We start from the raw sequence: 112092 nt of genomic DNA, 5'->3' as shown, positions 1-112092 counted from the left end.
TGGGCCTGGTGGGCGTGGTCGCGGGAGCCGGGCTGATCGCGGGCGGCGCCCTGGCCACGGCCGCCGCCGCGAAGGCGGCGCTGATAGCGGGCGGCATCCTGCTGACCCTCGCCTCGGTCATCGCGATGACCGGACTGAACACGATCTCGCCCGGCCAGGCCCGCGTGGTCCAGCTGTTCGGCCGCTACCGGGGCACGATCCGCACGGACGGACTGCGCTGGGTCAACCCGTTCACCTCGCGCCGGATGATCTCCACGCGGGCCCGGAACCACGAGACGGCCGTCCTGAAGGTCAACGACGCGTACGGCAACCCGATCGAGCTCGCGGCGGTCGTGGTGTGGCGGGTCGAGGACACCGCGCGGGCCGTCTTCGAGGTCGAGGACTTCACCGAGTTCGTCGAGACGCAGACCGAGGCCGCCGTCCGGCACATCGCCATCGAGTACCCCTACGACGCCCACGACGAGGCCGGCCTGTCGCTGCGCGGGAACGCCGAGGAGATCACCGAGAAGCTGGCGATCGAGCTGCACGCCCGCGTCGAGGCGGCCGGCGTGCACATCATCGAGTCCCGCTTCACGCACCTCGCGTACGCTCCGGAGATCGCCTCCGCGATGCTCCAGCGCCAGCAGGCGGGCGCGGTCGTGGCGGCCCGCAAGCAGATCGTGGAGGGGGCGGTGGGCATGGTCGAACTGGCCCTGACCCGCCTGCAGGAGGAGGACATCGTGGAGCTGGACGCGGAGCGCAAGGCCGCGATGGTCTCCAACCTGATGGTGATCCTCTGCGGGGACCGCGCCGCCCAGCCCGTGATCAACACGGGCACCCTCTACCAGTGACCCCGCCCGACGCCACGCCGCCCCCGGCCGACCCGGGCCCGGGGCCCGGGCGGCCGCCCGCGGGCCGGCAGGCGCGCAAGCAGGTGCTGTTGCGCCTCGACCCGCAGGTGTACGACGCGCTGGCCCGCTGGGCGGGCGACGAGCTGCGCAGCGCGAACGCCCAGATCGAGTTCCTCCTGCGCCGCGCCCTCTCCGAGGCCGGCCGCCTGCCCGCGGGTCCGGGCCCCCTCCCCCGCCGCGGCCGCCCGCCGAAGTCCGGCTCCGGCCCCGGCCCTGCCGGCGACTGAGACCGGCGGGCGGCCGGCTGCGGCAGGCCCGGTGCGGCGGCCCGGTGCGGCGGCCGGGCGTGCAGTCCACCCGACCCGCCGCACCGCCCGCAGCCGCACCGCCCGCACCCGCCTCGACCCGTACGGGATCGTGACGAACGTCGCCGACCTGCGAGGAAGGGCGTTTCCCGGCCAGCTATACCCACCACGTATACACCGGGGGTATACACCCCGTGTACAGTCCTCCGCATGTCCATCGGTCACACCCTGCTCGGCCTCCTGGAGGCCGGCCCGCGCCACGGCTACGACCTCAAGCGCGCCTTCGACGAGAAGTTCGGCCACGATCGCCCCCTCGCCTACGGACAGGTCTACTCGACCATGTCCCGCCTCCTGAAGAACGGCCTCGTCGAGGTCGACGGGATAGAGAGCGGCGGCGGTCCCGACCGCAAGCGGTACGCCATCACCGAGGCCGGCGTCACCGACGTCGAGGCCTGGCTCGCCCAGCCCGAGAAGCCCGAGCCGTACCTCCACTCGACCCTCTACACCAAGGTCGTCCTCGCCCTGCTCACCGGCCGCGGCGCCGCCGAGCTCCTGGACACCCAGCGCGCGGAACACCTGCGCCTGATGCGCATCCTGACCCAGCGCAAGCGCAAGGGCGACCTCGCCGACCAGCTGGTCTGCGACCACGCCCTGTTCCACCTCGAAGCGGACCTGCGGTGGCTGGAACTCACCGCCGCCCGCCTCGACCAGCTCTCCCGGGAGGTACGCCGATGACCCCGGCCGGCTCGCTCCTCGCGGCCACGGACCTGCGGAAGGCCTACGGACCCACCGCCGCGCTCGACGGCGCCGAGTTCTCCATCCACCCCGGCGAGGTCGTCGCCGTCATGGGCCCCTCCGGCTCGGGCAAGTCGACGCTGCTGCACTGCCTCGCCGGCATCGTCACGCCCGACTCCGGCTCCATCACGTACGCCGGACAGGAACTGTCCGCCATGAACGACGCCCGGCGCAGCGCCCTGCGCCGCAGCGAGTTCGGCTTCGTCTTCCAGTTCGGCCGGCTGGTGCCGGAGCTGACCTGCGTCGAGAACGTCGCCCTCCCGCTCCGCCTGACCGGCGTCAAGCGCAAGGAGGCCGAGGCCACCGCCCTGCACTGGATGGAGCGGCTCCAGGTCGAGGACCTCGGGGCCAAGCGCCCCGGCGAGGTCTCCGGCGGCCAGGGCCAGCGCGTCGCCGTGGCCCGCGCCCTGGTCACCCGGCCCCGGGTCGTCTTCGCCGACGAGCCGACCGGCGCCCTGGACTCCCTCAACGGCGAGCTCGTCATGCAGCTGCTGACCGAGGCCGCCCGCTCCGCCAACGCGGCGGTCGTCCTCGTCACGCACGAGACCCGCGTGGCCGCCTACTCCGACCGCGAGATCGTCGTGCGCGACGGCAGGTCCCGCGACATGGAGCGGATCGTATGAGCACGCTCCGCACCTGGACCCGCGATCTCGCCATGGGCGTCCGCTTCGCCTTCGGCGGCGGCCGCGAAGGCTGGACCCGCACCGCGCTCACCGGCATCGGCGTCGGCCTCGGCGTCGCACTGCTGCTCCTGACCACCGCGCTCCCCGGGGCACTGGCCGCCCGCAACGAGCGCGGCGACGCCCGCTCCACGCTGACCGCGCCCACCGCCGACGGCCCGCGCGCCGACAGCCTGCTCGTCGCGAACGGCAGCACGACGTACCGCGGCCTGGACGTCGACGGGTCCCTCGTCCTCGCCGAGGGGCCGCGGGCACCGGTCCCGCCGGGCCTGGAGCGGATCCCCGGCGTCGGCGAACTGGCCGTCTCCCCCGCCCTGGACGCACTGCTGCGCTCGGCGGACGGCAGGCTGCTGCGCGAGCGCCTCGACGGCAGGATCACCCAGGTCATCGCCGACGCCGGCCTGGTCGGCCCCGGCGAGCTCCTCTTCTACCTGGGCAGCGACAAACTGGCGCAGGCCGACCCCGCCGACCACCGCGTCCAGCGGGTCACCGGCTTCGCCAACACCATGGAGGCACCGAAGCTCGACCCGGTGCTGATGCTGCTGATCGTGCTGACGTTCGTCGCCCTCCTCACGCCCGTCGCCGTGTTCATCGCCGCCGCCGTCCGCTTCGGCGGGGAGCGGCGCGACCGGCGGCTCGCCGCGCTGCGGCTCGTGGGCGCCGACGGCCGCATGGTCCGCCGGATCGCCGCCGGCGAGGCCCTGGCCGGTTCCCTGCTCGGGCTGGTGCTCGGGTCCGGCTTCTTCGTGGTCGGCCGCCGGCTGGTCGGCGAGCTCACCGTGGAACAGCGCAGCGTCTTTCCGGCCGACCTCGACCCGACGTGGTGGCTGGCCGCGCTGGTCGCCGTGGCGGTGCCCGCCGCGGCCGTCGCCGTGACCCTGTTCGCGCTGCGCGGCGTCGTCATCGAACCGCTCGGCGTCGTGCGGACGGCCAAACCCCGCAAGCGGCGCGTCGGGTGGCGGCTGCTGATGCCCCTCGGCGGACTGGCCCTGCTCCTCCCGCTGATGGGCCGCGGCAACGACAGCGGCTACTTCAACGAGTGGCAGGTCACCGGCGGGGTCGTGCTGCTCCTCGTCGGGATCACCGCCCTGCTGCCCTGGCTGCTGGAACGGTTCGTCGGACGGCTGTCCGGCGGCCCGGTCTCCTGGCAGCTGGCCGTACGCCGGCTCCAGGTCGGCAGCGGCGCCGCGGCGCGGCTGGTCAACGGCATCGCGGTCGCCGTCGCCGGGGCCATCGCCCTCCAGATGCTGTTCAGCGGCGTCGAGGGCGGCTACACGAAGGACACCGGCGAGGACCCGGCGCGCGCCTCGGTCTCGATCCTGATGCACAGCGGCACCGAGTCCCGGGTGAACGACCTCGCCCGGGAGATCTCCGGTACGCCGGGCATCTCCACGACCGTGCCGCTGACCACCTTCGAGGCCGCGCACCAGGTCCCGGCGGCGGACCGGCAGATCCCCGTCACGGCCGGGACCTGCGAGGCGCTGCGCGAGGTGGCGGTGCTCGACTCCTGCGCGGACGGCGACGCGTTCGTCCTGACCGGCTCCCCCTCCCCGGACAGCGGCGCGTACGGGACCACGGCCGCGCCGGGCGACCGGCTCCACGCCGGCAACGTCATGGGCTACGACGACGGGGACCCGGACGCGGAGAAGGCCGTCCCGTGGACCCTCCCGGCCGCCGCCCGCACCGTCGCCAGCCGCCCGGACCCCCTCGGTCAGCTGCGCACGGGCCTGCTGGTGACGCCGGCCGCGGCGCCGAAGGGCGTGACAGTGGCCCGGTCGGCGCAGATCTTCGTCCAGCTCGACGACTCCGTACCGGACGCCCTGGACCGGGTCCGCACGGCCGCGTTCAAGGCGGACCCGTTCGCCACCGCGATGACCCTGAAGTCCACCCGGCAGGCCGGTCCGTACTCCACGATCCGCGTCGGGCTGTTCTTCGGCGCCGTCGGGGTGCTCGTCCTGATCGGCGCGAGCCTGCTGGTCTCGCAGCTGGAGCAGCTGCGAGAGCGCCGCAAACTGCTGTCCTCACTCGTCGCCTTCGGCACCAGGCGCTCCACCCTGAGCCTGTCGGTGCTGTGGCAGACGGCCCTGCCGATCGGCCTCGGCCTCGGCCTGGCGGCGGTGGTCGGCATCGGCCTCGGCGCGGTGCTGATGCGGATGGCGGGCCGGCCGGTCCGGGTGGACTGGGCCTCGGTCGCGGGCATGACCGGCGCCGGCGCGGGCGTGGTCGTCCTGGTCACCCTGCTCAGCCTGCCGCCGCTGCTGCGCCTGATGCGCCCGGACGGCCTGCGGACGGAGTAGGCCTCCCGGGACCGCCGGACCGCGGGGCGGGCCGGTACGGGGACGGCCCTCAGCCGTCGGTGGGCCAGACCGGGAGGGGGCGTACGGCTTCGCGCAGGGCGGCGGCGATCGCCCGGAACTCCTCCTGGCGCGCCGTCCCGGTCCGCATCGCCAGCGCGATGCGCCGCGAGGGGGCCGGCTCGGCGAAGCAGCCGGTGGCCAGGTACTCGTTGCGGGCGGTCTCCAGCCGCAGCGCGGTGCGCGGCAACAGCGTCACGCCCAGTCCCCCGGCGACCAGTTGTACGAGCGTGGACAGTCCGGCCGCGGTGGTCGTGACGTCCGCGCCCGCCGTGCGGCCGGCCTCGCGGCAGATGTCGAGGGCCTGGTCGCGCAGGCAGTGCCCTTCGTCGAGCAACAGCAGCTGGAGCCCCCGCAGTTCCTCGCGCGGGATGTCCCGGCGCCCGGCCAGCGGGTGCTCCCGCGGTGCGAGGAGGACGAAGTCCTCGTCGAACACGGGCAGTTCGGTGACCCCGGGCACCCCGAGCGGGACCGCGAGCAGCAGCAGGTCGAGGCGGCCTCCGGCCAGCCCCTCCAGCAGCGTGGCGGTCTGCTCCTCGTGCACCTGGAGGTCCATCCGCGGGTAGCGCCGGTGGAACAGCCCGAGCACGGTCGGCAGCAGGTACGGGGCGACCGTGGGGATCACCCCGAGCCGCAGCACCCCGGTGAAGGGGGCCCGTACGGCCTCGGCCTCCTCCAGCAGCCCGCCCACGGCGTCCAGTACGCCGCGGGCCCGGGCGGCGATCCGCTCGCCGGCCGGGGACAGCAGCACCTTGCGGGTGGTCCGCTCCAGCAGCTGCACTCCGAGGGTCTCCTCCAGCGCGGAGACGGATCCGGACAGCGCGGGCTGGCTCATGCCGATGGCCGCCGCCGCGTCCCGGAAGTGCAGGTGCTCGGCGACCGCCGCGAAGGCGCGCAGCTGCGCCAGGGTCGGCTGTTTCACGCCCCTGTTACCGATAGCCACTGATAGGCACCTCCGATCACTCGACACAAGAGTAGCTATTTCCGTAATCAATGCAGCTGTGTCAGCATGTGAGATCCGTCCAACCCCCTGGGAAAGCCCCCAAAAGGGTCACTTCCCGATGCGCAAGGAGAGCACGTGCTCACTGTCGGCGACAAGTTCCCCACCTACGATCTGACCGCTTGCGTCTCGCTCGAGGCCGGCAGCGAGTTCACCCAGATCGACCACAAGACCTATGAGGGCAAGTGGCGCGTGGTGTTCTTCTGGCCGAAGGACTTCACCTTCGTCTGCCCGACCGAGATCGCCGCCTTCGGCAAGCTGAACGAGGAGTTCCTGGACCGCGACGCCCAGGTCCTCGGCGTCTCCGGCGACTCCGAGTTCGTGCACCACGCCTGGCGCAAGGACCACGCCGACCTGCGTGACCTGCCCTTCCCGATGCTGGCCGACTCCAAGCACGAGCTCATGCAGGCGTGCGGCGTCCAGGGCGAGGACGGCTTCGCCCAGCGCGCCGTCTTCATCGTCGACCAGAACAACGAGATCCAGTTCACGATGGTGACCGCCGGTTCCGTGGGCCGTAACCCCAAGGAGGTCCTGCGGGTCCTCGACGCCCTGCAGACCGACGAGCTGTGCCCCTGCAACTGGAACAAGGGCGAGGGCACCCTCGACGCCGGCTCGCTGCTGGCCGGTGAGTGACGGATGTCCCTCGACTCCCTCAAGTCCGCCATACCGGACTTCGCCAAGGACCTGAAGCTGAACCTCGGCTCGGTCATCGGCAACAGCGACCTGCCCGCCCAGCAGCTGTGGGGCACGGTCCTGTCCTGCGCGATCGCCGCCCGCTCCCCGCAGGTCCTGCGTGAGCTGGAGCCCGAGGCGAAGGCGAACCTGTCGCCGGAGGCGTACACGGCCGCCAAGTCCGCTGCCGCGATCATGGCGATGAACAACGTCTTCTACCGCACCCGTCACCTGCTCTCCGACCCGGAGTACGGCACGCTGCGGGCGGGCCTGCGGATGAACGTCATCGGCAACCCGGGCGTGGAGAAGGTCGACTTCGAGCTGTGGTCGCTCGCCGTCTCGGCCATCAACGGCTGCGGCCAGTGCCTTGACTCGCACGAGCAGGTCCTGCGCAAGGCCGGCGTCGACCGCGAGACGGTCCAGGAGGCCTTCAAGATCGCCTCGGTGATCCAGGCCGTCGCGGTCACCCTCGACGGGGAGGCGGCGCTGGCCGCCGCCACCGCCGCCGAGTAGGTCCGCACCGCACGACACAGCACCTCACGACGCAGTACCGCACGATGCGAGGGCCCCGCCGCCGATCCCGGCAGCGGGGTCCTTCGCGTGCGTGCGCTCACGGGCGGCGGTCAGCTCTTCAGCACGGCCATCAGGGCCCGTACGTCCTCGATCATGGCCGCCTTGATCGCGTCGTCGTCCGGCGGGGCGCCGTCCGGCCCCGTCGCCCAGTCCACCGAGAGGGTGAAGACCGCGCCGCCGTCCAGGACGTGGAGCTGTGGCCCCTGGTCCCCGACGGAGTCGGTGATCAGGGCCCGCTCGCCGATTCCGGCCACCTCTTCGTACCGCACGGCCCCGCGGCGCAGCTCCGGGGTGAGCCCCGGTCCGGCGGCGAACTCCGCCTCCGGGTCGGTCTTCCGGTGCAGCTCGACGAGGAGCTCGGCCCCGTACACCACGTCCCCGGCGTCGGCGTCCATCGCGGAGGACGTGTAGGAGCAGTACGCCCAGTCGCCCGCGGGGCCCTCACCCAGACTCGGCGCCGCCGGTCCGAGAGCCCCCGCGACCCGCGCCAGGGCGGACAACGGCGCCTCCCGGCACAGGTCCTGGCTCACGCGGTGCGCCAGCGGCGGCGGCCCCTCGCCACCACGGTCCTCCAGGCCCGGGACGGCGGCCCACACCGCGGAGGCGGCCACCGCCCCGCCCAGCGCCCACCACCAGGGCCGGCCCCGTACGGCCGCGGCCGTGCCCGCCCCGTACGGTCCGGCGGCGGCCTCCCGGGCGGCGCTGCCGCCGTCGTCCCACGTCCCGTCGATCTCGGGCTCCGATATCACGGCTCTCCCCCCGCGGTCGTCACGTCCGCAGCGCCGCCATCAGCGCCCGCACGTCCTTGGTCAGCGCCGCCTCCAGTGCCTTCCGGTCGGGCCGCGGATCGGCCTTCGCCCCGCCGTCCTGCCCTTCCTGCGGCGCGTCGACGTCCGGTGCGGGGCCGCCGATCCAGATCAGCCGGACGGTGAACACGGCGCCCCCGTCGCGCACTTTGAGGTGCACGTCGGAGCCTTCCCCGCGCGCGTTGATCAGCGCCCGTTCGCCGAGACCGGCCACCGGCTCCCAGGACATGCCCCCCTCCGGGGTGCCGAACATCCAGTCCTCCTGCCCCCCGGCGTCGAACTCGGCGTCCGGGTCGGTCTTCTTGTGGAGCTCGACCTCGGCCTGCAGCATGAAGTTGTCCGACCCCGCGGCTCCGCCGTCGGAGCGGTTGCAGGACGCCCAGTCGACGGCGGGGTGGCGGCTCTCCCGGTGCGGGCCCGTCGAGCTCGACAGGGTGGGCAGGACCGGGCGCAGCGCCTCCGCCGTGAACTGCTCGCACAGGTTGTCCGTGGCCCGGTAGCGCATCTCCGGCTGCGCCAGCCGGTCCCCGAAGGCGTACAGGCCGGCTCCCCACAGCACGGAGGTGGCCACCGCGGTCGCCGCGACCCACCCCCACGGCCGGCCGGGTCCCCGTCCGGGCGGCGGGTCGTGCTCCGCCGCTTCGGCCGGTCGTGCGGACTCCCATTCCCCGTCGAGCTCGGGCTCGCTGATCATTTCCCCGTCCCCCCTGCTTGCCGCTAGACCCGGCCGTCCGCCGGTTCGTCCGGTTCCCGGTCCACGGCCGTCGCCCCGTGCGGCCCGGGCCCCACGGGCGCCGCGCCGGCCAGCTGCTGGTCGCGCGAGTACGCCCTCAGGTACCCGACCGCCGTGTTGGTGACGGCGACCAGCGGTACGGCGACCACGGCCCCGCCGATGCCCGCGATCAGCCCGCCGGCCGCGACCGAGAGCACCACCGCGAGGGGGTGCACCCGTACCGCGCGGCCCAGGATGAAAGGCTGGAGGACGTGACCCTCGATCTGCTGCACCGCCAGGACCACGAGCAGGACCATGGCCGCGATGAACGGCCCCTGCGTCACCAGCGCCACGACCACCGCGAGGGCGCCCGAGATGACGGCGCCGACGAGCGGGATGAAGGCGAAGAGGAAGATGAAGACGGCGAGCGGCACGGCCATCGTCACGTCGAGGAAGTACAGCCCGAGGCCGATGAAGATGGCGTCGATGAGCGCGACGAGGACGGTGCCGCGGACGTACGCGGTCAGCGTGCGCCAGGCGCGCGGTCCGGCTCCGGCCACGCCGGGGCGGGCCGGTGCGGGGACGAGGCCGAGCGCCCAGGTCCAGATGCGCTTGCCGTCGTAGAGCAGGAAGAGCGTCGAGAACATCGCCAGCAGCATGCCCGTCAGGACCTCGACGAGCACCGTCACGCCCTGCAGCCCGGCGGTGGTGATCTCCTCGGTGTTGGTGCCGATGGTCTCGCTGAGGTTCTTCGCGATGTCGTTGATCTGCTTCTCGGTCACGTGGAACGGACTGTCCAGTGCCCACAGCTTGAGCTCGTTGATGCCGTCGCGGACCCGGTCGGAGAGGTCGTCGAGGTTGTCCATCACCTGCCAGACGACGAACCAGCCGACGAGCCCGATGACGACGAAGCCGAGGATCGCCGTGACGGCGGTGGCCAGGCCCCGGGGCAGGCCGAGGCGGCGCAGCCGGACCACGAAGGGCTGGAGCAGCGCCGTGACGAGGAGGGCCGCGGCGAAGGCCAGGACCACCAGGCGGACTTCGCTGATCACCTTCATCAGCACCCAGAGCATCCCGGCGAGGAGCAGCAGGCGCCAGCTGACCTCGGCGGCGACCCGCACGCCCCACGGGACCACGGTCACCGGGTCGGGACGTTCCGGGGCGGACCGCGCGACGGCGTGCCCGTGCGCCTCGGTGCGGGACGGGGCGGACGCGGCGGGGCGCGGCAGGTCGCCCCGGGTTTCGGCCTCCACCTCGGCGCGCCGCTCGTCGAGCGCCGCCTCCATCCGGTTCAGCCTGTTCCCGAGCCGGCCGAGCCAGCCTGCCCACTTCGACATGTCGTTCCTCTCCCCGCCCCACTGGTCACAGACATCCGACCGTACACGCGGGAAGCCCCGCACCGTAGGACGGTGCGGGGCTTCCCGGAGTCGGGCGGGGCCGGTGTCGGCGCCTAGTACCAGCCGTTGGCCTGGTGGAAGCTCCAGGCCTGGCAGGGGCCGCCGTAGCGGTCCTCCATGTAGTTCAGGCCCCACTTGATCTGCGTGGCGGGGTTGGTGCGCCAGTCGGCACCGGCCGAGGCCATCTTCGAGCCCGGGAGCGCCTGGACCAGACCGTACGCGCCCGAGGACGAGTTGACGGCCTTGTAGTTCCAGGTGGATTCCTGGTTGATGATCTTCGAGAAGCACTGGAACTGGCTCGCCGGGACCATCTGCTGTGCGATGGCCTTGACCTGGGCGACCGTGTACGAGCTCTGCGGCGCGAAGTCGCCGGCGTCGCGGGCGGCGGAGCGGCTGGCGACCTGCTCCTTCTCCTCGCGGTCCTTCTTGGCCTTGGCGTCGGCTTCGGCCTTCTTGTCCGCCTCGGCCTTCTCCGCTTCCGCCTTCTTGGTCTTGGCGGTCTCGGCGGCCTGGATCCGCGCCGATTCCTCGGCTGACCGCTTGGCGTCGGTGTCGGCGGCGTGGACGATGGCGTCGGCCTGCTGCGTCAGGGACGCGCTCTGGACCTGTGCCTGGTCGCCGACCGGGATGTCTGTGAGGAGAGTCGCGCCCGACGCGGTCGTCTCGAGATCGTTCGTGGTGGGGTCGCCCGCGGCGACTCCCACGACTGCGCCCACGGTGGTGACCGCCGTGGCCGATGCCACTGCGAACCCCCGGACCGAGATCCGACTCACATGGTGTCCTTCCAGCAGCGTCCGCAGGACCGGGCGGGCGCAAGAGTGCCCCTCGACACTGGCCTCCGTGGTGCATCGGTCGCTGGAGACGCTGGCCCGTGGGCAACTCCCTTGCGGGGGCTGCCGTGTGAATCCGGGCGGCATACGGCATCAAGTGTGGAGTTGTGGTGCTGCGCGTACCTCACGGGAGATACAGGTGTGCCGTATGCGGGGCCTGACGGAAACCAGACTCTGCCGGACCGCGGCGGCACAGGGCAATTCTCCACTGCGTGGGAAAGGTCACACCTGGCATGTCACCACTGTTTTCACCAAAGGGCTGTTCAGCGCGACGCCGCCCGGCTAGGCTCCTCGGCCTTTGCCGGACGGCGTCAACTCGCCTTCCCGCTATGGGGTTTTTGACCCTTCTCGTCGCCCTCCGGAGGTCAGAGGGTTTCGAGCATCTCGGTGACCAGCGCCGCGATCGGGGACCGCTCGGAACGCGTCAGCGTGATGTGCGCGAAGAGCGGATGCCCCTTCAGCTTCTCGACCACGGCGACCACTCCGTCGTACCGGCCGACCCTGAGGTTGTCCCGCTGGGCCACGTCGTGGGTGAGCACCACCCGCGAATTGGCTCCGATCCGGGACAGGACGGTCAGCAGGACGTTGCGCTCCAGCGACTGCGCCTCGTCCACGATCACGAAGGCGTCGTGCAGCGAGCGGCCGCGGATGTGGGTGAGCGGCAGGACCTCCAGCATCCCGCGGTTCAGCACCTCCTCGATGACCTCCCGCCCGGCCACGGCCGAGAGGGTGTCGAAGACCGCCTGCGCCCAGGGGCTCATCTTCTCGGACGCGTCCCCGGGCAGGTAGCCGAGCTCCTGCCCACCGACCGCGTACAGCGGCCGGAAGACCATCACCTTCTGATGCTGCCTCCGTTCCAGCACGGCCTCCAGGCCCGCGCAGAGCGCCAGTGCCGACTTTCCGGTGCCGGCCCGGCCGCCCATCGAGAGGATCCCGATCTCCGGGTCGAGGAGGAGGTCGAGCGCGATCCGCTGCTCGGCGCTGCGGCCGTGCAGCCCGAAGGCCTCGCGGTCGCCCCGTACGAGCTTCACGTTCCCGTCCGCCGTGACGCGGCCCAGCGCCTTCCCGCGCTCGGACTGGAGGACCAGCCCGGTGTGCACGGGCAGGTCCGCCGCCTCGGGGACGTAGAGCCGCTCCTCCGAGAAGAGGAGGTCCACCTGCTCCCCGGACAGGGCGAGTTCGCTCATCCCCGTCCATCCGGCGTCGGTGATCGCGAGCTCCGCGCGGTACTCCTCGGCGATCAGCCCCACGGAGGAGGCCTTGATGCGCAGCGGGAGATCCTTCGACACGACCGTGACGTCGAACCCCTCGGCCTGGAGGTTGCGGGCGACGGCGAGGATCCGCGAGTCGTTGTCCCCCAACCGGAAGCCGGCGGGCAGGACACTGGGGTCGGAGTGGTTGAGCTCGACGCGCAGGGTGCCGCCCAGATCGCCCAGCGGGATGGGTGCGTCGAGACGTCCGTACCGAACCCGGAAGTCGTCGAGCAGGCGGAGGGCCTGGCGCGCGAAGTAGCCGAGTTCGGGATGGTGCCTCTTTGCCTCCAGCTCGGTGATCACCACGATCGGGAGCACGACCTCGTGCTCGTCGAAGCGGGAGATCGCGTTGGGGTCTGCCAGCAGGACGCTGGTGTCGAGGACATAGGTCCGCCTGTCGGGCAGGCGGCGCTTCGTGCTGGTCACCACGGAAGGACGTACCCCCTCGGAAGAGGTCGGGCCATGAAGACCGGACCGGTCATCGGCACCCATGCCAGGGCCGATTTCCGGCCCTCCCGTCCGACCGTGCGAACCGCACGCGCGTCCTGGTGCAAAGGGCCTCCCGGGCGGACGACCCCATGCCGTCCGCTGAGACTCGACACCCGTGGATCGGGCATCGACCTGAAAGGGATATTCCCCGATCAGGCCAGGCCATGCCATGGCATATGACGGACGCTCGGTGAATCCCTGGTGAAGGCTTCGCGGGAAGCGCGTGTCGGGGTCGGGAATGCGCCGAGGGGGTGACGGCCGTCCCGGTGGGATCAGGTCCCGTACCGCCGGTGACGGGCGGCGTAGTCGCGCAGGGCCCGGAGGAAGTCGACCTTTCGGAAGGCCGGCCAGAAGACCTCGCAGAAGTAGTACTCCGAATGCGCGCTCTGCCAGAGCATGAATCCGGACAGCCGCTGCTCGCCGCTGGTGCGGATCACGAGGTCCGGGTCGGGCTGGCCGCGCGTGTAGAGGTGCTCGGCGATGTGGTCGATGTCCAGGATCTCGGCGAGCTGCTCGAAGGAGGTGCCCTTCTGCGCGTGCTCCAGGAGCAGCGAGCGGACCGCGTCGGCGATCTCCTGGCGGCCTCCGTAGCCGACGGCGACGTTGACCGTTATCCCGTTGACGTCGTGCGTGGCCTGCTCGGCCTCCTTGAGGACCGTCTGGGTCTGCCCGGGCAGGATGTCCAGGTTGCCGACGTGGTGGACGCGCCAGCGGCCGTCCGCGGCGAGGCCCCGCACGGTGTTCTCGATGATGTTGAGCAGGGGGCGGAGCTCGACCTCCGGCCGGTCCAGGTTGTCCGTGGAGAGCATCCACAGCGTGACGACCTCGACGTCCGTCTCCGTGCACCAGCCGAGCATCTCGGAGATCTTGTCGGCTCCGGCCTGGTGGCCCTGCTCCGTCGTGCCTCCGGACGCCTTCGCCCAGCGCCTGTTCCCGTCCAGGATGACGCCGATGTGCTTGGGCGCCGCGTCATGGTCGAGGCGGCCTTCCACCCGGCGTGCGTAGAGCCTGTACACCAGGTCGCGCAGCTTCACGATCTTCCAGCCCCTCCGTGCAATGCCCCCGTGCGAATTGCGGTCCCCCGAGTGCGCCACATTACTGCGAGGTGGGGAGGGGTACCCAACTCGGTCTGTCACAACTCCGTGATAGGGAGGACAACGTGACTGATACCAATCCCTATCGGGCAGAGCCCTCTCGCTACGACTCCATGGAGTACCGGCGCACCGGCCACAGCGGCCTCAAGCTCCCCGCCATCTCCCTCGGCCTCTGGCACAACTTCGGTGACGACAAGTCCCTGGAGTCCCAGCGGGCGATCCTGCGCCGGGCCTTCGACCTCGGCGTCACCCACTTCGACCTGGCCAACAACTACGGTCCGCCGCCCGGCTCGGCCGAGCTGAACTTCGGCAAGATCTTCGCGCAGGACTTCGCGTCCCTGCGCGAGGAGCTGGTGCTGTCGACGAAGGCCGGCTACCTGATGCACGCGGGTCCGTACGGGGAGTGGGGCAGCCGCAAGTACCTGCTCGGCTCCCTGGACGCCTCGCTGAAGCGGATGGGCGTCGACTACGTGGACGTCTTCTACTCGCACCGCTTCGACCCGGAGACCCCGCTGGAGGAGACCATGGGCGCCCTGGCGTCCGCGGTCTCGCAGGGCAAGGCGCTGTACGTCGGCGTCTCCTCCTACACCGCGGAGCAGACGGCCGAGGCGGCCCGGATCCTGCGCGGCATGGGGGTGCGGCCGCTGATCCACCAGCCCTCGTACTCCATGATCAACCGCTGGACGGAGGAGGACGGGCTGCTGGACACCCTGGAGGAGAACGGCATGGGCTGCATCTCCTTCGCGCCGCTGGCGCAGGGGCTGCTGACCGGCAAGTACCTCAAGGACATCCCGGAGGGCTCGCGGGCCACGCAGGGCAAGTCCCTCAACCCGGACCTGCTGTCCGACGACGTGGTGCGCCGGCTGAACGGGCTGAACGACATCGCGGCGCGGCGCGGTCAGTCGCTGGCGCAGCTGGCGCTGACGTGGGTGCTCCGGGACGAGCGCATGACCTCGGCCCTGATCGGGGCGTCGAGTGTGCGGCAGCTGGAGGAGAACGTGGCCGCGCTCGCCGGGGCGCCGCTCTCGGCGGCGGAGCTGGCGGAGATCGATTCCTTCGCGGTGTCCACCCCCGGCACCAACCTCTGGGCCCAGCGAGGCTGACCTGCGTCTTCGCCGGGGGCCGGGCCCCGGGGCGCGGAAAACAAAAAACGGGCCGGTCCGTGGGGGGGATACGGACCGGCCCGAGGGGGGGGTTCCACCATAACCCTTCGTAAAGCGTGATGCGTGCATTGCCGCGCCACGACTACGCTCCGAAACCGCCCAGCAGCAATCCGGTGAGAGCTCCGGCCGCCATGAAGGGTCCGAAGGCGAAGCCCTGCTTGCGGGTCGCGGAGCCCCGCAGGACAAGGGCGAGGCCGTACAGGGACCCGTAGAGGAAGCCCAGGAAGGCCCCGGCGGCCCATACCCCCCACCCGTACCACCCAAGAGCGACCCCCAGGGAGAGCGCCAGCTTGACGTCGCCGAAGCCCATCCCGGCGGGGTTCACCAGGAACAGCACCAGGTACGCCCCCGCGAGCGCGGCGCCGCCGAGCAGCGCGAGCCGCCAGGAGCCCGCGGCGCCGGGCAGCGCCGCGGCCGCCCCGAGCAGGGCCGCGGTCGCGGCGGCGAGCGGCAGGGTCAGTACGTCGGGCAGCCGGTGCACGGCCCGGTCGACGAGCGCGAGCAGCAGGGCGGCGGGCGCGAGCCCGACGAACGCCCACGCCTCGGGCCGCCACCCCGCGGCGGCCCCCGCCGCGGCGCACACGACCCCGCCCAGCACCGCGAGCGGAGCGCCCCGGCGCCCGTACCGGTGCGCCACGGCGACCGCGGCCGGGGCGGCCCCTCCCGGACCGGGCGCGGCGGGTCCGGCCGGGACGCCCGCGGGCTCCCCGGTCCGGCTCCGGCGCGGCGCGCAGCGGGCCGGACCGAGCCAGCCGTACAGCGGGTGCCCCTCGGGGCAGCGGTCCCGCCAGGGGTCCCCCGGGCCGACGGAGAGGCGGTACGCGGCGCGCGGCAGCAACAGCCCCGCGACCAGCCCGTACGCGGCGGCAAGCACGATCACGACCACACCCATCCGCCGAACGGTAGGGCCGCCCGCCCCGACCCGCCAGAGCGCACCCGCCTCCGGCCCCGCTGGCGCGTGAGGCCCGCACCCGCAACCGGGACGGGACCCCCGGACGGGACCCGCACCCTTGGACGGAACCGCGACCACCTAAGGTGCCGCCATGGCGACTTGGCACGACGGCACGGCCACGCTCCGGGTCGGAGACGCGGCGGTCCCCCTGGAGATCGCCGCCTCCTACCGGGCCCGCACCCGCGGCCTGCTGGGGCGGGACGGCGTCGAGGGGGCGCTGCTGCTGACCCCGGCGGCGAGCGTGCACACGTTCCGGATGCGGTTCCCGATCGACGTGGCCCACCTGGACCGGCACCTGCGGGTGCTCGCGGTGGTCACGATGCGCCCCGGCCGGCTCGGGCTGCCCCGGCTGCGCTCCCGGCACGTGCTGGAGGCGGCGGCGGGGGCGATGGCCGGCTGGGGGCTGGCGGTCGGTACCACCGTGAAGGTGGACGTACCCGGGCGTCTCACGCCCGGGTAGGCGCTGATCCGGCGCGGCGGTAGGTTGGGGCGGTTGAGCTGGGGTGGCAGGGGAGCGGCATGACGGAGAACGCGCGGATCAAGGCGCTGGAGCAGATCATGCCGGCGACGCACGGCGCCGACGAGGACATCGACTGGCCGGCGGCCGAGGCGGTGTGGGGTACCCGGTTCCCGGCGGACTTCATCGCCTTCATGGGCCGCTACGGCGCCGGCTCGATCAACGGCGAGGCCAGCATCCTGCTGCCGCTGCCCAAGCCGGGGCTCCAGTGGGATCCCGCCCAGATGGCGGAGGAGACCGGCAACGCCCGGCAGGTCTGGGAGGCCGAGGGCGGCCGGGCCGCCTTCGACGTGGACCCGGAGGCGATCGTCGCCTGGGGCGTGACCGGCGGGTCCGACATCCTGTGCTGGCTGACCTCGGACCCCGACCCGAACCGGTGGCCGGTCCTGGTGTGCGGGCGGCACACGGCCGATTCCTTCGCCGTGTATCCGTACGGCATGGCCGAGTTCCTCTACCGGCTCTGCTCGGACGAGTTCGACGTGAGCCCCGTCAGCATCACCTTCTGGGACGGCGGCCACCTCAGCTTCGTGCACTGGAGGAAGGCCCAGCGCCGGTGGCAGGAGGGCCGCAACCCGGAGACGGGCGAGCCCGACCCGTACGCCGGCGAGTTCGCCGACTGAGCCGCTGAGCTACTGAGCTACTGAGCTACTGAGCTAACGCTCCCCCGCCCGACAGCCCGTTCCGTGACAGGAAACGGGCTTTTCGGCATGTCTACGCGCGTCCGAATTGTTGATCACATATCGGAAAACACCAGTCGGAAAAGCCCCAGTTGGAGCATTGACCACAAAGACGCCCCCAATGGAATCAACCACCCCTCCCTCGGGAGAGAATTCCGGCCAACGGGCCATGGAGGGACACCTCGACCCGGAGTAACTCATAAGTAGTAACGCGATCCAAAAGAAGATCAGGGGAATACACCCGTGCGACGAAGAATCTTCAGCGCGGCCGCCACCACGGTCGTGTTCGGTCTGCTGATACCCGTGGCCGGATGCGGGCTGTCCGACGACGGTGCCGACGCGGACGGCACGCTGCGGCTGGTGGCCGCCGAGTACGGCGACACCCCGGCCACGAGCTCCAAGGCCTTCTGGGACAAGGTGACGGAGGATTTCACCGCCGCCAATCCCGGCATCAAGGTCGAGGTGAAGCTCCTGCCGTGGACCGACATCGACCGCGAGGTCACCCGCATGGTCAAGGCGGGCAAGGCCCCGGACCTGGCCCTCATGGGCGGTTACTCGGACTTCGCGGCGCAGGGCAAGCTCTACTCCGCCGACGAGCTCCTCTCGGTCACCGCCGAGGCGAACTTCCTGCAGCCCCTCGCCGAGGCCGGCTCCGTCGGGAACACCCTGTACGGCCTGCCCTTCGTGGCCAGCAGCCGCCTGCTGTTCTACAACGAGGCGCTCTTCACGAAGGCCGGCGTGGCCGCGCCCAAGACCTGGGCCGACCTCAAGAGCGCCGCGAAGGCGCTCAAGGACAAGGGCGTGAAGTACCCGTTCGCGCTGCCCCTCGGCCCCGAGGAGGCGCACGCGGAGGCGATGATCTGGGAGCTGAGCAACGGCGGCGGCTACGCCGACAGCAGCGGCAACTACAGCCTCGCCTCCGACCAGAACGTCGAGACCTGGCAGTGGGTCAAGGACAACCTGGTCACGCCGGGACTCGTCGGCCCCACTCCGCCCGGGCAGCTCAACCGCGCCGACGCCTTCGCCGCGTTCCTGCGCGGCGAGGTCGGCATGCTGAACGGTTACCCCTCGCTCGCGCACGAGGCGCGGGGCAAGGGCATCACGGTCGGCACCGTCGACATGCCGGTGTCGAACACCCTCGGAGCCGGGGAGAGCACGCCGGCCGTGGGCGTCGCCGACTGGATGATGGCGTTCAAGCAGAACGGCAATCGCGAGGAGATCGGCACGTTCCTGGACTTCGTGTACCAGGACAAGAACCTGATGGACTTCGCGGGCCGCTACCACCTGCTGCCGTCCACGGTCTCCGCCTCGCGCACCCCGGCCGGCGGCGGCCTCGACACGAACGACCAGCTGTTCCTCACCGCACTGCGCGGCGCCCAGCTCTACCCGGTGAACGACCCGTCCTGGGTGAAGGTCAGCGACACCATCAAGCGCAACATCGGGCGGGCCGTGGAGCCGACCGGCGACCCGAAGGCCGTGCTGGAGGACATCGCCGCCCAGGCGAACGAGGCGGTAAAGAAGCACTGAAGGCCCCTGCGGGAAGGGACCTTCGCCCCGTGCCGCCCGCCATCCCGTGCGGCACGATGGCCAGTACGGCACTCGATCCGAGGCCGTCGGCCCAGTCGCCCGCCGAGCACCCACAAGGTGCGCGGGGCGGCCGGCCCCCGCCTCCCCCGGACCCGCCGGGCCCATCCGGCCCCGCCCGGCCCGCTCCTGCGGCCCGCGGCCCGCGTCAGCCCTGCTTGCCGTGGTCGGCGGAGAAGGCGGTGCGGTACTCCTCGCAGCTGGAGTCCCAGCGCAGGGTTCCCGTCAGCGTCCCGTAGCCCGAGCGCGTGACCGACCACTCCACCGTGTACTCACCGGTGTCGCAGGCGATCCGCCTGGCTCCCGCGACCTTCTTGCGGCCGGTCGCCGCGCTGCCCGTCAGCTCCTCGCGGACCTCCCCCGCCACGGCCCGCTTCGCGGTGCGCAGCACGGCGTGCACGACGATCGGGTGCTTGCCCTCCTTGGTGGTGAGCGCCTTCTTGACCAGCGTGGAGTCCGACACCGACCAGGCGAACTCGTACGACGGCTGCCACGCCAGGGTCTTGGGGTCGGCGACCTTGCGCTCCCACTCCGGCGCGCCCGAGGGGCCGGGCTTGGTGACCGTCTTGTACTGGATCCCGGGGTGGAAGCGGAACTGGCCCTCCACCTTGTGCATCTCGTCCTTGGTCCACATGGACTTCATGGACTTCTCCCCGCCGGCGGGGTCCTGGAGGAAGGCCGTCCCCTCGGCGGCGGTGGCGGCCTGGCCGAGGGCGGGGGCGAGGGCCGCGGTGGCTGCGGCGAGGGCGAGAGCGGCGATGCGGGTGCGCTTCATGCCGGGCCCAACGGGCTTCCGCGGCGGGCCGGAACGACGCCGGGCGCGCTTTCACCCGTACGGGAGCCCGCGGCCGGACGGCGCCGTTCCGTCAAGGGGGAGGGTTCAGGCCTGGCCGGTCTCGAAGCGGTCGACCCGGCCGTCGTCGGTGACCGTGAAGCGCCAGGCGGTGCGCATCTCGCCCCAGGTGTCGTTGCGGTAGTCGACGATCAGGGCGCGGCCCCCGTCGGACTCGGAGTCGACGGACATGTGGCCGTTGCAGGAGAAGATCTCCTTCTCCGCCCACTGGGCGAGATCACGGTCCGACCCGTCGTCGGACATGGTCGCCCCGGGCGTGAGGACGGCGCGGAAGGCCTCCTGGTCGCCCGCGTTGACGGCGGTGACGAAGGCGCGGACGGCGGGGTCGGAGAGCTGGCTCGGTTCGATCACGGGGGCCTCCTGGGGTGGCGGGGCGGGCGCGGGGGGGGCGTGCGCGACCCAGGGAACACCGGGCGGCGGGCCGGGCGGCCGACCGTCACCCGTTCGCCGCCGGACGGCGTGTCAGGAGGGGCCTGCCGCTGCCGGACGGCGTGTCAGGAGGCCTTGCCGGCGCCGGGCTCCGTGGCGCCGGCGGCGTTGACGGCGTTCGGGGCGTCGGGGGCGGTGCGGACCGGGAAGCCGGTCGGCCGGCCCTGCCGCTCCAGCCAGCCGAGCACTCCGTCGAGCGCCTCGACGGTCTGCGCGCGGTTGCCGCCGCCGTCGTGGAAGAGGACCGTCGGGCCGTTGCCGATCTCGCGCTTCACGGCCTCGACGATGGCGCCCGCGCCCGGCTTGCCGAAGTCCTTCGTGTCGACGTTCCAGCCGAGCGGACGCATCCCGTGCGCGGCGGCGATGCGCCGGCTGTCGGGGGTGAACGCGCCGCCGGGGGCCCGGTAGTACTCCACCTTCGCGCCGCCCGCGGCCGCTTCGATCAGCTTCTTCGCGTCCAGGATCTGCTGCTCCTGGTACGCGACCGGCTTCTTGTCCATGGCGGTGTCGTGGTTCATGGTGTGGTCGCAGAGGCGGTGGCCCGCGGCGGCGACGCGCTTGACCAGGTCGGGGTGGGCCTCGGCCTGGGGGCCGATCATGCAGAAGGTCGCCTTCACCCCGTGCTCGGCCAGGACGTCGAGCACCTTCGGGGTCCAGCGGGGGTCGGGGCCGTCGTCGATGGTGATGTTGACGGCGTTCGCGCCGCTCTCCGACGCGTGGGCCATGCCCTCGGGTATCCCCTGCGCCGGCTTGCCTCCGGGGCCGGTGCCGGAGCCGCCCGGGCGCGCGGGGTCGTGGTCCCCCGCGATGTCGTGTGCGGGGGCGTGTCCGGGCCCGACGAGCGTCGACACCCCCCACACCGTCGCCGCCACGGCGATCGCGGTGGCCGCGACGGCCGTTCGGGCCCGGGTGCCCTGCTCTGTGATGCGTGCCATGAAGCCCATGGACCGTCCACTCCTCCCCATCGCCTTGCGAGCGTTCCGTGGATCAGGACGAGCGTCTCCGTGGAGGGGTTCCAGCCGATTGCCCCTTAAAGTCCGTGTAAGGGGACGTTGGTCCTTGATCGTCACGAATTCCTGCCCAGGGGAAACCGAGCGAAACGGTGAGATGTCCTACCCGGAACGGAGGGCGTCCGGGTACGCCGAAACGGCCCGGCCCCGGTGGAGGGGTTCTCCACCGGGGCCGGGCCGTGCAACGGCGGCCGGGGCCGCCGCCGTTCACTAGTGGACGGGGGTCGCGGTCGCCTGCGGCGCGGGGGCCGCCTGCTCGTCGTCCGCGTCCGGGGTCGCGGGGCCGCCGCCGCGCAGCGGGACCTCCTTGACGAACCAGGCGGCCGCGAAGCCCAGTACGGCGATGGCCGCGCCGAGCAGGAACGCCGAGTGGGTGCCGGCGGCCACCGCGTGCTGGTAGGCGTCGCGTACGGCCTCGGGCAGCTTGGCCAGGCTCGCGGCGTCCAACTGGGCGGAGCCGGCGGCCGTGGCGGCCTCCGGGCCGAGGCGGTCCCGCATGGTGTCGGTGACCTGGGTGGTGAAGAGGGAGCCCATCAGGGCCACGCCGAACGAGCCGCCGAGGGTGCGGAACAGGGTCGCCGAGGAGGACGCGACGCCCATGTCCTTCATCTCGACGCTGTTCTGCGCGACCAGCATGGTGATCTGCATCAGGAAGCCGAGTCCGGCGCCGAGGACGGCCATGTACACCCCGGACATCAGCCGGGTGGTGTCGGTGTCCATCGTCGCGAGCAGGAAGAGCCCGACGACCATGAGCGCGCCGCCGATGATCGGGAAGATCTTGTACTTGCCGCTGTTGGTGGTGACGCGGCCCGCGATCAGCGAGACGAGCATCATCGAGAGCAGCATCGGCAGGAGCAGCAGGCCGGAGTTGGTGGCGGAGGCGCCCTGCACCGACTGCTGGAACAGCGGGAGGTAGAGCACGCCGCCGAACATCGCGAAGCCGACGAGGAAGCCGATCACCGACATGAGGGTGAAGTTGCGGCTGCGGAAGATGTGCAGCGGCATGACCGGCTCGGCGGCCTTGGTCTCGACGTAGAGGAACGCGGCGGTGGACGCCACGCCCACGGCGATCAGGCCGAGGACCTCGGCGGACCCCCAGGCGTACTCGGTGCCGCCCCAGGTCGTGACGAGGACCGTGGAGGTGATCGCGACGGTCAGGAGCGCCGCGCCGAGATAGTCGATCTTCGGGCGCACCTGTCCGGTCTTCTTCGGGAGGTGCAGCACGGCCGTGACCATCGCGAGGGCGACGGCGCCGAGGGGCAGGTTGATGTAGAAGGACCAGCGCCAGCCCATGTGGTCGGTGATGGTGCCGCCGACCAGCGGGCCGCCGATCATGGCGAGGGCCATCACGCCGGCCATCATGCCCTGGTACTTGCCGCGCTCGCGGGGCGGGATCAGGTCGCCGATGATCGCCATGACGCCGACCATCAGACCGCCGGCGCCGAGGCCCTGGATCGCGCGGAAGCCGATCAGCTGGCCCATGTCCTGGGCCATGCCGCTGAGCACGGAGCCGATCAGGAAGATGACGATCGAGGCGAGGAAGGAACCCTTCCGCCCGTACATGTCGCCGATCTTGCCCCAGATGGGGGTGGAGGCCGCCGTGGCCAGGGTGTAGGCCGTGACCACCCAGGAGAGGTGCTCCAGGCCGCCCAGCTCGCCGACGATCGTCGGCATCGCGGTGCCGATGATCATGTTGTCGAGCATCGCCAGCAACATCGCGATCATGAGCGCCATCAGGACGACCCGCACGCTGCGCGGCTTCACCTCCTTCGAGGTGTCCGCCGTCTTGACTGTCTCGCTCATGTCCACTCCCCTGGCACTTCCTGCACCGCCGGAACTTACTTGCCGCCCGGCTAGTTCACTACACTGGGGGAAGGTAGCCCCGTAACTAGCCGGGCGTCAAGTAAGTATTTTCTTTCGAGGAGAGCAATGACCACCAGTTCCAGCAGCGGTCCGCAGCAGCGCCGTGGCAACACGCGTCAGCGCATCCAGGACGTCGCGCTGGAGCTCTTCGCGGAGCAGGGGTACGAGAAGACGTCGCTGCGCGAGATCGCGGAGCGGCTCGACGTCACGAAGGCGGCGCTGTACTACCACTTCAAGACCAAGGAAGACATCATCATCAGCCTGTTCGAGGACCTGACGCGTCCGATCGACGAGCTGATCGCATGGGCCCAGGAGCAGCCGCACACCCTGGAGACCAAGCGGGAGGTGCTGCGGCGCTACAGCCGGGCCATGGCCGACGGGGCGTCGCTGTACCGCTTCATGCAGGAGAACCAGGCGACGACGCGCGAGCTGAGCATCGGCGAGACGGTGAAGAAGCGGCTGTTCCGGCTGGTGGAGCTGCTGCGCACGGAGGACGGGCCGCTGACGGACCAGGTCCGCTGCGTGAGCGCGCTCTTCACCCTGCACGCCGGGATGATGTTCCTCCAGCACGTGGAGGGCGACCCGGAGGAGACGCGCCAGGCGGCGCTGGAGGTCGCGACGGACCTCATCACGCAGGCCCACCGCGACGCGTAGCGGGCACCCGGCCCCGGCCGCCGGGCGGGGCGGCCCGGCGGGCGGGGCGGCGGGCGGGGCGGGTGCTGGGCCGGCCGGGGCCGAAGCGGGAGCCGAGGGGCCGGGGGCTGAGGGCTGGGGGCCGCTACTTCTCGCTGCGCGGGAAGGTGATCTCCACCCGGCGGTTCTTCTTCTGGCCTTCCTCGGTGCTGTTGTCGGCGACCGGGTAGTCCTCGCTGTACCCGCGCACGTCGTAGACGACGCCGGGGGCGGTCACCGTCTTGGCCAGCTCCGACTGCACGGCGTCGGCCCGCTGCTTGGACAGCACCTGGCCGTGCTCGTAGCTGCCCTGGTCGTCGGTGAACCCGAAGACGCGGATGCGGGTCGCCTTCTGCTGGTTGATCTCGTTGCCGATGGCCTGGATCCGGGCGGCGGCCTGCGCGTTGAAGACCGCGCTGTTCTCGGGGAACAGCACCTCGGACTGGAGCGCCATCATGACGGTCTGGTTGGTCTCCTGCCGCCGCTGCTCCCCGCCGAGGTCCTCGACGACCTCGGCGATGTCCAGCACCTTGACCGGCGCGAGGGTCCCGCCCTGCGGGATCTTCAGCCCGGGGGCGTTGGAGTCGATCGCGACGGGCGCGGACGCGGACGGCTCGGTACCGGGGGGCACGGACGGCTTGACGTCGTCCGCGTGGGCGGCGGTGGCGCCGATCAGGTGGGCTGCTCCGATGACGAGAGCGGAGATCGCCGTGGCTGCTGCTGCGCGATGGCTGGTTTTCATGAGCTCACCCGGAGATTTTGACGGTGGCCGTGGCGAAGGTGGGAAGGCTGAACTCCACCTCGCCCGTGGAAGCGGGCGGCGCGGGGAACTGGGCGAAGAAGGGGATCACCTGTCCGGGGCCGACGCTTGAGATTCCTGTCGTGCACAGGCACCGGGCCTCCGTGTCTCGGAGCACGTAGTAGCGCTTCTTGCCCGCCTTGTCGACCAGGGTCGCGCCCGCCACGGACTCCCCGGTGCCCTTCAGCTCGATGCCGCGCCATGCCGAGGTGCCCGCGAAGGACTCGCTGCCGGTGTTCTTGATCTGCCCGTTGACGGTGAGGAAGCCACCGGGATCCCGTTGCATCGAATTGATCACCAAGGACATGCCGCTGGCCCCTTCCACCGTGGCGAGGATCTTCGCGGGTTCGGAACTCTTCTCCGCACTCGGCGCCGGGGCCGGGCTGCCCGAATCCTTCGACTGCGGTGCCGAGGACTGCTGAGGCGGCTTCTGCTTGCCCTCTCCACCACACCCGGCCAACGTGACGGCGAAGACCACCGCAACCACTGCGGCGGCTCCCCCACGGGCCTTCACCAAGTGCCGAATGCTCATGTACGACGCTTCCTTGTCTCTCGTTCGCTGTCAGTGGATCAGTCGCACGCTGAACAGGCTCCGCGCCAGCGCGCGCAAGGATCCGGGTTTGAGTGGGTCGATCTCCACGCGCTTGCCGTCCTTGCAGTTCAGCCTGACGGGGTCCGGGGCGGGAGGCGGTGTCGGCGTGGAGGTCGGAGACGGTGTGCCACCGCCCGGGGTGGGTGTTGCGCTGGGAGCGGGTGCCGACCCCAGTACGCAGAGGGACTCGATCACGGCGGTCGCGTCCGCCGTGCCGTGCATGCCGTCCGTACCGGGAACCACCGAATTGCCCACGGTCCGCTCCGTCTCCACCGCGACCGTGACACGGGGGATCAGCGCCTGGCACTGAGCCTCCGCACCGTTCCTGGCCGCGAAATCCTCGGCCGCGGCGCAGGCACCGTTACCGGTGAGCAATTTCCCCGTCAGGAACTCCTCCCAGTCCCCGGGCTTCCACGCGACGAGATCGAGACCGGCCAACGCCCCGTCCCTGGTTTCCCTCGCACCCGCGAGTGCGGCCGCGTCGGCCGCACCCTGCGCGTCGCTGCGGGTGACCGAGGCCTGGCCCACCACGAAGAAGGCGAACGCAGCGAAGAGCAGACCCGCCACCACCACGACGTAGATGGGAAAGGCCTGCCCCCGGTCGCCCCTGCACCTTCCGCGCGCGGGCATTAGCCGGCTTTGATGTCCGTCACTGCCTTCTTGATCTTCGTGGTGATCTCCGCGCCGATGCCCGACCCGACGATCGCTCCGATGATCACCACGACCACCAGGATGATGCCCAGGTATTCGAACGCCGTCTGGCCTCGGTCGAGGTTCGCGTGGCGTTGGCGGATTCGGGTGATCGTCGTGTCCGACCAGCTGGTCAGGCGGATCTTCGCACCGACGGTCGCCTTCAGCAGCGAGCTGTGTGACATGGGGGTTCCCTCCCGGGCCGGTACCGCTGTTGGTTTGCGGACGGTACGGCGAGTCACCGGTCGTTACCAAGGGTCCCGGGGCCCAATTACGGACCCACTGCGCACTCTGTCTACCCATGGCCGGTCACTCCTGGACGGGCGGTTCCCAGCCAGCGGGCTATCGCCTCGCTGCGGGTGGTGCTCTGGAGCTTGGCGAAGATGCGGTTGATGTGGTTCTTGACCGTCTTCTCACTGATGAAGCACGCGGCCGCGATCCGCTGGTTGTTCATCCCGGACGCGATCAGGTCCATGATCTCCACCTCCCGGGAACTCAGGCCGAATGCAACGGAGTTGTGGATCCGCTCAGAAGACTGTCCCACAGTTCGTTGCTGTTGCGAAGAGGACCGGAGTTCCGTGACCAACGCGTTGGCCGCCGTCGGCGTGAAGTGGGCGCGGCCCCCGCGGACGTCGCGGACCGCGCGGACCAGGTCGTCGGACGTGAACTCGCCGTGCACCAGATACCCGCCCGCGCCCAGGAGCAGCGCCTCCCGGACCAGGTCCGGCTCCTGGCTGTACGTCAGCATCAGCACCGGCGCCAGCCGGACCAGGTGCGGCAGGGCCGAGATGCCGTCGACCCCCGGCATCCGGACGTCCAGCAGGACCACGTCCGGGGAGTGGCTCCGGGTCAGGACCAGGGCCTCGCGGCCGTCCACCGCCTCCGCGACGACCGTCAGGTCCTCCGTCGTGGCCAGGAGCGCGGCCAGGCCCGCCCGGACGACCGGGTTGTCGTCGGCGATCAGGACGCGGGTCGGGGTCACGGGCGCCCCTCCGGGGTCAGGGCGGCCAGCGGGAGGGTCAGGCGGACCCGGGTGCCGGGGCCGTCCGGGCCCGGGCCGAGCCCGAGGCGGGCTCCGATCGCCGCCGCGCGTTCCGCCATGCCGAGCAGGCCGAAGTGGCCCCCGGCGCGCAGGGCGGCGAGGTCGGACCCGCCGGCCGGCAGGCCGCGGCCGTCGTCGGTGACGGTGAGGGTGAGTTCGGCGCCGCCGGTCGCCAGCTCCACCACCACGCGGGCCGCGTCCGCGTGCCGGCGTACGTTCTCCAGGGCCTCCGCCGCCACGGAGACCAGGTGCCGGGCCACCGGGGACGGGACGGGCGGCGTCACGCCCGTGACCTTCAGTTCGCCCGTCCCCGCCTCCGTCGCGGAGCGCAGCAGTGTGCGGAGCGCCGACACCACCGGCGCCCCCTGCGACCCTGATCCGGCCCCTGCCCCTGCCCTCGGCACGGGCTCCGCCCCCGCCTCCGCGTCCCGGCGCAGGTCCGTCAGGAGCTCCCGGGACTCCGCCGCCGCGCGGCGGGCCGCCTGCGCGAGCAGGTCCGCCTGGCGGCGGACCGCCGCCGGGTCGGAGGTGCGGGCGAGGGCGTCCGCGGTCAGGGCCAGCCCGTACAGGGTCTTGGCCACCGAGTCGTGCATCTCCCGTGCCAGGTGCTCCCGTTCGGCCCGGACCGCCTCGGCGGCCGCCAGCCGGGCGCGGGTCTCGGTCAGGTCCCGGCCGGCCGCGCCGAAGCGGAACAGCAGGTCGCGCAGGCACACCCCCGCCGCGCCCGCCAGGAGGCACAGGGCCGGCAGGACCGGCCCGTGCGCGAGGGCGGCCACGGCGACCCCCTGGACGGCCGCGTAGAGCGCCGAGCCGCGCCAGCCGTAGAGCAGTCCGGCGAGCAGCGGGGTGCAGACGGCGACGAGCCCGAGCGGGGACTCCGGCGTCGCCGTCACCAGCAGCAGCCCGCTGAACGCCATGTCCGGTACGAGGAGCCAGCGGTGCCGGAGCAGCAGCGGGCCGAAGCGCTCCCAGTCGCGGAACAGGGCGTAGGAGAGCACGGAGGTGACCAGCACGGCCGCGCCCACCAGGTACGTCGGCCCGCCGGGCGCGGTCCGGCCCAGCGCCAGCGGCGCGCCCAGCGCGATCATCACCAGCCGGAACGCGAAGACCTGGCGGCACAGTGCCTGGAGGGCGTTGACCTGGAGCGCGAACGACGGCCCGGAGGCGGGCCGCGCCGCCCGCACCGCCCGCACCCCGCGGGTCGCCGCCGCGCACCACCCAGCCCCCGCGCCGTCCGGCGCCGCGCCCGGCGTGACGTCCAGTGCCGCCATGGTTCACCCGCCCCCGAGCAGCGCGCCGAAATCGACGTTCGCCCCGTAGACGAAGCCGCAGACGAGCAGGATCAGCGTGCCGGGGAGCATGAACATCGTGACGGCGAACGTGGCCTTCGGGACGGCCCGCGCCGCGCGCCGGCGGGCGTTCTGGGCGTCCGTACGGCGCATGTCCTCGGCGATCGCGATGAGGGTCTCCACGATCGGGGAGCCCAGCTCCTCGCCCTGCTGCAGGGCGGTGACGAACTGCGCGACCTGCTCGGAGTCGTTGCGCCGGCGCAGTTCGTCGAAGGCCTGGCGGCGGCCGACGCCCATGTCCATCTGCTGGAGGGTGATCCGGATCTCGTCCGCCCACGGGCCCTCGTACTTGTGCGCCACGCGGTCCAGCGCCTGCCGGAAGCCGAGCCCCGCGCTGACCACGACCGCGAGGACGTCCAGGAAGTCCGGCAGGGTGCGCTCGATGTGGTCCCGGCGGACGCGGATGGCCGACCAGAGGCCGGCCTCGATCCAGAACAGGCCGAAGGCGACCATCAGCAGGGCCGCCACCAGCTGCCCGTTGATCAGCATCGAGAAGGCGCCGAGTCCGCCCAGCAGGCCGTACACGGCGCGGCGCGCGGCGTACCGGTCGATGGTGAGGCCGGCCGGATTGCCGGCCATGTCGATCTGGCGGCGCTTGCGCGCCACCCGGTTCGGGCCCATCAGGCGCAGGACCAGCGGCGCCCAGCGGATGCCCATCCGGTCGACCAGCGAGCCGACCGCCGTGGTGCGCGTCGCGCCGACCTCCAGGGCCAGTGCCAGGTCGGTGGGGAGTTTGACGTCGGCGCGGTAGAGCCGGATGCCGTGGAAGGCGCCGAGGACGGACACCGCCACGAGCAGGGCCAGGAGAACAGTGATCACGTCGGCCCCCTCAGACGTCGATCTTGGACAGGCGGCGGATGAGGACGAAGCCGAGGGTGAAGAGGCCGAGCGCGACCAGGACCGCGGTCTGCCCGATGAAGGCCCCCGTCATCCGGTCCAGCGCACCCGGCATCATCATGTCCACCAGCAGCAGCGAGCCGAGCCCGATGGCCGGTACGAGGTACGCGGTCACGGTCACCTGGGAGAGCTGCGTACGGATCTCGCGGCGGGTCTCCTTGCGCTGCTCCAGCGTCACGGTGAGGTTGCGCAGGCTCTCGACGATCGTGCCGCCCGCGCGGGCGGACAGCACCAGCGTGGAGACGAGCACGACCAGTTCCCGGGACGGGAGGCGTTCCGCGAGTTCGCCGAGGGACTCCTCGATGGAGTGGCCGAGGGCGAGCCGGTCGGCGACGCGCCCGAGCTCCTCGCCCGCCGGCGCCTCCAGTTCGTCGGCGGCGATCCCGATGGCCGTGCGCAGGGCCAGGCCCGCCTGGGTGGCGTTGGCCAGGATCCGGGCGAGCTCCGGGAGCTGGTTGATGAACCGCTCGGTGCGGCGGGACCGCTGCCAGGTGAGGAAGGCGTTCGCCGACCAGAGCCCGATCAGGCCGGCCACCGGGCCGAAGAACGGGGCCAGCAGCGCGGCCGCGATCAGCCAGACCCCGCCGACGCCGAGCAGCATGTAGACGAAGAACTCGCCCGGCGTGGTGTCCAGGCCCGTCGTCGCCAGCCGCACCTCGATGCGGCGGCCGAACTTCGTCCGGCGCAGCCGCCGGTCCACCGCGGGGAAGCGGCGGCGCCGGCCCGTCGGCTCCGGGGCGCCGGCCGACGTGAGGCGCTCGACGAGGGCGGCGCGCTGGGCGCGGCCGGCGGCGTACGCGTGCACGCCGAGGATGACGAACAGGCAGGCCAGCAGGGTGGCGCCGAGGGTGAGCAGAACGGTCGGGTTCACAGGGCGGTCCGGGTGATGCGGGCGGTCAGCGGGTCGTCGGACAGGGCGACCCCGAAGGCCTGCGGGATCGGCTGGTTGTTCATGTAGAGGCGGTCCGCGATCCGGCGCGGCAGCGGGTAGTACTCGAAGCGGCCGTGGACGCGCGCGTCGGCCCCCATGGGCTGGGCGACGTAGCGGCAGACCGTGGTGATCCGGAAGGGTTCGCGGCCGTGCGAGTCGAGGATGGCGATCTCCGTGATGCGGCGCGATCCGTCGCCGAAGCGGGTGAGCTGGACGACGACGTTCACGGCGCTGTTGATCTGGTCCTGGAGCGCCTCGAAGGGCACTTCCACCTCGGACATCGACGCGAGGGTCTGCAGGCGCATCAGCGCGTCCTCGGCGCTGTTCGCGTGGACGGTGGCGAGGGAGCCGTCGTGGCCGGTGGACATGGCCTGGAGCATGTCGAGGGTCTCGCCGCCGCGGACCTCGCCGACGATGATGCGGTCGGGGCGCATGCGCAGGGAGTTGCGGACCAGGTCGCGGATGGTGATCTGGCCCTTGCCCTCGACGTTCGCCGGCCTTGATTCGAGCCGGATGACGTGGGCCTGCTGGAGCTGGAGCTCGGCGGAGTCCTCGATGGTGATGACGCGCTCGCCCTCCGGGATCAGCCCGGAGAGGGCGTTGAGGAGGGTGGTCTTGCCGGTGCCGGTGGCGCCCGAGACGATCAGGTTCATCTTCGCCTGGACCAGCCCGGACAGGAGCAGGAGCATCTGCTCGTCGAGGGAGCCGAGGCCGATCATCTCGTGCAGGGTGAAGGCGCGCGGGAAGCGGCGGATGGTGAGGGTGGCGCCGGTCAGGGAGAGCGGCGGGATGATGACGTTGACGCGCTCGCCGCTGGGCAGGCGGGCGTCGACCATCGGATTGGCCTCGTCCACGCGGCGGTTGACGGTGGAGACGATGCGCTCGATGGTCTGCATCAGCTGTTCGTGCGAGGCGAAGCGCAACGGGAGCTGTTCGACGCGGCCGCCCCGCTCGACGAAGATCTGGTCGGGGCCGTTGACCATGATCTCGGAGATGGAGGCGTCCTCCAGCAGCGGTTCGAGCACGCCGAGCCCGAGGGCCTCGTCGACGACGCGCCGGATCAGCTGGGCGCGCTCGACGGTGGAGAGGACCGGTCCCTCGCGGCTGATGATGTGGCCCAGTACGCGCTCCAGGCGCGCCCGGCGCTCGGCCGGCGCGAGCGCCGACATCTCGGCGAGGTCGATCTCCTCCAGCAGCTTGGCGCGGTAGGAGGAGACGAGCCGGCCGTCCTCGCGGGGGCCGTGGCGGTCGTCCGGGGTGTTGACCCGGGAACGCAGGCTCATGGTCAGGGGCCCTTCGGGAGCGTCGGGTCGTCGTTGGGCATGACGGCGGTGGCCCTGGCGTCGGGGACGCCGAGTCCGGGAACCAGCGAGTTGATCTTTATGGTCACCACGGCGGTGACCGCGTCCGTGCCCTTGGTCACCACGACGTCCGGGGCGAGGCTCGCCTTGACGGCCGCCGCACCGGCGGCCGCGCCGCCGCTGCCGTGGCGGGCTTCGACGCGGGCCGCCGTGCGGGCGGCCGTGTCGGCCTGCTCGTGGACGTAGGCGATCCAGCCGAGCTGGATTCCGCAGAGCGCGACGAACAGCAGGATCGGCACGAACCCGATGTACTCGATGGCGACCTGGCCCCGGTCGGAGCGCCGCTGCCGCTTCCGTTCCACCCTGTCACTCCCTTTCCATCGCCGCGCCGGCCTTGCCTTCGATCGAGCCGAAGTCGAGCCCCGGGTAGAAGACGGGGATGCTGAGCGTGACCGTGGCCGTGTAGACGTCACCGGCCGGGCGGCACACCACGCGCGGGTTCCACGCCCCCGAGACGTGCTCCCCCGCCGCCGCCGCGCACGCGGAGTCGCCCGTCACCGCCCCCGCCCGGGCCGCCTCGTCCGCCGCGTTGCCCGCCAGGGAGAACGCGTACCCGATCAGTACGCACTCCCACACCGCCGCCACGAGCAGCAGGATCAGCGGGACCGTGCCGACGAACTCGACGGCCACCTGGCCGCGGTCCCCGCCCCGCGCGCGCGTGCCTCTCCGGGCGGCCACCGGTCAGCCCTCCCGGCCGCGGCGCAGCCGCGCCACCGGCCCCGCCGCGCGGACCGCCAGGGCGCCGCCGGGGGGCTGCGCCGGGTCGTCCGGGACGGAGAGGAGGCCCAGTTCGCCGGCGAGCGTCCACAGGGCCTGCTTGACCGTGGAGCGGTTGTCGAGGTCCTGGACGCGGCCCGCGTCGACCACCGCCTGGAGTTCCTTGAACGCCGCCGGGACCGGGGTCCGGGTGGCGCGGGTCTTGGTGATCTTCTCGATCAGGGCGGGCTGGATCTCGGTGTGCTTGCTCCACCGGTTGACGACCATCGCGGTATCCTCCGCCTTGCGCACCTGGAGCCGCTCCCACATCCGCACCATCCGCTTGGCCGCCCGTACGGCGACCACGTCGGGGGTCGTGACCAGCACGGCGACGTCCGCCATCTCGACGGCGGCGGCGTTCGCGCCCGTCATCTGGGTGCCGCAGTCGACGACGACGAGTTCGTAGCGGCCGCGCAGGGCGGCGAGGACGTGCCGGGCGGCCCGGTCGTCGACCTCCTCGCCCCGTTCGCCGTCCGCGGGGGCCAGCAGCAGGGCCAGGCCGGTGCGGTCGTCGTAGACCGCGTCCTGGAGCACGCGCGGGGAGATGTCCTGGATGCCGGCCAGGTCGGCGATGGAGCGGCGGAACTGCACGTCGAGGTACGAGCCCACGTCCCCGGCCTGCAGGTCCAGGTCGACGAGCGCGGTGCGCCGTCCCGAGGCGGCCGCGGCCAGGGCGAACTGGACGGCGGTGAAGGTGGCGCCGACCCCGCCCTTGGCGCCGGTGACCGTGACCACCCGGCCGCCCGGGCCGGTGAAGGCCTCGGGGCTGCGGCCCAGGTGGCGGCGTACGCCGACGGACCACTGGGCGGCGGCCTGGACGCGGGCGGCGAGTTCCTCGTAGGCGAGCGGCAGCCCGATCAGGCCGCGCGCGCCGGAGTCCATGGCGGCGGAGAAGAGGCCGGGGCCGGCGTCGGAGGAGACCAGGACGACGCCCACCGCGGGGAAGCGCAGGGCGACTTCCCGGATGAGCTCCAGGGCCGGGGCGGGGCCGATCCGCTCGTGGACCAGGACGACTTCGGGGAGCTCGTCGATCGACTCGGAGGCCATCCGGGCCAGCGTGTCGAGCAGCGACGTGGAGTCGGGCACGGGGGCGGCGGGCTCGGCGGCGGGGAGCTGGCTGAGGAGCGTGACGATGGCGCGGGCCGCGTCCGGGTCGCCGACCGCGGGGAGGATTCGGGTGGTCATTGCGCTCTCCTTTCGCCCGGGCCGGGCCTCACTTGTCGCCGTCGAGGGTGTAGGTGCGGTCGCTCGGGCTGGGCGCCGAGTCGGTTCCGGGGGCGACCAGGGCCAGGCGGACGTGCTCCGCGAAGGACTCGGCGTACGCGACGCGCTGGGTGTCCTTGGTGTTCAGGGCGAAGGTGATCGGGACGGCCTCGGCGGGTCCGCTGCGGTCGGCGTTCTTCTCCAGGGCGGTGAGCTTGCCGACGCCCAGGACGCGGGCGTTGGCCACGATGATCACCGAACGCGCGGGATCGGTGTCCTTGGCGCCCTTGAAGGTGGCGAGGATGTTGACCTTGGCCCCGGAGGTGATCTTTCCGGCCACGCCCGTGGCCGCGTCGATCATGATGGCGATCTCCTGCTCGCCGGGCTGGAGCTGCGGCCGGTCGACGAACATGTCGCCCTGGAGCAGCGAGCCCTTCTTCAGCGTGGTGAGCGCGATCTTGTTGTCGAGCGCGCCGAGATCGGTGACGGCCGTCTCCGACAGCCAGCGCCTGGGGATGGTGACTTCCTCGAACTGGCCCGCCGTGAGCGGGCTGTACGGGGCTATGTCCCCCTTGGCGCGGTAGGCGACGACCTCGGCCCCGACCTTGGAGTTGACGTCGCCGATCACCACGAGGACCCCGGCGAAGGCTCCCAGTGCGCAGAGGACCGACAGGAGCAGCAGGATGACGCCGCGGCGCTGGCGTGAGTTCATGAGCCGTACTACCTCGCCGTTCTTCGTTCGTTCGTGCGGTCGGGTCGGTCAGCGTCTGGAGCGGGCGGTGCTCGCCGGTTCGGCCGGCGGGGGCGGTGCCGTGAGGGGTGCGGCGCAGAAGCCGCAGCGGTCGCCGATGAGTTCGAGGCCGCACCAGCGGCACTCCTCCCGGCGGACCGAGGCGACCAGCTGGTAGAGCACGGACGGGTCCGGGATGCCGGCGGCGAACTCGACCAGCTTCGGCGTCCCCCACCAGCCCGCGGAGTCGGCCGGGAGGGGGTTCTCCATGACGCCCTGCACCTGCCAGGCGGGGGCCAGTTCGGCCGTGACCCAGTCGGAGGCGAGCTGGCCGCGGGCGAAGGTGAGGTGCGTGGCGAACTCGGGTCCGGCCGGCAGCGCGGCCGCCACCCCGCCGGAGCCCTTCGCCCGGCCCGCGCCGTGACCCGAACCGTGGCCCGTGCCCCGGCCCGCGCCGTGGCTGCCGCCGGTGCGGCCGCCGCCGGAGCCGGACAGCCGGGCCAGGTGCGGGGCCGGGTGGGCGAGTACGGCGAACTGGGCGCTCGGCGACCAGGACCGGGCGTGGGCCTTGAGGCCGACGGGAATCCGGTCGAGCTTGGCCACGGAGCCCAGCAGGGCGCCCGCGTAGATGTAGTGGGACAGCAGCCGGGCCGCGGAGGCTATGACCCCGGGGCTGAAGTCGAAGACGCTGAGCTGGCGCAGCTGACGGACCAGCAGGGCCGTTCCCAGCGGGGGCAGATCGGTGTCGAGGAGTGCTATCCGGTCGGTTTCCAGGATGGCCCGCACGGTGTGCAGCCGCTGGACGGCGGCGCGGGGCAGCCAGGACGGCACGACGGCGACCAGGTGGCCGTGGCGCTCCAGGAGCGCGGCGGTCGCGGTGAGCGCGCCGTCGAGGTCGAGCCGCTCGGGCGGGTCCAGCACGGCGGCGCCCGGCGTGTGCCGGTCGGGGGCCGGCAGGACCAGGTCGGCGCTGGTGACAGCGATGGCGGTCGGCACGCGAGTCCCCCTGTTCACCCCGTACGCCCCCAGCTACCGCTGGGCGGTGCCCCTCCGGGCGCTTCCACGGCCGTCCCGCGCACGCGCATCCCGCTCGCCGCGTACGCCCGGACCCTGCGCGACCGCAAACGATCGACGCCTTTCCCCCTTGCTCCAGCACCATATCCGCGTCGCCCCTGGCAGGGCAGGGCCTTGCCGATTCCCGTACTGCGGGCACGTGTCACAGGTGGCCGGAAACCCGGACAACAGGGATCGCCACTCCGGCCATTTCAAGCCAGATCGCAAAGACCCTTGACACGGAGATTGGTCTGGACCAACTTGGCACCGCAGGCCTTCAGTCGCCCTCCCCCACGCGGCCCGCACCCTCCCCACCCCTTTACTCCCCCCACCGGAGCCCACGTGAACCGCATACGCTCCCTCGCCCTGCTGGGCGCCGCCACGCTCGCCGCCGGCGGTCTCACCGCCCTCGCCACCGGTACCGCGCAAGCCGCGGACATCAATGTCGCCCGCAACGGCGGCTTCGAGTCCGGTCTCGCCAACTGGTCCTGTTCCGGCGGGAGCGGCGCCGTCGTCTCCTCCCCGGTGCACGCCGGGGCCGGCGCCCTCAAGGCCACCCCGGCCGGGTCCGACAACGCCCGCTGCAGCCAGACCGTCGCGGTCAAGCCGAACTCGACGTACACGCTGAGCACCCAGGTCCAGGGGAGCTACGTCTACCTCGGCGCGACCGGGACCGGCACCCAGGACGTCTCCACCTGGACCCCCGGCTCGGGAGGCGGCTGGCAGAAGCTCTCCACCACCTTCTCCACCGGCCCGAACACCACCCAGGTCACCGTCTTCACGCACGGCTGGTACGGCCAGCCCGCCTACTTCGCCGACGAGTTCAGCGTCTTCGGTCCGGACGGGGGCGGCGGGACCGACCCCGGCCCGGGCATTCCCGGCTCCCCGTCGGGGACCGCCGTTTCCGGCCAGAGCGCGAGCGGGCTCACCCTTTCGTGGAACGCGGTGAGCGGCGCGGCCGGCTACCACGTGTACCAGGACGGCGTCCGCGTCCAGTCCGTCGCGTCGCCCTCCGCCCAGATCACCGGACTCACCGCCTCCACCTCGTACTCCTTCCAGGTGAGCGCCCACAACGCGGCGGGCGAGGGCCCCCGGTCCGCCGCGGTGACCGGGACCACCACCGGGGGCGGCGGCAACCCCGACCCGAACCCGTCGGTGCCCAAGCACGCGCTGACCGGCTACTGGCAGAACTTCAACAACGGCGCCACCGTCCAGAAGATCTCCGACGTCTCGGCGCAGTACGACATCATCGCCGTCTCCTTCGCCGACGCCACGGCCACGCCGGGCGGCATCACCTTCAACCTCGACTCGGCCGGGCTGAACGGCTACACCGTCGCCCAGTTCAAGGCCGACATCGCCGCGAAGAAGACGGCGGGCAAGTCCGTCATCCTCTCCGTCGGCGGGGAGAAGGGCACGATCACGGTCAACGACTCGGCCTCCGCGAACAACCTCGCGAACTCCGCCTGGGCGCTGATGCAGGAGTACGGCTTCACCGGGATCGACATCGACCTGGAGAACGGCATCAACCCGACCTACATGACGCAGGCGCTGCGCTCGCTGTCGCAGAAGGCCGGTCCCTCGCTGGTCATCACCATGGCCCCGCAGACCATCGACATGCAGTCGACGGCCGGCGGCTACTTCAAGACGGCGCTGAACATCAAGGACATCCTCACCGTCGTCAACATGCAGTACTACAACAGCGGCGCGATGAACGGCTGCGACGGCAAGGTCTACTCCCAGGGCACGGTGGACTTCCTCACCGCGCTGGCCTGCATCCAGCTGGAAGGCGGCCTCGCCCCCTCCCAGGTGGGGATCGGCGTCCCGGCCTCGCCGAGCGGCGCGGGCAGCGGCTACGTCTCCCCGACCATCGTCAACAACGCCCTGGACTGCCTGGCCCGGGGCACGAACTGCGGAACGTTCAAGCCCGCCAAGACCTACCCGGGGCTCCGCGGTGCGATGACCTGGTCGACCAACTGGGACGCCAAGGCGGGTAGCGCCTGGTCCAACGCGGTGGGTCCGAAGGTCCACGCCCTCCCGTAGGCGGTAGGTGTGGGGGTGGCCGGATCGGTGCGGCCGACACGACGGGCTCTTGACCAGGACATGCCACAAGAGCACGCTGTGCGCGTCCGCACGGCTACCCCCACACTCCCCACCCAGGAGAACGCATGCGGCTCCACACCCGCCGGAGGGCTGCCGTCACGGCCGCCCTGCTGGCGCTCGCGCTCGGCGCGCCCGCGTACGGAATGAGCGCCACCGCCTCGCCACCGGCCGCTCCGTCGACCGCCACCCAGGACGAGGCGATCGTCCAGTACCGGATCCACGGGCCCTCCACGGTCGCCGACCGCACGGCCCTGCTCCGCACCGGGGTGTCGATCGACGAGGTGGACGACCACACCGTCGTCGTCAGCGCCGACACGATGCAGGCCAAGAGCCTGCGCACGCTCGGCTACCAGCTCACGGCCCTCCCCGGGCCGCCCGACCGCTCGCTGCCCGGGATCGCGTCCGGCACGATGGACTTCCCCTCGGCCGACTCCCGCTACCACAACTACGCCGAGGCCAGCGCGGAGATCGACCAGCGCATCGCCCAGTACCCCTCGATCATGAGCAAGCGGGTCATCGGGAAGTCGTACCAGGGCCGCGACCTCGTCGCCATCAAGATCAGCGACAACGTCGGGACCGACGAGGCCGAGCCCGAGGTCCTGTTCACCGCGCACCAGCACGCCCGCGAGCACCTGACCGTGGAAATGGCCCTGTACCTGCTCAAGGAGCTGGGCTCCAAGTACGGCAGCGAGTCCCGGGTCACCAACGCGGTCAACGGCCGAGAGATCTGGATCGTCCCGGACCTCAACCCGGACGGCGGCGAGTACGACATCGCCACCGGCTCCTACCGCTCCTGGCGCAAGAACCGCCAGCCCAACTCCGGCTCCTCCTACGTCGGCACCGACCAGAACCGGAACTGGAACTACAAGTGGGGCTGCTGCGGCGGCTCCAGCAGCAGCAAGAGCTCCGAGACCTACCGGGGCGCGGCCGCCGAGTCGGCGCCCGAGGTGAAGGTCGTCTCCGACTTCGTCCGCAGCCGGGTGATCGGCGGCAAGCAGCAGATCAAGGCCTCGATCGACTTCCACACCTACAGCCAGCTGGTGCTCTGGCCCTTCGGCTGGACGTACAACGACACCGCCCCCGGCCTCACCGCCGACGACCTCGCCGTCTTCAAGAAGATCGGTACGGGCATGGCGGCGAGCAACGGCTACACGCCGGAGCAGTCGAGCGACCTCTACATCACGGACGGGACGATCGACGACTGGCTGTGGGGCAGCCAGAAGATCTTCGCCTACACCTTCGAGATGTACCCGTCGAGCGCGGGCGGCGGCGGCTTCTACCCGCCCGACGAGGTCATCGACCGCGAGACGGCGCGCAACAAGGAGGCCGTGCTCCAGCTCCTGGAGAACGCGGACTGCATGTACCGCTCGATCGGCAAGGAGGCGCAGTACTGCGCCTGACGGCGGCCTGCGCGGCCTGCGCGGTCTGACCGCGGTCCGACCGCCACGTGACCGGGGCGCCTCACCGCCAGGGGGGCGCCCCTCCCGCGCGCCGGGTGGGGCGCCCCCCTGGCGGCCGCCGCCCGGGCGCGTCCGCTCAGCCCAGGACGGCGAGGGCGTCGATCTCGACGAGCAGCCCGGCCGGCAGGCCCACGTAGACCGTGGTGCGGGCGGCCGGGGCCTCCTTCAGGCCCTGCTCCTCGAAGTAGGCGTTGTAGATGCCGTTCATCTCGGCGAAGTGGTCCGTGTCCGTGAGGTAGACGCGGATCATCATCACGTCGTCCCAGTCGGCGCCGCCGGCCTCCAGGACCGAGCGGACGTTCTCCAGCGTCTGGAGGGTCTGCTCGCGCAGGGTCGGCCCCGCGGGCGTCGGCGGCTGCCCGTCGACGTGCGGGAGGAAGCCGACCTGGCCGGCGACCTGGAGGATGTTGCCCTTGCGCACGCCGTGCGAGAACTTCGCCGGCGGCGTGGTGTGCGTGCCGGGGGTGAGGGCGGTCTTGGCGGTCGTGTCGCTCATGCGGGGTCCCTGTTCGGATCGGAGCCGGAGCCGGAGTACTCCTGGCTGATGGTGTCGGCGGTGCGCAGGACCAGGGGCCGCAGTTCGAGGAGCGCCTCGGCGGCGACCACCACGCCGGGCGCGGACACCGACAGCGCGGCGACGACGCGCCCGTCCGGCCCGTACACGGGCGCTCCCAGGCAGTTGATGGACTCCTCGTGGCCGCCGAGGTCGGTGGCCCAGCCCTGTTCCCGTACGAGGTCCAGCTCGCGCAGGAAGGCCTGTGCGTCGGGGGTGGACCGGGAGGTGTAGCGGGGGTACTCGATCCGGGCCGCGAGCGCCCGCCGCTCGGCCTCGGGGAGGTCGGCCAGCAGCAGTTTGGCGACGGCGGCGACGGTGAGGGGAACGGGCTTGCCGATGCGGGAGTACATGCGGACCGGGTAGCGGCTGTCGACCTTGTCGATGTAGACGACCTCGTCGTCCTGGTGCAGGGCGAGGTGGACGGTGTGGCCGGTGGTCCGGTTCAGCTCCACGAGGTGGGGGTGGGCGATCTCGCGGACGTCGAGGTTCTCGATGGCCTCGGCGGCCAGCGCGAACAGGCTCGCGCCGAGGCGGTAGCGGCCGTCGGGCTGGCGGTAGGCGAGGCCGTGGGCGTGCAGGGTCCGCAGCAGCCGCAGGGCGGTGCTCTTGTGCACGCCGAGCGCGTCGGCCACCGCGCCGAGCCCGGCGGGCCCCCGCGCGAGCAGCGGCAGGATGCCGAGCGCCCTCTCCACCGACTGGCTCATCCGGTCCCTCCCGTACGTTCACGACGAGCCCCGGCAATCCCAGCCCCGCCGGCGCTCGGGGAGCGGGGTCCGGGGCGGAGCCCCGGGACGTTGACCCGTCGTCATGCGGGATGTTAGACAGCATGCAGCACGATCCGCAACGACCGTTGCGCACATCGCAACACACCTCCCGGGAGGCACCCGCATGGCCAGCGCCAGCGACCCCGCCAGCGACCCCGTCAAGGACCTCGCCGACGAACCGGTGGACCACCGGTTCAAGGGCCTCCCCCCGGACGCCCAGGCCGCCGGCCTCACCGTGGGCGGGCTCGCCGCGCAGCGCCGCGGGCTGTACACCGGCGGGTTCACCACCCCCTTGCTGACCCTGGACGCCGACGCGCTGGAGCACAACCTGACCGCGCTGGGCACCTACGCCGCCCGGCACGCGCTGGCCTTCGCGCCGCACGGCAAGACCTGCATGTCCCCCCAGCTCTTCCGCCGCCAGCTCGACCACGGCGCCTGGGGCATCACCGCCGCCGTCCCCCACCAGGCCCGCGTCTACCGCGCCTTCGGCATCCGGCGGATCTTCCTCGCCAACGAGCTCGTCGACCCCGCCGCCCTGCGCTGGGTCGCCGCCGAACTCGCCGCCGACCCCGCCTTCCGCTTCGTCTGCTACGTCGACTCCGTGCGCGGGGTGCAGCTCATGGACCGCGCCCTGCGGGGGCAGCCCGCCGTCGTGGACGTCGTCGTCGAGCTCGGCGCCGGCGAGGGCGCCCGCACCGGCGCCCGTACGGACGAGGACTGCCGTGCCGTCGCCGACGCCGTCGCCGGAGCGGACACCCTGCGCCTCGTCGGCGTCGCCGGGTACGAGGCCGAGGTCCCGGGCGCCGACGAGGACGGCGTCCACGCCTACCTGCGCCGCCTGACCTCCCTGGCCGTCGAGTTCGACCGGGCCGGCCGGTTCCCCGCGGACCTGGACGAGATCGTGGTCAGCGCCGGCGGCTCCGCCTGGTTCGACGCCGTCGCCGACGTCTTCGCCGCGCTCCCCGTGCTCTCCCGCCCGGCCTTGAAGCTGCTGCGCTCCGGCGCGTACGTCTCCCACGACCACGGCTGGTACACCCGGCTGACGCCCTTCAACCGGATTCCGGAGGAGGGCGGGCTGCGCCCCGCGTTCCGGCTGTGGACCCAGGTGGTCTCCCGCCCCTCCCCCACGCAGGCGTTCGTCAACGCCGGCAAGCGCGACATCGCCTACGACCTGGGCCTGCCGGAGGCCGAGCTCGTCCGCGACGCGGTGGACGGGACCGAGCGGCCCGCGACCGGGGTCCGCGTGGTGAAGCTGTCCGACCAGCACACCTGGCTGGAGACCGACTCCGCCGGGGACCTGGAGGTCGGCGACTGGGTGGCGCTCGGCATGTCCCACCCGTGCACGATCTTCGAGAAGTGGCCGCTGATCCCGGTCGTGGAGGCCGACGGCACGGTCACCGACTACGTCCGCACCTTCTTCTAGGCCGCGGCCGCATGGACCTCGTCATCCGGGGGGCCCGCGTCGTCGACGGCACGGGCGGGCCCTCGTACACGGCCGACGTCGGCGTGCACGGGGGCCGGATCGCCGCGATCGGCCGGATCCCGGGCGGCGGCCGCCGCACGCTCGACGCGCACGGCCTCGCCCTCGCCCCCGGCTTCGTCGACATGCACGCCCACAGCGACCTCGCCCTGCTCCGCGACCCGGACCACGGCGCGAAGGCAGCCCAGGGCGTCACCCTCGAAGTCCTGGGCCAGGACGGCCTGTCGTACGCGCCCGCCGACGACCGCACCCTCGCCGGGGTCAGGACGGCCATCGCGGGCTGGAACGGTCCCGGGGACGACGTCGACTTCGACTGGCGCACCGTCGGCGGCTACCTGGACCGCCTCGACCGCGCCCACGGGGGCCGCGGGATCGCCGTCAACGCCGCGTACCTCGTCCCCCAGGGCACGGTCCGCGCGTACGCCCTCGGCTGGGACGACCGGCCCGCCACCGCAGCCGAGCTGGACCGGATGCGGGAGCTCGTCGACGAGGGCCTGGCCCAGGGCGCGGTCGGCATGTCCTCCGGGCTCACCTACACGCCCGGGATGTACGCCGACGGCGCCGAACTGACCGAGCTGTGCCGGGTGGTGGCGCGACACGGCGGCTACTACTGCCCCCACCACCGCAGTTACGGCCACCGCGCCCTCGACGCGTACGCCGAGATGATCGAGCTGACCCGGGAGGCCGGCTGCGCGCTGCACCTCGCGCACGCCACGATGAACTTCGGCGAGAACGAGGGCCGGGCCCCCGAGCTCCTCGCGCTCCTCGACGCCGCCCTGGCCGAGGGCTGCGACATCACCCTCGACAGTTACCCGTACACCCCGGGCTGCACGACCCTGGTCGCCCTGCTGCCGAGCTGGGCGAACGAGGGCGGCCCCGAGGCGGTGCTGGCCCGGCTGCGCGACGACGCCGTGGCCGCCCGGATCCGCCACGCCCTGGAGGTCGAGGGGGCCGACGGCTGTCACGGGGTGCCCGTCGACTGGTCGACGATCGAGATCTCGGGCGTCGGCGACCCGGCCCTCGCCGCCGCGCACGTCGGCCGGCGCGTCGACGGCTGGGACACGGCGCGGCGGCTGCTGCTGGACGACCGGCTCGCGCCGACGATCCTCCAGCACGTCGGCCACGAGGAGAACGTCCGGGCGATCATGCGCCACCGGGTCCACACGGGCGGCTCCGACGGCATCCTCCAGGGTGCGAAGCCGCACCCGCGCGCCTACGGCACCTTCCCGAACTACCTCGGCCACTACGTCCGCGACCTGGGGGTGCTCTCGCTGGAGGAGTGCGTCGCGCACCTCGCCGGCCGCCCGGCGGCCCGGCTGCGGCTGCCCGACCGGGGCCTGGTCCGGAAGGGCTTCCGGGCCGACCTCGTCCTCTTCGATCCGGACACGGTCGCGGCCGGGTCGACGTACGAGCGTCCGCGCGTCCTGCCGACCGGGATCCCGTACGTGTTCATCGACGGCCGGCCGGTGATCCACGAGGGCCGCCGCACGGACGTCCTCGCAGGTCGGTCGGTACGCCGCAGCTCCGCGCCGGCCCCCTTCCGACCCATACGATGAACGGCATGGTCGCCTTCGCCCTCGCCGCGCTCTTCTTCCTCTCCTTCTGCGTCAGCGCCCGCAACGACCGCCGCAGGTTCCGCAACGCCGTCCTGCTCGGCCTGACGTTCATCACCCTGTCGTCCGCCCTGCTCCTCCAGCTGGACGAGCTGCCCGGCTGGGCCGCGCTGCTCGTGCTGCTGGTGGTGTTCGGCCTGCCCGCCCTCGGCATCCTGGCGCTGGGCGTCTTCCTCGTCGCCAACGGCGTGACGATGGTCCGCAAGGAGGGCGCCTACCTGCCCAACCTGCTGTCGATGCTGGCGGGTCTGGGGATCTTCGCGGTCATCGCGCTGGTGGCCGCCGCGGGGGCCTTCGACTCGACCGCGGTGACCGGCGTCGCGGCGGTCGTCAGCGCGGTCGCCGCGTACGTCTCCTTCATCTTCATGTGCTTCCTCGGCTACGCCTACCTCTACGGCCGGATCAAGGTCCGCGGCGACGTCGACCACGTGGTCATGCTCGGCTCGGGCCTGGTCTGCGGGGACCAGGTGCCGCCGCTGCTGGCCTCGCGGCTGCGCAAGGGCCGGCAGATCTACGCCGCCCAGCTGGCCCGCGGCGGACGCCCCCCGGTGCTGCTGGTCTCCGGCGGCAAGGGGACGGACGAGAAGGTGTCCGAGGCCCGGGCGATGGCGGACTGGCTGATCGCGGACGGCGTCCCGGAGGAGCACGTCGCGCTGGAGGAGCGGTCGACGACGACCGAGGAGAACATGCAGTTCAGCCGGGAGCTCATGAGCGCGGACGACCCCGGCTACCGGTGCGTGGTGGTCACCAACAACTTCCACGCCTTCCGGGCCGCGATGATGGCCCGCAAGGCGGGCGTCAACGGCCAGGTGGTGGGCTCGCCGACGGCCCGGTACTTCTGGCCGAGCGCCACCCTGCGCGAGTTCGTCGCGGTGTTCTGGGAGCACCGGACCGTGAACCTGGGCATCTGCGGGCTGATGGTCGCGGCCGGGGTCGCGGCGACGTTCGCCTCCTGACCGCCGGTGCCGGGCGCAGCGCCCCCGGACGCGCGGGCGGGGCGCGGGCGGGGGCGCCGTGACTCCCCCCTTGGCAGTCACGGCGCCCCCTGTCCCGGGGAGGGGCGCCGGTCAGACGCGCTGCCAGAGCGCGGGGACGGCCGGCGGCTCCCAGCCCGTCTGGGCCTGGTGCCCCTGGAGGCAGCGGTAGGTCGCGCCGCCGTGGGTGACGGAGGCGCCGGCCGCGTAGACCGTGCCCGCCTTCCAGGTGCCGCCGGGCTCGGGGTCGCCGGGACCGGGGCCGGGGCCGGGGCCGCTCCCGGCGGTCTTGAGGGTGAGGCCGTACGCGGACAGGATCGGGTTCAGCGGCTGGAAGAAGGTGGTGCCGCCGCTGGAGCAGTTCCCGGAGCCGCCGGAGGTGACGCCCTGGGCCTGGCTGCCGGAGATGTAGGAGCCGCCGGAGTCGCCGGGCTCGGCGCAGACCGTCGTGCGGGTCACGCCCGAGATGGTGCCCTCGGGGTAGGTGACGCTGGTGTTGTGCTGCTGGACGGTCCCGCAGTGCCAGCCGGTGGTCGAGCCGGAGCGGCACACCGAGGCCCCGACGGGCTGCAGCACCGAGCCGGTGACCTGCACGTTCGCGCCGCCGCTGCCCTTGACGTACGGGGTGGCGGTCCACTGGGCGTTCGCGGCGACCCAGGCCATGTCGTTGCCGGGGAAGACGGAGGCCTGGAAGGACCCCTGGGCGACCTGGTTGAAGCCGGTGGTCGTGGTGCCGGCGCGGCCGCAGTGACCGGCGGTGGCGAAGCCGTTCACCGTGCCCTTGGTGACGGGGAAGCCGACGGAGCAGCGCCCGCTGCCGTTCATGTAGTAGGCGTCGCCGCCGCGCAGGTCGTACAGCGGCCGCGGCGCCTCGGCCGTGCGGACCACGGTGACGAGGGCCGCGTCGGTGCCGGTGGCGGCCAGCAGCCGGGCCGCCGCGCCCGCCCGGGTCTCCTCGACGACCAGGCGGTTGGTGCGCGGGTCGACGTACCGGACCGGGGTCGCGGCGTCGGCGGACCGGTCCAGTACGGCCTTGGCGGCGTCCAGGTCGGCCAGGGTCCGGGTGACGACGGCGGCCCGGGCCCCGGCGGCCCGTATCACGGCGGCGTCGGCGGCCCGGGTGGTGGCCACGGTGAGGGTGGCGGCGTCGGCGCCGTCCACCCAGGCCCCGGCGAAGGCGGCGCCGAGGCGGTCCCGGAGCCGGGCGGCGGTGGCTCCCGCCTCGGCCTCGTGGGCGAGTCGGGCCTTGGCCTGCGTGGGGGTCAGGCCGAGGTCCCGCTGAAGGGCGGCGAGCAGCTCGGAGGGCGCTTCGGCGGTGCGGAGGGTGGCGGCCGCGGAGGCGCCCGCGGTGGGGGCCGCGGTCGCGGGGGCGGGGCCGGCGGTGGCTCCGCCCGCCGCGGCCAGCAGCAGCCCGGCGGCGGCCAGGGCGGTACACGCCGCGCGGGCGTGTCGCTTGAGCATGGGGGATCTCCTCGGTTCGGTGGGGGTACCGACACCGTAGAAATCCGAACCACCGTACGGGAGCTGTCGGTTGGCCCCTCCCCCGGCGGTATGCCCGGGGCGGGCCGCCGGGCCGGGTCCGCCCCGGGGTGCGTTCATGGGGCGGGCGCCGCAGGATGGCCCCAGGGGGCATCGGAGGAGGTACGCGATGGACAGTGCAGCGGATCAGCAGCCCCAGCAGCCCGACCGGCTCTTTTCGGGCGGCGAGCGGCCGTACGACCCGGAAGACCTCGTGATGGTGCGCGGGATGGAGCCGACTCCGGAGCGGCTCGAAAAGGCGCGCCAGATGATCGAGAAGGAGGGTCCGCAGGTCATCGAGCGCTACCTGCCGTAGCGCTCGACGCGGATGCTGAAGACAGCCCCGGCCCGGGTCGCCCCCGGGCCGGGGCTCTCGCGTGCGCCCGCCGCGCCGCCCGCCGCGCGCACCCACAGGGAGCGCCGCCCGCACCCGACCGGAACGGGCACAGGATGTCGGGTCCGGCGGGTCGCCGCCCGCCTAGCGTGGTGAGCACAAGGAACGAAGGGAACCGGACGTGCTGGAGCGACTGAACCGCGCCATGGAACAGATCGAGGGCGACCTCGCGGGGTCCGTCGACGTGGCGGCCCTGGCGCGCACCGCGACCACCTCGGAGTACCACCTGCGCCGGATGTTCTCGGCGCTGGCGGGCATGCCGCTGTCGCAGTACGTCCGGCGCCGGCGGCTCACGGTCGCGGGGGCGGACGTGCTCGCCGGGCGGGATCCGCTGCTGGACATCGCGGTGCGCTACGGCTACGGCTCGGGCGAGGCGTTCGCGCGGGCGTTCCGCGCCGTGCACGGCGTCGGCCCCGGCGAGGCGCGCCGCACCGGCTGCGCGCTCGTCTCGCAGCCCCGGTTGACCTTCCGTCTCACCGTCGAAGGGAACAGCAGCATGCACTACCGCGTCGTGGACAGGCCCGACTTCACCGTGGTCGGCTTCAAGGCCCGGGTCCCCCTGGTCCACCTGGGGCCGAACCAGGGGATCATCGACTTCGTCCGCGGTCTCGACCCGGAGGCCCGCCGGCGGCTGGAGGAGCTCTCCGACCAGGAGCCGCAGGGCGCCGTCGCGGTCTGCGACGACCTGGACCCCGGCCGCGCCGAGGGCACCGAACTCGACTACTACCACGGGGTGATCACCTCCGCCCCGGCCCCCGAGGGCACGACCGCCCTCCCCGTCGCGGCGGGCACCTGGGCGGTGTTCACCACCTCGGGGCCGGTTCCGGAGGCCCTCCAGCACCTCTGGCGGGACGTGTACGCGCAGTGGTTCCCCTCGAACCCCTACCGCGGCCGGCCCGGCCCGGAGATCCTGCGCACCCGGCTGTCCCCGGACGGGGCCCGGGCGGATGCCGAACTGTGGCTCCCGGTGGAGCGGGAGGGGTCCTGACGCGACGGCGAGGGCGGACGGGGGCCCGACCCGAGGGCGGGGCCGGACGGAGGAGCGCCGTACGCCGTCCGGTCAGAGCGCGGCCAGGAGGTCGTCGAGCGGGGCCGGGACCCGGTCCGGGGCGAGGGCCTCGACCAGCAGGCGGCCGTAGCGGATCTTGCGGCCCTTCTTCGTGCCGAGGAAGCGCCGCAGCTGCTGCGGCCGGGGCCGGCCGTGCTGGGCGGGCTGGCGCAGGAAGGTCTGCCAGGCGCGGAGGTCCCCCTCGGCCCCGATGACCTCCTCGACCCGGTCCGTGCCGAGCGCGCGGATCAGCTCGTCCTCCAGGTCGGCCGCGCACACGAAGAAGCCCCGGTACGGAGCCCCCGCCCGCTCCAGGCCGCGTTCGTAGAAGCCCTGTTCGCCCGCGTCGCACAGGCCCGTCAGGCGCAGGCCGAGGCCGGGCGGCCCGAGGAGGCCGGCGTAGCGGGCGACGCTCATGGCCCCGCCCATCGACACGACGCACACCCCCTCGGCGGCGAGGTCCCGGCCCCGGGCCGCGGCCAGCGCCTCGACGGCCGCGAGGTCGCTCAGCCCCTCCAGCAGGACCGCCGTCCGCACCCCCAGCCGCGCGGCGAGGTCGCCGGCGGGCCCGCCGGGTCCGCCCGCCGCCCAGCCGTCGACCGCGTTCCGGAACGCCTCCGTGCCCGCCGTGTCCGCCGTGTCCGCCGTGTCCGCCGTGTCCGCCGTGTCCGCCATGCGGCGAGTCTGCCCGGTCACCGGCTCCGCGGCACGGGGGTTTCCACCGCCCCGGCCGCCTGCGCCCCGGCCGAGGCGGCGAGGGCCTGCGCGTGCGCGGCCCGCGCGTGCTCCAGTACGTCCGCGGCCCGGCCCGCCGCCCGCGCCGCCGGGTGCCATCCCAGCAGGTGCCGCCAGACCAGCGGGGTCCCGGCCAGCGGCCGGGCCACCACCCCCGGGGTGACCGGGAAGGTGGCGCGGCACAGCCCTACCGCCCGCCCCACCTGCACGAGGTGCACGCAGGAGGCGGTGTCGGTCTCGTAGACGCAGGCGGGCGTGAACCCGGCCCGTACGCAGGCCGCCGCGAAGCAGTCCCCGAAGCACCCGTCGCCCGGCACGTCCGTCCAGGCCTCTGCGGCCAGTTCCGCCAGGTCGATCTCCCGCCGGGCAGCCAGCGGATGGTCCGCGGCGAGCATCACGTACACCGCGTCCCGCGCCACCTCCATCCAGGCCAGGCGCCCCGGCTCCGGCGGCGCGCTCTCCCCGCAGACGCCGACCAGCGCGAAGTCCAGGCGCCCGTCGACGACGCTCCCGGCGACGTCCTTCTCGGACCAGGAGGTGTACGTGGTCACGGGCACCCCCGGCTCCTCGCGGGCCAGCCGGTCCACGAGCCCGCCGAGCAGCGGCCCGTGCGTCCCGCCGAGCCGGTACCCCTCCGCCCCCTGCCGGGCGAACCGCACCGCCTCCTCCTGGAGTTCGCACACGGCGGGCAGTACGACGCGGGCCCGGTCCAGCACCAGCTCGCCGAGCGGCGTGGCCCGTACGCCCTCCCGGCCCCGCACGAACAGCGGCCCTCCCAGGGCCCGTTCGATTCGCTTCAGCTGCGTGCTGAGCGCGGGCTGCGCGATGCCCAGCGCGGTGGCGGCCCGCGTCAGGCTGCCGGCGTCCGCCACCGCCCTGACGATCTTGAGGTGCCTCAGCTCCAGGTCCATGCCACGAGCTTGGTTCAGACCAGTGGGCGGGCGCTACGGGTCGACCGCATCCAGAATCGGCGCATGCTCGTTAGCCGCCCGGGGGCCACGACCCTAAGGACAGGTGAATGCACGCACTCGACATCGACTGGGACCACCCCGTGGACCCGCGACCAGGCCCGCAGCTCGACCACGTACGCGCGTACGTCGCCTCCGTCGGCGCCGACGGCCATCTCTGGCACGGCGTCCACACCCTCCTCCTCACCACGGTCGGCCGCACCACCGGCCGCGCCGTCCGCACCCCGCTGGTCTACGGCGAGGACGCGGGCCGCATCATCCTGGTGGCCTCGGGCTACGGCGCACCGCGCCACCCCGCCTGGTACCGCAACCTCACCGCTCACCCCGAGGTCCGCTTCCAGGCCGGCGCGACCCTGCGCCGGGCCGCGGCGCACACCGCCGGACCGGCGGAGCGGGAGACGTACTGGTACCTGATGACGGGCCTGTGGCCCGCGTACGAGGAGGACCAGGCGGCCACGGACCGGGAGATCCCCCTGGTCGTCCTGGAACCGTTCTGACCGGTAACGGCCCGAGCCCCCTAGGCTCTTGCCATGTACGCCACACAGACGGCCCGTGACCGCATACGGACCTGGACCGCGCTCCCGTCCCCCAGCGGGGCCTGGCTCGCCTTCGCCACGGTCCTCGCGGTCATGGTCCCGCTGTGGCTGCTGACCGTCCTGGTCACCGAGGTCTCGGAGCACGTCGAGCGCTGCTCGCACGGCATGATCGGCCCCGGCGGCACCTTCCGGGTGGAGGGCACGGTCTTCCCGTACGACGACACCTGCGTGTACCCGGACGGTACGGAGCTGTCGGCGATCGGCGCCCTGGCGTACGTGTGGTGGTTCTTCCAGGCCGTCCTGCTCCTGCTGCTGCTCGGCGCGTTCGCCCTGGAGTTCGCCCACCTGCGCCGCCCGGGGTCCCGGCGCCGATTCGGCGTCCTGACCGCCGTGTCGGGCGCTCTGCTGGTGGTGGCGTACGCACTGGCCTCCCCGCCGGTCCTGTCCTGCCGGCCCTCCGAGAGCGCCGCGCGGACGGCGTTCCCGCCGCAGACGGCCTGCTCCGGCCCGCTCGGTACGCGGGACCTGGTCCCCGGCTGGCTGCCGGTGCTGATCACGGCCCTGCTGCCGGCCTTCGCGGCCTCGGCGACGGGAACGGCCTGGCGCCGCCCGACTAGCCCGCGTTGACGTCGAACCTCACCGAGCGGACCTCCAGCGCGTCCCGCGCGGGCTGGCCCTTGGCGCGCAGCCGCCACTCGGGGCCCTGGCAGTTGGGGCCCGCGTAGACGGTCGCGGCGGAGTCCGTGTCGTTGTGCGGGCCGTAGCCGGGGGGCACGTCGTCGTCGCCGACGACGTAGAGGTTGATGCACTTGCCGCTGTGCGGGTCGTGCAGGCCGACGTGCTGCTGCTGGCCGAAGTGGTCGACGTACTTGTACGAGAAGGTGCCCTCGGCGGCCAGGGCCGAACCGGGCAGGGTGAGGACGAGGGCGAAGGCCGCGAGAGCGGCGGCGGCGGTGTTGCGGAGCTTCATGAGCGGGTGGATCCCTTCCGTGGGGGGGTGTGTGCGGGACCGACCCTAGGAAGGCGCCGGAGGGCGAATCGATCCTCCGCGATCACTCGGCGTGGCGAGCTCGAACCGCACCGCCGTCCCGGTCCCGCACTCCCCCGGTCCCCGGCGGGGTCGCCACCCGTTCGGGCGATTGATCACCGTAACGGTGGCCTGATGGGCCCCTGAACCGCTACCAACAGAGCGGGGAAGGGGGACGGTTGAACACGAACACCCACGAGCGGGACCGGGTCCGGCGCAGTGAGAACGGGCCGTTCCTGCTCGCGCAGGTACTGGCGGACACCCTCGTGACCATCGGCCGGCCGCGGCAGCCCGATGCGCGCGAGGGCCGCCCGGCGGTGTGCCGGCGCTGCGGCGAGGCCGCGTACTGGCACCGGACCGTGCACGGCCGGTGGGTCCTGATCGAGCCCGGCGCGGCGCCCTGCCACCTCGTGCCGGAGGGCAAGCGGTGGCGCATCGCGGGCGACGGCACCGCCCTCAACCTGGGCCGGGCGATCCCCTCGGACACCTGCCGGGTCAGCCACTTCGACGTGTGCGCTCAGGCCGCCGGCTCCCCGGCGGCGGCCGCGACGGCGCTGTAGGTGCGGCCGCCGGCCTCGTAGTCGCCGAGCGGGGTCATGCCGAAGCCGTCGACGTGGACCCGCCAAGACAGAGCGTTGCCCGCCTCGATGAAGGCGACGACGGCCTCGGCGCGCGCCTGCGCCGCCACCGCGACGGCCATGGTGAACAGGCCACGGGCGACGCCCCGGCCCCGGAACCCGGCGTCGACCACCACGGGGCCGTACAGCAGCCAGCGCACCCGGCGCAGGGGGCGGTCCTGCCAGCGCAGGACGTCCTGGGCGTCGAGGAGGGCGCGCACCGGCGGGGGCGGGTCCGGGAGGTCCGCCGCCGCCGAGAGGGCGAGGAGCCCGGCCACCCGGCCGGCGTCGTCCGCGACCAGCAGTTCCCCGGCCCGGGCCATGGCGCGCAGCGCCTGCTCGTCGAACGCGCCCTGGACGAAGCCCCGGGCACGGCGCTGCTCCTCCGTCAGGGCGTCGTGGTGGTTGGCGGCGAAGAGCGCGGCCATGGCCGGCGCGTCGGCTTCGGTGGCGTGTCGGTAGCGCATGCGGCCGATACTGCCCCGCACCGGGTGCTTGCCGGGACACCTCACCGCACGCTCCGGCCAATGGCTCAACGGGACGGGCGGGGCGGGCTCACCGGTGGTCGTAGACGGTGACGTCCACGTCGCGCGCGCACAGCGCGCCGGTGACGAGGGGCTCGACGCGCGCCCAGGTGCCGCCGGCCAGGCCGGTGCCGATGCGCGGCATGTGGACGCTCGCGCCGAGCTCCTCCGCGTGGCCGGCCAGCGCGGTGAGGCAGCGCTCCAGCGCGTCGTAGCGGATCGGGGGACCGCCGCTGCCGGTGCGCATGCCGCGCTGGCCGACCATGTTGGCCACCCACACGTCGGGCCCGACCCGCACCAGCTGCACGGCTCCCAGCCCGAAGTCATTGCCGCTGCGGGCCCGGTGCCAGGCCCGGTACGCGGCCTCCGGCTCGGGCCAGCGCCGCGAGACGGCGAGCACGAAGCCCTTGCCCCAGCCGCCGAGGTCGTTGCAGACGTGGGCGATGACCTTGGGGCCCTTGGCGTGGGGGCTCGTCGCGTCCCCGGCGATGATCTTGAGCGGCGTCATGGGGCACCACCGTAGGCGGGAGGGCTGACAGCGCGCCGTGCGCGCCGGGCCTGTTGCCGGGGAGGCGGCGGGCGGCTTTAATGAATGAGCAGTCATTTATTAATCAGCCCCCCCGGGAGCGAGGTGAGGACCTTGGCCGGACGTCCCCGCGGCATCGACGACGCGGCGATCCTGCGCGCCGCCGTGCGCGTCATGGGCCGGACCGGGCCCGCGCGGCTGACGCTCGGCGCGGTCGCGGACGAGGTCGGGCTGGTGGCCGGGACGCTGTCGCAGCGGTTCGGGTCCAAGCGCGGCCTGCTGCTGGCCGTCGCCGAGCACGGCGTACGGGAGCTCGCGGAGCTGCCCGCGCGGGTCCGGGCCGAGCACCCCTCGCCGCTGGCCGCGCTGGCGGCCCTGACCGCCGGGGCCTGGGACGGCGTGACGACCGCGGAGGAGTACGCGCACCACCTGGCGTTCCTGTGCGCCGACCTCGCCGACCCGGAGTTCCGGCGCCTCGCCCTCGCCTCCCAGCAGGCCGAGGCGGCCGCCGTACGCACCCTGCTGGACGAGGCCGCGGCCGCCGGCGAGCTGCGCCCGGGCACCGACCCGGCCCGGCTGGCCCCCGCGGTCCAGGCGGCCGTCACCGGGGCCGGCCTGCTGTGGGCCGTGGACCGCGAGGGCACCTTCGCGGGGCGCCGGGGCGCCGCGCTCGACGCGGCCCTCGCCCCGTACCGACGAGAGGAAGCACCGTGAGCGTCGCGAGCACCCCGAGCACCCCGAGCATCGCAAGCACCGCGCGCCCGCCGGACGCCCGGCGCCGCGACTTCCGTACGGCCGTCACCATCGGCGTCAGCCTCGACGGCTTCATCGCCCGCGAGGACGGCGACATCGACTGGCTCACCACGCGCGGCGAGGCGGCCGGGGACACCGGCTACGAGGCGTTCATGGCCGGGATCGACACCCTCGCCATGGGCCGCAAGACCTACGAGAAGGTGCTGACCTTCGGCTTCTGGCCGTTCGAGGGCAAGCGGGTGATGGTCCTGAGCGCGACGCTGGACGACGCCGACCCGCGGGTCACCGTCCACCGCTCCCTGGACGCGCTGCTGGACGCACTGACCGCCGCGGGCGCCCGCAGCGTGTACGTGGACGGCGGCCGGCTCGTGCGGACCTTCCTGCGGGAGGGCCTGCTGGACGAGCTGACGATCACCACCGCGCCCGTCCTGATCGGCTCCGGCATCCCGCTCTTCGGCGAACCCGGCGAACCCGGCGGCCGGGACATCGCGCTCACGCTGCGCTCCGCGCGGACCCTGGGTGCGGGCTTCACGCAGGCCACGTATGCGCTCTGAGCCGGTCGGACCTCCGGGAGCGCGGGGCGGACCCGAAGGGGGGTGCCGGGCGGCGGAGGTGACGAGCGCAACACGTTCCGCGGGGCACCGCCCGGCCCACCCATTCCGCAGGCCGGAACGCAGGCCCGGCCCCGGATTCCAAGGGTGGACCTCACCCCGACCCACACATTGCCCGAAACGGTACATTTCACCCTCCGCCCTTCCCCCGGAATGCCGGGGACAGGCCGCACCGGGGGCCCGTAAGCTCCCGTCATGCAGGTGATCCAGTCAACGAAACTCGCCAATGTCTGCTACGAGATCCGCGGACCCGTCCTCGAAGAGGCGATGCGGCTCGAAGCGGCAGGTCATCGCATCCTCAAGCTCAACACCGGCAACCCCGCGGCCTTCGGCTTCGAGTGCCCGCCGGAGATCCTTGAGGACATGCTCCGCAACCTGGGCACGGCCCACGGGTACGGGGACGCGAAGGGGCTGCTCTCCGCGCGCCGCGCGGTCATGCAGCACTACCAGACCAAGGGCATCGCACTGGACGTCGAGGACGTCTACCTCGGCAACGGCGTCTCCGAGCTGATCCAGATGTCGATGCAGGCGCTGCTCGACGACGGCGACGAGGTGCTGGTCCCGGCGCCGGACTACCCGCTGTGGACGGCCTCGGTCTCCCTCGCGGGCGGCACGGCCGTGCACTACCGCTGCGACGAGCAGTCCGACTGGATGCCGGACCTCGCCGACATCGAGCGCAAGATCACCGACCGCACGCGCGCCATCGTGATCATCAACCCGAACAACCCGACCGGCGCCGTCTACGACGACGAGATGCTGCGCGGGCTCACGGACATCGCGCGCCGCCACAACCTGATCGTCTGCTCGGACGAGATCTACGACCGGATCCTCTACGACGGCACCACGCACACGAACACGGCCGCGATCGCGCCCGACCTGCTGACGCTCACCTTCAACGGGCTCTCGAAGAACTACCGCGTCGCCGGGTTCCGGTCCGGCTGGATGGCGGTCTGCGGCCCGAAGAAGCACGCGGCCTCCTACATCGAGGGCCTCACGATCCTGGCGAACATGCGGCTGTGCGCCAACATGCCCTCGCAGCACGCCGTGGCCACCGCGCTGGGCGGCCGGCAGTCGATCGAGGACCTGGTCCTGCCGGGCGGCCGGATCCTGGAGCAGCGCAACGTCGCCTACGACCTGCTGACGCAGATCCCGGGCGTGACCTGCGTGAAGCCGAAGGGCGCGCTGTACGCCTTCCCGCGCCTGGACCCGTCCGTCTACAAGATCAAGGACGACCGGCAGATGGTCCTGGACCTGCTGCGGGCCGAGAAGATCATGGTCGTGCACGGCACGGGCTTCAACTGGCCCGACCCGGACCACTTCCGGATCGTGACGCTGCCGAACGCGAAGGACCTGGCGGACGCGGTGACGCGCATCGGCAACTTCCTGGACGGCTACAGCCAGCACTAGGACAACCCCGGCGGTCGGCGGGGCCGGGCGGGAGCCCGGTCCGGCCGGTCCCCGCACCGGGGCGGCCCCCATCCCAGAACATCAGGATCGAACTCAACTTTAGACGCGTTCCAATGTAGGATGGTCTCCTGACTCACGCAGGAGGCCTCTCATGTACGAACCGAGCCGCGCCAAGTCGGTCGTCCGCATGGGCGGCAACCGCGCCGGATACCCGCGGAGCAGCCGCAACGAGGCGCTGGACATCCAGCTCGCCGGCCACCTCTCCGCGCTCCTCGCCGTGACGGACGAGCTCGGCCTCGACGAGGCCTCCGCCCGCATCGCCGGCCAGGTGGAGCGACTGCGCGGAGCCCAGCCGGCCCGCGCCGTCCTGCACGGGGCCCCGGACACCGCCGCCGCCCTGCACCAGCGCGCCCACGACCTCGCCGCCCGCGCCCTGCTCGTCGCCGCGTCCCGCGCCGACACCACGGCCGCGATCCTCGCCGCCGAGCGCATGGACGCCCACGCCGCCGCCCTGGACTCCATGGACCTGGCCGGCGCCCACTGACGGCCCCGGTCCGGGGCCGCGGAGGCTCCGGACCGGGCGCCATACCCCTACGGGCGGCTTCAGGGCATCCCGTGCGGGGAACCCCGGCGCCCCTCACCCCTGGGCGCAGCGGCGGTCCTTCTTCAGAAATGCGGACCTTCTGACGACTTCCGTGTCCCCGTCGTCCGTGACGAGCACCTCTCCGGCCTTCAGCGCCTCGAACTCGGACCGGCTGAACAGGACTGTCCCAAACCACCAGCGTCCGCGTCCGCGCGCCTCCCCGGACAGGTGTGCCTCATAGTGGTAGCCGCCCTTGAGATCAGTCAGGGTGGAACTGTCGACCTTCCACCCCGAAGGAACCGAGAAGACATCCACGGCGTCCGGCGACCCTCTCCCCTCACGGTTGCTGACCGCCCATTCCAGACGACCCGCATTGCCTCCCGAGGCGGAAAAACCGAACTGCAGGGCGCCATGCTCCGGGCATCGCGCGATCAGCACGCGGGCTTGCCCCGCATCTGTGCGCTCGACGGCAAGCCGCACCTCCCCGGGAACAGGCGTACACCCCACCGCGGCCAGCGCCGCGAAGGCAACCACCCCCGCCGCGCGCCATACGTTCACCGAATACCCCTCACCCCGGCGCACAGCGGCGGTCGTCCTTTTTCAGGAACGCGGATCTGCTGACCACTTCAGTGTCCCCATCGCCCATAGTGAGCACTTCTCCCGACTTCAGCGCCTCGAACTCCGAACGGCTGAAGGAGAGTCCCCCATCCAACCCGCGACCTCGCACCGCTCCAGACAGGAACACGTCGTAGTGGTAGCCACCCCGGAGGTCAGTCAGGGTTGACATATCGATGTTCCACCCCGAAGGAACCATAAAAAGATCCACGGCATCCAGCGTCCCACTCGTGGCGTAGTTACTGATCATCCACTTCTGAGTACCCGCATTACCCCCCGACGCGGAAACAATGAACTGCCGGGCAGCATATTCCGGGCACGGCGCGATCAACACGCGGGATTGCCCCGCATCCGTGCGCTCGACGGCAAGCAAATGTCTGGGAACAGGAGTGCATCCCACAGCCGAGGCTAGTGCCACCAGAGCAACTGCTGCCGCCGCGCGCCAGACGTTCACCGAAGCCATATTCGCTCCCACCGGAACTTGCATCTCGGACGGACGCCATGGGTCGACTCGCCCGAGCACGGAGTGCACGCCGGCACCCTACGGACGGCCCCGGCCCGGAGCGGCGGAGACCCCGAACCGGGCGCTACCCTCCTGCGGGGCCGCTTAGCGGTATGCCGTGCGGGGGACCCTGGGGTCATTAACCCGGGGCGCAGCGGCGGTCATCTTTCTTCAGGAAATCCGACCTGCTGACGACTTCCGTGTCTCCATCTTCCATGACCAGCACTTCTCCGACCTTCAAGGCCTCAAACTGATCAGGGGTGAAGGAAAGATACCCATCCAGCCCGCGGCCTCGCACCGCCCCGTTCATGTCCACCGTGTATTCGCTCCCTCCCTTCAAATCGGTGAGATCTGACCTGTAGGCGCGCCACCCAGATGGAATCGAGAAGACGTCCACAGTTTCCAGCGGTCCGCCCGTTACTCCACCGCTGATGGCCCACCTCTTATGCCCGGCACTGCCGCCCGAGCTGGATACCGAGAACTGAAGAGCGACATACTCCGGGCACGATGCGGTCAAAACCCGGGCTTGACCTGACTCCGTGCGCTCGACGGCAATCAGCGCCCCGGGGGCAGGCGTACACCCCACCGCGGCCAGCGCCGCGAAGGCGACCACTAGGCCCAGGCGCCAGACATTACCAGAATCCACATCTACTCTCCTGTCAGAATTTCGGCTGCTGGCCGGGAGCGAGAAACTGGGGCTGATGCCATCGCAGATATCCACCCCACCACAGATTCGCTTCCACTTCGATTTGGTTCGCATGCGCAGGGGTTCCCACTTCGTACTGGGAGGCGCCCATCTCCCGAACATATTTAAGAGCGAACTTGACCGAATTTCCGGACCGCGCCCATTGTCGCGAGTGAACCGCCTCATGACGTTCCAGATCAGGCCCGAATTCTGCCACCATTTTCGGACTAAGGACAGTCAGCATCTCCCTGCGCCGCTCCGACTCACCTTCGAGTCGATCGGCAAATTTTTCCTTCTTTTTCGGATAGAAGTGCACGTCCCCGAGCGTGAATGGCTGATCGCCGGCAGGAGAGTAACCGAAGCAGACATATTGCTCAGTTCGTCTGCTACAACTGTCCGCCTCCTCGGCGAACCAGTGCGCCACGGCGTTGGATCCGTTTTTCCTGTTCCCCTTGTTGAACGGGCGCTCCAGGATTTGACTGAGCGCGATTTCTTTCATGCATTCGACTCTTGCGTCGTCGGTGCGGCAATCGGACGGAACTACCACCACGGGCAGAGGGGGAAGCCACGGAGGCGGCGGAAGGGGAGTCGGGGGTGCCGGGGGCTTGAGGCCGCCGCAGCCGTACCGGGACAGGCTGCAGTTGTAGGTGGTGCTGATCGCACCGACGGAGCGGCGATGGCTCGGCTGCTGGGCGGTCTGCGTCACCTTGGGCGGGCCGGGAGTGCGGCCCGGAGTGGTGTTCTCGTGATCGGGGGTCGGCCGCGTCGGGCAGTCGACTTCGGGGCACATTCCGCTGGGGTCGGAGGTGGTGACCGGGTTGTTGTGGGCGTAGCTGTACGCGTTCAGGGACTGGCTGGAATCCGGGAGCAGGACCGGGTCCACGCTCAGGAAGGTGCCGGTGCGGGGATCGTATTCGCGGGCACCCAGGTGGGTGAGGCCGGTGGTCTTGTCCTGCGTACCGCCGACGAAGCCGCGTTCGCCGGGCCATGATCCTGGGCCGGAGCCCCGCGCCTCACCGAAGGGCTTGATCGTCCGGCGAGTGCTCTGCAGGGTGGCGGCGTCGACGGCGGTGGTGCCCGTGTTGTGGTGGTCGGCCGCGACGTAGGAGACCTTGCCGTCGGAGGTGCGGACGATGGTCGTGCCGCCGGGTGCGCTGTAGTAGCGGGTGCCGGTGACCTTGTTGGTGGTGGTGTCCAGGGTGAGCTCGGTCGAACCCAGCGAGAGCGTGGTCTTGCCCGGATCCCTGCGGAGGAGGCGGCTTCCCGACGCGTCGTACACGTAGGTGGAGACACCGGCGGCGCTGGTGGCCGAGGAGAGGTTGTCCTCATCGTCCCAGGTGAAGACCTGGGTCGCGCCGGAAGCGTCAGGGCGCGTACGGGTGTTGCCGACCTCGTCGTAAGTGACCGCGAAGGTGGCCGCCTGGCCGTTGCCGGTCCTCCGGGTCGAGGCCGCAGGGGCATGCGGGCGGGCGGCGCCCGGTGCGGGGAACGTGGTCGTGGTGGTGACGTCCTTGGAGGTTTCGCCGACCGGGTCCCGGTCGGTGACCGAGGTGCGGTTGCCGACGATGTCGTAGGTGAAGGCCTGGTGGTACGGAGCCGGACCTGCGATCTTCCCCGGCCGAGGTGCAGGAGCAGCGCAGCCGCCGATGCCGGGGACGGACGGTCCGGGCAGGGTGGTCGTGCCCCCGGCGTCGGTCCATGCCGTCGTGAGCCGGTGGCGGTAGTCATAGCTGAAGCACTGGAGGTCCCGGACGGTGCCCTGGGCGGTTTCGGTGGAGGTGACGTCGCCGGTCGGAGAGTAGGTGTAGGCAGTGGTCTCGAACGGCGTGGTCTGGTTCTGGCGGTTGAGCTCGGTCCGCAGGAGCCGTCCAGTGGCCGGGTCCTGGAGCGTGGTGACGACGAACTGGGACGGGCTGTCGCCGAAGGTCGTGCGCTCGACGCTGCCGAGTTCGTCGTAGTCGGTGAAGTTGACGTAGTCGACGGTGTCGGAGCCGTAGGAGAGGGGCAGCCCATTGATGTTGCGGCCGGCTTCGAGCCGCTCCGAGGGAAGACCGCCCACGGCGGGCAGGGTGGTACGGCGTTCGAGACCGGTGACCGGGTCATAGGTGGTGGATGCGGCGTAGGTGCCGGTGAGGGCTCCTTCGCCGTCGGGAACGGTCAGCTTCGTAGCGGTGGGCCGGTAGCCGATGTCGTATCCGGTGGTCTCCTGACGCCAGGCCTTTCCATTCACCCACCGGGTGGAGGCGGTGGGCTGTCCGGGCAGCAGCGTGTCGTACTCGTACGTCGCCACCTTGGCGCCGTCGATGGCGTTCAGGTTGCGGGACGTCGGCCTGCCGAGGATGTCGTAGCTGGTGAAGACGCTGGTACCGCGGGCGTCCCGGGTCGAGGCGAGCCGGCCGGCACGGTCGTACGTTTTGGTCGAGGTGCCCTTGTCCGGATCTGCCGACAGGATCTGCCGGCCGTGCAGATCGTATTCGTACCTCCAGGCATTACCCGCGGGATCGGTGAACTGCGCAAGCTTCCCCGTGGTGTTGTAGGTGTAGCGGGTCGGCTCGTAGTCACCCTCCGCCGTGGCGCCCTTGTACTGGCGACGCTCGACGGTGCGCCCGCGAGCGTCGGTGATCACGCTCGTGGCGGTGTCCCCCATGGGCGGGAGCGTATCCGTGCGGTCGACTCCCGGATAGGCGGTGGTGGTGCGCCACTGTTCCTTCGCCATGGATGCGAAGGCTGTCGCGGTCGGACGGCCGAGGCCGTCGTAGAACGTCGTGGTCTGCGCCGGGACGCTGGCGTTGTCGGGAATGAAGCGTGTCGTCACCGGAACGGAGTTCCGGTTGGGGTAGGCCCTGTTGGTCCTGCTGAGACGGCCGTGGCTGTCGTATGCGGTGTCGGTGATCACGCGGCTGTTCACTTCGCCGTTCAGCGCGACCGACTGCACCTGCACGCGCTGTCCGAACGCGTCGTTGATGGCGATCGAGGCAGCGTACGACTGGTCACTGCGGAGCGAACGGGTGGTGACGGAGCTGGTGCCGGTGTTGGTGAGGTCGTAAGTGAAGAGGGTGCTCGCGCTCGCGTTGCGCGCGCGGCCCGGGAGCCATATGGCGGCGGTCCGGCCGAGCGGGTCATAGGCCACTTCGGTGGTGCGGCTGTTCTGGTCGACGGTCTTCACGGGGAGACCGCGCAGGGGGTCGAGGGTCGTAGTCGTCGTCCAGTCCTTGGCATTGGTGGTCTTGATCACGGTCGGCGTCACGAGTGAGGCCGGTTCGTAGACGGTGGTGGTCCTGGCGCCCGCCGCGTCCGTGGCGGTGGTGACGCGGCCGTACGCGTCGTAGCTCAGCTCCGAGGTAGTCGTGTACACGGGCCGGCCGCCTTCGAAGCGGTCCAGTTCTTCGGCTGCGGTGACCTGGCCGGGGCCGGCGAGGGTTCCGACGGGTTTGCCGTCGTAGGCCATCCTGTTGCGGGCCAGGGTGTTGGCCTGGCTCGGGTCCATCGTGCAGTCGCCTTGGGACTGGACCGTCTCGGACACTCGATCGATCATCCACGCTGCCGTGTCGCGGGCGTAGAGAGTGGTCGTGCACGTGTCGGGCAGGCCGTCCGCTCGGTCCAGGACACTGAGCGGCATGCCATACCCGGGGTCGTAGGTGGCGGCCTTCGACGTGGTCTGCCAGGTCTTGTCCGCCCGCAGGGACTTGTCCTGGGACATCCCGGTGCGTTGCATCTGCGCCGTGAGGGCCGGGAGCTTCTTACCGCGGCTGTGGGTCGCGGTGGCCGGGGAAAGCCAAGGGTCGGACCGGGACACGGACACTGCTTCACCACTGTCCGAGGCGAAGGCCCGGGTCTCGCGGACCGTTCCCGCGAGGGGGTTGGAATCCCTGATGGCGTTGCCGGAGATTCCGGCGTAGGTGACGGACTTCTTGCCGCCGTCGGCCTTGGCGTCACCGTCCATGCCGCGTAGGTAGAAGACCGCGGACTTGGATACCGCGTCCGGAGCGATGCCGGAGCGGGTGATGACCTGCTCGTAGCCGCGGAACTGATTCCAGGTACGGCGTTTGTCCTCGGTCAGCTCCTCGTCGTCGCGGTGCCAGGCGGCGCCGCCGACGTATTCGTAGCTGGTCTCCCGGCGAGGGGAGCCGCCGAAGGGATCTCGCTCGGCGACCTGGGTGACGACGTACTTGTGAAACCAGTCGAGGGTCGGGTCGAGAGGGCTCTTGTCGTCCGGGTTCCAGTACACCGGGTAGCACCGGGTGGTGTTGGCGTCCTTGGCCGTGGGCAGGCCCGCCCCGGGTGCGCAGTCGGGGTCGGCGTAGCTGATGTCGGTGACTTTGCCCGTCTCGGTCGTGATGGCAACGATGCGGCGCCGGTTCAGGGCGGGCTTGTTGTCGTTGCTGGAGTCGACGCGGTTGTTCATCAGCCGGCCCGTGAAGGTGACCGGCGGGCTGGGTAGCGATTGAGTCCCCTCGTGCCCGGTGCGGGTGAGGGACGCGAGCCACATGGCTGGGGCGGTGCGGTCGTGCGGGGTGGGGAACTCGTGCTCGAACGCGTACGAGTCGACTTTGTCGTAGCCACCGCTCCCGTTCAGGACCTGGGTGGTGATGGCGGTGAGGCGCCTGGTGGTCCAGAACGTGGCGGCCGTGTTCTCACAGGTGCCAGTGGCGGCGCAGCTCTGATCAAAGGGGACATCCGGCCAGCTCGCGGCGTTCGCCGTGGTCAGTTTGGCGGGGGCGCAGTCGAATGCGGCATGGGGCAAGCAGCGCTCGCTCGTAGTGAAGAGGACCTGGGCGGTCGGCTTGACCGTCTCCGCGTCGGTCAACTTGGAGCCGTAGGTGATCTTGGCCAAAGCGCCGCCGCGGATGTACGAGGTACGGCTGCCGTTCGGGGCGGATGCGGTGGCACCGCGCTTGTAGTGGTTGGTCTCGGTGTCGTACCAGTGGGTGATCATTCCGCCGCGCGGGTCGACGACGAAGTCGAGGTTCCAGCGCCAGGCCTGCTGGCACCACGACGAGGCGAAGGTGGACTGGTGGCATTCCTCGCCGTTGTTGTTGCCGTAGACCGGTGTGGTCCAAGCGGAGTTCGTGGCCGGAGCCGTGGAGCTGCCGGGCCTGCGGCCGACGCCGAAGTAGTACTGAGTCCCGTCGGCGGAAGTGATCCTCCAGTACTCGCCGTTGTTGTCGCCGTTATCCGCGCCGGTCAGCCGTTCGATCCTGGAAGCGTCGTCGTTCTCCAGCCGCCAGGTGCCGGTGGAGTCGTCACGCACCAGGGTGGAGGACTTGCCGTTCAGGGAGACCACGGCGTTGTCACCGGCGAGGCACTGCTCGTTGGAGCCGTCCTGGCCGTCCTTCGAACAGGGCTTGAAACGGCGCTCTACGAAACCCGGGGAGTAGTCCCAGCCTTCACCGATCCACGAGGACTGGTTGTTGGTGGCCGCCGTGCGGCCATCCACCGACTGGGAGGTGTAAGAGAGGTTGATGCTCGGCTTGGTGCCTCCGAGCCCGTCCGGAACCCCGATGGGGTACGCCCATGAGAATCCGCCCGTATTGCCACCACTGCCCCACGTGCCCGACGGAGCCAGGCTGGTGGCCGTATAGGTGCCCGCGGCTCCTGCGGGGGCGGCGGAGACGGCGAGTACGGCGCCGCCTGCGGCATCCTTGAGGCCGACCTCCGCACTGAGCAGGCCGGGCCGGCCCCCGTGCCTGACGGTCCGCACCGGTGTTTGCGTGCGGCACTCGGCCTGGTCGGGAGTGGTCATCGCGCATTCGGGCAACGCCACCAGCCGGGCGCGCGTGAGCCAGTCACCGCTGAAGGCGCCCGCAATGGGGGAAACGTCCACGGACACCTCGACAGCGGTGTCTGCCAGGCCGGCCGCGGGCCGGACTGCGAGCAGCAGGCCTTGGACGCCGGTCTTCTGCGCGGTGGCGCGGTCCGCCAGGCGGACCGAGACCTTGCCCGTGGGCGCGGCACCTCTACCGATGGGGGCGACCCAGACGGGGGCGGCGCCGGCCCGGTTCGGGTCCCGGAGGGGAACCGCGGGGGCACCGGCGTCTGTACGTCCGGACGCGAGGAACAGCGAGCGCGCCCCGGCAGGGGCGGGAGCGCCGAGATCCACCTCGCCGTGGCTCGCCGTGGGCCAGTGCACGGCCTGCGGTTTCCAGGCGTCTGCCCCGTCGCCCGTCGGCGCTGTCGGCGCCGTTTTGGGGGAGTTCTTCCCGGATACGGACTCGGTTTTTTTCAATGGTCCTGGCGACCAGCGGCGATAGTCCTTGGGCCTCCACCCGGACGCGGCATCAGCTGTTCCGGTTCCCAAGACCAAAGAGAAAATGATCAAGATGGAAATCGATACGCGCTGCCGGACGGCCCGCCTTCTCCCCGCAGATAAAAGATCGTTCGGTGCCGACACGGCACGCCCCCCAAGGTCCCCGAGTGGATCAATTGACGTGGGAGCCTAGCCCGTTCGCAAAGCGAAAAATGGAGTGGAAGACGCACAAGGTATGCCCGATCAACGCCTCGTGGTGGAAAATTTGCCCGAAAACAGTTCGCTTGCTTGCGTAATGACCAAATCCCGCCGCGAAATTGATCCCGAATGTCTGCGTACGTCGCAGGGAATATGTGACTCCGTATTGCTTTTCGCGTTTGGGCTGTCTGCAGCGGCTGTTAGCGTTCGCGCCCAGTTGGCAGTCACGAACCTGGGAGTTTGCCGTGGAGGGCATAGCAAGAAGAAGTCCGTCGGCTGTGAGGTCAGTCGTGCTCGCCGGCCTGGTCTCGCTGGCTTTGAGTGTCGCTTCGATCGGCGCCGCACCGGGGGCCGTCGCGGCGCCCGCAGGAGCGAGTACACGAGACACGTTTCCGCCGGAACGGCCGGCCACCGAGCAGGAGCACGCCGAGGACAGCGCGCTCGCCGAGGCCAGGCGCAGCGGGAAGTCCGTCGCCATCCCCGCCGCGACGACCGAAACCGACACGGTAGTCGCCAACCCCGACGGCACCCTGGGTCTGACCCGCAGTGTTGCGCCCTTACGCACGAAGCGAGGAGGGAACTGGGCAGACTTGGACGCCACCTTGGTGAAGGAGGTGAACGGATCGCTCCGCCCGAAGGCGACGGTCAGCGGTCTGGCACTGTCGGGAGGAGGCGAGGGCCCGCTGGCGGTCCTCGACCAGGATGGCAAACGGCTCGTCCTGAGCTGGCCGGAGGCGCTGCCCGTCCCAGTCCTGGAGGGCCGGAGCGCCGTCTACCACGAGGTGTCACCGGGGAGCGACCTCAAGATCACGGCTGAGGAGAGCGGAGGGATCTCCCAGGTCCTTGTGGTGAAGTCCGCCGAAGCGGCCCGGCATCCAAAGCTCGCCAAGCTGACCATGGGCCTCAGAGGAGACGGTGTCACCGTTTCCGCAGACGCCAACGGCAACCTGGCGGCCGTCGATGCCACGGGCCGTACGGTCTTCCAGGCACCGGTCCCCACGATGTGGGACTCGACCGCCGCCACGTCCACCAAGCCCTCCGTCCCCTCGAAGTCCGCCCGGTCCGCCGAGAACGCAGGCCGAGCCACGTTGTCCACGCCCGGCCCGGACCCTGACGCCGCCAAGCCCGTCTCCGACAGCGAAGGCCCCGGCGACCAGGCCAGAATCACCCGCCTCCAGGCCGACCTGGGAAGGGATTCCGTCACCCTCACCCCGGACAAGGACTTCCTGGCCGCCCCCTCCACGGTCTACCCCATCTACATCGACCCCGCCTGGACACCCACCAACCGGGGCACCCAGCACTGGGCCTGGGTGCAGGAGGCCTACCCGAGCACCGTCAACTACGACGACTACGGAGACACCTACGACCCGGGCGTCGGCTACCAGCGTTGGCGCACCCGAACCGGCTTGGAGCGCTACTACGTCCAACTGGACACAAGCGATCTGCGCGACAAGAACATCAAGAAGGCGTCCCTCTTCGCGACCCAGTCCTACGCCGCCGACGCCACCTGCGGCAGGACGTACAACGTGGAGCTGCACTCCACCGAACCACTGCTCTCCAACATCACCTGGGGCACCCAACCCCGCGACTGGGAGGTCCTGCGCACTACCGCCCTCAACAGTGCCGGCGGCCCCGGCTGCCCCGGATCCACCACACGCGGTGAGTGGGATGTGCGCGACCACCTGGCCGCCAACGAGTGGCGCGGCAGCCTCACCTACGGCCTCTTCGCTTCCAATGAGTCCAAGAGCAGCAGCAACAACTCCTTCAAGCGGTTCACCCGCAACAAGAGCAACCTGCCCTTCCTCTACATCGAGTACAACCGGCCCCCCTACAATCCTTGGTCACTCGCCATATCTCCTTCCCCGCAGAATCCGAACGGCAACGGCTGCGGCTGGGTCGGCGCCACCGCGTACGCCGGTCTGAACCTCGGAGCATGGCTCGGCCATCCGGACGGCCTGCCCAACGACGCCCGCTTCCTCGTCCACGACACGAACGGCGCTGTCGCGTACGACAGCGGATGGGGCAACCAGGCCAGTGGCACCCACTGGGCCGCCGTCTACCCGAGCAATCTGGCCGACGGCCACACCTACTGGTGGCAGATCCAAGCCGGTGACGGTATCAGCGCATCCAGCTGGGTCAACGGCTGCATGTTCAGCATGGACGTCAGCCCGCCGTCGGTCCCGGTCGTCACCTCCGGCGAGTACCCGCCCTCCGGCACTCTGCCCGGGTCCACCCGACACATCGGGCAGCCGGGCGTCTTCACCGTGAAATCCGCCGATGCGGTCAGCGGGGTCCTGTACTACGAATGGGCCTTCAACGGCGCGATCCCGGTGGGCGGCGCCCACCGTGCCGACCCGGCCGCCGACGGCAGTGCGGCCATCCCGCTGACACCCACGACCTGGGGCACGAACGTCTTGCGCGTTCAGGCCGTCGACCGGGCGGGCAACCGCTCCCAGCAGCAGACGTACACCTTCTACGTACCCGACGACCCCAACGCGAAGACGACGCTCGGCGACATCACCGGTGACGAACGCGTCGACTTCGTCGCTCCCTCGGCGACCGGCGACCTGATCCTCTACCCCACCGCGGTCGATCCCGCCGCCGGTGGCATCGTGGCGTCCGACGCGGCGAACAGCCCGGGAGGCAAGGGGTGGGGCAACGGCACCCTCACCACGCACCGGGGCGGCAACGGCATCCGTATCGACGATCTATGGGTCCACCGCGACGGGCAGCTCAGGCTGTACCGCAATTCCCTCACTCAGGGGGGCCTCGCTGCCAACAGCGGGCTCTACTACACCGCCGCCAACGCCGCACCCGTGCAGCGACCCTACGCGGAAGACTGCACCGTGGCACGAACCGGCGGACCATGCGGCGAGGCCGAGTACGCCGAGGACTGGACGAGGGTCCAGCAGATCCTCGCCATTGGGGACGCACTGCCCGAGCAAGGGGTCGAGCCCCGCAACGACCTCCTCACCGTTGAAAGCAACGGTGCGGGAGGCTCACAGCTGGTTCTGCTCCAGGGCAAGGCCTCGACCGGCACCCTGCGTGATCCGGTCGTACTCGTCCTCAGCTCCGCCGGCTGGGACAATCTCACCCTCATCGCGCCCGGCGACGCCACCGGAGACGGCCTCCCCGACCTCTGGGCCCGCGACAACACCACCGGGGACATCTACCAGTACGCGAACATCGCCGGAAACCCCGCCGCCCTCGGCGACCACACCAGGCGCACCAAGATCGGTTCAGGCCTCAAGGCAGACACCCACCCCGTCGTCAGCTCCTCCGGCGATGCCAGTGCCGACGGCGTACCCGACCTGTGGGCCCTCGACAGCCTCCACCGGCTGCGCACCTGGGACGGCACCACCACCGGAGTCAAAGTCACCGGCTTCCGCGCCGGCCGCACCATGGGCGACGCCCGCATCTCCAGCTCGCAGTGGAAACTGAACGACGGCACCGGAACGACCGCAGCAGACCTACGCGGCCGCAACAACGCAACACTCAGCGCCACCGGCGCCACCTGGGCGAACGAAACCGTCGCCGGCACAGCCACCAAGGTCGTCGCCCTCGACGACGACAGATCCGGCACGGTCACTGCGACCCGCCCCGGTGTCGACACCTCCCGCAGTTTCACCGTCTCCACCTGGGCCATGTCCACCAAGCCCACCGGCGTCGTCCTCAGCCAGGACGGCCAGCGCTCCAGCGGCTTCATCCTCTGGCACGACGGGGACGGCACCTGGCGGTTCGGCATGTCGAAGAAGGACGACGACACCTGGGACTACGACCAGACCCTCACCATGAACGACGCCGCGAAGGTCCAAAACGGCGTGTGGACCCAGCTCACCGCCACCTACGACGACCGCACCGGCCTCATCGCCCTGTACGTCAACGGCACCCTCGCCGGCACCGGCCACCACGCCAAGACCAACACCTGGAACGCCGCCGGCCCCCTGGTCTTGGGCCGCTACAAGCACCAGAGCCAGCCGGCCGCGCACTTCGAAGGACGGATCAGCAACCTGGCCGTCTACAACCACTCCACCGTCCCCACCGCGACCGGAACCACCCTGGTCTCCGCCGTGAGCAGCACCAAGTGCGCCGATAACCACCAAGGCAGCACAGCCGAAGGCAACCGCATCCAGATCTGGGACTGCAACACCGACCCGGGTGCTCCCCAGCTGTTCGATATCCGTGAGAACGGAGAACTCCGCGTGGCGGGAAAGTGCGTGACCGTCACCAACGGCGGCGTCGAGAACGGCACCCCCGTACACCTCGCCTCCTGCGGCGGTACCGGTGCGGGAGCCCAGCAGTGGCTTCCCACCGCCACCAACGGGTTCCGCAACCCCCAGTCGAACCGCTGCCTGGACCTCCCCGGCGGGACTGTCCGAAACGGCACACAACTCGTTCTGTACGACTGCAACAACTCCAACGCACAGCGCTGGCACGCCTCCGGGCTCGCCACGCCTCTTTCGGCGGCTGTCTGACTCATGACCGCCGGCCGTCGCCCCGTCTTCCGAAAGCATCGGGAGGAAGACGGGACGACGGTTGACCCTCTGCCCCCCTGTCGCCCCCCTCAGGGCCCGGCCGGGGTGAAGGTCGCCTCCGCTGCGCCGCACCACGGGGCCGATTCCGGGGGCCAGACCGGGCCCAGGGCCTCGGCGTGTTCCGTCGCCGCCGGCGCCACCCCCGGGATGCGGACCAGGGACCGGGCCGTGCGCCCGCCCGGCCGCGCCTGCGCGGAGTCGCGGAACTCCACCGTCACCACGTACGCCCCCGGCCCCTCGGCCCGGCCCGCCGCCTCCACCGCGGCCACCACCCGACGGCTTGCCGGATCGATTCGGCACCCGGTGACCCGTACGTCCTCCAGCGCGGCCCGCGGCGGCGGCGCCGCGGGCGGTCCTCCGCCGCTGGCCCACACGTACAGCGCCAGCGGGGCGAACACCAGCAGCCCGGCCAGCGTCACCAGCCCGACCAGCCAGCCCTGCCACTTCAACGCGCTCACGCCCATGCGACGATCCTCCCGGGCCGCCGCCCCTCCCACCAGCACCCACGGGCCCACACAGCATTTCGAAGTGGGACCGCCTGGACACCCGACGTTCATTCAACCCGCCGTGGAATGTGGGTTTCCGCGAGCACGCTGCACCCGTGAGACGCATCCTAGGAATCCTCCTGGGCCTCCTCCTGATCGGCGGCGTGGCGGCCGTCGTCCTCGCCAAGGGGCAGGACCCAGAACCCACGGCAACGAAGACCGTGCGCGGCGTCATCGGGTCGGAGAAGTCCGAGTTCTTCCGCGACCCCGGCGTCGTCAAAGCCCTCGCCGCACAGGGCTACGCCGTCAAGGCCGAAACCTCCGGCTCCTGGGCGATGGACCAACTCTCCCTCAAGGAGTACGACTTCGCCTTCCCCGGCAGCAGCGAGCCGGCCAAGGAGATCGCGGCCGCGGCAGGCGTGAAGGGCGCCCAGGAGACGAAGCCCTTCTACTCCCCGCTCGTCGTCATCGCCCGTGCCAACGCCGCCGAGGTCCTCACCGCGGGCGGCCTCGCCAAGCGGACCGGCAAGAACTCCGGGACTCTGCTCATGAGCCCCTTCCTCAAGGCCGCCGGCGAGGACCGCACCTGGCAGCAGCTGCCCGGCTCCGCCGCCCACGCCGAGCTGACCGGCACGGTGTTCGTCAAGACCACCGACCCGGCCACGTCGAACTCCGGCGCGCTCTTCCTCGCCGCCGCCTCCACCGTGGCGAACGGCGGCAACCTCGTCGCCGACGACGCCGCCATCGACCGCACCGCTCCCCTGATGCACAAGCTGATCTCCGTCCAGGGCGCCCTGGAGCCCAGCACCGACGCCCCGTTCCGGGCCTTCATCAGCGGCAGCGGAGAACCGCTCATCCTCGTGTACGAGTCCCAGGTCGCGGCCCTGCTCCTGCAGGGGCAGCAGCCCCAGGACATGGTCGTGCTCTATCCGGACACCACCGTCAACACCGCGCACACCTTCGTACCCCTCAGCGACGCCGCCCGGGACCTCGGCACCCTCCTCGCCACCGATCCCGCCCTGCGCGACCTGGCCCTGCGCCACGGCTTCCGCCCGCAGGACGGCGTACCCGCGTTCACCGCGGCCACCGCGCAGCACACCGACTACCTCAACCCGGGACTGACCGGCATCCGCCAGGTCGGCACCCCGACCGTCAAGAACCTGATGGCGCTGGCCGCGCGCGCCAAGGGCCAGGGGGACACACCATGACACTGACACCGCCCGAGGACGCCCCGCTGCTCCTCACCGCACCCGAGCCCGTCGCCCCCGTACGCAGGGAGCAGGCCTCCGGGCTCGTCCCGCTCCAGGACGGCGTCCGCGAGGAGATGACCCGCAGGGCCGGGGAGTACGTCGGCTCGCTCGCCGGGATCGACGCCCGCTCCCCCGAGTTCGCGGAGCGGATCGGCGAGATCGCCGGGCTCGGCTCCGCCGACGTCCGCTCCGCCGCCCAGCAGTCCAACCGGATGCTGGAGCGCACCGTACGCTCGCTGGGCTCCTCCGGAGCGGGCGGCGACGCCCAGGCCCGCGTGGCCGGCTCCCTCGTCGAGCTGCGGCGCACGGTCGAGGACCTCGACCCGCGGGACGCTCCCGCGAAGGGGGCGCGCCGGCTCCTCGCGAGACTGCCCGGCGGCAACCGGTTCCGCGACCACGTCGCCCGGTACGCCTCCTCGCAGGCCACCCTGCACGCGATCGTGGGCGCGCTCCGCAGCGGTCAGGACGAACTGCGCCGCGACAACGCCGCCCTGCACACCGAACGGGCCCGGCTGTGGGAGACCATGGGCCGGCTCCAGGAGTACGCCGTCCTCACCGAGGCGCTGGACGCGGCCGTCGACCGGCGGATCGCCGAGGCGCAGGCGACCGACCCCCGGCAGGCCGACGCGCTGCGCGCGGACGTCCTCTTCCCGGTCCGGCAGAAGCACCAGGACCTGCTGACCCAGCTCGCGGTCTGCGCGCAGGGCTACCTCGCGATGGACCTGGTCCGCCGCACCAACGACGAGCTGGTCAAGGGCGTCGAACGGGCCGCCACGACCACCGTGTCCGCGCTGCGGATCGCCGTGATGCTGGCCTCGGCGCTCGACCGCCAGCGCCAGGTGATCGACCAGGTCAACGCCTTGAAGGGCACCACCGAGGATCTGATCCGGGGCAATGCCGAGATGCTGTCGACGCAGAGCGGCGAGATCCAGCGGATCGCGGCCGACCCGGCGGTGGGCGCGGAGACGCTGCGCGCGGCGTTCGCGCAGATCTACTCGACGCTCGACGCGATCGACTCCTTCAAGGTGCAGGCCACCGAGAACATGGCGGCCACCGTGGAGTCCCTGACGGCCGAGCTGCACCAGGCCTCCGCCCGCCTCGCGCGCACCCGCACCGCGGACGCCCTCGACGGCGGTGCGCGATGAACGCGCTGCGTCCCGGCGGCCGGCGCCGCCGCGGCGGCCGGACGACGGCCCCGCTCGCCCGCGTCCTCGCGCTGGTCGCCCTCGTGGCGGCGAGCGCCTGCACCTCCTCCCCCGACGGGTCCGGCGGCCCGAAGCCCACCGCGTACCGGGAGGGCACCCTGCGGGTCCTGGCCTCCAGCGAGCTGGCCGACATGCAGCCGGTGCTCGACCGGGCGAAGCAGGCCACCGGCGTCACGGTGAAGCTGACCTGGTCCGGGACGCTCGACGCCGCCGAGCAGGTCGCCTCGGGGAAGGCGGACGCGGCGTACGACGCGATCTGGCTCTCCTCCAACGACTAGCTGCGGCTGCGCCCGGAGGCCGCCGGGAAGCTCGCCAACGAGACCCCGGTGATGTCCTCTCCCGTCGCGCTCGGCGTGAAGCCGCAGGCGCTGGCCCGGCTCGGCTGGCAGCCCGGCGACGTCACGTGGTCGGCGGTCCACGAGGCGGTGGCCGCGGGGAAGCTGACGTACGGGATGACCGACCCGGTGCGCTCCAACTCCGGTTTCTCCGCGCTGGTGTCGGTGGCCTCCGGCCTGTCGGGGGCGCAGTCCGCGCTGACCGACGCGGACGTGAGGGCGGCCGCGCCGCGGCTGAAGGAGTTCTTCGCCGGGCAGAAGCTGACCTCGGGCTCCTCCGGCTGGCTCGCCACGGCGTACGCGAAGCGCGGCGACGTGGACGCGCTGGTCAACTACGAGTCGGTGCTGCTGTCCGCGAACCGGGACGCGCAGGCCGGTCTGACGGTGGTCCGGCCGCGCGACGGCGTGGTCACCGCCCACTACCCGCTGACGCTGCTGACCGCGGCCCCCGCCGGCGCCCGCGAGTCGGGGCGGGCCCTGACGGAGTGGCTGCGCGGCTCCGAGGCGCAGCAGGCGATCACCGAGCGGACGTTGCGGCGGCCGGTGGCGGCCGGGGTGGCGCCGGCGGCGGGCCTCGACGCGGAGAAGCGGCGGGAGCTGCCGTTCCCCGGGTCGCGGTCGGTGGCCGACGGGCTGCTGGCGAGCTACGAGAACGAGCTGCGGCGGCCCTCGCGGACGGTGTACGTGCTGGACACCTCGGGTTCGATGGCCGAGGAGGACCGGATCGGGCGGCTGAAGGCGGCGCTCACGGAGCTGACGGGCAGCGGGAGTTCGGGGCCCGGACAGCGGTTCCGGGACCGGGAGGAGGTGACGCTGCTGCCCTTCGGCGACAAGGTGAAGAAGGTGCTGACGCACGTCGTGGAGCCGGGCGGTCCGGGGGCCTCCCTGGACGCGATCCGGGCGGACGTACGGGCGCTGGAGCCGGCGGGGGGCACGGCCGTGTACGGCAGCCTGAAGGCTGCGTACCAGCACCTGGGGCGGGGGAACGCGGACGCGTTCACCTCGATCGTGCTGATGACGGACGGGCGCAGCGGGGACAAGGCGAAGGACTTCGACGCCTTCTACGCCGGGCTCCCGGAGGCCGGGAAGCGGACGCCGGTCTTCGCGGTGCTGTTCGGCGACTCGGACCGTGCGGAGCTGGCCCACATCACCGAGCTGACGGGCGGGCGGCTCTTCGACGCCACCGACGGCAAGGGCTCGCTGGACGGGGCCTTCGAGGAGATCCGTGGCTACCAGTAGGGCGCTGCGCTACCTGGAGTCGCGCAAGAACCTGGCGGGTTCGGCCTGCGGGGTCGCCGGGGTGGGCCTCGCCCTGGCCGGCGCGGCCGGCGCGTACTGGCCGCTGGTCGTGGCCGGGCTGTACGGGGCGGGCGCGCTGATCGCCCCGCCCGAGCGGGTCGCCCCGCCGGCGGTCCCGGACCCGGCCGAGCAGCTGGGCGTCGTACGGGGGGACCTCGGGCGGCTGCGGGAGTACCTGGCGGAGGTGGAACTGCCGCAGGCGGCGGGCGAGGCGCTGGCCGGGCTGCTGGAGCTGTACGGGGCGCTGCTCGACCCGCGGTGGGCGGCGGACGTGCTGGCCGCGGATCCGGAGGCGGCGCACGCGCTGGCGCGGGCGGTCCGCACGGACGTCCCGGAGTGCGTGGACACCTACCACCGGACGCGGTGGTGGACGCGGCTGTCGCCGGGCGGCGAGTCCCCCGAACGGCACCTGGAGCGGCAGCTGTCGGTGCTGGTCGCGGAGGCGGAACGCGTAACGGCGGACCTCCACGAGGTGGAGGTCCGCCGTCAGCAAACGCACACGACCTACCTGGAGGACCGGGGTCGCTCCTGATCGGCGGGTGCGGCGGCGGGAACCGCTTGGTCGGGGGTTCCCACGTTCATGGCCCCGGTTGCGGGGCGGGCGGCTCAGCCCAGGCGCTCGACGAGCGCGTGGTACTGGTCCCACAGCTCCTTGGGGGTGTGGTCGCCGTAGGTGTTGAGGTGCTCGGGGACCAGGGCGGCTTCGTCGCGCCAGATCTCCTTGTCGACCGTGAGGAGGAACTCCAGGTCGGCGGCGGGCAGGTCCAGGCCGTCGGTGTCGAGGGACGCGACCGTCGGCAGGATGCCGATGGGGGTCTCGACGCCCTCGGCGGTGCCGTCGAGGCGCTCGACGATCCACTTCAGGACGCGGCTGTTCTCGCCGAAGCCGGGCCACACGAACTTGCCCGCGTCGTTCTTGCGGAACCAGTTCACGTAGTAGATCTTCGGGAGCTTGGACTGGTCCTTGTCGGCGCCGACCTTGACCCAGTGCCCCATGTAGTCGCCCATGTTGTAGCCGCAGAACGGCAGCATGGCGAAGGGGTCGCGGCGCAGCTCGCCGACCTTGCCCTCGGCGGCGGCGGTCTTCTCGGAGGCGATGTTCGAGCCGATGAAGACGCCGTGGTTCCAGTCGAAGGACTCGGTGACCAGCGGGACGGCGGAGGCGCGGCGGCCGCCGAAGAGGATCGCGGAGATCGGGACGCCCTTGGGGTCCTCCCACTCGGGGGCGATCGTCGGGCACTGGGAGGCCGGGACGGCGAAGCGGGCGTTCGGGTGGGCCGCCGGGGTCTCGGACTCCGGGGTCCAGCGGTTGCCCTTCCAGTCGACGAGCTCGGCCGGGGCCTCCTCGGTCATGCCCTCCCACCAGACGTCGGAGCCGTCCGGGGTGAGCGCGACGTTGGTGAAGACGGTGTTCGCGTACATCGTCTTCATGGCGTTGGCGTTGGTGTGCTCGCCGGTGCCGGGCGCGACGCCGAAGAAGCCGGCCTCGGGGTTGATCGCGTAGAGGCGGCCGTCCTCGCCGAAGCGCATCCAGGCGATGTCGTCGCCGACGGTCTCGACGGTCCAGCCGGGGATCGTGGGCTCCAGCATGGCGAGGTTCGTCTTGCCGCAGGCGGAGGGGAAGGCGGCGGCGATGTACTTGGCCTCGCCCTGCGGCGGGGTCAGCTTGAGGATGAGCATGTGCTCGGCGAGCCAGCCCTCGTCGCGGGCCATGACGGACGCGATGCGCAGGGCGTAGCACTTCTTGCCGAGCAGGGCGTTGCCGCCGTAGCCGGAACCGTAGGACCAGATCTCGCGGGTCTCCGGGAAGTGCGAGATGTACTTGGTGGTGTTGCACGGCCACGGGACGTCGGCCTGGCCCTCGGCGAGCGGGGCGCCCAGGGTGTGCACGGCCTTGACGAAGAAGCCGTCGGTGCCGAGCTCGTCCAGGACGGCCTTGCCCATGCGGGTCATGGTGCGCATGGCGACCGCGACGTAGGCGGAGTCGGTGATCTCGACGCCGATCGCGGAGAGCTCGGAGCCGAGGGGGCCCATGCAGAAGGGGACGACGTACAGCGTCCGGCCCTTCATGGAGCCGCGGAAGATCCCCTGCTCACCGGTGAAGACGGCCTTCATCTCGGCCGGGGCCTTCCAGTGGTTCGTGGGGCCCGCGTCCTCCTCCTTCTCGGAGCAGATGAAGGTCCGGTCCTCGACGCGCGCGACGTCGGAGGGGTCGGAGGCGGCGTAGTAGGAGTTCGGGCGCTTCGTCTCGTCGAGCTTCTTGAACGTGCCCTGGGTGACGAGCTCCCCGCACAGGCGCTCGTACTCGTCCTCGGAGCCGTCGCACCAGACGACGCGGTCCGGCTGGGTGAGGGCAGCGATCTCGTCCACCCAGGAGATCAGTCCTCGGTGGGTCGTCGGGATGGTGGGAGCCGCGTTGTCGCGCGCCACGATTGCTCCTTGTTGAGGGGTTTGTTTGGTGTTTGCCCCGTGGGGGCTGCGACCCGGACGCTTCGCGCTCCGCTCATCCGGTGCCGACCGCACTCATCTGATCATCCGGTGGATGTGCGCATATGTCCAGAGGGCCTCTCACGTGAGCATCGCCACGTCCGTCAATCTTCCGTAAAGAGCACCGGTGGGCGGCGACGACGGAACCGAGCACTGACGGGAACCTACGGGCCCGTAGGTAGCATGTGGACCATGACTTCTGACGCCGCCGCCGGACCGGCCGAGGCCGTCCAGCCCGCCGAGCCCTCACCGGCCGCCGAGCCTTCCCACCGGGCCGACGAGCCCTCTCCGATCGTCCAGGCGCTGGAGACCGCCGAAGCCGCCCTCGAAGCCAAACCGCTGATGCGCGGCTGGCTGCACACCGGGATGTTCCCGGCCGTGGTGGTCGCCGGTCTCGTGCTGATGGCGTTCACGGACTCGACCGAGGCGCGCGTCGCCTGCGGCGTCTACGTCCTCACGGCCTGCCTGCTCTTCGGCGTCAGCGCCGTCTACCACCGCGGTACGTGGGGGCCGCGCGGCGAGGCCATCCTGCGGCGCCTCGACCACGCCAACATCTTCCTGATCATCGCGGGCACCTACACGCCGCTGACCGTCCTGCTGCTCCCGCCGTCCAGCGGGCGCACGCTGCTGTGGGCGGTGTGGATCGCGGCCGCCGCCGGCATCGCCTTCCGCGTCTTCTGGGTCGGCGCCCCGCGCTGGCTCTACACCCCCTGCTACATCGCCATGGGCTGGGCGGCGGTCTTCTTCTTGCCCGACTTCCTGCGCACCGGCGGCATCGCCGTGCTCGTGCTGGTGATCGTCGGCGGCCTGCTGTACAGCGTGGGCGGGGTCATCTACGGCATGAAGCGCCCCAACCCCTCCCCGCGCTTCTTCGGCTTCCACGAGGTCTTCCACTCGCTGACGCTGGCGGCCTTCGTGGCCCACTACGTCGGCATCTCGATGGCCGCCTACCAGCACTGACGGCTCCGCCCCCGGCACGGGTGCCGGGGGCGGAGCCGTTCCCGTACCCGTACGGCGCGCGGGGCACGCGGGGGCCGGGGGCGGCGGGCGGGCGCGCGGCCCGCCCGGGCGTCACCCCTCCCGGGAGGCCTCCGCGCCCACCTGCTCGGCGAGTTCGGCCGGATCCGTCGTGGGCCGCGCGCAGACGAAGTGCCGGCACACGTACGCGGCGGGCAGACCGTCCACGAGCGTGCGCCCGGCCAGCAGGGGGAACTCCCCGCCGCCGCCGTCCTCCGCGCCCGGCAGGCCCGTCGCCACGACCGCCCCGGGAGCCGTCCCCAGCAGCGCGACCCGGTGCAGCTCCGCCCGCGCCGGGTCCTCCGGGGCGCCGACCACGGCCACCTCGCGCGGCCCGTCGAGCAGCGCCTCGGCCACCGCCAGCCCGTGCCCGATGAAGCGCGGGGCGCGCGGACCGAGCGCGTGCACCACCCCGAGCGCCCTCTCGGCCGCCGTCCGGTGGGCCTCCGAACCGGTGTGCGCCGCGTACGAGAGCAGCGCCCCGGCCGCCGCGGTCCAGCCCGACGGCGCCGCCGTGTCGGTGGGGTCCTGCGGCCGCCTGATCAACTGCTCCGCGTCGTGCGCGGTGTCGTACAGCGACCCGTCCTCGGCCGCGAACAGGTCCAGCACCAGATCGACGAGGAAGCCCGCGAACTCCAGCCACACCCCCTCACCGGTCACCGAGGCCAGCGCGAGGAACCCCTCCGCGACGTCGCCGTAGTCCTCCAGCACCCCGGCGTTGGCGCCGGCCCGGCCGTCCTTGCTGGTCCGCGCCAGCCGGGCGCGGCCCGAGCTCACGTCGAAGTGGACCCGCACCAGCAGGTCGGCGGCCTCCGTCGCCCGCTCCACCAGGTCGGGGCGGTCGAAGTAGGCCCCGCACTCGGCGAGCGCGGCGACGGCCAGCCCGTTCCAGGCCGCCACGACCTTGTCGTCCCGCCCGGGCGCCGGCCGCTCCGAGCGCGCGGCGAGGAGCCGCTCCCGGATCGAGGCGATCCGCCCGGCCTCCGCCGCGGGACCGTCCTGGGGCAGCTGGAGCACGGAGGCGCCGTGCTCGAAGGTGCCCTCCTGCGTCACCCCGAAGTAGGCGGCGGCCAGGTCCGCGTCGTCCTCCCCGAGCACGTCCCGCAACTGGCCGGGCGTCCAGGCGTAGTACGCCCCCTCGACGTGCTCGCCGGTCAGCGGGTCCGCGCTGTCGGCGTCGAGCGCGGAGGCGAACCCGCCGTGCTCGGTGCGCAGCTCCCGGACCATGAAGTCGGCGGTCTCCAGGGCCACCCGCCGCGCGAGGTCGGACCCGGTGGCCCGCCACAGGTGCGCGTACACCCGGCACAGCAGGGCGTTGTCGTACAGCATCTTCTCGAAGTGCGGGACGACCCACTCCCGGTCCACCGCGTACCGCGCGAACCCGCCGCCGAGCTGGTCGTAGATCCCGCCCCGGGCCATCGCCTCGCACGTGTCGGCGGCCATCTGCAACGCGCCCTCGGCGCCGGTGCGGGCATGGTGGCGCAGCAGGAACTCCAGCACCATGGCCGGCGGGAACTTCGGCGCCCCGCCGAACCCGCCGTGCACGGAGTCGTACTCCCGCGTCAGCCCGAGCAGCGCCTGCGCCAGCTCCCCGGCCCCCGGGGTGCCGGCCTTCCCGTAGTCCAACTGCCGCCCGGCCAGGTCTCGTACGATCCGCTGCGCGACCTCCGCGACCTCCTCGGGCCGCCCCACCCAGGCGGCCCGCACGCCTTCGAGGACCTGCATGAAGGACGGCATCCCGTGGCGGGGCTCGGGCGGGAAGTAGGTCCCGAAGTAGAACGGTTCGGCGTCGGCGGTGAGGAACACCGTCATGGGCCAGCCGCCCTGCCCGGTGGCGGCCTGGACGGCCTCCATGTAGACGGCGTCGACGTCGGGCCGCTCCTCGCGGTCGACCTTGATGTTGACGAAGTGCTCGTTCATGTAGGCGGCGACCAGCTCGTCCTCGAAGGACTCGTGCGCGAGCACGTGGCACCAGTGGCAGCTGCTGTATCCCACGCTCAGGTGGACCGGCACGCCCCGCTCCCGCGCCTCGGCGAACGCCTCGGGCGACCAGGGCCACCAGTCGACGGGGTTGTCGGCGTGCTGGAGCAGGTACGGCGAGGTCTCGTTCACGAGGCGGTTCGACATGGGACCCATCCTGCCGCACGCGCCGAAGTCCGCGGCGGAGCGCGGCCCCGGGCGGCGGGGAGGGCGCGCCCGGTCAGGGGCGGAGCACGGGGGTCAGGGCCCGGGTCCAGGTGGTGCGGGCCTCGGGCCAGGTCGTGGGGCACGTCGTGCGGGCCGGGGTCGCGAGGTCGGTGTGCCGGGCGGGGGCTTCGCCGTAGACGGCGCAGCGGTGGGCCTCCGCGCGCTCGGCGGGCGGGGCGTGTTCGTCGTCCGGGTCGGGGGCGGGGTCGGCCGCGGCGGCGCGGTCGTGGGCGCGGGCCGCCGTCAGGAGGGTGTCCGCGCCCGCCGGGCCGCCGCGGAGCAGCATCAGGCGGGCGAAGCGGTCGGCGGCGTCCTCCTCGGCGCGGTCCCCTTCGGCGGGGAGGCCCAGGGCGTCGAGGAGGGCGTGGCCGGCTTCGTGGTGGACCGTCTCGCGGACGATCCCGGCGAGTTCCGCGTCCTGGTTCGTGGCCGGGTGCGTGGCCGGGTTCGCGCCTGGGTTCGCGGCCGGGGCGCCGCCCGGGCTTCCGGACGGGCTCGGGGGGTCGGCGGCCGTGAGCAGGGCGCGTTCCTCGGTCAGGTCGTCGTAGCAGAGCTCGATGCTGCGGGTTTCCGGGTCGTAGCCGCTGCCCTCGCCGTCGCAGGACCGGGCGACGACGGCGACCTCGTGGGGCAGGGTGAGGTAGGCGTTGAGGTCGGCGAGGGCCGCCTCGGCGATGCGGCCGTCCCGCAGGAAGAGGTGGTTCGCCCGGTCGGCGGAGGCCGGGGCCTCGTAGCGCAGGGTGAATCCCGTCGGCGCCGGTTCCGGCGCCGGACCGGTGCACCCGGAGGCCGCCGGCAGCAGCGCGGCGGCGCACAGCGCCAGGGTCCCCCACCGTCGGCTCATGAGGTCAGCCTAGGACGGCGGGACGGGCCACGGTTCGTCAATTTCGTTCGTGAAAGCGCCGGTTGCCTCTGATCTCGCTCAGATTTCCTCGCGTTGGCGTTCCTCACCCCCGAGACTTGGGAATCGACTCGACCGGAACTCTCGGAGGGGGACGCCGATGCGGGACAGCCATCGCGGTGAGGCCGAGCTGCTGTTGGGACGGGCCGTGGACGAGGAGGCCCGGCGGGGCGGCGCGGGGGCGGCGGGCGCGCCGGTCGACAGGACCGCGCTGCTGGCCCGCGGCCGGCAGGCGCTGGACGCGTTGTCCGCGAAGGCGGCGCCGGAGTACGAGGCGTACGTACGGGCCCTGGACGAGGCGGCGGCCGGGAACGAGTCCCTGGGGCAGGCCTTCCGGCGGGGCAACGCGTCGACGGCGCTGCTGGCGGTGGCCGTGGCGGCCGCCGCCGCGGTCGGGACCGACCTCGCGCTCGGGGTCGCGGCCGGCGCCTCGCTGACCGCGGGGGCGGTCGTGGGCGTCGCCGGGGCGGCGGCCACCGTGGCCAGGGTGACGGCGGTGCACGTGCCCGCCGCGAACCGGCGGGCCGGGGAGCGGGGCCGGCCGGGCGGCGCCGAACAGCTGCGGCTGCAGTGGCTGACGGCACTGGAGGTGCGCGGGATCCGCCCGTTCCTGGAGCAGCAGCGCGCCGTGACCGCGGCGGCGCGCACGCCCCGGACGGTCCCGCGCCAGGCGCCGGTCCCGCTGCGCGGAGCGGACCGCAGCGCGGAGGCGCGGCGGCGCAGTGTGCTGGAGCAGTCGTTCGGGCAGCTCCCGGAGCCGTCGGGGCTGTTCGCGGGGCGGCGGGCGGAGCTGACGCGCGTCGGGCAGTGGGTGCGGGCGGCGCGGGCCGGCACGGAGACCCGGCCGGTGGTCGTGGTGCTGCACGGCGAGCCGGGGGTGGGGCGCACGGCGCTGGCGCTGCGGGCGGCGCACGCGCTGCGGGACCAGTTCCGCGGGGCCTGCGTGGTGGACCTGCGCGGCGGCGGATCGGGGGCTCCGCTGTCGACGCGGGAGGCGCTGCTGCACCTGCTGAACCGGCTGGGCGCGCCCCGGGAGCAGCTGCTGTTCCGCGACGGTGCTTCGGCGGAGCAGCAGGTGCGGCGGCTCGCCGAGCTGTACCACCAGTACCTGCGGGGGCTGCCGGTGACGGTGGTGCTGGACGACGCGGTGGACGCGGAGCAGGTACGCCTGCTGGTGCCGGAGCGGTCGGAGAGCCTCGTCCTGGTGACGGCGCGGGAGCCGCTGGAGCTGCCGGCGGGGCTGTCGGCGTGGGTGCACCAGCTGCCGGTGGAGCGGCTGGCGGAGGCGGAGGCGCTGGAGCTGCTCCGGTCCGCGGCCGCGGAGTCGGGCCCCGGCAGCACGGCGCGGTCGGCCGCGGCCGGCCCCGCTTCCACCCCCGCCCCCGCCGTCGACCCGGCGGCGGCCGCCGCCGCGGTGGCGCTGGGCGGCGGGCTCCCGCTGGCCCTGCGCATGCTGGCCCCGCTGGCCCGCGCCGGCCGGGTGCCGGTCGCCGAGGGCCCCGGCGCGCCGGACGGCGGGCACCCGGTGGAGCGGGCCCTGCGGGCCGCCGACGCCCGGCTCGCCGATCCCGCCCGGCAGTTGCTGCGGCTGCTGCCGCTGGCCGGGCGGGCCTCCCTGGGCGGGGCCGCGGCCGCCGCGCTGGCGGACGTACCGGAGCAGGCGGCGCTGCGCACGCTGGAGGAGCTGTGGGAGGCCGGGCTGATCGAGCGGGTGCGCGGCCGACGGTTCCGGATGCACGACGCGGTCCGGGCGTACGCGGCGGCCCGGCCGGCGTCGGACGAGGAGCGGGCGCGGGCCTCGGCGGCCCACGAGCGGCTGATCCGCAACTACGCGCAGCTCGCGGACTCGGTGATCCGGATGGTCGACGGGAAGATGTCGACGCGCGCGAACCACTTCGGCGGGCACGGCTTCACCTCGCTGGACGCGGCGCTGCGCTGGCTGGACGACGAGTCGAGCGTGATCACGGCGGCGCTGCGGCACACGGAGGGCGTGGACCAGCAGGCGGTACTGGACCTGCTGGGAGCGCTGTGCGACTTCTGCCTGCTGCGCGGGGACCTGTACCGGCTCGGGGAGATCGACGAGCTGACGCGGGCGGTGGCCGCCGGCCGCTCCGGCGGTGCCGGGGAGCAGCCGGAGCGGCTGGTCCGGTCGGTGCAGTGGCGTACGGGCATCGCCGCGCGCCAGCTCGGCGAGCTGGACAAGGCGCGGACCACGCTGACCTCGGTGGTGGACCAGTACATGGAGGCCCACCAGGAGGCGGGCGCCGCGATGGCGCTGGTCTCGCTCGGGATCACCCTGCACCACCAGGGCAACCTCCCGGAGGCGGCGGCCCGCATCCGGGAGGCCCTCGTGCTCCAGGAGCCGGCGGAGCTGGCGGGCGACCGGGCGTGGGGGCTGCACGCCCTGGCGGCCGTCGAGCGCGACATGGCCCGCCTTGGCGAGGCGCTGTCCCTGCTGGAGCGGTCGCTGGCCCTGCACCGGGAGAGCGAGAGCGTGCACGGTGAGGCGTGGGCGCACTTCCAGCTCGGCCAGGTGTACCTGCGGCTCGGCGACGTGCCGCGGGCGGAGGCGGAGCTGCGGCTGGCCCTGGACCTGTACGGGCGCACGCGCGACGACCGCGGCGAGGCCTGGGCGCTGACCCAGCTGGGCCGGGCCCGGGTGGTGGACGGCGATCCGGGGCCGGCCGTGGAGCGGCTGACCGAGGCGCTGGCCCGGCACCGGGACGCGGAGGACGCGCGCGGCGAGGCGTGGACGCTGTACTACCTGGGGCAGGCGCTGGAGGAGGGCGGGGAGCGCGACCGGGCGGTGCGCGAGCTGGAGCGGGCCCGGACGATGTTCTCGCGGATGCGGGACGTGTACGGGCTGGCGCACGCCCGCCACCACTCGGGGCGCGTGACGCGGGACCAGCGGGCGGCGCAGACGGGCAACCTGAAGAACTCCGGCTTCGCCCGTCAGCTGCTGGTGGACGCGCGGGCCGACTTCCGGCGGATCGGGCTGGCGCACGGGGAGGCGTGGACCTGCCTGGAGCTGGCGGTGGTGGACGCGGGCAACGGCCGGGTCTCGCAGGCGCTGGGGCTGTGCGAGGAGGCGGTGCGGCTGTTCGTCTCGTACGGGGACCGGCGCGGGGAGGACTGGGCCCGCTTCCTGCGGTGCACGCTGCTGCCGTACGCGGTGCCGGGCGCCCCGGAGGAGGCGCGGGCGGAGCTGTCCCGGCTGTCGGCGGCCCCGCACCCGGCGCGGGACCGGCGCCTGGAGGACTGCCTGGAGACGTACGGGGTGGTCCTGGGCCGGGGCGTGGACCCGGCGGAGGGCTGGCAGGCGTGGCGCCTGGGCCTGGTCCCGAACCTGCACGCACGGGAGATCATGGGCGTCCCACTCCCCCCACCCTGACCACGCCGGTGCGGGGCGGGCCGGGATCGGCCGGGCCCGGCCCGACCGGGCCGCCTCACCCGCTACGGGGTCCAGGTGTGGTCCTCGACCGGGCCGAACGCGGACGGAGGGTCTGCCTCCTCGCGTTCCCAGTCGAGCCAGCGGTCGTAGGCCCCGCGGCCCTGGAGCCGGATGCCGTCGAAGTAGAGGGGGTCGACGAACAGCACGCCGCCGTGGTCGAAGCGGATCTCGGCGGCGCGGACCGTGCCGGCGGCGCGGTCCGACGCGGCGTTGAGCGCGTACCGGACGCCGGTGACGGCGGAGTCGATGCCGTCGCCGCCCAGGAGGTCGTGCCCGTAGGACCCGACGGCGTACTCGTCATCCAGGTCCCACTGCGCGGGCGGCGCCGGGGCGGAGTCCTCGGGGGGCCGGAAGGACAGCTGGCCGGACCCGTGCGGCGCCTCGATGCGGACGTATCCCTCGGCGAGGGCGAGGTAGACGCTGTCGCGCATCGGGGAGAACCGCGGGAGGGGTCGGTCACGGTCGATGAAACCGTGCAGCTGGATGTCCCACACCCGCACCCCGCGCAGTGGGGCGAAGACCCGCTCGTACACCTCGTCCCGGCTCATGCCGAGGATCATGCGCACGCCGAGACGCCGCCGCCCACCGGTTTTCGCGGGGCGGCGGGTTCCGGGTGGGGGCCGGGGCTACGGGGTCCGGGTGCCCTCGGCGGGCTTCCCGGGGGCGGCCGGCTCGGGGGCCTCCTGGAAGTTCACCCGGCCCATGTGCCGGCTCATCGACTTCATCAGGCCCCACACGCCGAGGGCGAGGGCCGCGAACACGAGGAATCCGAGGATTCCGGGGGTCACCTTGTTCTTGTCGAAGGTGTCCCCGGCCAGCGGAAGGAGCTCGTTCAGTGCTGCCTGCGTAGCGCTCATAGCTACGCATTCTCCCGGATGCCCGCGAAGAGGTCGGACTCGGGGAGGGAAGTGTCGACGAGCGACTTCGCCAGCTCGTACTCCTCCGTCGGCCAGACCTCCCTCTGGACGTCCATCGGGACGCGGAACCAGCCGCCGTCGGGGTCGATCTGCGTGGCGTGCGCGATGAGGGCCTTGTCGCGGATCTCGAAGAAGTCGGCGCAGGGGACGTGGGTGGTCAGGGTCCGCTCCGTGCGCTCGAACTCCTTCCATCGCTCCAGCCACTCGCCGTACGGGGACTCCATGCCGCGGGCCAGGAGGGCCTCGTGCAGGGCGACGGTCCGCGGCTTGTTGAAGCCCTGGTTGTAGTAGAGCTTCTGCGGCTGGTAGGCGGGGCCGAACTCGGCCTCCGGGTACTTCACGGTGTCGGTCGCACCGTCGAAGGCCACCATCGTGATCTTGTGGGTCATGATGTGGTCGGGGTGCGGGTAGCCGCCGTTCTCGTCGTACGTGGTGACGACCTGCGGCCGGAAGGTGCGGATCTTCTTCACCAGGCGCCCGGCCGCCTCGTCCACGTCCGCCAGGGCGAAGCAGCCCTCGGGGAGCGGGGGCAGCGGGTCGCCCTCGGGGAGCCCGGAGTCGACGTAGCCGAGCCACTCCTGCTCGATCCCGAGGATCTCGCGCGCCTCGTCCATCTCCTTGGCGCGGACCTCGTGGATGTTCTCCTCGATGTACTTGTCGCCCTGGAGCTTGGGGTTCAGGACCGAGCCCCGCTCACCACCGGTGCAGGTCACGACGAGGACGGGCACCCCCTCGGACACGTACTTGGCCATGGTGGCCGCGCCCTTGCTCGACTCGTCGTCGGGGTGGGCGTGCACGGCCATCAGTCGGAGCTGCTCGGTCAAGACGGGATCCTCTGCAATTCGGTGATGACGACGTCTCTATAGTGACTGAATCGGGGGATGGAAAATTCCGGGGGTGGCCCGCAGGGCCCGGCCTCCGGGCCTCGCTGAAGGGACGATCGATGAGCACGGTGCGCCAGGGGCTGCCCGAGGGCCGGTACGGCCGGTCGGCGGACGAGCGCGCGGACCGGAAGCTCAAGATCATCGGGTCGGTGCTGGGCGTGGCCCTGCTGGGCGTCGTCGGCTGGATCGGCTGGGGATACGTCGCGGGCAAGAGCGTCAGCGCCGAGGTGATCAAGTTCCAGGTCGTCTCCGACACCGAGGTGAAGGTCCACCTGGAGGTGCGCAAGGAGGCCTCGGTCACCGGGGTCTGCACCCTGAGTTCCCAGGACGAGGGGCACGGCGAGGTCGGCCGGGCCGACTTCACCTTCGCCCAGCCGTCGGGGCGCGTGGACGAGGTGGTCTCGCTGAGGACGACCGGCCGCGCCACGATGATCGAGCTGGTCGCATGCCGGCCGGAGGCCTCCGGCCCCACGGGCTGACGCGGCCGCCGCGCCCGGGGTCACCGGGCGTCGCACGGAGGCCCTCGGGAGCGGCGCGGTACCCGCGGGAGGGCTTGCGGGGCCCGGCACGGCGGGCTCCGGACGGCAGGATTCGCACTCCTGCGCGAGTGGTGTCGCGGGCGCCCCGGGCGGGCAATGAACCCCCTGGGTCCTCCCCCTTTTCTTCCCGAATTGTTAGGCTCGTGGTTTCGCCCGCCGCTGGCGGCCTTGTAATTCCCTGTACCGACGAGGAGCACCCGTGACCCAGACGAGCGAGAGCGTCACCTGGCTGACCCAGGCGGCGTACGACCAGCTGAAGGCGGAGCTGGACTACCTCTCTGGTCCCGCCCGCACGGAGATCGCGACGAAGATCGCAGCCGCCCGCGAGGAGGGCGACCTGCGCGAGAACGGCGGTTACCACGCGGCCAAGGAGGAGCAGGGCAAGCAGGAGCTGCGCGTGCGCCAGCTCACGCAGCTCCTGGAGAACGCCAAGGTCGGCACGGCGCCCGCGTCGGACGGCGTGGTCGCTCCCGGCACGCTCGTCAAGATCGCTTTCGACGGCGACGAGGACGACACCATGGAGTTCCTGCTCGCCTCGCGCGAGTACGCGTCCTCCGACTTCGAGACGTACTCCCCGCAGTCCCCGCTGGGCACCGGCGTGATGGGCAAGGCGATCGGCGAGAACGCCGAGTACGAGCTGCCGAACGGCAAGAAGGCCTCGGTCAAGATCCTGGACGTCAAGCCCTTCACCGGCTGACCGTCCCACCCCCTTCGTACGTGACGATGCCCGGCCGGGTCCTCCCGGCCGGGCATCGTCACGTGGAGCGCCGGGCGCCGGGCGCCGGGCGCTACGCGCTCGCCGAGCGGTACTTGCGGACCGCGAGGGTCCGGAAGACCACGATGATCAGCACCGACCAGATCAGCGAGGCCCAGACCGGGTGGACCATCGGCCAGGCGTCGGACGGTGACACGCCCGGGTTGCCGAAGAGCACGCGGCAGGCCTGCACGGTGGCGCTGAACGGGTTCCACTCGGCGATGGGCTGCAGCCAGCTCGCCATGTTCTCGGTGGGCACGAAGGCGTTCGAGATGAACGTGACGGGGAAGAGCCAGATCAGGCCGCCCGAGGTGGCCGCCTCCGGGGTCCGCACCGACAGGCCGATCAGCGCGCCGATCCAGGAGAAGGCGTACCCGAGCAGCAGGAGCAGGGCGAATCCGGCGAGGGCCTTGGGGATGCCCTCGTGGATGCGCCAGCCGACGAGGAGCGCCACGATCGCGAGGACCACCAGGGTCAGCGCGGTCTGGACGAGGTCGGCCAGCGTCCGGCCGGTGAGGACCGCTCCGCGGGCCATGGGCAGCGAACGGAAGCGGTCGATGAGGCCCTTGTGCATGTCGTCCGCGATGCCCGCGCCCGCGCCGGCCGTGGCGAAGGTGACGGTCTGGGCGAAGATGCCGGCCATCAGGAAGTTGCGGTAGTCGACGGCGCTGGTCGAGCCGCCGATCATCATCGAGCCGCCGAACACGTAGCTGAACAGCACGACGAACATGATCGGCTGGATCAGTCCGAAGATGACCATCTCGGGGATGCGGGACATCCGGATGAGGTTGCGCCGGGCGATCACGAGGGAGTCGTTGACGCTCTGGACGAGCCCGCCGCGCGGGCGGGGCGCGGCGAGCTCCCTGCTCGGGGAGGCGCCCGGGGTCGGGGAGGTGAGGGTCACTTCGCCGTCTCCTTCCGGGCCGCCGTGCGGTCCTGGGCGGCCGGCGCGGCGGCGGGACCGCCGTCCTCCCCGGTATCCCGTTCCGCCGCGTGACCGGTCAGGGAGATGAACACGTCGTCGAGGGTGGGGCGGCGCAGGCCGATGTCGTCGATCTCGATGTCCCTGCCGTCGAGCTCGCGGATGACCTCGGCGAGCAGCTTGGCGCCGCCGGAGACCGGCACGGTCAGCTTGCGGGTGTGCTCCTCGACGGTGGTCTCGCCCTTGCCGAACCCGGCGAGGACCTCGCGGGCCGTGCCGATGTGCTGCCGGTCGTGGACGACGACCTCCACGCGCTCGCCGCCGGTGCGGGCCTTGAGCTCGTCGGAGGTGCCGCGGGCGATGACCTTGCCGTGGTCGACCACGCAGATGTCGTGCGCGAGGTGGTCGGCCTCCTCCAGGTACTGGGTGGTGAGCAGGAGGGTGGTGCCGCCCGCGACCAGCTCCTGGATGATCCCCCACAGCTGCTGGCGGTTGCGCGGGTCGAGTCCGGTGGTCGGCTCGTCCATGAACATCACGGGCGGGCTGACGACGAGGGCGGCCGCGAGGTCGAGGCGCCGGCGCATGCCGCCGGAATACGTCTTGGCGGTGCGGTCGGCGGCGTCGGCGAGGTTGAAGCGCTCCAGCAGCTCGGCGGCCCGGGCCTTCGCCGCCGCGGCCTTCATCTGGTAGAGCTGCCCGACCATCTGGAGGTTCTCACGGCCGGTGAGGTACTCGTCGACGGCGGCGAACTGGCCGGAGAGGCCGATCGCCCGCCGGACCTCGTTGGGGTGCTTGAGGACGTCGATCCCGGCAACGACGGCTTTGCCGCTGTCGGGCTGCAGGAGGGTGGTCAGGACGCGCACGGCCGTGGTCTTGCCCGCGCCGTTGGGGCCGAGCAGGCCCAGTACGGTGCCTTCCGGGACATCGAGGTCCACGCCGTCCAGAGCCCGCACGTCACCGAAGGTCTTGACCAGCCCTTCGGCGTATATGGCGCCTGGCATAGGGATTCTCCCAGTGCGAATCGAGTGTTCGAATCGGGTGTTTCCTAGGCAAATCCTAGGGGTGCCGGGCGTGGTCCGCCCGGTACTTCAGGGGATCCGGACGTCGGCCGGGGCCGTACCGTCCGGGCGGACCCTATCGCGTCATATCGCGTACGGCCACGCCTTTTCCCCACACGTCCCCGCCAAGCCCCCCGCCCGCGCCCCCTCGCCCGCTTCCGGCCGGGGTCAGCCCATCACCTTGTACCCCGCGCCGTGCAGCGACCGCGCGACCTCCGCGCAGTGCTCCGGGCCCTTCGTCTCCAGGTGGAGCTCGACCTCCACCTCGGTCAGCCCCAGCCGCGGGTCGGTCCGTACGTGGCTCACGTCCAGCACGTTCGCGTCGGACCCCGACAGCACGCCCAGCAGCCCGGCCAGGGCCCCCGGCCGGTCGGTCACGCGCAGCCGCAGCGACAGGTAGCGGCCCGCCGCCGCCATGCCGTGGCGCAGGATCCGCTGGAGCAGCAGCGGGTCCACGTTGCCACCGGACAGGACGGCCACCACCGGTCCGCCGCCGTACCGTTCCGGCTCGCTCAGCAGCGCGGCGACCGGGCTGCACCCGGCGGGCTCCACCACGAGCTTGGCCCGCTCCAGGCAGAGCAGCAGGGCGCTGGAGAGCGCGTCCTCGGAAACCGTCCGCACGTCGTCGAGGAGTTCACCGATGATCTTGAAGGGGACGTCGCCGGGGCGGCCGACCTTGATGCCGTCCGCCATCGTGCTGGGGGCGTCGATCGACACCGGGTGCCCGACCTTGAGCGAGGGCGGGTACGCCGCCGCCCCGGCGGCCTGCACCCCGACGACCCGTACGTCCGGCCGCAGCGCCTTCACCGCGACCGCGATGCCGGCGGCGAGGCCGCCGCCGCCGATCCCGACGAGGATCGTGCGCACCTCGGGGCACTGCTCCAGGATCTCCAGGCCCACCGTGCCCTGGCCCGCGATGATGTCGCGGTGGTCGAAGGGGTGGATGAACACGGCTCCGGTGCGGTCCGCGTACTCCTGGGCGGCGGCCAGGGTCTCGTCCACCACCTCCCCGTACATGCGCACCTCGGCGCCGTACTCCTGGGTCGCGGCCACCTTCGGCAGCGGCGCCCCGACCGGCATGAACACCGTCGAGCGGACCCCGAGCAGGGAGGAGGCCAGCGCCACGCCCTGCGCGTGGTTGCCCGCGCTGGCCGCCACGACGCCCGCCGCGCGCTGCTCCGGGCGCAGGCCCGCGATGCGCACGTACGCCCCGCGCAGCTTGAAGGAGCCGGTCCGCTGGAGGTTCTCGCACTTGAGGTGGACCGGGGACCCGGTGAGCGCGGAAAGGTGCCGGCTGCCCTCCATCGCGGTGACCCGCGCGACGCCGGACAGCATCTTCTGCGCTCCCCGGACGTCGTCGAGGATGACCTGGGGGACGGGCTGGGGCACGCGGTAGTTCATGCCGCCAGTCTCGCAGTCCCCGCCCGGCCCGGCTCGGGACGCCAGCCCCTGAGACGCGGCCCGCGGACGGCCCGGGCGCGGACCGCCGCCACAGGCGATATCCCGCCATCCGGGACGGGTGCGGAGCGGGCACGCGCACGGGCCGCACGAGTTCTCGTACGAGGCGTACGAGCCGCCGTACAGCCGCGTACTCTGTCCCCCAACCTTGTCGGACCACGCGAAGAGAGCCCACGGCCATGCCTTCCACCCCGGCCAATTCCGACCTGCCCGTGGCGGCCGAAGCGCCCGCCGGTGGCGGTCTCCTCGACGCGCTCCAGCACCAGGTGGCGGTCTTCGCGCGGCGTGCCGAGCAGACCCGTCTGGGCGGCGTCGGCCAGGCGCGCAACTCGATGGACCGCGCCGCGTACCTGCTGCTGAACCGGCTCGATCTGGAGGGGCCGATGGGCGTCAAGGCGCTCGCCGGCGGCATGGGCATCGACTCCTCGACCGTGACGCGGCAGGTCGCGCCGCTGGTCGACAGCGGCCTGGTCAAGCGGACCTCGCACCCCGAGGACGGGCGGGCCGTGGTGCTGGCGCTGTCCGCGCGCGGGCTGGCGCGGCTGGAGGAGGTCCGCTCCTCTCGGCGCGAGCTGATGGTGCGCGTGACGGAGGGCTGGAGCGAGGACGAGCGCGAGGCCTTCACCGGGCTGCTGACCCGGTTCAACCTGTCGCTGTCGGAGCTGATGGCGGCCGTGTCCGACGCCGGACCGGCCTCCTGAACGGCTCGCTGCGTCCGACCTCTTGACCGGGGCGGTCCCGGTGCCCGCACTATGTCGCTATGCGGGCGGTGGACCACCGGGGAGGCCCCTACGCGGAGTTCGAGGCCTTCGTCGCGGGCGCGGCGGGGCGGCTCCTGCACGTCGCGATCCTGCTGACCGGCGACGCCGAGCCGGCCCGGCGGCTGCTGGCGGGCGCGCTGGCCCGTACGTACGCCGACTGGCGGCGGCTGCGCGGGGACGACCCGTACGACTTCACCCGCCAGGAGCTGTGCGCCGCCTTCGCGCGCACGGGCTGGCGCCACCACGGCGGCACGGGCCTGCTGGCCCGGCTGAGCCCGCTGGAGCGGCTCGTGCTCGTGCTGCGGGTGTACGAGGGGGTCGCCGACGAGGTCGTAGCGGCGCAGCTGGGGCTGCCGGTGGAACGGGTCCGGGTGCTGTGCAACCGGGCCGTTGCGGCGATGCGCGCCCGGGAGGCGGCGTGAGCGGGTTCCCGGACCGGAAGGAAGCCGAGGTCAGGCAGGCCATGGAGGCCCCGTACCCGGTGGTGCCGGCCGGTCTGGCGGCGGGTGCGGCGGCCCGCGGCGACCGGATCATGCGGCGGCGGCGGGCCCTGCAACGGCTCGGCTGGGCCGTGCTCGTCGCGGCGGCGGCGGCCTTCACGGTCTGGGCCTCCGTGACCCGCCCCTGGACGGTCCCCCCGAGCGGCATCTCCCCACCCCTGGAGGGCTGGTAGCCCCGGCCGGGGAAAATCCGGGCCCGGCGTCGGCGATCAGCCCCGGCCGGGGCACATCCAGCCCCGCCGGCGTGTGAGGCGCGGGGTCCGGGGCGGAGCCCCGGCAACGGCGCGGCACGGACAGCCGCACAGGGCCCCGCCCGGCGGGCCCCCCGGGAGGCGAGGGGCACCGGCACGAACACCGGCAAGCCCCCCGCCAGGGGCACGGCTAGCCCAGCGCCCGCACCAGGTCCGCCACGAGGTCGTCGGCGTTCTCGATGCCCACCGACAGGCGGATCAGGTCCGCCGGGACCTCCAGGGCCGAGCCGGCCACCGACGCGTGCGTCATGCGGCCCGGGTGCTCGATCAGGGACTCGACGCCGCCCAGGGACTCGGCCAGCGTGAAGATCGTGGTGCGGCCGCACACCGCGACGGCCTCTTCCTCGCCGCCGGCGACCCGGAAGGAGATCATTCCGCCGAAGTTGCGCATCTGCTTGGCGGCGACCTCGTGGCCCGGGTGCTCGGGCAGGCCCGGGTAGAGGACCTGGGTGACCTTGGGGTGGCGGGACAGCATCTCGACGACCTTGCCCGCGTTCTCCGCGTGCCGGTCCATGCGGACGGCCAGCGTCTTGATGCCGCGCAGCACGATCCACGAGTCGAACGGACCGGCGACCGCGCCCATCGCGTTCTGGTGGTAGGCGAGCTCCTCGCCCAGCGCGGCGTCGGCGGTGACCAGCGCGCCGCCGACCACGTCGGAGTGTCCGCCCATGTACTTGGTCAGCGAGTGCACGACGACGTCCGCGCCCAGGGCCAGCGGCTGCTGGAGGTAGGGCGAGGCGAAGGTGTTGTCGACGACCAGCTTGGCGCCGGCCGTGCGCGCGATGTCCGCGACCACGGCGATGTCGGTGATGCCGAGCAGCGGGTTGGAGGGGGTCTCGACCCAGATGACCTTGGTCTTCGGGGTCAGGGCCGCGCGCACCGAGTCCGGGTCGGAGGTGTCGGCCACCGACCACTCCACGCCCCAGCGGGAGACGACCTTCGCGAACAGGCGGAAGGTGCCGCCGTACGCGTCGTTCGGGATGACCACGTGGTCGCCCGGGGAGAGCAGCGTACGGAGCAGGCAGTCCTCGGCGGCGAGCCCGGACGCGAAGGCGAGGCCGCGCCGGCCGCCTTCGAGCGCCGCGAGGTTCTCCTCCAGCGCGGTGCGGGTCGGGTTGGCGCTGCGGCTGTACTCGTAACCGCCGCGCAGTCCGCCGACGCCGTCCTGCTTGTACGTGGATACCTGGTAGATCGGTGGTACGACCGCACCGGTCCGGGGGTCCGCCGTATTGCCCGCATGGATGGCGCGGGTCTCGAAGCTCTGGTGCTCGTGGCTGTGGTCGCTCATGGTCCGATGCTATGCCCCGCCCGGGGGCGCCCCCTCTATTGGCCTGTGCACCCCCTGGTCTGGTTCGCTTGGGACATGGAGATTTTGTGGTTGCTGTTCTCGATCGGCCTGCTCGTGGCCATCGTCGGCCCGTACATACGGCGCAAGCGCGGCGGCATCCGGCTGGCCGCGCCCGGCAGCCCCGACGCGGCCGACCCCGAGAACTACGGGTTCGCGCGGCAGGAGCAGCTCGACATCCGCGTGCCGGGTCCCGACCAGGACCTGATGGACGCCCTCGGCAACGTGCAGCGCAGCGGAACGTGGCAGGCGGCGTCGGGGCTGCTGGCCGGCACCCCGAAGGACGGCGAGCGGCGCTGGCAGCGCGTGCAGGCCTTCGGCGGCGCGGCGGCGCTGGAGCTCGTACAGCAGCCGGGTGCGGGCGCGCAGTGGCTGAAGGCCTGGCGGCTGGAGGCGGAGAAGGACGCGGGCGGCGCGCAGGTGCACGCCGAGCTGCTGGTGCAGCAGGCGTGGCGGCACTCGGGCGGGGTCGGTTCGCAGGACCACCGCATCATCCTGGAGGAGGCGCGGGAGGCGTGCCGCAAGGCGGCGCTGCTGGCGCCGGGCGACCCGGTCCCGTACATCACCGAGCTGGCGATCGCGCGCGGACTGGCCTACCCGGAGGCGGAGTTCGACGCGTTGTGGGCGAAGGTCATCGACCGCGCGCCGGACCACATGGGCGCGCACATCGCGGCGCTGCACTACTGGGGCGAGAAGTGGCACGGCTCGCGGGAGAAGGCCGACGCGTTCTCGCACGCGGCCGCGGCCCGGGCCCCGCAGGGCTCGCTGCTGGCGGCGCTGCCGCTGTTCGCGCTGTACGAGAACCTGCCGGACGTGGTCCTGGTCGGCAGCTTCTGGCAGAGCGCGGTCGTGACGCGGGCGGTGGAGGGCGCGCTGTACGCCGTGCACACGGCGCGGCAGGACGACCCGATGCTGGCGCACGTGCGGCACCTGCTGCTGTCGTTCCTGGTCAGCATGGAGCGCTGGGCGGAGGCGATGGAGCAGGTGCGGCACGTGGACGGGTACGTGGGCGCCCTGCCGTGGTCGGCGACGCCCGACCCGGCGGCGTCGTACGCGGTGCACCGCGCCCTGGCCGTGGCGGGTTACGAGGCGAACGGCGGCTCCCCGGCAACCCTGCCGCACTGACCGGTGTGCCGGGGCGGGTCCGGGGTTCCGCGGGCAGGCTCCCGGCGTGCCCCGTCCCGATCCGCCCGGCCCGTCCCGATCCGCCCGGCGCACCCGTGCGCGCACCCGCGCACCCGCGCACGCACGTGGTCGCACGCGCACTCGCACGTCGAAGAACCGCGCCCGTTCCCTCCCCCGGCGGGATCTGTGCGCAGGGGCGCTTCGCTGCGCGCCGTGCGCGCCCTCGTCCTGCTCGCGGGCTTCCACCTGCCGCGGCGTGGGCCGACGCGGCGGGGGCGACGCGGCGGGGCGGGAATCCCGGCCCGCCATCGTCCGTTGACACTGCAACAAGGAGGGAATCCATGTTCTCGTACCGCCGCACGCCCGAGCTCCCCACCCGCGAGGAGGCCCTCACGGGCCGCCGGGAGCCGCTGTTCGCCGTCCCCGACCGCCACACCGTCCTCGGCAACCCGCTCTCCGGGCCCTACCCCGCCGGCCTGGAGGTCGCCGACTTCGGGCTGGGCTGCTTCTGGGGCGCGGAGCGCAAGTTCTGGCAGACCCCGGGGGTGTGGACCACGCTCGCCGGATACCAGGGCGGCTTCACCGAGAACCCCACGTACGAGGAGGTCTGCTCGGGCCGCACCGGCCACACGGAGGTCGTCCGGGTGGTCTTCGACCCGTCGGCCGTCTCCTACGAGGCCCTCCTGAAGCTGTTCTGGGAGTCCCACGACCCCACCCAGGGCTTCCGCCAGGGCAACGACGTCGGCACCCAGTACCGCTCCGCCGTCTACACCCACTCCCCCGCCCACCAGGCGGTGGCCGAGGCCTCCCGCACGGCCTACCAGCAGGTCCTGACGGCCTCGGGCCACGGCGAGATCACCACGGCGGTCCTCCCGGCCTCCGAGCGCCCCTTCTGGCCGGCCGAGGCGGGCCACCAGCAGTACCTGGACAAGAACCCCGGCGGCTACTGCGGCATCGGCGGCACGGGCGTCTCCTGCCCGATCGGCGTGACCGGCACCCCGTAACCCCCGACGGCCCGGTCGCCGCGCCTCACCCGTTCGGGTGGGGCGCGGCCATTGCGCTGGGTACGCTGGCGCCGGGGCCCAGAATCTCGCTCATGGGAGCAACCGTGACCAGCACCTCCGGCGCCGGGCAGCCGCTCATCCCGCAGCCACCGGCCACCGTGACCGCGCTGCGGCAGGCCGTCGCACAGATCACCCCCGCGGCTCTGCCCGCGTTCACCCGCGAGCTGGACCAGGCGGCGGACCAGGCCCGGCAAGGGGCGAACCTCGGCCCGCTGCAGCGTTTCACCGCCCAGTGGGCGGCGTACGTCCACATCCAGCGCCAGCCGCCCCTGGCCGGTGAACTCCGGCGCTGGGAGGCGGCGGCGGCGAGCGGCGACGCCGCGCAGGCCCTGCGCGCCGCCTCCGAGATCGGCCGGATCCTGGACGAGGCGCACGCCGCGCTCAACAGCGTCCGCCCGTGAACGAGGGCTGGCGCTGGGAGTACAGCCCCGATCACGCCCATGTCGCGGGCGGCGTTCCGGCCCACGTGGTCGACGAGGTCGAGCGGCTGGCGGACCAGCTCACCGATGTGGCCGACATGGGGGTCGATCCGGGCGAACTCGGCAATGGCCCACACAGCGGTGGCTTGCGCCGGATGGACGCCGCCGACGGTTGGTTCTACTTCCTCGCTGCTCCACGCGCGCGTCTGATCGTCGTCGTCAGAATCATCCCGCCGTTCGACGCCCTCTAGGCCGGGCCCCGTCAGACCACCGTCACGCGGGGGTTCGCCCAGGAGGTGTGGTCGAAGGACGAGTTCGCGTTGGCGTCCTCCACCACCAGGTGGAGCAGGCGGACGCCGCGGACGTCCACGTCGACCGGGACGGGGCCCGACGCGCCCGTCAGGACCGGGCTGGTGAACAGGACGCGGCCGTCGCCGCGGACCGTGGCGCGGGTGGCGCCGGCGGCGGACTGCTTCTTCGAGAAGTCGTCGATGCCGACGAGCGCCGTGAAGCGGGAGCCCCGCCCGCCCAGGTGGTAGACGAGCTCCGACGGGGCGTGGACGCCCAGGCCCTTGGCGTGCGTGACGCCGCCGAAGGCGATCGGGGTGCCGTCCCCCGCCTCCTTGCGGCCGTTGGAGCGGTCGATCTCCACCGGGCCCCAGCCGTTGGCCGCCGAGACCCACGGCAGGTCGCTGAGCCAGCTGTCCCGGGTCGGCGGCGCCGGGAGCGGGGTGAGGCGGACGGGAGCCGTGAACCGGTACGCGGAGGTCGTCGCCGCCGCCGTCAGCACGGCCGGCGCCGACGACGGCGCGGTCAGCGTCCACACGGTGGTCAGCGAGGCCCCCGGGGCCAGCGAGGCGGCGCTCACCGGCCCCGCCGGGGTGGCCGTCCAGCCCGCCGGGACCGGGAGGCCGACGCGGGCGTCCGGCCAGGGGCGGGCGGTCCCGTTGGACAGGCGGGTGGTGACCGTGGCCGCGTCCGCGGACACGGTCGCGGTCAGGCCCCACGGGCGGCGCGGATAGGTGGCGGACCAGGACGAACGCAGCAGGGCCGTCAGCGCGGAGACCACCGCCGGGTGGGCGGCGGCCACGTCGCGCTGCTCGCCGATGTCCGTGCCCAGGTCGTACAGCTCGAACTGCCACTGCGCGTCGGGGGCGCCCAGGTCCCGGGCCGGGGCGAACCGCACCGCCTTCCACTTGTCCTTGCGGACCGCCTCCGCGACCCGCTTGGCCCGGCCCCCGTCCGCCGCGTTGGCCCGGCTGGTGACGCCCTGCTCGTCGCGGTACCAGTACAGGTGGTCGTGGAGCGGCGCGAGGGCCGCCGAGCCGTTCAGCACCGGGGCGGCCGACAGGCCGTCGATGTCGGCGGGAGCCGGGGCCCCCGCCAGCTCGGCCAGGGTGGGCAGTACGTCGTACAGCGGGGTCGGGCGGGCGCTGGTGGTGCCGGGGGCGATCCGGCCCGGGGCCCAGGCGATCAGCGGGACCCGCACGCCGCCCTCGTACAGGTTGCGCTTGTAGCCGCGCAGCGGGCCGTTGGCGTCGAAGAGGTCCGGGTTCACCCCGCCCTCCTCGTGCGGTCCGTTGTCGGAGGCGAACAGGACCACGGTGCGGTCCGCGACGCCGCGGGCGACCAGCCGGTCCACCACCGCGCCGACCTGGGCGTCGAGGAGGCTGATCTGGGCCGCGTGCGCCTTGTTCTCCCGGGTCCAGGACTTCGAGGCGTACGCGCCGAGGTCGGGGACCTCGCTCGGCGCGTGCGGGAGGTTGGGGGTCAGGAAGAGGAGGAAGGGGTCCGGGCCGCCCGCGTGCGCGTCGATGAAGCCGAGGGCGCGCGCGGCGATGGCGTCGGGGGCGAACGTGCCGGCCGCCACCGGCTCCTTGGCGCCGTTGTGCCACAGGTACGACGGGTAGTACTGGTGGGCGTGCCCGTGGTCGATGTACCCGTAGAACTCCTCGAAACCCCGCGCGCCCGGGTGGCTCGGCTGGTCCCCGGCCTCGGGGCCGAAGCCCCACTTGCCGAACAGGCCCGTACGGTAGCCCCGCGCCCGGAGCACCTCCGCGAAGGTGGTGTCCCCGGCGGCGAGGGCGCCCGGGCCGCCGCCGCCCGGGTTCGCCCGGACGGCCGCGTGACCGGTGTGCAGGCCGGTCAGCAGCGCGGCCCGGGAGGGCGCGCAGACGGCGGCCGCCGCGTAGGCGTCGGTGAACCGGAGCCCCTGCGCCGCGAGTTGGTCCAGGCGCGGGGTGCTGATGAGCTTCTGGCCGTACGCGCCCAGGTCGCCGTAGCCCAGGTCGTCGGCCAGGATCACCACCAGGTGGGGCGGGGCGGCGGCGCCGGCGGCGTCCTCCGCGGGCGCCGCGCCGGGCGCGCCGTCGGCGGCCGCGGACCCCGCCGCCGGGAGCTGCGCGAGGGCGGCGAGGCCTGCGGCGGCCGCCGATCCGGCGAGGAAGTGTCGGCGGCTGGGCATCTCGAACTCCTGGGCTGCGGGCGGACGGTGAGGAGATCATCCGCGGGGCGGCCCTGCCGAGACCATGCACGGGGCGTGAAGAACGTGTGACACGCGCGCCCGGGACACCCGGGACGCCCGGCACGTGCGCCGCACCGCCGCACCGCCGGACCGCCCGACGCCCCGACGCCCCGACGCCCCGACGGCGAACGGCCCGGCCGCAGCGCGGCCGGACCGTCGTGCTCCAGGGCTCCCGTGCGGCGCGCCGCACGCGGCCCGCCGCGCCGTCCCTCAGATGGTCGCGGTGTCGATCACGAAGCGGTAGCGCACGTCGCTCGCCACGACCCGGTCGTACGCCTCGTTGATCTGGTCCGCGCCGATCAGCTCGATCTCCGCCCCCAGACCGTGCTCGGCGCAGAAGTCCAGCATCTCCTGCGTCTCGGCGATGCCGCCGATCATCGACCCGGCGAGCGTCTTGCGGCCGCCTATGACGGAGAACAGGTTCAGCGACACCGGCTCCTCCGGGGCGCCGACGTTCACGAAGGCGCCGTCGACCTTCAGCAGCGCCAGGTAGGCGTCGAGGGGCAGCGGCGCGGAGACGGTGGAGACGATCAGGTCGAACTGGCCGGCCAGCTTCTCGAAGGTGGTCTCGTCGCTGGTGGCGTAGTAGTGCGAGGCGCCCAGCTTCAGCCCGTCGTCCTTCTTGCGCAGGGACTGCGACAGCACGGTGACCTCGGCGCCCAGCGCGTTCGCGATCTTCACGCCCATGTGGCCGAGACCGCCGAGGCCGACGATGGCGACCTTCTTGCCGGGACCGGCGCCCCAGTGCTTCAGCGGCGAGTAGAGGGTGATGCCGGCGCACAGCAGCGGGGCGGCGACGTCGAGGGCGACGCCCTCCGGGATCCGGAGGGTGTAGTTCTCGTCGACGACGATGTGCGTGGAGTAGCCGCCGTAGGTGGGCTCGCCGTTCTTGTCGAGGGCGTTGTAGGTGCCGGTCATGCCCTTGACGCAGTACTGCTCCTGGCCGCGCAGGCAGTACTCGCACTCCCGGCAGGAGTCGACGAAACAGCCGACGCCGACGCGGTCGCCGACCTTGTGCAGGGTCACGCCGGGGCCGATCTCGGCGACGACGCCGGCGATCTCGTGGCCGGGGACCATCGGGAAGATCGCCTCGCCCCAGCCCTCGCGGGCCTGGTGGATGTCGGAGTGGCAGATGCCGGCGTACTTGATGTCGATGAGGACGTCGTGTTCGCCGACCGGGCGGCGCGGGACGGTCGTGCGCTCCAGCGGGGCCTTGGCGGCGGGGGCCGCGTAGGCGGATACCTGGGTGACGGACATGGTGGGGGCTCCTCAGCGGTGACGCGGTAGGGGTGTGCGGTGCGGCGGCGCCGTGCCGTGCGTACCGGTGGCGGCGTCCGCTCGTACCGGGGCGGCGTCTGCGCCGCGGTACGCCTTCCAGCGTGCCCCGCCCGGCCGCCCTCACCCAGCCCCCTGCCCTGCCTAGGACTGCCGGACCTACCACTGGCGGGGTCAGGCTGGGGCCCGCGCCCCGTGCGCCGCCCGGAGATACTGGCGGTATGGACCAGCTTGATCAGCGAGCCGAACTCGGCGAGTTCCTGCGCTCCCGCCGGGCCCGCCTGCGCCCCGAGGACGTGGGCCTGCCCGACTACGGGCGCCACCGCCGCGTCCCCGGGCTGCGCCGGGAGGAGCTGGCCCAGCTGGCGGGGGTGTCGGTCGCGTACTACACGCGGCTGGAGCAGGGCAACGGGCACAACGTGTCGACGGAGGTCCTGGACGCGATCGCGCGGGCCCTGAGGCTCGACGACACGGAGTACACCCACCTGACCCACCTGGCCCGCCCCAGGACCCGCAAGCAGCGCAGCCGGGCGCACCGCCCCCAGCAGGTGCGGCCCGAGCTGCGCACGCTGATGGACGCGATGGACGGCGTACCGGCGTACCTGGTGGGGCGGCGGCAGGACGTCATCGCCTGGAACCGGCTGGCCGCGGCGGTCTTCGGGGACTTCGGGGCGCTGCCCGCGCAGGAGCGGAACCTGGTGCGGCTGGTGTTCCTCGACGCGGCGACGGCGGAGCTGTACGCGGACTGGGAGTGCCGGGCCTGCGAGGTGGTGAGCAACCTGCGCATGTACGCGGGCCGGCACCCGGAGGACGAGCAGCTCTCCGCGCTGGTCGGTGAGCTGTCGGTGAAGAACGAGGAGTTCCGCCAGCTGTGGGCGGCGCACACGGTCGCCGCGGACAAGACGCACGGGGTGAAGCAGCTGCGGCACCCGCTGGTGGGCGAGCTGAGCCTGGCGTTCGAGACGCTGCGGCTGCCCGACGACCCGGAGCAGGCGCTGGTGCTGTTCCACCCGGCGCCCGGCTCCCCGTCGTCCGACGCCCTGCGGATGCTGTCGTCGTGGTCGACGCCGTCGGCCGCCCCGGAGCCCTCCCCCGCCCCGCCGCAGGCCCGCAGCCAGAGCTAGGCCGTCTCTTTCGGATCTTGCCGGGCCCGCGACGCCTGGCACCGCGCCTGGCCGCACTGCCGAGACGACCACGTACGGCCCAGTACGCGAACGCCCCGACAGCACGCCCAGACACGGCACCAGACGCCGCGGGCTCGGCCGACAAGATCCGAAAGAGACGGCCTAGGCCGCGTCCTTCGGATCAGGGCGGGACGGCCGGACGGGCGCCCGCGGCGCACGCACGGAGCACACGGAGAAGCGGACGGCGGGACCCTTCCGGGCCCCGCCGTCCGCTGCGGTTCTCTCACGCGTACCGGGAGGTCAGACGGCCGCGCCGGCCTTCCACTCGGCCCAGCCCATGTTCCAGCCGTTGAGGCCGTTGTCGGGCTTGATGGTCTTGTCCGGGGAGTTGACCACGGTGACCACGTCGCCGATCAGCGAGTTGTCGAAGAACCAGGCGCCGGGCTGGTTCGGGTCGTTGGCGCCCTTGGCGTCGTTCAGGCCGACACAGCCGTGGCTGGTGTTGGCGCTGCCGAAGATCGAGTCCGCTCCCCAGTAGTTGCCGTGGATGAAGGTGCCGGAGTTCGACAGCCGCATCGCGTGGGGGACGTCCTTGATGTCGTACTCGCCCTTGCCGTCGTCGTCCGTGAAGCCGACGGTGGCGCCGTTCATCCGGGTCTCCTTGAACTTCTCGGAGATCACCATCTGGCCGTTGTACGTCGGGTTCGCCGGGGAGCCCGCCGAGATCGGGATGGTCTTGAGGACCGCGCCGTCCCGGGTGACCGTCATCTTCTTCGTCTTCGCGTCGACCGTGGAGACCTGGCTGCGGCCGATCTTGAAGGTCACGGTCTTGCTCTGGACGCCCTGGACCCCGGGAGCGCCCTGCACGCCCTCCAGTGCCAGCTTCAGCGTGACGGTGGAGTTCGCCTGCCAGTACTGCTCCGGACGGAAGTCGAGGCGCTGCGAACCGAACCAGTGGCCGACGACTTCCTGGCCGCTGCTGGAGCTCACGTCGATGGCCGCCTGGACGGCCTTCTGGTCCTTGATCGGCTTGTTGAAGGTGATCGAGACCGGCATGCCCACGCCGACGGTCTGGCCCTCGTCCGGGATGAACGAGCCGACGAAGCTGTTCTCCGGGGAGATGGTCGTGAAGGAGGCGTTCTCGTGCGCCTCGCGCCCGTCGGCGTCCTTCGCGGTCGCCGCCAGGGCGTACTTCGTGGAGCGCTTCAGGGCCGCGTCGGGCTTCCAGCTCTTGCCGTCGGCAGCGATCTTGCCCGCCACGGCCGCGCCCTCGGAGCTCTTCAGCTCCACCTTCGTCAGGGTGCCGTCGGTTACGGCCACGTTGGTGGCGTCGTTGAGGCCGACGTTGGTGGCGCCGTCCTTCGGAGTGATGGCTATTCGGGCCTTGGAGGCGTCCTTGGCCGCCGCCGCGTCGACGTCCGCCTGGGACTTGCTGGTCTCGCTCGCGCTCGGCTTGTCACCGCCGTCACCGCTGCAGGCCGAGAGCACCAGTACGCCGCCGAGCACGGCGGATACGGCCACCAGGGACCTTCTCCGCCGCTTGCTGTCCGTCCTCAACACGTCACTCCATCGTCGCCGGATACCCCGCGGCTGCCGTCGCGGGGTTGGCCGGGCAGGGGGCACGGCCCCCTGCCTCGTCCCTGACAACGCGTTAACGTCGGAGTTCGGTTCCACCATCCGTTGGGATGTGGGCAACCCCACGGTCAGGCGTTGTCGGTTTCTTGGTCGAAGTCCCCATCTTCCTCGTCCAGGTCCCACTCCATGGACTCGGGGTCGTATTCGACGGGCTCGCTGCTCCAGGAGGCCTGCGCGAGTTCCACCCCGGGGATGTCGACGACCAGGTCAGTGGGGTCGACGAGGTACGCGAGGGCCTCCGACTCGTCCTCGCGGACGGCGGACTCGGCGTGGCCGCGCTCCTCGTCCGGCATGAACTCGTCGGCCTTGATGTGCGCGAGGGCGGCTCCGGTGAGTGCATCCGGATCCGGCACCTCCAGTACCAAATCCACCCGAAGCCGTACGTACCGTGATGTCTCAGAAGGTTCCATACGACGGAGAGTAAGCCCGGGGAACCCCCGGCTTTCCCACGACCCGCCCCTTTCCGTAGCATCACCGCACACGGCCAATTCGCTGCTGCCACAAGGGGGATCGCACCGTGTCCGCACGCCGACCGCTGCTCACCGCTCTCGGAGCGACCACCCTCCTCGCCGCCCTGTGGTTCGTCCCCTCGGCGGGAGCCACCGCGCCGGGTCCCGGCACGAGCCGTTCCGGCGCGCCCGCCGCCACGGACGGCGGGGGTCCCGCCGCCACGGCGACGACCGGAACCATCACGGGCGGAACCGTCCCGCACGCGGCCGGGAAGCCCGCGCCGCTCCGGCTCGCGGACACCGGCTCCGTGGACACCACCCCGTACCTGCTGGGCGGCACCGCCTGCCTGGGCCTCGGGGCGGGGTTCGTGGTCTTCTCGGTACGCCGCGCCCGGACGCCGTAGACCGGGGCCCGCGGGCACCGGGGCGCCGGCCCGGAAACGGAAACGGAAGGGGCCGCCCCCCGACAGGAGGCGGCCCCTTCCGCTGCGCGTCGCCGGCCAGGTCAGGCCAGCGGGCCCGTCACCGGTTCCACGGCGGCGAGGAGCCCGCCCGTACGGACGAACGCGTCGGCGGCGGCCAGGTCGGGGGCGAGGAAACGATCCGGCCCGGGACCCTGCACGCCCGCCGCCCGGGCGGCGTCGATGGCCGCGCGGCTGGCCGGGGCCGGGGTGAGCCCGTGGCGCAGCTCGATGGCCCGGGTGGCCGCGTACAGCTCGATCGCGATGATCCGGGTCAGGTTGTCGATGGCGGTACGGAGCTTGCGCGCCGCCGACCACCCCATGGAGACGTGGTCCTCCTGCATGGCGGAGGAGGGGATGGAGTCGGCGGAGGCGGGGACCGCGAGCCGCTTCATCTCGCTGACCAGGGCGGCCTGCGTGTACTGGGCGATCATCAGGCCGGAGTCCACGCCGGCGTCGTCCGCGAGGAACGGCGGCAGGCCGTGGCTGCGGTTCTTGTCGAGCAGCCGGTCGGTGCGGCGCTCGGCGATGGAACCGAGGTCGGCGGCGGCGATGGCGAGGAAGTCCAGCACGTAGGCGACCGGGGCGCCGTGGAAGTTGCCGTTCGACTCCACGCGTCCGTCGGGCAGGACCACCGGGTTGTCGACGGCGGCGGCCAGCTCGCGGGAGGCCACGAGGGCGGCGTGCGCCATGGTGTCGCGGCCCGCGCCGGCCACCTGCGGGGCGCAGCGCACGGAGTAGGCGTCCTGCACGCGCGGGGCGGTCTCCTCCTGGTAGTGCCGGACGAGCCCGGAGCCCTTCAGGACGGCGGCCATGTTCGCGGCGGAGGCGCCCTGGCCCGGGTGCGGGCGGATGGCGTGCAGCTCGGGCGCGAGGACCTTCTCGGTGCCGAGCAGCGCCTCCAGGGTGAGCGCGGCGGTGATGTCGGCGGAGGTGTACAGCCTGCCGAGGTCGGCGAGAGCCATGACCAGCATGCCGAGCATGCCGTCGGTGCCGTTGAGGAGGGCCAGGCCCTCCTTCTCGCGGAGCTCGACGGGCTCGATGCCCGCCTCGGCGAGCAGCTCGCCGGCGGGGCGGACGGTCCCGTCCGGGCCCTCGGCGTCGCCCTCGCCCATGAGCGCGAGCGCGCAGTGGGAGAGGGGCGCGAGGTCGCCGGAGCAGCCGAGCGAGCCGTACTCGTGGACGACGGGGGTGATGCCCGCGTTCAGCACGTCGGCCATGGTCTGGGCGACGGAGGGGCGGACTCCGGTGTGCCCGGAGGCGACCGTCTTCAGCCGCAGGAACATCAGGGCGCGGACGACCTCCCGCTCGACGCGCGGGCCCATGCCGGCGGCGTGCGAGCGGACGATGTTGCGCTGGAGCTGGGCGCGCAGCTCGGGGCTGATGTGCCGGGAGGCGAGGGCGCCGAAGCCGGTGGACACCCCGTAGACGGGCTCGGGCTTGGCGGCGAGGGCGTCGACGATCGCGCGGGCGCGGGCGAGCGCGTCGAGCGCCTCGCCGGACAGCTCGATCCGGGCGTTGCCGCGGGCGACGGCGATGACGTCCTCGGCGGTGACCCCGGACGTCCCCACCACGACAGTGTGCATATCCATATTCAGCACCCTACGGACTGAATCCCTTCATGTCACTAGCGGCGTCCGCGAGGGTCCCTTCCGCGGCGCGGACGCCCGCCGCGGAGGCCTCGGCAGGCGGCGGGGGCGGCGGGGAGCGGCGGGGAGCGGCGGGGAGCCGCGTTCCCGCCCCGGGGGGCCTCGGTCACTCGCGGCCGCGGAAGCGGCGGCGGTCGCCGGGCCCCTGGGGCGGGGCGTCCGCGAGGCGGACCACGGCCGTGTCGCGGCCCGCGACCACCGGCTTCGCGGAGCGGGCGGCCTTCGCCTTGTACTGGGCCGCGTCCGCCAGCCGGAACAGCCGCCGGGAGGACTTCACCAGCCCGATGGGGTCCCCGGTGGAGGCCACCCCGCAGGCCACGCCGTCGCCGAGCTCCAGCTCGCCCGCCCGGGCGCACAGCTCCTCGGCGACCCGCACCACCTCGTCCGCCGTCGGGCCGGCGCTCACCAGGCAGAACTCGTCCCCGCCCAGCCGCGCCACCAGCGCACCCGGCAGCATGGCGCCGCACAGGCTCAGCACCGACCCGAACCGCTCCAGCAGCCGGTCGCCCATCGCGTGGCCCAGGGTGTCGTTGACCTTCTTGAGCCCGTTGAGGTCGCAGACGGCCAGGCTCACCACCACCCCGGTGCGCCGGTGCTCCTCCAGTGCCTCGTCGAGCCGCATGTCCACCGCCCGCCGGTTGGCGAGCCCGGTCAGCGGGTCGGTGAAGGCGAGGCGCCGGGCCTCCGCCAGCCGCTCGTTCTGCGCGAGCCCCGCGGCGACCACCGCCGCCAGCACCGTCGCGAACTCGGCGTCGTCCTCGTCGAAGTCCGGGAGGCCCTCGTCCCGGGCCACGTACAGCTCGCCCCAGGCTCGCCCGCTGAGCACGATCGGCGCGACGACGCACGTACCGCGCCCGCGGCGGCGCAGGGCCTCCCCGCGCCGCCCGGGACGGGTGCCGACGGCGCTCTCGACCCAGGCGTGCGGGCCGCCGCCGCCCGCCCAGCGCTCGTGCAGGAACTCGGTGATCTCCGGGAAGTCGTGCACGGGGTAGGACTCGTCCTCGGGGAACTCCTCCTCGCCGGCCCGCCGCTCCCCCTCGTTCACGAGCACCCGCAGGCGGCCCCGCTCCCGCTCCCAGGCGGAGATCGCGGCGAACGACCCGTCCATCGCCACCCGCGCCCCCCGTGCGGCCGCTCGCACGCTGTCCTGCGGCGCGCACGCCGCGGCCATCGCTTGCGCGAGTCCCACCACGGCCCGCAGCCGTGCGTCAACGCCCATCACCCCAGGTTAGGGGGTTTGTCTGATTTAGTGACAATTTGGCGCGGCATTGCCCCGTCCGGAAATCCCGCGGGCACCCGGCCCGGACCCGGGCGGGGCGGGCCGGGGCGGGGCGGCACGGCCCAGGGGGCTACTGCCCGGGCCAGTTCGGCTTCCGCTTCTCGTTGAACGCCGCCACGCCCTCCGCCCGGTCCCCCGAGAAGGCCACCGTGCGCCAGGCCGCGTCCTCGATCTCCAGACCGGCCTGGAGGTCCATCCCGTGCCCCAGCCGCAGCGCCCGCTTGGCCGCCCGCAGCCCCACCGGGGAGTTCGCCGCCATCCGGCCCGCCAGCGCCAGCGCCTCCGCCGTGTCCGTGCCGGCCGCGACCACGGAGTCCACCAGCCCCAGGGACAGCGCCTCGGCGGCCTCGACCCGGCGCGCCGTGAAGATCAGCTCGGCGGCCCGCGCCGCGCCCACCCGGCGCGGCAGCAGCTGCGTGCCCCCGCCGCCGGGGATGACGCCCACGGACACCTCGGGCAGGCCGACCACCGCCGTCTCGTCGGCGACGATCACGTCACAGGCCAGGGCCAGCTCGAAGCCGCCGCCCAGGGCGTAGCCGTGGACCGCCGCGATCGTGGGCATCGGCAGCTCCAGCACGCCGCCGTACGCCCCCCGCGTGGTCGGCCGCTGCCGCACCAGCTCGGCGTCGGAGAGGGAGTTCCGCTCCTTGAGGTCCGCCCCGACGCAGAAGGCCCGCTCGGCGGCCGAGGAGACGACGACGACCCGCACGGAGGGATCGGCGGCGAGGCCGGCGCAGGCCGCCCCGATGGCGCGGGCCATCCCGGTCGAGACCGCGTTCATGGCCTTCGGGCGGTCCAGGACCAGCTCCACGACCCCGTCGTCGCCGTGGCGGCGCACCGATACGAATTCCGACTCGACAGCCGACGGTTCCACTGACACAGGCCCTCCCGGTTAACGAACGTTACCGAGGGATCCTAGGCGGTCCCGTCAACCCCGCCCCGGCCGTGCGGCGCCCGGCCACGCCCGTCCGGAGCCGGCCCGCACCGGCCGCGCCCGGCCCGGGGCGCCGGGCCCGGGCGGTGCGCCGCACCTGGGCGGGGCGCCGGGCCCCGCCCGTACCGCCGTGCCACCCCGGGCCGGGAGGCCTACGCCGAGCCCGCCCGCTTCCGCCGCGTCAGCGACCACGGTTCCACGACGCCGAGCCCGCGCACGGGCCGCTGCCACATCGGCTGGAGCGCGAAGCGGTACACGCCGCCGCCCTCCTCCGACTCGGCTTCCTTCTCCGACACCGGCGCGGCCCCGGTCCGGCCCAGTTCCTCGGCCATCGCGCCGTCCACCAGCACCGCGTCCTTCGGCGCTATCGACGTCAGCCGGCTCGCCAGGTTCACCGTCGTCCCGAAGACGTCGCCCATCCGGGTCGTCACCGTGCCGAAGGCGATCCCGACCCGAAGCTCGGGCATCTGCGGGTCCGCCTCCATCGTCTCGATGAGCCGCAGCGCGATCTCCGCCGCCGTCGCGGCGTCGTCGGCGCAGTACAGCACCTCGTCGCCCAGCGTCTTGATCAGCCGGCCGCCGTGCGCGGCCACCAGGTCCGCCGCCGTCGTCTCGAAGGCCTCGACCAGCTCGCCGAGCTCCTCCTCCTCCAGCCGCCGCGTCAGCCGGGTGAAGCCCACCAGGTCCGCGAAGCCCACCGCGAGCCGCCGGTCGACCATCTCCTCGTCGTCCGCCACCTGCACCACCCGCCCGGTCGCGGCCGCCAGCTGGCGGCGCCACACGTAGACGAGGAACTCCTCCAGCTCCGGCAGCAGCAGCTCGACCAGCGGGTACGTGACCTCCGTACGGGTCATCCCCGGCTCCGGCGGCTCCGTCAGCCCCTCCAGGAACGAGTCGATCTGCCACTCCGCCAGCCGCGCCGTGGTCTGCCCGGTGGACCGCGCGACCTGCACCGCCATCGGCTCGGACAGCAGCCCGGCCTCCACCAGGCCCGCGAGCCGGCGCAGCGCCAGTACGTCGGCCTCCGTCAGCGCCTTGGCCTGGCCGATGTCGGCGAAGCCCATGGCCCGCCAGAAGCGCGAGGCCAGCTCCATCGAGACACCGGCGCTGCGGGCAGCCTGGAACGGGGTGTAGCGGCGCTCGGCGCCGAGGATCAGCTGCTCCAGCCGGATGGCGAGCGGGTCCGCCGTCGGCTGCGCCGTGTAGTCGACCTCGTGGTGGGAGGTGTGCTGGTCCCGCCCGATGGGGGTGCCGGGACCGGTCCCGGGCCCGTTGGAGGAGGCGCTGGGCGAAGGGTCGTCGACGGTCAAGGGCCGCCTCCTGTCCATTCCGTGCGCAATGCCCTGCCGAACCGGTTGATCACCGCGAGCACTGGGATCGCCTAAACCATACGGCAGGTGTGCCGTAGCTCACTCCCCCTACTCGTTCTTTGAGCACTCCCCCGCCCGCACCTTCCCCGGCAGGCCCCCTGGGCCGTACGGGGGAAGCCCGCGGGGACCCGCCCGGGACCGCGCGGACGGCGGGGAGGGGCCGGAACCGGGCGGACGGACGGGCGGGGGCGGCGCCTCAGTGGACCGAGCGCAGGTGGATCACGTCGCCCGCGCCCACCGCCTCGTGCCGGTCCTCGGCCGTACGGATCACCAGGCGGCCGTCGGCGTCCACCGCTTCGGCCGTTCCGGTGAGGACGCGCCCGCCCGGGAGCTCCGCGCGCACGTGGCGGCCGAGGGTGGCGCAGCCCGCCGCGTAGGTCTCCTGGAGGCCGCTGGCGGCGGGGTCGCCGCCGGCCGCGCGCCAGTTCCCGTACCACTGCTCCAGGGAGCGCAGCACGGCCCGCAGCAGCGGGTCCCGGTCGGTCACGGACGCCTTGGCCAGGGCGAGGGACCCGGCGGCGGGCACCGGCAGCTCGTCCTCGGTGAGGGTGACGTTGAGGCCGATCCCGAGGACGACCCCGTCGGAAACCCGCTCGGCGAGGATCCCGCCGGTCTTGCGCTCGTCGCCGTCCACGGTGACCAGCAGGTCGTTGGGCCACTTGAGTGCGGTGTCCACGCCCGCCGCCCGGGACAGCCCGGTCGCGGTGGCCACGCCCGCCAGCAGGGTCAGCCACCCCCAGCGCTCCTGCGGCACCGCGTCGCCCGGCTTGAGCAGGACGGAGAAGAACAGCCCGGACCGGGGCGGCGCGACCCAGCTGCGGTCGAGCCGCCCGCGTCCGGCGGTCTGCTCCTCGGCCACGAGCACGGCCCCCTCGGGGAGCTCCGCGGCCCGGGCGGCGAGGTCGCTGTTGGTGGACCCGGTGGCGGGGACCACCTCCAGGGAGGTCCACAGCCCTCCCTCGGCGACGAGGGCCCGCCGCAGGCCCGCGGCGTTGAGCGGCGGCCGGTCCAGGCTCGACCAGCGTCCGGCGGAAGCTCCGGCTGATGCATCTGAAGGCGTCATGCAACCCAATGTAGGTGTGTCAAACGCCGCACTGCCGAGCGCCATGCCCGCCGATACGCTACGCACCAGTAGCCAGCAGTAGTCAATCAATTGACCAGGCCGTTGACACCACGCAGGGAGCCGCGACCCCGATGTCACAACCGTCAGAGCCGATCGACATGCACACCACCGCGGGCAAGATCGCGGATCTGCAGCGCCGCGTCGACGAAGCCACCCACGCCGGGTCCGCACGGGCCGTGGAGAAGCAGCACGCCAAGGGGAAGCTGACGGCGCGTGAGCGGGTGGCCCTGCTGCTGGACGAGGGGTCCTTCGTCGAGCTCGACGAGTTCGCCCGGCACCGCTCCACCAACTTCGGGCTGGAGAAGACGCGGCCGTACGGCGACGGCGTCGTCACCGGCTACGGCACCGTGGACGGGCGGCCCGTCGCCGTGTTCTCGCAGGACTTCACCGTCTTCGGCGGGGCCCTCGGCGAGGTCTACGGCCAGAAGATCATGAAGGTCATGGACTTCGCGCTGAAGACCGGCTGTCCGCTCGTCGGCATCAACGACTCCGGCGGCGCCCGCATCCAGGAGGGCGTCAGCGCCCTGGGCATGTACGGCGAGATCTTCCGCCGCAACGTGCACGCCTCCGGCGTGATCCCGCAGATCAGCCTCGTCGTCGGGCCGTGCGCCGGCGGCGCCGTGTACTCCCCGGCCATCACCGACTTCACGGTCATGGTCGACCAGACCTCGCACATGTTCATCACCGGCCCGGACGTCATCAAGACCGTCACCGGCGAGGACGTGGGCTTCGAGGAGCTGGGCGGCGCCCGGACGCACAACGCCACCTCCGGCGTGGCCCACCACATGGCCGGGGACGAGAAGGACGCGATCGAGTACGTCAAGTCCCTGCTCTCCTACCTGCCGTCGAACAACCTCTCCGAGGCCCCGGCCTTCCCCGAGGAGGCCGACACGGAGGTGTCGGACACCGACCGCGAGCTCGACGTCCTCATCCCGGACAGCGCGAACCAGCCGTACGACATGCACACCGTGATCGAGCACGTGCTGGACGACGCGGAGTTCCTGGAGACGCAGTCCCTGTTCGCCCCGAACATCCTCACCGGCTTCGGCCGGGTCGAGGGCCACCCGGTCGGCATCGTCGCCAACCAGCCGATGCAGTTCGCCGGCTGTCTGGACATCGACGCCTCCGAGAAGGCGGCCCGCTTCGTCCGGACGTGCGACGCGTTCAACGTCCCGGTCCTGACGTTCGTGGACGTGCCGGGCTTCCTCCCGGGCACCGACCAGGAGTACAACGGGATCATCCGGCGCGGCGCGAAGCTGATCTACGCCTACGCCGAGGCCACCGTCCCCCTGATCACCGTCATCACCCGCAAGGCCTTCGGCGGCGCCTACGACGTCATGGGGTCCAAGCACCTCGGCGCGGACCTCAACCTGGCCTGGCCGACCGCCCAGATCGCCGTCATGGGCGCGCAGGGCGCGGTCAACATCCTGCACCGGCGGACCATCGCCGAGGCGGAGGCGTCCGGCCTGGGCGAGGAGACCCGGGCGCGGCTCATCACCGAGTACGAGGACGCGCTGCTCAACCCGTACACGGCCGCCGAGCGCGGGTACGTCGACGCGGTGGTGATGCCGTCCGAGACGCGCGCGCACGTGGTGAAGGGGCTGCGCCAGCTGCGCACCAAGCGGGAGTCCCTGCCGCCGAAGAAGCACGGCAACATCCCCCTCTAGAGCGCCGAGACCGCGAGGAGCGCACAGTGGTGATCAAGGTCGTCAAGGGCAATCCGACCCCGGAGGAGCTGGCCGCCGCACTGGCGGTGGTCCAGGCGCGCGCGGCCGCGCTGGCGGCGGCGCCGTCGGACGCGCCGCGGGTGCCCGACGCGTGGTCCGCGCCGTCCCGGCTGGCGGCGCACCGGCTGCCGCAGCCGGGACCGGCCGCGTGGGGCCGTACGTACTGGCCGGGCTAGCCCGGCCGCGAAAGATGGTGTGAACGGGGGGTGGCGCCTGAGTACGGGTACTCAGGCGCCACACCTGTCCCGGGCGACAGGATCGGGGCATGCTCTGGTCCGATCCGAAGAACGAGCCCCCCGAGGACATGCGCGACGCCCAAGCGATGATCCGGCGGCTGACCCTCGTGCTGGGGCTCGCGATGCTCGTGGTGGTCTACGTCCTGGGCGTCGGCTTCTAGGCCGCGCCGCGCCGCTCCCCGGACCGCCGCCCGGTCGCCGTCCCGGTCGCCTCCCGGGCCCTCCGGACCGCCCTCCGGGGGCCCCGTGCACGCCCCTACGATGGCCCCATGACTGCCGAACCGCGCTCGCTCGTCCTCGCCTCCGCCTCCCCCGCCCGGCTGAACCTGCTGCGGCAGGCCGGCCTCGCCCCCCACGTGATCGTCAGCGGCTTCGACGAGGACGCGCTGCAGGCCGACTCCCCGTCCGAGCTGGCCCTGGCCCTCGCCGAGGCCAAGGCCGGCGTCGTGGCGGGCCTGGAGGAGGCCGCGGGCGCGCTGGTCATCGGCTGCGACTCGGTGCTGGAGCTGGACGGCGAGGCCCTGGGCAAGCCGGCGGACGCCGAGGAGGCCACCGCGCGCTGGAAGTCGATGCGCGGGCGGGCGGGCGTCCTGCGCACCGGTCACTGCGTGATCGACACGGCGAACGGCCGCCGGGTGTCGGCCACCGCGTCCACGACGGTCCGGTTCGGCGAGCCGACGGACGCGGAGGTCGCGGCGTACGTGGCCAGCGGCGAGCCGCTGCACGTGGCGGGCGCGTTCACCCTGGACGGGCTGTCGGCGCCGTTCGTCGACGGCATCGACGGGGATCCCGGGAACGTGATCGGGCTGTCGCTCCCGCTGCTGCGTTCCCTGCTCGGCGAACTGGGTGTATCCATCACGGATTTGTGGGCCTGAGCTCCCCGAACGGCGGTGGCGGCGGCGTGTCCCGGGCCGCCGCGCGGTCCTCGGCCACCGGGGCGTAGAGCATCAGGACCAGGACCAGCAGACACAGGATCAGCATCATCGCCACGAAGGCGGCCCAGCCGACGAGTGCGACGGCGAGGATGCCGAGCACTCCGTGGGTGACGGCGGCGGTGAACAGGACGATGCGGGCGAAACGGCCGGGGGCCCGGTCGCGCACGGCGGCGACGGCGACGAGCACGGCGCACAGCACGAGGAAGGCGCCCATGCCGGCGCCGAGTCCGTACGTCGCCTTGGACATGAGGTCCGGGTCGCTGCCCGCGATGGACATCGACTGGTTCTGCGTCGTGCGGCCCAGCACGATGTGCACGAGCACGAGCACCGCCGCTTCCGCGACCAGCACGATCGCGGCCAGTGCGGCCACGAGTCTGCGCAGCACGACGTCCACCCCCCACACGTCACAAGCGTGTTCGACGCCTGGAGGCTACTAACGGGTAAACGTGCGGACAAGGGGTCCGGCCCGGTTCGTTGCGGCAGGACCCCCTGGCGTGCCGATCAAGCAAAGAAAACGCGGGCCGTTCGTAGGGACCCCACAAAGAATCACCCGGGCCCGCTGACCGGCCGGACAGAGACCCCGGCCACACGACAGGGTTACTGTGCAGTCGGGGATCCCCCTGACCTGGGGCGCCACAAGGGTTTTCCGCTGGATCGAACCACGCGTCACATTCCGTGTGGGCAAGGTCACCACCGGGAAAGGGTCGAAAGGCCGTGTGGGCTGTCCCTAAACTCAGCTTGTTTTCAAGGAGGGAGCCATCGTGCGCAAGGTGCTCATCGCCAACCGTGGCGAAATCGCTGTCCGCGTTGCCCGGGCCTGCCGGGACGCCGGGATCGCGAGCGTAGCCGTCTACGCCGATCCGGACCG

The 112092-nt window shown here is 72.5% G+C and carries 107 protein-coding genes and 1 pseudogene (1 of these 108 only partly in view); 49 read left to right on the top strand and 59 right to left on the bottom strand.

Annotation, left to right across the window (positions count from 1 at the left end):
• The 5 genes from ACZ6S8_RS30915 to ACZ6S8_RS30895 all read left to right on the top strand — a co-directional run.
• Positions 1 to 830: the 3' portion of an SPFH domain-containing protein gene (locus ACZ6S8_RS30915; protein ID WP_469460723.1), read on the top strand. 79 nt of this gene lie to the left of the window's left edge; only the last 830 of its 909 coding nucleotides appear in the window; the start codon falls outside the window, past its left edge; it ends in the stop codon at positions 828 to 830.
• Positions 827 to 1117 carry a type II toxin-antitoxin system antitoxin gene (locus tag ACZ6S8_RS30910; RefSeq protein ID WP_469460722.1) on the top strand — a complete coding sequence of 97 codons (291 nt, stop codon included), beginning with the start codon at positions 827 to 829 and terminating at the stop codon, positions 1115 to 1117. Before ACZ6S8_RS30915 ends, ACZ6S8_RS30910 begins: the two co-directional genes overlap by 4 nt.
• Positions 1118 to 1345: 228 nt before the next feature.
• Positions 1346 to 1870, top strand: coding sequence for a PadR family transcriptional regulator (locus ACZ6S8_RS30905; protein WP_469460721.1), 525 nt, complete (start codon positions 1346 to 1348; stop codon positions 1868 to 1870).
• Positions 1867 to 2553 carry an ABC transporter ATP-binding protein gene (locus ACZ6S8_RS30900; protein ID WP_469460720.1) on the top strand — a complete coding sequence of 229 codons (687 nt, stop codon included), beginning with the start codon at positions 1867 to 1869 and terminating at the stop codon, positions 2551 to 2553. The genes ACZ6S8_RS30905 and ACZ6S8_RS30900 overlap by 4 nt, the downstream gene beginning before the upstream one ends.
• A complete protein-coding gene (locus tag ACZ6S8_RS30895) occupies positions 2550 to 4907 on the top strand; it encodes an ABC transporter permease (RefSeq protein ID WP_469460719.1) in 2358 nt (785 codons plus the stop codon). The genes ACZ6S8_RS30900 and ACZ6S8_RS30895 overlap by 4 nt, the downstream gene beginning before the upstream one ends.
• A 49-nt stretch (positions 4908 to 4956) precedes the next feature.
• On the opposite strand, the gene ACZ6S8_RS30890 is transcribed toward ACZ6S8_RS30895, so the two are convergent.
• On the bottom strand, positions 4957 to 5907 hold the full coding sequence (locus tag ACZ6S8_RS30890) for a hydrogen peroxide-inducible genes activator (RefSeq protein ID WP_469460718.1): 951 nt from the start codon (positions 5905 to 5907) through the stop codon (positions 4957 to 4959).
• A gap of 135 nt (positions 5908 to 6042) precedes the next feature.
• On the opposite strand from ACZ6S8_RS30890, the gene ACZ6S8_RS30885 reads away from it, so the two are divergent.
• Positions 6043 to 6597 carry a peroxiredoxin gene (locus ACZ6S8_RS30885; protein WP_469460717.1) on the top strand — a complete coding sequence of 185 codons (555 nt, stop codon included), beginning with the start codon at positions 6043 to 6045 and terminating at the stop codon, positions 6595 to 6597.
• Positions 6598 to 6600: 3 nt separating this feature from the next.
• Positions 6601 to 7149 (top strand): alkyl hydroperoxide reductase, encoded by a 549-nt coding sequence (locus ACZ6S8_RS30880; RefSeq protein ID WP_469460716.1) that lies wholly within the window; start codon positions 6601 to 6603, stop codon positions 7147 to 7149.
• A 110-nt stretch (positions 7150 to 7259) separates the two neighbouring features.
• Here the strand turns inward: ACZ6S8_RS30880 and ACZ6S8_RS30875 are convergent, their stop codons facing one another.
• From ACZ6S8_RS30875 to ACZ6S8_RS30850, 6 genes are all read right to left on the bottom strand, one after another.
• The gene (locus ACZ6S8_RS30875; RefSeq protein ID WP_469460715.1) at positions 7260 to 7958 is read right to left on the bottom strand and encodes a hypothetical protein; all 699 of its coding nucleotides are present in this window, start codon (positions 7956 to 7958) and stop codon (positions 7260 to 7262) included.
• A 19-nt stretch (positions 7959 to 7977) separates the two neighbouring features.
• Positions 7978 to 8709, bottom strand: coding sequence for a hypothetical protein (locus ACZ6S8_RS30870; RefSeq protein ID WP_469460714.1), 732 nt, complete (start codon positions 8707 to 8709; stop codon positions 7978 to 7980).
• Positions 8710 to 8732: 23 nt separating this feature from the next.
• Positions 8733 to 10064 carry an AI-2E family transporter gene (locus ACZ6S8_RS30865; protein WP_469460713.1) on the bottom strand — a complete coding sequence of 444 codons (1332 nt, stop codon included), beginning with the start codon at positions 10062 to 10064 and terminating at the stop codon, positions 8733 to 8735.
• A 113-nt stretch (positions 10065 to 10177) separates the two neighbouring features.
• The gene (locus ACZ6S8_RS30860) at positions 10178 to 10897 is read right to left on the bottom strand and encodes a lytic transglycosylase domain-containing protein (protein WP_469460712.1); all 720 of its coding nucleotides are present in this window, start codon (positions 10895 to 10897) and stop codon (positions 10178 to 10180) included.
• A 422-nt stretch (positions 10898 to 11319) separates the two neighbouring features.
• The gene (locus tag ACZ6S8_RS30855) at positions 11320 to 12636 is read right to left on the bottom strand and encodes a PhoH family protein (protein ID WP_469460711.1); all 1317 of its coding nucleotides are present in this window, start codon (positions 12634 to 12636) and stop codon (positions 11320 to 11322) included.
• Between the two features lie 332 nt (positions 12637 to 12968).
• On the bottom strand, positions 12969 to 13730 hold the full coding sequence (locus ACZ6S8_RS30850) for an isoprenyl transferase (RefSeq protein ID WP_267718261.1): 762 nt from the start codon (positions 13728 to 13730) through the stop codon (positions 12969 to 12971).
• Positions 13731 to 13855: 125 nt separating this feature from the next.
• Between ACZ6S8_RS30850 and mgrA the strand changes: the two genes are divergently transcribed.
• A complete protein-coding gene (mgrA, locus tag ACZ6S8_RS30845) occupies positions 13856 to 14893 on the top strand; it encodes an L-glyceraldehyde 3-phosphate reductase (protein WP_469460710.1) in 1038 nt (345 codons plus the stop codon).
• Positions 14894 to 15035: 142 nt separating this feature from the next.
• On the opposite strand, the gene ACZ6S8_RS30840 is transcribed toward mgrA, so the two are convergent.
• Positions 15036 to 15845, bottom strand: coding sequence for a prepilin peptidase (locus ACZ6S8_RS30840; RefSeq protein ID WP_469460709.1), 810 nt, complete (start codon positions 15843 to 15845; stop codon positions 15036 to 15038).
• 151 nt (positions 15846 to 15996) lie between these two features.
• Here ACZ6S8_RS30840 and ACZ6S8_RS30835 point away from each other — a divergent pair, with 151 nt between their 5' ends.
• The 3 genes from ACZ6S8_RS30835 to ACZ6S8_RS30825 all read left to right on the top strand — a co-directional run bounded on the left by ACZ6S8_RS30835 (position 15997) and on the right by ACZ6S8_RS30825 (position 18626).
• The gene (locus ACZ6S8_RS30835) at positions 15997 to 16365 is read left to right on the top strand and encodes a DUF192 domain-containing protein (RefSeq protein WP_469460708.1); all 369 of its coding nucleotides are present in this window, start codon (positions 15997 to 15999) and stop codon (positions 16363 to 16365) included.
• 59 nt (positions 16366 to 16424) lie between these two features.
• On the top strand, positions 16425 to 17042 hold the full coding sequence (locus ACZ6S8_RS30830) for an SMI1/KNR4 family protein (RefSeq protein WP_469460707.1): 618 nt from the start codon (positions 16425 to 16427) through the stop codon (positions 17040 to 17042).
• 300 nt (positions 17043 to 17342) lie between these two features.
• Entirely contained in the window at positions 17343 to 18626 is a 1284-nt protein-coding gene (locus ACZ6S8_RS30825) for an extracellular solute-binding protein (protein WP_469460706.1), read from the top strand.
• 205 nt (positions 18627 to 18831) lie between these two features.
• Here the strand turns inward: ACZ6S8_RS30825 and ACZ6S8_RS30820 are convergent, their stop codons facing one another.
• The 4 genes from ACZ6S8_RS30820 to ACZ6S8_RS30805 form a co-directional block, all read right to left on the bottom strand.
• Positions 18832 to 19458, bottom strand: a complete 627-nt coding sequence (locus ACZ6S8_RS30820; protein WP_469460705.1) for a hypothetical protein — start codon at positions 19456 to 19458, stop codon at positions 18832 to 18834.
• Positions 19459 to 19563: 105 nt separating this feature from the next.
• Positions 19564 to 19887 carry a nuclear transport factor 2 family protein gene (locus ACZ6S8_RS30815; RefSeq protein WP_469460704.1) on the bottom strand — a complete coding sequence of 108 codons (324 nt, stop codon included), beginning with the start codon at positions 19885 to 19887 and terminating at the stop codon, positions 19564 to 19566.
• Positions 19888 to 20030: 143 nt separating this feature from the next.
• Positions 20031 to 20900, bottom strand: a complete 870-nt coding sequence (locus ACZ6S8_RS30810; protein ID WP_469460703.1) for a polysaccharide deacetylase family protein — start codon at positions 20898 to 20900, stop codon at positions 20031 to 20033.
• A gap of 285 nt (positions 20901 to 21185) precedes the next feature.
• Complete coding sequence (locus ACZ6S8_RS30805) at positions 21186 to 22778, bottom strand: MDR family MFS transporter (protein ID WP_469460702.1); 1593 nt, start codon at positions 22776 to 22778, stop codon at positions 21186 to 21188.
• Positions 22779 to 22904: 126 nt separating this feature from the next.
• Between ACZ6S8_RS30805 and ACZ6S8_RS30800 the strand changes: the two genes are divergently transcribed.
• Positions 22905 to 23492, top strand: a complete 588-nt coding sequence (locus tag ACZ6S8_RS30800) for a TetR/AcrR family transcriptional regulator (protein WP_469460701.1) — start codon at positions 22905 to 22907, stop codon at positions 23490 to 23492.
• 124 nt (positions 23493 to 23616) lie between these two features.
• On the opposite strand, the gene ACZ6S8_RS30795 is transcribed toward ACZ6S8_RS30800, so the two are convergent.
• From ACZ6S8_RS30795 to ACZ6S8_RS30730, 14 genes are all read right to left on the bottom strand, one after another.
• On the bottom strand, positions 23617 to 24252 hold the full coding sequence (locus ACZ6S8_RS30795; protein WP_469460700.1) for an OmpA family protein: 636 nt from the start codon (positions 24250 to 24252) through the stop codon (positions 23617 to 23619).
• A 4-nt stretch (positions 24253 to 24256) separates the two neighbouring features.
• Positions 24257 to 24616 carry a hypothetical protein gene (locus ACZ6S8_RS30790; RefSeq protein ID WP_469460699.1) on the bottom strand — a complete coding sequence of 120 codons (360 nt, stop codon included), beginning with the start codon at positions 24614 to 24616 and terminating at the stop codon, positions 24257 to 24259.
• A gap of 255 nt (positions 24617 to 24871) precedes the next feature.
• Entirely contained in the window at positions 24872 to 25531 is a 660-nt protein-coding gene (locus tag ACZ6S8_RS30785) for a pilus assembly protein TadG-related protein (RefSeq protein ID WP_469460698.1), read from the bottom strand.
• Positions 25531 to 25776, bottom strand: a complete 246-nt coding sequence (locus tag ACZ6S8_RS30780; protein WP_469460697.1) for a hypothetical protein — start codon at positions 25774 to 25776, stop codon at positions 25531 to 25533. The genes ACZ6S8_RS30785 and ACZ6S8_RS30780 overlap by 1 nt, the downstream gene beginning before the upstream one ends.
• Positions 25777 to 25886: 110 nt before the next feature.
• Entirely contained in the window at positions 25887 to 26573 is a 687-nt protein-coding gene (locus tag ACZ6S8_RS30775) for a response regulator (protein ID WP_469460696.1), read from the bottom strand.
• On the bottom strand, positions 26570 to 27904 hold the full coding sequence (locus ACZ6S8_RS30770) for a sensor histidine kinase (protein WP_469460695.1): 1335 nt from the start codon (positions 27902 to 27904) through the stop codon (positions 26570 to 26572). The genes ACZ6S8_RS30775 and ACZ6S8_RS30770 overlap by 4 nt, the downstream gene beginning before the upstream one ends.
• A 3-nt stretch (positions 27905 to 27907) precedes the next feature.
• Positions 27908 to 28798, bottom strand: a complete 891-nt coding sequence (locus ACZ6S8_RS30765) for a DUF5936 domain-containing protein (RefSeq protein ID WP_469460736.1) — start codon at positions 28796 to 28798, stop codon at positions 27908 to 27910.
• A gap of 13 nt (positions 28799 to 28811) precedes the next feature.
• Positions 28812 to 29750 carry a type II secretion system F family protein gene (locus ACZ6S8_RS30760; RefSeq protein ID WP_469460694.1) on the bottom strand — a complete coding sequence of 313 codons (939 nt, stop codon included), beginning with the start codon at positions 29748 to 29750 and terminating at the stop codon, positions 28812 to 28814.
• Positions 29747 to 31093, bottom strand: coding sequence for a CpaF family protein (locus ACZ6S8_RS30755; RefSeq protein WP_267718278.1), 1347 nt, complete (start codon positions 31091 to 31093; stop codon positions 29747 to 29749). The genes ACZ6S8_RS30760 and ACZ6S8_RS30755 overlap by 4 nt, the downstream gene beginning before the upstream one ends.
• A 2-nt stretch (positions 31094 to 31095) precedes the next feature.
• Positions 31096 to 31473 (bottom strand): TadE/TadG family type IV pilus assembly protein, encoded by a 378-nt coding sequence (locus tag ACZ6S8_RS30750; RefSeq protein ID WP_469460693.1) that lies wholly within the window; start codon positions 31471 to 31473, stop codon positions 31096 to 31098.
• Between the two features lie 4 nt (positions 31474 to 31477).
• Positions 31478 to 31849: a TadE/TadG family type IV pilus assembly protein gene (locus tag ACZ6S8_RS30745; protein ID WP_469460692.1), complete on the bottom strand. Its 372-nt coding sequence runs from the start codon at positions 31847 to 31849 to the stop codon at positions 31478 to 31480.
• A gap of 3 nt (positions 31850 to 31852) precedes the next feature.
• Complete coding sequence (locus ACZ6S8_RS30740; RefSeq protein ID WP_469460691.1) at positions 31853 to 33112, bottom strand: AAA family ATPase; 1260 nt, start codon at positions 33110 to 33112, stop codon at positions 31853 to 31855.
• 28 nt (positions 33113 to 33140) lie between these two features.
• Positions 33141 to 33842: a Flp pilus assembly protein CpaB gene (gene cpaB / locus ACZ6S8_RS30735; RefSeq protein WP_469460690.1), complete on the bottom strand. Its 702-nt coding sequence runs from the start codon at positions 33840 to 33842 to the stop codon at positions 33141 to 33143.
• A gap of 48 nt (positions 33843 to 33890) precedes the next feature.
• Positions 33891 to 34856, bottom strand: coding sequence for a hypothetical protein (locus tag ACZ6S8_RS30730; protein ID WP_469460689.1), 966 nt, complete (start codon positions 34854 to 34856; stop codon positions 33891 to 33893).
• A 399-nt stretch (positions 34857 to 35255) separates the two neighbouring features.
• Between ACZ6S8_RS30730 and ACZ6S8_RS30725 the strand changes: the two genes are divergently transcribed.
• Both ACZ6S8_RS30725 and ACZ6S8_RS30720 read left to right on the top strand, forming a co-directional pair.
• Positions 35256 to 36953 carry a chitinase gene (locus tag ACZ6S8_RS30725; RefSeq protein WP_469460688.1) on the top strand — a complete coding sequence of 566 codons (1698 nt, stop codon included), beginning with the start codon at positions 35256 to 35258 and terminating at the stop codon, positions 36951 to 36953.
• Between the two features lie 125 nt (positions 36954 to 37078).
• Positions 37079 to 38413: a M14 family metallopeptidase gene (locus ACZ6S8_RS30720; RefSeq protein WP_469460687.1), complete on the top strand. Its 1335-nt coding sequence runs from the start codon at positions 37079 to 37081 to the stop codon at positions 38411 to 38413.
• Positions 38414 to 38549: 136 nt separating this feature from the next.
• On the opposite strand, the gene ACZ6S8_RS30715 is transcribed toward ACZ6S8_RS30720, so the two are convergent.
• Both ACZ6S8_RS30715 and ACZ6S8_RS30710 read right to left on the bottom strand, forming a co-directional pair.
• Complete coding sequence (locus ACZ6S8_RS30715) at positions 38550 to 38969, bottom strand: RidA family protein (RefSeq protein WP_469460686.1); 420 nt, start codon at positions 38967 to 38969, stop codon at positions 38550 to 38552.
• Entirely contained in the window at positions 38966 to 39733 is a 768-nt protein-coding gene (locus tag ACZ6S8_RS30710; RefSeq protein WP_469460685.1) for an IclR family transcriptional regulator, read from the bottom strand. Before ACZ6S8_RS30710 ends, ACZ6S8_RS30715 begins: the two co-directional genes overlap by 4 nt.
• 184 nt (positions 39734 to 39917) lie before the next feature.
• Here ACZ6S8_RS30710 and ACZ6S8_RS30705 point away from each other — a divergent pair, with 184 nt between their 5' ends.
• The 3 genes from ACZ6S8_RS30705 to ACZ6S8_RS30695 are packed head-to-tail and all read left to right on the top strand — an operon-like array spanning position 39918 to position 43842.
• Positions 39918 to 41216, top strand: a complete 1299-nt coding sequence (locus ACZ6S8_RS30705; RefSeq protein ID WP_469460684.1) for an amino acid deaminase — start codon at positions 39918 to 39920, stop codon at positions 41214 to 41216.
• Between the two features lie 11 nt (positions 41217 to 41227).
• Complete coding sequence (locus ACZ6S8_RS30700) at positions 41228 to 42829, top strand: N-acyl-D-amino-acid deacylase family protein (RefSeq protein WP_469460683.1); 1602 nt, start codon at positions 41228 to 41230, stop codon at positions 42827 to 42829.
• 5 nt (positions 42830 to 42834) lie between these two features.
• Positions 42835 to 43842 carry a YdcF family protein gene (locus tag ACZ6S8_RS30695; RefSeq protein WP_469460682.1) on the top strand — a complete coding sequence of 336 codons (1008 nt, stop codon included), beginning with the start codon at positions 42835 to 42837 and terminating at the stop codon, positions 43840 to 43842.
• Positions 43843 to 43953: 111 nt separating this feature from the next.
• On the opposite strand, the gene ACZ6S8_RS30690 is transcribed toward ACZ6S8_RS30695, so the two are convergent.
• Positions 43954 to 45321, bottom strand: a complete 1368-nt coding sequence (locus tag ACZ6S8_RS30690; protein WP_469460681.1) for a carbohydrate-binding protein — start codon at positions 45319 to 45321, stop codon at positions 43954 to 43956.
• Positions 45322 to 45508: 187 nt separating this feature from the next.
• Here ACZ6S8_RS30690 and ACZ6S8_RS30685 point away from each other — a divergent pair, with 187 nt between their 5' ends.
• Both ACZ6S8_RS30685 and ACZ6S8_RS30680 read left to right on the top strand, forming a co-directional pair.
• Entirely contained in the window at positions 45509 to 45694 is a 186-nt protein-coding gene (locus ACZ6S8_RS30685) for a hypothetical protein (protein WP_383920129.1), read from the top strand.
• 199 nt (positions 45695 to 45893) lie between these two features.
• The gene (locus ACZ6S8_RS30680; protein ID WP_469460680.1) at positions 45894 to 46760 is read left to right on the top strand and encodes an AraC family transcriptional regulator; all 867 of its coding nucleotides are present in this window, start codon (positions 45894 to 45896) and stop codon (positions 46758 to 46760) included.
• Positions 46761 to 46832: 72 nt separating this feature from the next.
• Here ACZ6S8_RS30680 and ACZ6S8_RS30675 read toward each other — a convergent pair whose 3' ends face one another.
• Both ACZ6S8_RS30675 and ACZ6S8_RS30670 read right to left on the bottom strand, forming a co-directional pair.
• Positions 46833 to 47495, bottom strand: coding sequence for a TOPRIM nucleotidyl transferase/hydrolase domain-containing protein (locus tag ACZ6S8_RS30675; protein ID WP_469460679.1), 663 nt, complete (start codon positions 47493 to 47495; stop codon positions 46833 to 46835).
• Between the two features lie 17 nt (positions 47496 to 47512).
• A complete protein-coding gene (locus ACZ6S8_RS30670; RefSeq protein WP_469460678.1) occupies positions 47513 to 48466 on the bottom strand; it encodes a LysR family transcriptional regulator in 954 nt (317 codons plus the stop codon).
• A gap of 107 nt (positions 48467 to 48573) precedes the next feature.
• Here ACZ6S8_RS30670 and ACZ6S8_RS30665 point away from each other — a divergent pair, with 107 nt between their 5' ends.
• Both ACZ6S8_RS30665 and ACZ6S8_RS30660 read left to right on the top strand, forming a co-directional pair.
• Entirely contained in the window at positions 48574 to 49020 is a 447-nt protein-coding gene (locus tag ACZ6S8_RS30665; protein ID WP_469460677.1) for a nitroreductase family deazaflavin-dependent oxidoreductase, read from the top strand.
• Positions 49021 to 49053: 33 nt separating this feature from the next.
• Positions 49054 to 49686, top strand: coding sequence for a hypothetical protein (locus tag ACZ6S8_RS30660; RefSeq protein WP_469460676.1), 633 nt, complete (start codon positions 49054 to 49056; stop codon positions 49684 to 49686).
• Here ACZ6S8_RS30660 and ACZ6S8_RS30655 read toward each other — a convergent pair.
• On the bottom strand, positions 49673 to 50029 hold the full coding sequence (locus ACZ6S8_RS30655) for a hypothetical protein (protein WP_469460675.1): 357 nt from the start codon (positions 50027 to 50029) through the stop codon (positions 49673 to 49675). The genes ACZ6S8_RS30660 and ACZ6S8_RS30655 overlap by 14 nt on opposite strands.
• Positions 50030 to 50265: 236 nt before the next feature.
• Between ACZ6S8_RS30655 and ACZ6S8_RS30650 the strand changes: the two genes are divergently transcribed.
• On the top strand, positions 50266 to 50646 hold the full coding sequence (locus tag ACZ6S8_RS30650; protein ID WP_469460674.1) for a DUF6083 domain-containing protein: 381 nt from the start codon (positions 50266 to 50268) through the stop codon (positions 50644 to 50646).
• On the opposite strand, the gene ACZ6S8_RS30645 is transcribed toward ACZ6S8_RS30650, so the two are convergent.
• The gene (locus ACZ6S8_RS30645; protein WP_469460673.1) at positions 50604 to 51170 is read right to left on the bottom strand and encodes a GNAT family N-acetyltransferase; all 567 of its coding nucleotides are present in this window, start codon (positions 51168 to 51170) and stop codon (positions 50604 to 50606) included. The genes ACZ6S8_RS30650 and ACZ6S8_RS30645 overlap by 43 nt on opposite strands.
• 88 nt (positions 51171 to 51258) lie before the next feature.
• Positions 51259 to 51735, bottom strand: coding sequence for a macro domain-containing protein (locus ACZ6S8_RS30640; protein ID WP_469460672.1), 477 nt, complete (start codon positions 51733 to 51735; stop codon positions 51259 to 51261).
• A gap of 132 nt (positions 51736 to 51867) precedes the next feature.
• On the opposite strand from ACZ6S8_RS30640, the gene ACZ6S8_RS30635 reads away from it, so the two are divergent.
• The 4 genes from ACZ6S8_RS30635 (at position 51868) to ACZ6S8_RS30620 (ending at position 55068) form a co-directional block, all read left to right on the top strand.
• Positions 51868 to 52467 (top strand): TetR family transcriptional regulator, encoded by a 600-nt coding sequence (locus ACZ6S8_RS30635; RefSeq protein ID WP_469460671.1) that lies wholly within the window; start codon positions 51868 to 51870, stop codon positions 52465 to 52467.
• On the top strand, positions 52464 to 53060 hold the full coding sequence (locus ACZ6S8_RS30630; protein ID WP_469460670.1) for a dihydrofolate reductase family protein: 597 nt from the start codon (positions 52464 to 52466) through the stop codon (positions 53058 to 53060). The genes ACZ6S8_RS30635 and ACZ6S8_RS30630 overlap by 4 nt, the downstream gene beginning before the upstream one ends.
• 252 nt (positions 53061 to 53312) lie before the next feature.
• The gene (locus tag ACZ6S8_RS30625; protein ID WP_469460669.1) at positions 53313 to 54524 is read left to right on the top strand and encodes a pyridoxal phosphate-dependent aminotransferase; all 1212 of its coding nucleotides are present in this window, start codon (positions 53313 to 53315) and stop codon (positions 54522 to 54524) included.
• A 151-nt stretch (positions 54525 to 54675) separates the two neighbouring features.
• On the top strand, positions 54676 to 55068 hold the full coding sequence (locus ACZ6S8_RS30620; RefSeq protein ID WP_469460668.1) for an SCO4983 family protein: 393 nt from the start codon (positions 54676 to 54678) through the stop codon (positions 55066 to 55068).
• A gap of 93 nt (positions 55069 to 55161) precedes the next feature.
• On the opposite strand, the gene ACZ6S8_RS30615 is transcribed toward ACZ6S8_RS30620, so the two are convergent.
• The 4 genes from ACZ6S8_RS30615 to ACZ6S8_RS30600 all read right to left on the bottom strand — a co-directional run bounded on the left by ACZ6S8_RS30615 (position 55162) and on the right by ACZ6S8_RS30600 (position 63039).
• The gene (locus ACZ6S8_RS30615) at positions 55162 to 55665 is read right to left on the bottom strand and encodes a hypothetical protein (RefSeq protein ID WP_469460667.1); all 504 of its coding nucleotides are present in this window, start codon (positions 55663 to 55665) and stop codon (positions 55162 to 55164) included.
• Between the two features lie 10 nt (positions 55666 to 55675).
• Positions 55676 to 56185, bottom strand: coding sequence for a hypothetical protein (locus tag ACZ6S8_RS30610; protein WP_469460666.1), 510 nt, complete (start codon positions 56183 to 56185; stop codon positions 55676 to 55678).
• 178 nt (positions 56186 to 56363) lie between these two features.
• On the bottom strand, positions 56364 to 56870 hold the full coding sequence (locus ACZ6S8_RS30605) for a hypothetical protein (RefSeq protein WP_469460665.1): 507 nt from the start codon (positions 56868 to 56870) through the stop codon (positions 56364 to 56366).
• Positions 56871 to 56883: 13 nt separating this feature from the next.
• On the bottom strand, positions 56884 to 63039 hold the full coding sequence (locus ACZ6S8_RS30600) for an RHS repeat-associated core domain-containing protein (RefSeq protein ID WP_469460664.1): 6156 nt from the start codon (positions 63037 to 63039) through the stop codon (positions 56884 to 56886).
• Between the two features lie 593 nt (positions 63040 to 63632).
• On the opposite strand from ACZ6S8_RS30600, the gene ACZ6S8_RS30595 reads away from it, so the two are divergent.
• The gene (locus tag ACZ6S8_RS30595) at positions 63633 to 67829 is read left to right on the top strand and encodes a ricin-type beta-trefoil lectin domain protein (protein ID WP_469460663.1); all 4197 of its coding nucleotides are present in this window, start codon (positions 63633 to 63635) and stop codon (positions 67827 to 67829) included.
• 89 nt (positions 67830 to 67918) lie between these two features.
• On the opposite strand, the gene ACZ6S8_RS30590 is transcribed toward ACZ6S8_RS30595, so the two are convergent.
• The gene (locus tag ACZ6S8_RS30590; RefSeq protein ID WP_469460662.1) at positions 67919 to 68347 is read right to left on the bottom strand and encodes a hypothetical protein; all 429 of its coding nucleotides are present in this window, start codon (positions 68345 to 68347) and stop codon (positions 67919 to 67921) included.
• 143 nt (positions 68348 to 68490) lie between these two features.
• Between ACZ6S8_RS30590 and ACZ6S8_RS30585 the strand changes: the two genes are divergently transcribed.
• From ACZ6S8_RS30585 to ACZ6S8_RS30570, 4 genes and pseudogenes are all read left to right on the top strand, one after another.
• Positions 68491 to 69582, top strand: coding sequence for a hypothetical protein (locus tag ACZ6S8_RS30585; RefSeq protein ID WP_469460661.1), 1092 nt, complete (start codon positions 68491 to 68493; stop codon positions 69580 to 69582).
• Positions 69579 to 70769 carry a toxic anion resistance protein gene (locus ACZ6S8_RS30580; protein WP_469460660.1) on the top strand — a complete coding sequence of 397 codons (1191 nt, stop codon included), beginning with the start codon at positions 69579 to 69581 and terminating at the stop codon, positions 70767 to 70769. Before ACZ6S8_RS30585 ends, ACZ6S8_RS30580 begins: the two co-directional genes overlap by 4 nt.
• Positions 70766 to 72403: pseudogene (locus tag ACZ6S8_RS30575) on the top strand (substrate-binding and vWA domain-containing protein). Before ACZ6S8_RS30580 ends, ACZ6S8_RS30575 begins: the two are co-directional and overlap by 4 nt.
• Positions 72390 to 72995, top strand: coding sequence for a hypothetical protein (locus tag ACZ6S8_RS30570; protein WP_469460659.1), 606 nt, complete (start codon positions 72390 to 72392; stop codon positions 72993 to 72995). Before ACZ6S8_RS30575 ends, ACZ6S8_RS30570 begins: the two are co-directional and overlap by 14 nt.
• Before the next feature lie 74 nt (positions 72996 to 73069).
• On the opposite strand, the gene ACZ6S8_RS30565 is transcribed toward ACZ6S8_RS30570, so the two are convergent.
• Positions 73070 to 74893, bottom strand: coding sequence for a phosphoenolpyruvate carboxykinase (GTP) (locus tag ACZ6S8_RS30565; RefSeq protein ID WP_469460658.1), 1824 nt, complete (start codon positions 74891 to 74893; stop codon positions 73070 to 73072).
• Positions 74894 to 75292: 399 nt separating this feature from the next.
• Between ACZ6S8_RS30565 and trhA the strand changes: the two genes are divergently transcribed.
• Positions 75293 to 75910, top strand: coding sequence for a PAQR family membrane homeostasis protein TrhA (gene trhA, locus ACZ6S8_RS30560; RefSeq protein ID WP_469460735.1), 618 nt, complete (start codon positions 75293 to 75295; stop codon positions 75908 to 75910).
• 111 nt (positions 75911 to 76021) lie between these two features.
• On the opposite strand, the gene ACZ6S8_RS30555 is transcribed toward trhA, so the two are convergent.
• Together ACZ6S8_RS30555 and ACZ6S8_RS30550 are read right to left on the bottom strand one after the other, a co-directional pair.
• Positions 76022 to 78094, bottom strand: a complete 2073-nt coding sequence (locus tag ACZ6S8_RS30555) for a thioredoxin domain-containing protein (protein WP_469460657.1) — start codon at positions 78092 to 78094, stop codon at positions 76022 to 76024.
• A gap of 73 nt (positions 78095 to 78167) precedes the next feature.
• Positions 78168 to 78998 (bottom strand): DUF4344 domain-containing metallopeptidase, encoded by an 831-nt coding sequence (locus tag ACZ6S8_RS30550; RefSeq protein ID WP_469460656.1) that lies wholly within the window; start codon positions 78996 to 78998, stop codon positions 78168 to 78170.
• 157 nt (positions 78999 to 79155) lie between these two features.
• Here ACZ6S8_RS30550 and ACZ6S8_RS30545 point away from each other — a divergent pair, with 157 nt between their 5' ends.
• Entirely contained in the window at positions 79156 to 82446 is a 3291-nt protein-coding gene (locus ACZ6S8_RS30545; RefSeq protein WP_469460655.1) for a tetratricopeptide repeat protein, read from the top strand.
• 62 nt (positions 82447 to 82508) lie between these two features.
• Here the strand turns inward: ACZ6S8_RS30545 and ACZ6S8_RS30540 are convergent, their stop codons facing one another.
• The 3 genes from ACZ6S8_RS30540 to mca form a co-directional block, all read right to left on the bottom strand.
• Positions 82509 to 83054, bottom strand: coding sequence for a hypothetical protein (locus ACZ6S8_RS30540; protein WP_469460654.1), 546 nt, complete (start codon positions 83052 to 83054; stop codon positions 82509 to 82511).
• A gap of 78 nt (positions 83055 to 83132) precedes the next feature.
• Complete coding sequence (locus tag ACZ6S8_RS30535; protein ID WP_469460653.1) at positions 83133 to 83363, bottom strand: hypothetical protein; 231 nt, start codon at positions 83361 to 83363, stop codon at positions 83133 to 83135.
• A gap of 2 nt (positions 83364 to 83365) precedes the next feature.
• Complete coding sequence (gene mca / locus ACZ6S8_RS30530) at positions 83366 to 84247, bottom strand: mycothiol conjugate amidase Mca (protein ID WP_469460652.1); 882 nt, start codon at positions 84245 to 84247, stop codon at positions 83366 to 83368.
• 119 nt (positions 84248 to 84366) lie between these two features.
• On the opposite strand from mca, the gene ACZ6S8_RS30525 reads away from it, so the two are divergent.
• Entirely contained in the window at positions 84367 to 84786 is a 420-nt protein-coding gene (locus ACZ6S8_RS30525; protein WP_469460651.1) for a DUF4307 domain-containing protein, read from the top strand.
• Positions 84787 to 85045: 259 nt separating this feature from the next.
• Positions 85046 to 85543 carry a transcription elongation factor GreA gene (greA, locus tag ACZ6S8_RS30520; protein WP_469460650.1) on the top strand — a complete coding sequence of 166 codons (498 nt, stop codon included), beginning with the start codon at positions 85046 to 85048 and terminating at the stop codon, positions 85541 to 85543.
• A 91-nt stretch (positions 85544 to 85634) separates the two neighbouring features.
• Here greA and ACZ6S8_RS30515 read toward each other — a convergent pair whose 3' ends face one another.
• From ACZ6S8_RS30515 to ilvA, 3 genes are all read right to left on the bottom strand, one after another.
• Positions 85635 to 86504, bottom strand: a complete 870-nt coding sequence (locus tag ACZ6S8_RS30515; protein ID WP_469460649.1) for an ABC transporter permease — start codon at positions 86502 to 86504, stop codon at positions 85635 to 85637.
• A complete protein-coding gene (locus ACZ6S8_RS30510) occupies positions 86501 to 87523 on the bottom strand; it encodes an ATP-binding cassette domain-containing protein (RefSeq protein WP_469460648.1) in 1023 nt (340 codons plus the stop codon). Before ACZ6S8_RS30510 ends, ACZ6S8_RS30515 begins: the two co-directional genes overlap by 4 nt.
• Positions 87524 to 87748: 225 nt before the next feature.
• On the bottom strand, positions 87749 to 88981 hold the full coding sequence (ilvA, locus tag ACZ6S8_RS30505; RefSeq protein WP_469460647.1) for a threonine ammonia-lyase: 1233 nt from the start codon (positions 88979 to 88981) through the stop codon (positions 87749 to 87751).
• 236 nt (positions 88982 to 89217) lie between these two features.
• Between ilvA and ACZ6S8_RS30500 the strand changes: the two genes are divergently transcribed.
• The 3 genes from ACZ6S8_RS30500 to ACZ6S8_RS30490 are packed head-to-tail and all read left to right on the top strand — an operon-like array spanning position 89218 to position 90472.
• Positions 89218 to 89739, top strand: coding sequence for a MarR family winged helix-turn-helix transcriptional regulator (locus tag ACZ6S8_RS30500; protein ID WP_469460646.1), 522 nt, complete (start codon positions 89218 to 89220; stop codon positions 89737 to 89739).
• Positions 89740 to 89798: 59 nt separating this feature from the next.
• Positions 89799 to 90221: a sigma factor-like helix-turn-helix DNA-binding protein gene (locus ACZ6S8_RS30495; protein ID WP_469460645.1), complete on the top strand. Its 423-nt coding sequence runs from the start codon at positions 89799 to 89801 to the stop codon at positions 90219 to 90221.
• On the top strand, positions 90218 to 90472 hold the full coding sequence (locus ACZ6S8_RS30490; protein ID WP_469460644.1) for a hypothetical protein: 255 nt from the start codon (positions 90218 to 90220) through the stop codon (positions 90470 to 90472). Before ACZ6S8_RS30495 ends, ACZ6S8_RS30490 begins: the two co-directional genes overlap by 4 nt.
• Before the next feature lie 208 nt (positions 90473 to 90680).
• On the opposite strand, the gene ACZ6S8_RS30485 is transcribed toward ACZ6S8_RS30490, so the two are convergent.
• Positions 90681 to 91838 (bottom strand): cystathionine gamma-synthase, encoded by a 1158-nt coding sequence (locus tag ACZ6S8_RS30485; protein WP_469460643.1) that lies wholly within the window; start codon positions 91836 to 91838, stop codon positions 90681 to 90683.
• A 75-nt stretch (positions 91839 to 91913) separates the two neighbouring features.
• Here ACZ6S8_RS30485 and ACZ6S8_RS30480 point away from each other — a divergent pair, with 75 nt between their 5' ends.
• The 4 genes from ACZ6S8_RS30480 (at position 91914) to ACZ6S8_RS30465 (ending at position 94754) form a co-directional block, all read left to right on the top strand.
• Positions 91914 to 93020, top strand: a complete 1107-nt coding sequence (locus ACZ6S8_RS30480; RefSeq protein ID WP_469460642.1) for a hypothetical protein — start codon at positions 91914 to 91916, stop codon at positions 93018 to 93020.
• A 341-nt stretch (positions 93021 to 93361) separates the two neighbouring features.
• Complete coding sequence (gene msrA / locus ACZ6S8_RS30475; RefSeq protein WP_469460641.1) at positions 93362 to 94024, top strand: peptide-methionine (S)-S-oxide reductase MsrA; 663 nt, start codon at positions 93362 to 93364, stop codon at positions 94022 to 94024.
• Between the two features lie 92 nt (positions 94025 to 94116).
• Entirely contained in the window at positions 94117 to 94485 is a 369-nt protein-coding gene (locus tag ACZ6S8_RS30470) for a hypothetical protein (protein WP_469460640.1), read from the top strand.
• Positions 94482 to 94754, top strand: coding sequence for a hypothetical protein (locus ACZ6S8_RS30465; protein WP_469460639.1), 273 nt, complete (start codon positions 94482 to 94484; stop codon positions 94752 to 94754). Before ACZ6S8_RS30470 ends, ACZ6S8_RS30465 begins: the two co-directional genes overlap by 4 nt.
• Before the next feature lie 11 nt (positions 94755 to 94765).
• On the opposite strand, the gene ACZ6S8_RS30460 is transcribed toward ACZ6S8_RS30465, so the two are convergent.
• Both ACZ6S8_RS30460 and ACZ6S8_RS30455 read right to left on the bottom strand, forming a co-directional pair.
• Complete coding sequence (locus ACZ6S8_RS30460) at positions 94766 to 96967, bottom strand: sulfatase-like hydrolase/transferase (RefSeq protein WP_469460638.1); 2202 nt, start codon at positions 96965 to 96967, stop codon at positions 94766 to 94768.
• Between the two features lie 270 nt (positions 96968 to 97237).
• On the bottom strand, positions 97238 to 98284 hold the full coding sequence (locus tag ACZ6S8_RS30455; protein WP_469460637.1) for an NAD(P)-dependent alcohol dehydrogenase: 1047 nt from the start codon (positions 98282 to 98284) through the stop codon (positions 97238 to 97240).
• 239 nt (positions 98285 to 98523) lie between these two features.
• Between ACZ6S8_RS30455 and ACZ6S8_RS30450 the strand changes: the two genes are divergently transcribed.
• On the top strand, positions 98524 to 99426 hold the full coding sequence (locus ACZ6S8_RS30450; protein WP_469460636.1) for a helix-turn-helix domain-containing protein: 903 nt from the start codon (positions 98524 to 98526) through the stop codon (positions 99424 to 99426).
• A gap of 300 nt (positions 99427 to 99726) precedes the next feature.
• Here ACZ6S8_RS30450 and ACZ6S8_RS30445 read toward each other — a convergent pair whose 3' ends face one another.
• Together ACZ6S8_RS30445 and ACZ6S8_RS30440 are read right to left on the bottom strand one after the other, a co-directional pair.
• On the bottom strand, positions 99727 to 100983 hold the full coding sequence (locus ACZ6S8_RS30445; protein WP_469460635.1) for a L,D-transpeptidase: 1257 nt from the start codon (positions 100981 to 100983) through the stop codon (positions 99727 to 99729).
• Between the two features lie 146 nt (positions 100984 to 101129).
• On the bottom strand, positions 101130 to 101414 hold the full coding sequence (locus ACZ6S8_RS30440; protein ID WP_383932233.1) for a hypothetical protein: 285 nt from the start codon (positions 101412 to 101414) through the stop codon (positions 101130 to 101132).
• Positions 101415 to 101578: 164 nt separating this feature from the next.
• Between ACZ6S8_RS30440 and ACZ6S8_RS30435 the strand changes: the two genes are divergently transcribed.
• Positions 101579 to 101914, top strand: a complete 336-nt coding sequence (locus ACZ6S8_RS30435; RefSeq protein ID WP_469460634.1) for a hypothetical protein — start codon at positions 101579 to 101581, stop codon at positions 101912 to 101914.
• 101 nt (positions 101915 to 102015) lie between these two features.
• Here ACZ6S8_RS30435 and hutH read toward each other — a convergent pair whose 3' ends face one another.
• The 5 genes from hutH to ACZ6S8_RS30410 form a co-directional block, all read right to left on the bottom strand.
• Entirely contained in the window at positions 102016 to 103557 is a 1542-nt protein-coding gene (gene hutH / locus ACZ6S8_RS30430) for a histidine ammonia-lyase (protein ID WP_469460734.1), read from the bottom strand.
• Positions 103558 to 103726: 169 nt separating this feature from the next.
• On the bottom strand, positions 103727 to 104839 hold the full coding sequence (locus ACZ6S8_RS30425; RefSeq protein ID WP_469460633.1) for a GGDEF domain-containing protein: 1113 nt from the start codon (positions 104837 to 104839) through the stop codon (positions 103727 to 103729).
• Between the two features lie 130 nt (positions 104840 to 104969).
• A complete protein-coding gene (locus ACZ6S8_RS30420) occupies positions 104970 to 105773 on the bottom strand; it encodes an enoyl-CoA hydratase/isomerase family protein (RefSeq protein WP_469460733.1) in 804 nt (267 codons plus the stop codon).
• A gap of 212 nt (positions 105774 to 105985) precedes the next feature.
• Positions 105986 to 107143, bottom strand: coding sequence for an adenylate/guanylate cyclase domain-containing protein (locus ACZ6S8_RS30415; RefSeq protein ID WP_469460632.1), 1158 nt, complete (start codon positions 107141 to 107143; stop codon positions 105986 to 105988).
• Positions 107144 to 107399: 256 nt separating this feature from the next.
• Positions 107400 to 108266 carry a biotin--[acetyl-CoA-carboxylase] ligase gene (locus ACZ6S8_RS30410; RefSeq protein WP_469460631.1) on the bottom strand — a complete coding sequence of 289 codons (867 nt, stop codon included), beginning with the start codon at positions 108264 to 108266 and terminating at the stop codon, positions 107400 to 107402.
• Between the two features lie 131 nt (positions 108267 to 108397).
• Here ACZ6S8_RS30410 and ACZ6S8_RS30405 point away from each other — a divergent pair, with 131 nt between their 5' ends.
• From ACZ6S8_RS30405 to ACZ6S8_RS30390, 4 genes are all read left to right on the top strand, one after another.
• Positions 108398 to 109993, top strand: coding sequence for an acyl-CoA carboxylase subunit beta (locus tag ACZ6S8_RS30405; RefSeq protein WP_469460630.1), 1596 nt, complete (start codon positions 108398 to 108400; stop codon positions 109991 to 109993).
• A gap of 26 nt (positions 109994 to 110019) precedes the next feature.
• Positions 110020 to 110229, top strand: coding sequence for an acyl-CoA carboxylase epsilon subunit (locus tag ACZ6S8_RS30400; protein ID WP_469460629.1), 210 nt, complete (start codon positions 110020 to 110022; stop codon positions 110227 to 110229).
• Between the two features lie 89 nt (positions 110230 to 110318).
• Positions 110319 to 110450: a morphogenic membrane protein MmpB gene (gene mmpB / locus ACZ6S8_RS30395; protein WP_469460628.1), complete on the top strand. Its 132-nt coding sequence runs from the start codon at positions 110319 to 110321 to the stop codon at positions 110448 to 110450.
• Positions 110451 to 110558: 108 nt separating this feature from the next.
• Entirely contained in the window at positions 110559 to 111164 is a 606-nt protein-coding gene (locus ACZ6S8_RS30390) for a Maf family protein (protein WP_469460627.1), read from the top strand.
• Here ACZ6S8_RS30390 and ACZ6S8_RS30385 read toward each other — a convergent pair.
• Positions 111145 to 111627: a hypothetical protein gene (locus tag ACZ6S8_RS30385; protein WP_469460626.1), complete on the bottom strand. Its 483-nt coding sequence runs from the start codon at positions 111625 to 111627 to the stop codon at positions 111145 to 111147. The genes ACZ6S8_RS30390 and ACZ6S8_RS30385 overlap by 20 nt on opposite strands.
• Before the next feature lie 358 nt (positions 111628 to 111985).
• Here ACZ6S8_RS30385 and ACZ6S8_RS30380 point away from each other — a divergent pair.
• On the top strand, positions 111986 to 112092 hold a 107-nt coding region (locus tag ACZ6S8_RS30380), incomplete at its 3' end, for a biotin carboxylase N-terminal domain-containing protein (RefSeq protein ID WP_324787317.1).

Source organism: Streptomyces sp. NPDC048461, from assembly GCF_055587105.1.
Note: the sequence above shows the minus strand (reverse complement) of the source record. Positions and strands in the feature narration are given on the sequence as shown.

What these genes read in the sequence shown, in the direction of transcription:
- ACZ6S8_RS30905 (WP_469460721.1), top strand. Translation starts at nt 1,346, where the DNA reads ATGTCCATCGGTCACACCCTGCTCGGCCTCCTGGAGGCCGGCCCGCGC.
- ACZ6S8_RS30900 (WP_469460720.1), top strand. Translation starts at nt 1,867, where the DNA reads ATGACCCCGGCCGGCTCGCTCCTCGCGGCCACGGACCTGCGGAAGGCC.
- ACZ6S8_RS30895 (WP_469460719.1), top strand. Translation starts at nt 2,550, where the DNA reads ATGAGCACGCTCCGCACCTGGACCCGCGATCTCGCCATGGGCGTCCGC.
- ACZ6S8_RS30880 (WP_469460716.1), top strand. Translation starts at nt 6,601, where the DNA reads ATGTCCCTCGACTCCCTCAAGTCCGCCATACCGGACTTCGCCAAGGAC.
- ACZ6S8_RS30870 (WP_469460714.1), bottom strand. Translation starts at nt 8,709, where the DNA reads ATGATCAGCGAGCCCGAGCTCGACGGGGAATGGGAGTCCGCACGACCG.
- ACZ6S8_RS30865 (WP_469460713.1), bottom strand. Translation starts at nt 10,064, where the DNA reads ATGTCGAAGTGGGCAGGCTGGCTCGGCCGGCTCGGGAACAGGCTGAAC.
- ACZ6S8_RS30840 (WP_469460709.1), bottom strand. Translation starts at nt 15,845, where the DNA reads ATGGGTGTGGTCGTGATCGTGCTTGCCGCCGCGTACGGGCTGGTCGCG.
- ACZ6S8_RS30835 (WP_469460708.1), top strand. Translation starts at nt 15,997, where the DNA reads ATGGCGACTTGGCACGACGGCACGGCCACGCTCCGGGTCGGAGACGCG.
- ACZ6S8_RS30830 (WP_469460707.1), top strand. Translation starts at nt 16,425, where the DNA reads ATGACGGAGAACGCGCGGATCAAGGCGCTGGAGCAGATCATGCCGGCG.
- ACZ6S8_RS30820 (WP_469460705.1), bottom strand. Translation starts at nt 19,458, where the DNA reads ATGAAGCGCACCCGCATCGCCGCTCTCGCCCTCGCCGCAGCCACCGCG.
- ACZ6S8_RS30810 (WP_469460703.1), bottom strand. Translation starts at nt 20,900, where the DNA reads ATGGCACGCATCACAGAGCAGGGCACCCGGGCCCGAACGGCCGTCGCG.
- ACZ6S8_RS30805 (WP_469460702.1), bottom strand. Translation starts at nt 22,778, where the DNA reads ATGAGCGAGACAGTCAAGACGGCGGACACCTCGAAGGAGGTGAAGCCG.
- ACZ6S8_RS30800 (WP_469460701.1), top strand. Translation starts at nt 22,905, where the DNA reads ATGACCACCAGTTCCAGCAGCGGTCCGCAGCAGCGCCGTGGCAACACG.
- ACZ6S8_RS30795 (WP_469460700.1), bottom strand. Translation starts at nt 24,252, where the DNA reads ATGAAAACCAGCCATCGCGCAGCAGCAGCCACGGCGATCTCCGCTCTC.
- ACZ6S8_RS30790 (WP_469460699.1), bottom strand. Translation starts at nt 24,616, where the DNA reads ATGTCCTTGGTGATCAATTCGATGCAACGGGATCCCGGTGGCTTCCTC.
- ACZ6S8_RS30785 (WP_469460698.1), bottom strand. Translation starts at nt 25,531, where the DNA reads ATGCCCGCGCGCGGAAGGTGCAGGGGCGACCGGGGGCAGGCCTTTCCC.
- ACZ6S8_RS30780 (WP_469460697.1), bottom strand. Translation starts at nt 25,776, where the DNA reads ATGTCACACAGCTCGCTGCTGAAGGCGACCGTCGGTGCGAAGATCCGC.
- ACZ6S8_RS30770 (WP_469460695.1), bottom strand. Translation starts at nt 27,904, where the DNA reads ATGGCGGCACTGGACGTCACGCCGGGCGCGGCGCCGGACGGCGCGGGG.
- ACZ6S8_RS30755 (WP_267718278.1), bottom strand. Translation starts at nt 31,093, where the DNA reads ATGAGCCTGCGTTCCCGGGTCAACACCCCGGACGACCGCCACGGCCCC.
- ACZ6S8_RS30740 (WP_469460691.1), bottom strand. Translation starts at nt 33,112, where the DNA reads ATGACCACCCGAATCCTCCCCGCGGTCGGCGACCCGGACGCGGCCCGC.
- cpaB (WP_469460690.1), bottom strand. Translation starts at nt 33,842, where the DNA reads ATGAACTCACGCCAGCGCCGCGGCGTCATCCTGCTGCTCCTGTCGGTC.
- ACZ6S8_RS30720 (WP_469460687.1), top strand. Translation starts at nt 37,079, where the DNA reads ATGCGGCTCCACACCCGCCGGAGGGCTGCCGTCACGGCCGCCCTGCTG.
- ACZ6S8_RS30715 (WP_469460686.1), bottom strand. Translation starts at nt 38,969, where the DNA reads ATGAGCGACACGACCGCCAAGACCGCCCTCACCCCCGGCACGCACACC.
- ACZ6S8_RS30710 (WP_469460685.1), bottom strand. Translation starts at nt 39,733, where the DNA reads ATGAGCCAGTCGGTGGAGAGGGCGCTCGGCATCCTGCCGCTGCTCGCG.
- ACZ6S8_RS30705 (WP_469460684.1), top strand. Translation starts at nt 39,918, where the DNA reads ATGGCCAGCGCCAGCGACCCCGCCAGCGACCCCGTCAAGGACCTCGCC.
- ACZ6S8_RS30700 (WP_469460683.1), top strand. Translation starts at nt 41,228, where the DNA reads ATGGACCTCGTCATCCGGGGGGCCCGCGTCGTCGACGGCACGGGCGGG.
- ACZ6S8_RS30695 (WP_469460682.1), top strand. Translation starts at nt 42,835, where the DNA reads ATGGTCGCCTTCGCCCTCGCCGCGCTCTTCTTCCTCTCCTTCTGCGTC.
- ACZ6S8_RS30690 (WP_469460681.1), bottom strand. Translation starts at nt 45,321, where the DNA reads ATGCTCAAGCGACACGCCCGCGCGGCGTGTACCGCCCTGGCCGCCGCC.
- ACZ6S8_RS30685 (WP_383920129.1), top strand. Translation starts at nt 45,509, where the DNA reads ATGGACAGTGCAGCGGATCAGCAGCCCCAGCAGCCCGACCGGCTCTTT.
- ACZ6S8_RS30675 (WP_469460679.1), bottom strand. Translation starts at nt 47,495, where the DNA reads ATGGCGGACACGGCGGACACGGCGGACACGGCGGACACGGCGGACACG.
- ACZ6S8_RS30670 (WP_469460678.1), bottom strand. Translation starts at nt 48,466, where the DNA reads ATGGACCTGGAGCTGAGGCACCTCAAGATCGTCAGGGCGGTGGCGGAC.
- ACZ6S8_RS30665 (WP_469460677.1), top strand. Translation starts at nt 48,574, where the DNA reads ATGCACGCACTCGACATCGACTGGGACCACCCCGTGGACCCGCGACCA.
- ACZ6S8_RS30660 (WP_469460676.1), top strand. Translation starts at nt 49,054, where the DNA reads ATGTACGCCACACAGACGGCCCGTGACCGCATACGGACCTGGACCGCG.
- ACZ6S8_RS30655 (WP_469460675.1), bottom strand. Translation starts at nt 50,029, where the DNA reads ATGAAGCTCCGCAACACCGCCGCCGCCGCTCTCGCGGCCTTCGCCCTC.
- ACZ6S8_RS30645 (WP_469460673.1), bottom strand. Translation starts at nt 51,170, where the DNA reads ATGCGCTACCGACACGCCACCGAAGCCGACGCGCCGGCCATGGCCGCG.
- ACZ6S8_RS30640 (WP_469460672.1), bottom strand. Translation starts at nt 51,735, where the DNA reads ATGACGCCGCTCAAGATCATCGCCGGGGACGCGACGAGCCCCCACGCC.
- ACZ6S8_RS30625 (WP_469460669.1), top strand. Translation starts at nt 53,313, where the DNA reads ATGCAGGTGATCCAGTCAACGAAACTCGCCAATGTCTGCTACGAGATC.
- ACZ6S8_RS30620 (WP_469460668.1), top strand. Translation starts at nt 54,676, where the DNA reads ATGTACGAACCGAGCCGCGCCAAGTCGGTCGTCCGCATGGGCGGCAAC.
- ACZ6S8_RS30610 (WP_469460666.1), bottom strand. Translation starts at nt 56,185, where the DNA reads ATGGCTTCGGTGAACGTCTGGCGCGCGGCGGCAGCAGTTGCTCTGGTG.
- ACZ6S8_RS30580 (WP_469460660.1), top strand. Translation starts at nt 69,579, where the DNA reads ATGACACTGACACCGCCCGAGGACGCCCCGCTGCTCCTCACCGCACCC.
- trhA (WP_469460735.1), top strand. Translation starts at nt 75,293, where the DNA reads ATGCGCGGCTGGCTGCACACCGGGATGTTCCCGGCCGTGGTGGTCGCC.
- ACZ6S8_RS30555 (WP_469460657.1), bottom strand. Translation starts at nt 78,094, where the DNA reads ATGTCGAACCGCCTCGTGAACGAGACCTCGCCGTACCTGCTCCAGCAC.
- ACZ6S8_RS30550 (WP_469460656.1), bottom strand. Translation starts at nt 78,998, where the DNA reads ATGAGCCGACGGTGGGGGACCCTGGCGCTGTGCGCCGCCGCGCTGCTG.
- ACZ6S8_RS30545 (WP_469460655.1), top strand. Translation starts at nt 79,156, where the DNA reads ATGCGGGACAGCCATCGCGGTGAGGCCGAGCTGCTGTTGGGACGGGCC.
- ACZ6S8_RS30540 (WP_469460654.1), bottom strand. Translation starts at nt 83,054, where the DNA reads ATGAGCCGGGACGAGGTGTACGAGCGGGTCTTCGCCCCACTGCGCGGG.
- ACZ6S8_RS30535 (WP_469460653.1), bottom strand. Translation starts at nt 83,363, where the DNA reads ATGAGCGCTACGCAGGCAGCACTGAACGAGCTCCTTCCGCTGGCCGGG.
- ACZ6S8_RS30525 (WP_469460651.1), top strand. Translation starts at nt 84,367, where the DNA reads ATGAGCACGGTGCGCCAGGGGCTGCCCGAGGGCCGGTACGGCCGGTCG.
- ACZ6S8_RS30510 (WP_469460648.1), bottom strand. Translation starts at nt 87,523, where the DNA reads ATGCCAGGCGCCATATACGCCGAAGGGCTGGTCAAGACCTTCGGTGAC.
- ilvA (WP_469460647.1), bottom strand. Translation starts at nt 88,981, where the DNA reads ATGAACTACCGCGTGCCCCAGCCCGTCCCCCAGGTCATCCTCGACGAC.
- ACZ6S8_RS30500 (WP_469460646.1), top strand. Translation starts at nt 89,218, where the DNA reads ATGCCTTCCACCCCGGCCAATTCCGACCTGCCCGTGGCGGCCGAAGCG.
- ACZ6S8_RS30495 (WP_469460645.1), top strand. Translation starts at nt 89,799, where the DNA reads ATGCGGGCGGTGGACCACCGGGGAGGCCCCTACGCGGAGTTCGAGGCC.
- ACZ6S8_RS30485 (WP_469460643.1), bottom strand. Translation starts at nt 91,838, where the DNA reads ATGAGCGACCACAGCCACGAGCACCAGAGCTTCGAGACCCGCGCCATC.
- ACZ6S8_RS30480 (WP_469460642.1), top strand. Translation starts at nt 91,914, where the DNA reads ATGGAGATTTTGTGGTTGCTGTTCTCGATCGGCCTGCTCGTGGCCATC.
- msrA (WP_469460641.1), top strand. Translation starts at nt 93,362, where the DNA reads ATGTTCTCGTACCGCCGCACGCCCGAGCTCCCCACCCGCGAGGAGGCC.
- ACZ6S8_RS30470 (WP_469460640.1), top strand. Translation starts at nt 94,117, where the DNA reads ATGGGAGCAACCGTGACCAGCACCTCCGGCGCCGGGCAGCCGCTCATC.
- ACZ6S8_RS30460 (WP_469460638.1), bottom strand. Translation starts at nt 96,967, where the DNA reads ATGCCCAGCCGCCGACACTTCCTCGCCGGATCGGCGGCCGCCGCAGGC.
- ACZ6S8_RS30455 (WP_469460637.1), bottom strand. Translation starts at nt 98,284, where the DNA reads ATGTCCGTCACCCAGGTATCCGCCTACGCGGCCCCCGCCGCCAAGGCC.
- ACZ6S8_RS30450 (WP_469460636.1), top strand. Translation starts at nt 98,524, where the DNA reads ATGGACCAGCTTGATCAGCGAGCCGAACTCGGCGAGTTCCTGCGCTCC.
- hutH (WP_469460734.1), bottom strand. Translation starts at nt 103,557, where the DNA reads ATGCACACTGTCGTGGTGGGGACGTCCGGGGTCACCGCCGAGGACGTC.
- ACZ6S8_RS30425 (WP_469460633.1), bottom strand. Translation starts at nt 104,839, where the DNA reads ATGGGCGTTGACGCACGGCTGCGGGCCGTGGTGGGACTCGCGCAAGCG.
- ACZ6S8_RS30410 (WP_469460631.1), bottom strand. Translation starts at nt 108,266, where the DNA reads ATGACGCCTTCAGATGCATCAGCCGGAGCTTCCGCCGGACGCTGGTCG.
- ACZ6S8_RS30405 (WP_469460630.1), top strand. Translation starts at nt 108,398, where the DNA reads ATGTCACAACCGTCAGAGCCGATCGACATGCACACCACCGCGGGCAAG.
- mmpB (WP_469460628.1), top strand. Translation starts at nt 110,319, where the DNA reads ATGCTCTGGTCCGATCCGAAGAACGAGCCCCCCGAGGACATGCGCGAC.
- ACZ6S8_RS30390 (WP_469460627.1), top strand. Translation starts at nt 110,559, where the DNA reads ATGACTGCCGAACCGCGCTCGCTCGTCCTCGCCTCCGCCTCCCCCGCC.